This window comes from Ancylobacter tetraedralis (assembly GCF_014195655.1).
GTDB classification, from domain to species: Bacteria; Pseudomonadota; Alphaproteobacteria; order Rhizobiales; family Xanthobacteraceae; genus Ancylobacter; species Ancylobacter tetraedralis.
This window is the reverse complement of record NZ_JACICD010000001.1, coordinates 1-112,579: the sequence shown is the minus strand read 5'-3', so window position 1 is coordinate 112,579 and position 112,579 is coordinate 1. Positions and strand designations below refer to the sequence as shown.

The 112,579-nt window shown below is 68.1% G+C and carries 108 protein-coding genes, 2 tRNA genes, 1 pseudogene and 1 riboswitch (1 of these 112 cut by a window edge); of the genes and pseudogenes, 52 read left to right on the top strand and 59 right to left on the bottom strand.

The features are described from left to right. Positions 1-40, top strand: the 3' portion of a protein-coding gene (locus tag FHS55_RS00555) for a dipeptide ABC transporter ATP-binding protein (protein ID WP_183187739.1). It extends 1,685 nt beyond the left edge of the window; the window shows 40 of its 1,725 coding nt (coding positions 1,686-1,725); its start codon lies off the left edge, out of view; it ends in the stop codon at positions 38-40. 82 nt (positions 41-122) lie between these two features. Here FHS55_RS00555 and FHS55_RS00550 read toward each other — a convergent pair whose 3' ends face one another. From FHS55_RS00550 to FHS55_RS00475, 16 genes and pseudogenes are all read right to left on the bottom strand, one after another. Then, the gene (locus FHS55_RS00550; RefSeq protein ID WP_183187738.1) at positions 123-1,151 is read right to left on the bottom strand and encodes an aliphatic sulfonate ABC transporter substrate-binding protein; all 1,029 of its coding nucleotides are present in this window, start codon (positions 1,149-1,151) and stop codon (positions 123-125) included. A gap of 46 nt (positions 1,152-1,197) precedes the next feature. Continuing rightward, on the bottom strand, positions 1,198-2,058 hold the full coding sequence (locus FHS55_RS00545; protein WP_183187737.1) for an ABC transporter permease: 861 nt from the start codon (positions 2,056-2,058) through the stop codon (positions 1,198-1,200). Between the two features lie 10 nt (positions 2,059-2,068). Then, positions 2,069-2,950 (bottom strand): ABC transporter ATP-binding protein, encoded by an 882-nt coding sequence (locus tag FHS55_RS00540; RefSeq protein ID WP_183187736.1) that lies wholly within the window; start codon positions 2,948-2,950, stop codon positions 2,069-2,071. After that, positions 2,947-3,312: a 4Fe-4S dicluster domain-containing protein gene (locus tag FHS55_RS00535; RefSeq protein ID WP_183187735.1), complete on the bottom strand. Its 366-nt coding sequence runs from the start codon at positions 3,310-3,312 to the stop codon at positions 2,947-2,949. Before FHS55_RS00535 ends, FHS55_RS00540 begins: the two co-directional genes overlap by 4 nt. Then, complete coding sequence (locus tag FHS55_RS23775) at positions 3,309-4,886, bottom strand: FAD-binding protein (RefSeq protein WP_183187734.1); 1,578 nt, start codon at positions 4,884-4,886, stop codon at positions 3,309-3,311. Before FHS55_RS23775 ends, FHS55_RS00535 begins: the two co-directional genes overlap by 4 nt. A gap of 523 nt (positions 4,887-5,409) precedes the next feature. Then, positions 5,410-5,802: pseudogene (locus FHS55_RS00525) on the bottom strand (integrase core domain-containing protein); the annotation flags it as partial. A 279-nt stretch (positions 5,803-6,081) separates the two neighbouring features. Beyond that, positions 6,082-6,157 (bottom strand) — tRNA-Phe (locus tag FHS55_RS00520). A gap of 588 nt (positions 6,158-6,745) precedes the next feature. Next, positions 6,746-6,982 carry a DNA gyrase inhibitor YacG gene (yacG, locus tag FHS55_RS00515; protein WP_183187733.1) on the bottom strand — a complete coding sequence of 79 codons (237 nt, stop codon included), beginning with the start codon at positions 6,980-6,982 and terminating at the stop codon, positions 6,746-6,748. 15 nt (positions 6,983-6,997) lie between these two features. Then, positions 6,998-7,621 (bottom strand): Maf-like protein, encoded by a 624-nt coding sequence (locus FHS55_RS00510; protein WP_183187732.1) that lies wholly within the window; start codon positions 7,619-7,621, stop codon positions 6,998-7,000. A gap of 116 nt (positions 7,622-7,737) precedes the next feature. Beyond that, entirely contained in the window at positions 7,738-8,142 is a 405-nt protein-coding gene (locus FHS55_RS00505) for an arsenate-mycothiol transferase ArsC (protein ID WP_246339826.1), read from the bottom strand. An 87-nt stretch (positions 8,143-8,229) separates the two neighbouring features. Beyond that, positions 8,230-8,727: a UPF0262 family protein gene (locus tag FHS55_RS00500; protein WP_183187731.1), complete on the bottom strand. Its 498-nt coding sequence runs from the start codon at positions 8,725-8,727 to the stop codon at positions 8,230-8,232. Positions 8,728-8,737: 10 nt separating this feature from the next. Further along, a complete protein-coding gene (gene hisD, locus FHS55_RS00495) occupies positions 8,738-10,030 on the bottom strand; it encodes a histidinol dehydrogenase (RefSeq protein ID WP_183187730.1) in 1,293 nt (430 codons plus the stop codon). 164 nt (positions 10,031-10,194) lie between these two features. Beyond that, positions 10,195-10,680, bottom strand: a complete 486-nt coding sequence (locus FHS55_RS00490) for a DUF2948 family protein (protein WP_183187729.1) — start codon at positions 10,678-10,680, stop codon at positions 10,195-10,197. Positions 10,681-10,844: 164 nt separating this feature from the next. Beyond that, positions 10,845-11,261: a hypothetical protein gene (locus tag FHS55_RS00485; RefSeq protein ID WP_183187728.1), complete on the bottom strand. Its 417-nt coding sequence runs from the start codon at positions 11,259-11,261 to the stop codon at positions 10,845-10,847. Between the two features lie 43 nt (positions 11,262-11,304). Next, the gene (gene murA / locus FHS55_RS00480; RefSeq protein WP_183187727.1) at positions 11,305-12,594 is read right to left on the bottom strand and encodes a UDP-N-acetylglucosamine 1-carboxyvinyltransferase; all 1,290 of its coding nucleotides are present in this window, start codon (positions 12,592-12,594) and stop codon (positions 11,305-11,307) included. 199 nt (positions 12,595-12,793) lie between these two features. Further along, positions 12,794-12,973 (bottom strand): hypothetical protein, encoded by a 180-nt coding sequence (locus FHS55_RS00475; protein ID WP_183187726.1) that lies wholly within the window; start codon positions 12,971-12,973, stop codon positions 12,794-12,796. 414 nt (positions 12,974-13,387) lie between these two features. Between FHS55_RS00475 and FHS55_RS00470 the strand changes: the two genes are divergently transcribed. Then, positions 13,388-13,462, top strand: a tRNA-Thr gene (locus tag FHS55_RS00470). A gap of 89 nt (positions 13,463-13,551) precedes the next feature. On the opposite strand, the gene FHS55_RS00465 is transcribed toward FHS55_RS00470, so the two are convergent. Then, positions 13,552-14,937 carry a sensor domain-containing diguanylate cyclase gene (locus tag FHS55_RS00465; RefSeq protein ID WP_183187725.1) on the bottom strand — a complete coding sequence of 462 codons (1,386 nt, stop codon included), beginning with the start codon at positions 14,935-14,937 and terminating at the stop codon, positions 13,552-13,554. 217 nt (positions 14,938-15,154) lie between these two features. Between FHS55_RS00465 and minC the strand changes: the two genes are divergently transcribed. From minC to minE, 3 genes are read left to right on the top strand one after another with little or no spacing between them, the layout of a single operon-like run. Then, on the top strand, positions 15,155-15,865 hold the full coding sequence (minC, locus tag FHS55_RS00460) for a septum site-determining protein MinC (RefSeq protein WP_183187724.1): 711 nt from the start codon (positions 15,155-15,157) through the stop codon (positions 15,863-15,865). Between the two features lie 9 nt (positions 15,866-15,874). Next, a complete protein-coding gene (gene minD, locus FHS55_RS00455; protein ID WP_183187723.1) occupies positions 15,875-16,690 on the top strand; it encodes a septum site-determining protein MinD in 816 nt (271 codons plus the stop codon). Further along, complete coding sequence (gene minE, locus FHS55_RS00450; protein ID WP_183187722.1) at positions 16,687-16,962, top strand: cell division topological specificity factor MinE; 276 nt, start codon at positions 16,687-16,689, stop codon at positions 16,960-16,962. The genes minD and minE overlap by 4 nt, the downstream gene beginning before the upstream one ends. Positions 16,963-17,176: 214 nt before the next feature. On the opposite strand, the gene FHS55_RS00445 is transcribed toward minE, so the two are convergent. The 6 genes from FHS55_RS00445 to FHS55_RS00420 all read right to left on the bottom strand — a co-directional run bounded on the left by FHS55_RS00445 (position 17,177) and on the right by FHS55_RS00420 (position 23,712). Continuing rightward, complete coding sequence (locus FHS55_RS00445) at positions 17,177-18,799, bottom strand: ABC-F family ATP-binding cassette domain-containing protein (RefSeq protein ID WP_183187721.1); 1,623 nt, start codon at positions 18,797-18,799, stop codon at positions 17,177-17,179. A gap of 104 nt (positions 18,800-18,903) precedes the next feature. Beyond that, positions 18,904-19,263 carry a hypothetical protein gene (locus FHS55_RS00440; protein ID WP_183187720.1) on the bottom strand — a complete coding sequence of 120 codons (360 nt, stop codon included), beginning with the start codon at positions 19,261-19,263 and terminating at the stop codon, positions 18,904-18,906. Between the two features lie 63 nt (positions 19,264-19,326). Then, a complete protein-coding gene (locus tag FHS55_RS00435) occupies positions 19,327-20,157 on the bottom strand; it encodes an ABC transporter permease (RefSeq protein ID WP_183187719.1) in 831 nt (276 codons plus the stop codon). 10 nt (positions 20,158-20,167) lie between these two features. Then, positions 20,168-21,019: an ABC transporter permease gene (locus FHS55_RS00430; RefSeq protein WP_183187718.1), complete on the bottom strand. Its 852-nt coding sequence runs from the start codon at positions 21,017-21,019 to the stop codon at positions 20,168-20,170. 227 nt (positions 21,020-21,246) lie between these two features. Further along, positions 21,247-22,563 (bottom strand): ABC transporter substrate-binding protein, encoded by a 1,317-nt coding sequence (locus tag FHS55_RS00425; protein WP_183187717.1) that lies wholly within the window; start codon positions 22,561-22,563, stop codon positions 21,247-21,249. 54 nt (positions 22,564-22,617) lie between these two features. Further along, positions 22,618-23,712, bottom strand: a complete 1,095-nt coding sequence (locus tag FHS55_RS00420) for an ABC transporter ATP-binding protein (protein WP_183187716.1) — start codon at positions 23,710-23,712, stop codon at positions 22,618-22,620. Positions 23,713-24,131: 419 nt separating this feature from the next. On the opposite strand from FHS55_RS00420, the gene FHS55_RS00415 reads away from it, so the two are divergent. Next, entirely contained in the window at positions 24,132-25,094 is a 963-nt protein-coding gene (locus FHS55_RS00415; protein ID WP_183187715.1) for a Bug family tripartite tricarboxylate transporter substrate binding protein, read from the top strand. A gap of 166 nt (positions 25,095-25,260) precedes the next feature. On the opposite strand, the gene FHS55_RS00410 is transcribed toward FHS55_RS00415, so the two are convergent. Then, on the bottom strand, positions 25,261-26,520 hold the full coding sequence (locus tag FHS55_RS00410; RefSeq protein ID WP_246339737.1) for a URC4/urg3 family protein: 1,260 nt from the start codon (positions 26,518-26,520) through the stop codon (positions 25,261-25,263). Positions 26,521-26,717: 197 nt separating this feature from the next. Continuing rightward, positions 26,718-27,986: a GTP cyclohydrolase II gene (locus tag FHS55_RS00405; RefSeq protein WP_183187714.1), complete on the bottom strand. Its 1,269-nt coding sequence runs from the start codon at positions 27,984-27,986 to the stop codon at positions 26,718-26,720. 267 nt (positions 27,987-28,253) lie between these two features. Here FHS55_RS00405 and upp point away from each other — a divergent pair, with 267 nt between their 5' ends. From upp to hemA, 4 genes are all read left to right on the top strand, one after another. After that, the gene (gene upp, locus FHS55_RS00400) at positions 28,254-28,919 is read left to right on the top strand and encodes a uracil phosphoribosyltransferase (protein WP_183187713.1); all 666 of its coding nucleotides are present in this window, start codon (positions 28,254-28,256) and stop codon (positions 28,917-28,919) included. Positions 28,920-29,006: 87 nt separating this feature from the next. After that, a riboswitch (guanidine-I (ykkC/yxkD leader) is annotated at positions 29,007-29,116 on the top strand. 96 nt (positions 29,117-29,212) lie between these two features. Beyond that, positions 29,213-30,418 (top strand): agmatinase family protein, encoded by a 1,206-nt coding sequence (locus tag FHS55_RS00395; protein WP_183187712.1) that lies wholly within the window; start codon positions 29,213-29,215, stop codon positions 30,416-30,418. A gap of 203 nt (positions 30,419-30,621) precedes the next feature. After that, on the top strand, positions 30,622-31,131 hold the full coding sequence (locus tag FHS55_RS00390; RefSeq protein ID WP_183187711.1) for a hypothetical protein: 510 nt from the start codon (positions 30,622-30,624) through the stop codon (positions 31,129-31,131). Between the two features lie 131 nt (positions 31,132-31,262). Continuing rightward, a complete protein-coding gene (gene hemA / locus FHS55_RS00385) occupies positions 31,263-32,489 on the top strand; it encodes a 5-aminolevulinate synthase (RefSeq protein ID WP_183187710.1) in 1,227 nt (408 codons plus the stop codon). Between the two features lie 51 nt (positions 32,490-32,540). On the opposite strand, the gene FHS55_RS00380 is transcribed toward hemA, so the two are convergent. After that, positions 32,541-33,662, bottom strand: a complete 1,122-nt coding sequence (locus tag FHS55_RS00380; RefSeq protein ID WP_183187709.1) for an AbrB family transcriptional regulator — start codon at positions 33,660-33,662, stop codon at positions 32,541-32,543. Positions 33,663-33,768: 106 nt separating this feature from the next. On the opposite strand from FHS55_RS00380, the gene hemN reads away from it, so the two are divergent. After that, positions 33,769-35,088 carry an oxygen-independent coproporphyrinogen III oxidase gene (hemN, locus tag FHS55_RS00375; RefSeq protein WP_183187708.1) on the top strand — a complete coding sequence of 440 codons (1,320 nt, stop codon included), beginning with the start codon at positions 33,769-33,771 and terminating at the stop codon, positions 35,086-35,088. Positions 35,089-35,206: 118 nt separating this feature from the next. Here the strand turns inward: hemN and FHS55_RS00370 are convergent, their stop codons facing one another. The 8 genes from FHS55_RS00370 to FHS55_RS00335 form a co-directional block, all read right to left on the bottom strand. Continuing rightward, on the bottom strand, positions 35,207-35,848 hold the full coding sequence (locus FHS55_RS00370) for a Crp/Fnr family transcriptional regulator (RefSeq protein ID WP_183187707.1): 642 nt from the start codon (positions 35,846-35,848) through the stop codon (positions 35,207-35,209). 209 nt (positions 35,849-36,057) lie between these two features. Next, complete coding sequence (locus tag FHS55_RS00365) at positions 36,058-36,393, bottom strand: response regulator (protein WP_183188565.1); 336 nt, start codon at positions 36,391-36,393, stop codon at positions 36,058-36,060. 110 nt (positions 36,394-36,503) lie between these two features. Beyond that, positions 36,504-37,121, bottom strand: coding sequence for a response regulator transcription factor (locus FHS55_RS00360; protein ID WP_183187706.1), 618 nt, complete (start codon positions 37,119-37,121; stop codon positions 36,504-36,506). Positions 37,122-37,132: 11 nt separating this feature from the next. Then, the gene (locus FHS55_RS00355; protein ID WP_183187705.1) at positions 37,133-38,290 is read right to left on the bottom strand and encodes a two-component system sensor histidine kinase NtrB; all 1,158 of its coding nucleotides are present in this window, start codon (positions 38,288-38,290) and stop codon (positions 37,133-37,135) included. 67 nt (positions 38,291-38,357) lie between these two features. Further along, entirely contained in the window at positions 38,358-39,566 is a 1,209-nt protein-coding gene (locus FHS55_RS00350) for a pyridoxal phosphate-dependent aminotransferase (RefSeq protein ID WP_183187704.1), read from the bottom strand. A gap of 128 nt (positions 39,567-39,694) precedes the next feature. Further along, a complete protein-coding gene (locus tag FHS55_RS00345) occupies positions 39,695-40,570 on the bottom strand; it encodes a hypothetical protein (protein ID WP_183187703.1) in 876 nt (291 codons plus the stop codon). Continuing rightward, positions 40,567-40,938 (bottom strand): hypothetical protein, encoded by a 372-nt coding sequence (locus FHS55_RS00340; RefSeq protein WP_183187702.1) that lies wholly within the window; start codon positions 40,936-40,938, stop codon positions 40,567-40,569. Before FHS55_RS00340 ends, FHS55_RS00345 begins: the two co-directional genes overlap by 4 nt. Beyond that, positions 40,935-42,089 (bottom strand): glycosyltransferase, encoded by a 1,155-nt coding sequence (locus tag FHS55_RS00335; RefSeq protein ID WP_183187701.1) that lies wholly within the window; start codon positions 42,087-42,089, stop codon positions 40,935-40,937. The genes FHS55_RS00340 and FHS55_RS00335 overlap by 4 nt, the downstream gene beginning before the upstream one ends. A 266-nt stretch (positions 42,090-42,355) precedes the next feature. Here FHS55_RS00335 and ytfQ point away from each other — a divergent pair, with 266 nt between their 5' ends. From ytfQ to FHS55_RS00245, 18 genes are all read left to right on the top strand, one after another. Further along, positions 42,356-43,321, top strand: a complete 966-nt coding sequence (gene ytfQ, locus FHS55_RS00330; RefSeq protein WP_183187700.1) for a galactofuranose ABC transporter, galactofuranose-binding protein YtfQ — start codon at positions 42,356-42,358, stop codon at positions 43,319-43,321. A gap of 337 nt (positions 43,322-43,658) precedes the next feature. Further along, positions 43,659-45,194, top strand: coding sequence for a sugar ABC transporter ATP-binding protein (locus FHS55_RS00325; protein ID WP_183187699.1), 1,536 nt, complete (start codon positions 43,659-43,661; stop codon positions 45,192-45,194). Positions 45,195-45,205: 11 nt separating this feature from the next. Then, positions 45,206-46,201, top strand: a complete 996-nt coding sequence (locus FHS55_RS00320; protein WP_183187698.1) for an ABC transporter permease — start codon at positions 45,206-45,208, stop codon at positions 46,199-46,201. 10 nt (positions 46,202-46,211) lie between these two features. After that, complete coding sequence (yjfF, locus tag FHS55_RS00315; protein WP_183187697.1) at positions 46,212-47,243, top strand: galactofuranose ABC transporter, permease protein YjfF; 1,032 nt, start codon at positions 46,212-46,214, stop codon at positions 47,241-47,243. After that, entirely contained in the window at positions 47,240-47,962 is a 723-nt protein-coding gene (locus FHS55_RS00310) for an FCD domain-containing protein (protein WP_183187696.1), read from the top strand. Before yjfF ends, FHS55_RS00310 begins: the two co-directional genes overlap by 4 nt. Positions 47,963-47,974: 12 nt before the next feature. Beyond that, entirely contained in the window at positions 47,975-49,723 is a 1,749-nt protein-coding gene (locus FHS55_RS00305) for an IlvD/Edd family dehydratase (RefSeq protein ID WP_183187695.1), read from the top strand. A 99-nt stretch (positions 49,724-49,822) separates the two neighbouring features. Beyond that, positions 49,823-50,758: a dihydrodipicolinate synthase family protein gene (locus tag FHS55_RS00300; RefSeq protein WP_425485767.1), complete on the top strand. Its 936-nt coding sequence runs from the start codon at positions 49,823-49,825 to the stop codon at positions 50,756-50,758. Next, complete coding sequence (locus FHS55_RS00295; protein ID WP_210286801.1) at positions 50,758-52,374, top strand: aldehyde dehydrogenase family protein; 1,617 nt, start codon at positions 50,758-50,760, stop codon at positions 52,372-52,374. Before FHS55_RS00300 ends, FHS55_RS00295 begins: the two co-directional genes overlap by 1 nt. Further along, the gene (locus tag FHS55_RS00290; protein WP_183187694.1) at positions 52,371-53,297 is read left to right on the top strand and encodes a Gfo/Idh/MocA family protein; all 927 of its coding nucleotides are present in this window, start codon (positions 52,371-52,373) and stop codon (positions 53,295-53,297) included. The genes FHS55_RS00295 and FHS55_RS00290 overlap by 4 nt, the downstream gene beginning before the upstream one ends. 2 nt (positions 53,298-53,299) lie before the next feature. Next, entirely contained in the window at positions 53,300-54,382 is a 1,083-nt protein-coding gene (locus FHS55_RS00285; RefSeq protein WP_183188562.1) for an aldose epimerase family protein, read from the top strand. A gap of 28 nt (positions 54,383-54,410) precedes the next feature. Continuing rightward, entirely contained in the window at positions 54,411-56,216 is a 1,806-nt protein-coding gene (locus FHS55_RS00280; protein ID WP_183187693.1) for an IlvD/Edd family dehydratase, read from the top strand. 13 nt (positions 56,217-56,229) lie between these two features. Further along, positions 56,230-57,123 carry an SMP-30/gluconolactonase/LRE family protein gene (locus FHS55_RS00275; RefSeq protein ID WP_183187692.1) on the top strand — a complete coding sequence of 298 codons (894 nt, stop codon included), beginning with the start codon at positions 56,230-56,232 and terminating at the stop codon, positions 57,121-57,123. Further along, complete coding sequence (locus FHS55_RS00270) at positions 57,123-58,052, top strand: 2-dehydro-3-deoxygalactonokinase (RefSeq protein ID WP_183187691.1); 930 nt, start codon at positions 57,123-57,125, stop codon at positions 58,050-58,052. The genes FHS55_RS00275 and FHS55_RS00270 overlap by 1 nt, the downstream gene beginning before the upstream one ends. Beyond that, positions 58,049-58,744: a 2-dehydro-3-deoxy-6-phosphogalactonate aldolase gene (locus tag FHS55_RS00265; RefSeq protein ID WP_183187690.1), complete on the top strand. Its 696-nt coding sequence runs from the start codon at positions 58,049-58,051 to the stop codon at positions 58,742-58,744. Before FHS55_RS00270 ends, FHS55_RS00265 begins: the two co-directional genes overlap by 4 nt. Positions 58,745-58,838: 94 nt before the next feature. Continuing rightward, the gene (gene chvE, locus FHS55_RS00260) at positions 58,839-59,915 is read left to right on the top strand and encodes a multiple monosaccharide ABC transporter substrate-binding protein (RefSeq protein WP_183187689.1); all 1,077 of its coding nucleotides are present in this window, start codon (positions 58,839-58,841) and stop codon (positions 59,913-59,915) included. Further along, complete coding sequence (mmsA, locus tag FHS55_RS00255) at positions 59,861-61,552, top strand: multiple monosaccharide ABC transporter ATP-binding protein (RefSeq protein ID WP_425485775.1); 1,692 nt, start codon at positions 59,861-59,863, stop codon at positions 61,550-61,552. The genes chvE and mmsA overlap by 55 nt, the downstream gene beginning before the upstream one ends. Beyond that, on the top strand, positions 61,549-62,736 hold the full coding sequence (mmsB, locus tag FHS55_RS00250; RefSeq protein ID WP_183187687.1) for a multiple monosaccharide ABC transporter permease: 1,188 nt from the start codon (positions 61,549-61,551) through the stop codon (positions 62,734-62,736). Before mmsA ends, mmsB begins: the two co-directional genes overlap by 4 nt. A 179-nt stretch (positions 62,737-62,915) precedes the next feature. Beyond that, on the top strand, positions 62,916-64,010 hold the full coding sequence (locus FHS55_RS00245; protein ID WP_183187686.1) for a class I SAM-dependent methyltransferase: 1,095 nt from the start codon (positions 62,916-62,918) through the stop codon (positions 64,008-64,010). Between the two features lie 67 nt (positions 64,011-64,077). On the opposite strand, the gene FHS55_RS00240 is transcribed toward FHS55_RS00245, so the two are convergent. The 5 genes from FHS55_RS00240 to FHS55_RS00220 are packed head-to-tail and all read right to left on the bottom strand — an operon-like array spanning position 64,078 to position 69,881. Continuing rightward, positions 64,078-64,701: a DUF3726 domain-containing protein gene (locus FHS55_RS00240; RefSeq protein WP_183187685.1), complete on the bottom strand. Its 624-nt coding sequence runs from the start codon at positions 64,699-64,701 to the stop codon at positions 64,078-64,080. After that, on the bottom strand, positions 64,698-66,377 hold the full coding sequence (locus FHS55_RS00235; protein ID WP_183187684.1) for a hypothetical protein: 1,680 nt from the start codon (positions 66,375-66,377) through the stop codon (positions 64,698-64,700). The genes FHS55_RS00240 and FHS55_RS00235 overlap by 4 nt, the downstream gene beginning before the upstream one ends. Next, on the bottom strand, positions 66,374-67,411 hold the full coding sequence (locus FHS55_RS00230) for an Ldh family oxidoreductase (RefSeq protein ID WP_183187683.1): 1,038 nt from the start codon (positions 67,409-67,411) through the stop codon (positions 66,374-66,376). The genes FHS55_RS00235 and FHS55_RS00230 overlap by 4 nt, the downstream gene beginning before the upstream one ends. Next, complete coding sequence (locus FHS55_RS00225; protein ID WP_343055926.1) at positions 67,408-68,430, bottom strand: membrane dipeptidase; 1,023 nt, start codon at positions 68,428-68,430, stop codon at positions 67,408-67,410. Before FHS55_RS00225 ends, FHS55_RS00230 begins: the two co-directional genes overlap by 4 nt. Beyond that, positions 68,427-69,881: an aldehyde dehydrogenase family protein gene (locus FHS55_RS00220; protein ID WP_183187682.1), complete on the bottom strand. Its 1,455-nt coding sequence runs from the start codon at positions 69,879-69,881 to the stop codon at positions 68,427-68,429. Before FHS55_RS00220 ends, FHS55_RS00225 begins: the two co-directional genes overlap by 4 nt. A 102-nt stretch (positions 69,882-69,983) precedes the next feature. Here FHS55_RS00220 and FHS55_RS00215 point away from each other — a divergent pair, with 102 nt between their 5' ends. Beyond that, complete coding sequence (locus tag FHS55_RS00215) at positions 69,984-70,946, top strand: LysR family transcriptional regulator (RefSeq protein ID WP_183187681.1); 963 nt, start codon at positions 69,984-69,986, stop codon at positions 70,944-70,946. Positions 70,947-71,015: 69 nt separating this feature from the next. On the opposite strand, the gene FHS55_RS00210 is transcribed toward FHS55_RS00215, so the two are convergent. The 5 genes from FHS55_RS00210 to FHS55_RS00190 form a co-directional block, all read right to left on the bottom strand. After that, positions 71,016-72,533 (bottom strand): tripartite tricarboxylate transporter permease, encoded by a 1,518-nt coding sequence (locus tag FHS55_RS00210; RefSeq protein ID WP_183187680.1) that lies wholly within the window; start codon positions 72,531-72,533, stop codon positions 71,016-71,018. 4 nt (positions 72,534-72,537) lie between these two features. After that, positions 72,538-73,041: a tripartite tricarboxylate transporter TctB family protein gene (locus FHS55_RS00205; protein WP_183187679.1), complete on the bottom strand. Its 504-nt coding sequence runs from the start codon at positions 73,039-73,041 to the stop codon at positions 72,538-72,540. Positions 73,042-73,319: 278 nt separating this feature from the next. Continuing rightward, a complete protein-coding gene (locus tag FHS55_RS00200; RefSeq protein ID WP_183187678.1) occupies positions 73,320-74,321 on the bottom strand; it encodes a Bug family tripartite tricarboxylate transporter substrate binding protein in 1,002 nt (333 codons plus the stop codon). Between the two features lie 104 nt (positions 74,322-74,425). Then, positions 74,426-75,361, bottom strand: a complete 936-nt coding sequence (prpB, locus tag FHS55_RS00195) for a methylisocitrate lyase (RefSeq protein ID WP_183187677.1) — start codon at positions 75,359-75,361, stop codon at positions 74,426-74,428. Positions 75,362-75,373: 12 nt separating this feature from the next. Continuing rightward, entirely contained in the window at positions 75,374-76,825 is a 1,452-nt protein-coding gene (locus tag FHS55_RS00190) for a bifunctional 2-methylcitrate dehydratase/aconitate hydratase (protein WP_183187676.1), read from the bottom strand. A gap of 254 nt (positions 76,826-77,079) precedes the next feature. On the opposite strand from FHS55_RS00190, the gene FHS55_RS00185 reads away from it, so the two are divergent. Beyond that, on the top strand, positions 77,080-77,772 hold the full coding sequence (locus FHS55_RS00185) for a GntR family transcriptional regulator (RefSeq protein WP_183187675.1): 693 nt from the start codon (positions 77,080-77,082) through the stop codon (positions 77,770-77,772). 195 nt (positions 77,773-77,967) lie between these two features. Here the strand turns inward: FHS55_RS00185 and FHS55_RS00180 are convergent, their stop codons facing one another. The 4 genes from FHS55_RS00180 to FHS55_RS00165 all read right to left on the bottom strand — a co-directional run bounded on the left by FHS55_RS00180 (position 77,968) and on the right by FHS55_RS00165 (position 81,285). Then, entirely contained in the window at positions 77,968-78,564 is a 597-nt protein-coding gene (locus FHS55_RS00180) for an IMPACT family protein (protein ID WP_246339735.1), read from the bottom strand. Continuing rightward, a complete protein-coding gene (locus tag FHS55_RS00175; RefSeq protein ID WP_183187673.1) occupies positions 78,539-79,330 on the bottom strand; it encodes an SDR family oxidoreductase in 792 nt (263 codons plus the stop codon). Before FHS55_RS00175 ends, FHS55_RS00180 begins: the two co-directional genes overlap by 26 nt. A gap of 158 nt (positions 79,331-79,488) precedes the next feature. Then, positions 79,489-80,403 (bottom strand): AraC family transcriptional regulator, encoded by a 915-nt coding sequence (locus FHS55_RS00170; protein WP_183187672.1) that lies wholly within the window; start codon positions 80,401-80,403, stop codon positions 79,489-79,491. A 207-nt stretch (positions 80,404-80,610) separates the two neighbouring features. After that, complete coding sequence (locus tag FHS55_RS00165) at positions 80,611-81,285, bottom strand: Rossmann-fold NAD(P)-binding domain-containing protein (protein WP_183187671.1); 675 nt, start codon at positions 81,283-81,285, stop codon at positions 80,611-80,613. A 176-nt stretch (positions 81,286-81,461) separates the two neighbouring features. On the opposite strand from FHS55_RS00165, the gene phnF (FHS55_RS00160) reads away from it, so the two are divergent. From phnF (FHS55_RS00160) to FHS55_RS00145, 4 genes are all read left to right on the top strand, one after another. Continuing rightward, on the top strand, positions 81,462-82,175 hold the full coding sequence (phnF, locus tag FHS55_RS00160; RefSeq protein ID WP_183187670.1) for a phosphonate metabolism transcriptional regulator PhnF: 714 nt from the start codon (positions 81,462-81,464) through the stop codon (positions 82,173-82,175). A gap of 158 nt (positions 82,176-82,333) precedes the next feature. Continuing rightward, complete coding sequence (locus FHS55_RS00155; protein WP_183187669.1) at positions 82,334-83,593, top strand: ABC transporter substrate-binding protein; 1,260 nt, start codon at positions 82,334-82,336, stop codon at positions 83,591-83,593. A gap of 76 nt (positions 83,594-83,669) precedes the next feature. Next, entirely contained in the window at positions 83,670-84,842 is a 1,173-nt protein-coding gene (locus FHS55_RS00150; protein WP_183187668.1) for an LVIVD repeat-containing protein, read from the top strand. Between the two features lie 4 nt (positions 84,843-84,846). After that, positions 84,847-85,080: a hypothetical protein gene (locus FHS55_RS00145; protein WP_183187667.1), complete on the top strand. Its 234-nt coding sequence runs from the start codon at positions 84,847-84,849 to the stop codon at positions 85,078-85,080. A gap of 7 nt (positions 85,081-85,087) precedes the next feature. On the opposite strand, the gene phnL is transcribed toward FHS55_RS00145, so the two are convergent. From phnL to FHS55_RS00105, 8 genes are all read right to left on the bottom strand, one after another. Beyond that, complete coding sequence (gene phnL / locus FHS55_RS00140) at positions 85,088-85,786, bottom strand: phosphonate C-P lyase system protein PhnL (protein WP_246339733.1); 699 nt, start codon at positions 85,784-85,786, stop codon at positions 85,088-85,090. A gap of 3 nt (positions 85,787-85,789) precedes the next feature. Further along, a complete protein-coding gene (locus tag FHS55_RS00135) occupies positions 85,790-86,569 on the bottom strand; it encodes an ATP-binding cassette domain-containing protein (RefSeq protein WP_183187666.1) in 780 nt (259 codons plus the stop codon). Further along, the gene (locus FHS55_RS00130; RefSeq protein WP_210286800.1) at positions 86,566-87,456 is read right to left on the bottom strand and encodes an alpha-D-ribose 1-methylphosphonate 5-phosphate C-P-lyase PhnJ; all 891 of its coding nucleotides are present in this window, start codon (positions 87,454-87,456) and stop codon (positions 86,566-86,568) included. Before FHS55_RS00130 ends, FHS55_RS00135 begins: the two co-directional genes overlap by 4 nt. Next, complete coding sequence (locus tag FHS55_RS00125) at positions 87,443-88,540, bottom strand: carbon-phosphorus lyase complex subunit (protein ID WP_183187664.1); 1,098 nt, start codon at positions 88,538-88,540, stop codon at positions 87,443-87,445. The genes FHS55_RS00130 and FHS55_RS00125 overlap by 14 nt, the downstream gene beginning before the upstream one ends. 2 nt (positions 88,541-88,542) lie before the next feature. After that, positions 88,543-89,136 (bottom strand): phosphonate C-P lyase system protein PhnH, encoded by a 594-nt coding sequence (gene phnH / locus FHS55_RS00120; RefSeq protein WP_183187663.1) that lies wholly within the window; start codon positions 89,134-89,136, stop codon positions 88,543-88,545. Further along, on the bottom strand, positions 89,133-89,636 hold the full coding sequence (phnG, locus tag FHS55_RS00115) for a phosphonate C-P lyase system protein PhnG (protein ID WP_210286799.1): 504 nt from the start codon (positions 89,634-89,636) through the stop codon (positions 89,133-89,135). Before phnG ends, phnH begins: the two co-directional genes overlap by 4 nt. Positions 89,637-89,772: 136 nt before the next feature. Then, positions 89,773-90,978 carry a polysaccharide pyruvyl transferase family protein gene (locus tag FHS55_RS00110; protein WP_183187662.1) on the bottom strand — a complete coding sequence of 402 codons (1,206 nt, stop codon included), beginning with the start codon at positions 90,976-90,978 and terminating at the stop codon, positions 89,773-89,775. A gap of 9 nt (positions 90,979-90,987) precedes the next feature. After that, on the bottom strand, positions 90,988-92,259 hold the full coding sequence (locus FHS55_RS00105; protein WP_246339822.1) for an ABC transporter substrate-binding protein: 1,272 nt from the start codon (positions 92,257-92,259) through the stop codon (positions 90,988-90,990). A gap of 352 nt (positions 92,260-92,611) precedes the next feature. Here FHS55_RS00105 and FHS55_RS00100 point away from each other — a divergent pair, with 352 nt between their 5' ends. From FHS55_RS00100 to FHS55_RS00085, 4 genes are read left to right on the top strand one after another with little or no spacing between them, the layout of a single operon-like run. Further along, complete coding sequence (locus FHS55_RS00100) at positions 92,612-93,895, top strand: extracellular solute-binding protein (RefSeq protein ID WP_183187660.1); 1,284 nt, start codon at positions 92,612-92,614, stop codon at positions 93,893-93,895. Positions 93,896-93,931: 36 nt separating this feature from the next. Beyond that, positions 93,932-95,107 carry an alpha-D-ribose 1-methylphosphonate 5-triphosphate diphosphatase gene (locus tag FHS55_RS00095; protein WP_183187659.1) on the top strand — a complete coding sequence of 392 codons (1,176 nt, stop codon included), beginning with the start codon at positions 93,932-93,934 and terminating at the stop codon, positions 95,105-95,107. Positions 95,108-95,135: 28 nt separating this feature from the next. Next, positions 95,136-96,038, top strand: coding sequence for a metallophosphoesterase family protein (locus FHS55_RS00090; protein ID WP_183187658.1), 903 nt, complete (start codon positions 95,136-95,138; stop codon positions 96,036-96,038). 33 nt (positions 96,039-96,071) lie between these two features. Beyond that, entirely contained in the window at positions 96,072-96,962 is an 891-nt protein-coding gene (locus FHS55_RS00085) for an endonuclease/exonuclease/phosphatase family protein (RefSeq protein WP_183187657.1), read from the top strand. A gap of 253 nt (positions 96,963-97,215) precedes the next feature. Here FHS55_RS00085 and phnF (FHS55_RS00080) read toward each other — a convergent pair whose 3' ends face one another. After that, a complete protein-coding gene (phnF, locus tag FHS55_RS00080; protein WP_183187656.1) occupies positions 97,216-97,944 on the bottom strand; it encodes a phosphonate metabolism transcriptional regulator PhnF in 729 nt (242 codons plus the stop codon). Positions 97,945-98,275: 331 nt separating this feature from the next. Between phnF (FHS55_RS00080) and FHS55_RS00075 the strand changes: the two genes are divergently transcribed. From FHS55_RS00075 to FHS55_RS00065, 3 genes are read left to right on the top strand one after another with little or no spacing between them, the layout of a single operon-like run. Next, positions 98,276-99,445, top strand: a complete 1,170-nt coding sequence (locus FHS55_RS00075; RefSeq protein WP_183188558.1) for an ABC transporter ATP-binding protein — start codon at positions 98,276-98,278, stop codon at positions 99,443-99,445. Then, positions 99,445-100,368: a carbohydrate ABC transporter permease gene (locus tag FHS55_RS00070; protein WP_183187655.1), complete on the top strand. Its 924-nt coding sequence runs from the start codon at positions 99,445-99,447 to the stop codon at positions 100,366-100,368. Before FHS55_RS00075 ends, FHS55_RS00070 begins: the two co-directional genes overlap by 1 nt. After that, on the top strand, positions 100,365-101,198 hold the full coding sequence (locus FHS55_RS00065) for a carbohydrate ABC transporter permease (protein ID WP_183187654.1): 834 nt from the start codon (positions 100,365-100,367) through the stop codon (positions 101,196-101,198). Before FHS55_RS00070 ends, FHS55_RS00065 begins: the two co-directional genes overlap by 4 nt. A gap of 94 nt (positions 101,199-101,292) precedes the next feature. On the opposite strand, the gene FHS55_RS00060 is transcribed toward FHS55_RS00065, so the two are convergent. Then, positions 101,293-101,712, bottom strand: a complete 420-nt coding sequence (locus tag FHS55_RS00060; RefSeq protein ID WP_183187653.1) for a hypothetical protein — start codon at positions 101,710-101,712, stop codon at positions 101,293-101,295. Between the two features lie 238 nt (positions 101,713-101,950). On the opposite strand from FHS55_RS00060, the gene FHS55_RS00055 reads away from it, so the two are divergent. From FHS55_RS00055 to FHS55_RS00010, 10 genes are all read left to right on the top strand, one after another. After that, entirely contained in the window at positions 101,951-103,321 is a 1,371-nt protein-coding gene (locus FHS55_RS00055) for an integrase family protein (RefSeq protein WP_183187652.1), read from the top strand. A 263-nt stretch (positions 103,322-103,584) separates the two neighbouring features. Then, positions 103,585-104,778 carry a DUF932 domain-containing protein gene (locus tag FHS55_RS00050; protein WP_183187651.1) on the top strand — a complete coding sequence of 398 codons (1,194 nt, stop codon included), beginning with the start codon at positions 103,585-103,587 and terminating at the stop codon, positions 104,776-104,778. Positions 104,779-104,952: 174 nt separating this feature from the next. Beyond that, the gene (locus tag FHS55_RS00045) at positions 104,953-107,016 is read left to right on the top strand and encodes a ParB/RepB/Spo0J family partition protein (protein WP_183187650.1); all 2,064 of its coding nucleotides are present in this window, start codon (positions 104,953-104,955) and stop codon (positions 107,014-107,016) included. 69 nt (positions 107,017-107,085) lie between these two features. Further along, positions 107,086-108,120: a DUF7146 domain-containing protein gene (locus tag FHS55_RS00040; RefSeq protein ID WP_183187649.1), complete on the top strand. Its 1,035-nt coding sequence runs from the start codon at positions 107,086-107,088 to the stop codon at positions 108,118-108,120. Between the two features lie 352 nt (positions 108,121-108,472). After that, a complete protein-coding gene (locus tag FHS55_RS00035; RefSeq protein WP_183187648.1) occupies positions 108,473-109,399 on the top strand; it encodes a DUF2493 domain-containing protein in 927 nt (308 codons plus the stop codon). 85 nt (positions 109,400-109,484) lie between these two features. Beyond that, a complete protein-coding gene (locus FHS55_RS00030; protein WP_149574227.1) occupies positions 109,485-109,739 on the top strand; it encodes a FitA-like ribbon-helix-helix domain-containing protein in 255 nt (84 codons plus the stop codon). Beyond that, entirely contained in the window at positions 109,736-110,158 is a 423-nt protein-coding gene (locus tag FHS55_RS00025) for a type II toxin-antitoxin system VapC family toxin (RefSeq protein ID WP_183187647.1), read from the top strand. Before FHS55_RS00030 ends, FHS55_RS00025 begins: the two co-directional genes overlap by 4 nt. A 281-nt stretch (positions 110,159-110,439) precedes the next feature. Next, complete coding sequence (locus FHS55_RS00020) at positions 110,440-110,607, top strand: hypothetical protein (RefSeq protein ID WP_183187646.1); 168 nt, start codon at positions 110,440-110,442, stop codon at positions 110,605-110,607. Between the two features lie 128 nt (positions 110,608-110,735). After that, entirely contained in the window at positions 110,736-111,173 is a 438-nt protein-coding gene (locus FHS55_RS00015; RefSeq protein ID WP_183187645.1) for a hypothetical protein, read from the top strand. A gap of 628 nt (positions 111,174-111,801) precedes the next feature. Next, the gene (locus FHS55_RS00010; protein WP_183187644.1) at positions 111,802-112,128 is read left to right on the top strand and encodes a DUF736 domain-containing protein; all 327 of its coding nucleotides are present in this window, start codon (positions 111,802-111,804) and stop codon (positions 112,126-112,128) included. A gap of 54 nt (positions 112,129-112,182) precedes the next feature. Here FHS55_RS00010 and FHS55_RS00005 read toward each other — a convergent pair whose 3' ends face one another. Next, a complete protein-coding gene (locus FHS55_RS00005) occupies positions 112,183-112,401 on the bottom strand; it encodes a helix-turn-helix domain-containing protein (RefSeq protein WP_013167646.1) in 219 nt (72 codons plus the stop codon). Positions 112,402-112,579 lie beyond the last annotated feature (178 nt).

The following is a 112,579-nucleotide window of genomic DNA, read 5'->3' as shown; positions in this document are numbered from 1 at the left end:
CGAGCTACTGTCCTCGATCCCCCATCCCCCGATCTACTAGGGCGAGCCTCGTAGAGCCAAGCATCCGGGCCGATGCACGATGCGGTGCCGAGGCCGGCGATACGGACGGCCTCGGCAGCGGCTCAGTTGTTGGCGAGCTTCTTCCGCGCGGCGTCGTAGTAGGAGCGGTCGATCCAGGTGCCGTAGTCGACCTTGCCCTTCAAAAGGCCAGACTCGGCCATGAAGGCTTCCTCGGCCTGGAGCGCCCGAACCGCCTCTTCGGTAATCGCCGGGTCCTGCCAGAACTTGCCCTCATTATAGGTCGCGCGAACCGCCTTCTCGCTGCTGCCCGTCTCCTTGACGAAGATATCGATGGTCTCTTCCGGGTGCGCATCGGCCCAGCGCGCCGTCTCGATGTCGATGGCGAGCAGCCGCGCGACGATGTCGGGGTATTTGCGAGCGAAGGTGCCGTTCACGCTGAGGACGTGCGGAACCGCCCATTCCCGCTTGCCGGAGATGCCGGCGTCAAAAAGGACCCGCGCCCCGCCGAGATCCACCAGCTTCTGGGCCGGCCCGGTGCTCTCGGCGATGGCGTCGATATCGCCCCGGGCGAGTGCGGGCCCGGAACTCTCAATGCCGATATTGAGCAACTGGACGTCCTTGATCGAGACGCCCGTCTCCTTCAGCGCCTTGGCCAAGGTCGAATGACGCACGGTCCCGGTGAGCACAGCGACCTTCTTTCCCTTCAGCTCGGCGAGGCTTTTGATCGGCGAGTCCGGGCGCACGACCACCAGCGTCTCGTTGGAAGGCACCCAGCTCGACAGGCCGATCGCCTTCACATCCGCCCCGGCGGCGCCGAGACGCAGCGAGGGGTTGTTGCCGATATAGGTAAACTCGATGGCGCCGGAGCCGAGCGCGACCGAGGCCGGGCCGCCGCCGTCGAAGGTCGCCAGCTCGACACGGATGCCGTCCTTGGCGAATTCCTGCTCCAGCCGCTTCTTGTTCCGGTAGAGGATAAACTTGAGGTGTCCCGGCGCGGTCGAGCCGATGCGGATCACCTCCGGCTTGTCATCGGCGCGGGCGGGGAGAGTGCCGGCAAGCGGGGCGAGCGCGACAAAGCCGAGTGCCTGGACAACGCGGCGGCGCGAGAGAGAAACGAGACGAGGGGCCATGGTCGGTGCCTTTCGGGGATGTCATGAAAAGAGGGAGAGGCGGGCGTCAGACCGCGCCCTTGTCTTCGCTGGCGCGCCAGCGCGTCGCCCGGGCCTCGAAGGCCACGAGGCCGTAATTCAGCAGGAAGCCGATGAAGGTGAGCGTCAGGATGCCGGCATACATGCGGTCGGTTTCCAGCATCAGCGACGAGTTCTGGATGAGGTAGCCAATGCCCGACTGGGCCGCGAGCATCTCGGCGGCGATCACCGAGAACAGCGAACTCTTCACCCCGAGCCGCGCCCCCGCGACGATGGAGGGCACGGCCGAGGGCAGGATCACCTTGGCGAACAGGTCCCAGTCCGAGGTGCCCATGGAGCGCGCCGCCTTGATGTGCAGCGGATCGACCGACTTCACGCCGACAATGGTGTTGATCAGCAGGAAGAACACGGCGGCATAGAAGGTGATGGCGATTTTCGAGGCCTCGCCGATGCCCAGCACCAGGATGAAGACCGGCAGCAGCGCGAATTGCGAGGTGTTGCGCAGCGTCTGCACCAGAAAATCGCTGATCTTCTCGAACAGCGTGTAGCGCCCCATCAGCAGGCCGAGCGGGATCGCGACGATCACCGCCAGCCCGAAGCCGATGGCCGCACGCTGCAGGCTGATGCCGATATGCTGGGCCAGCAGGCCGCTGCCGATCATCTCGCCCAGCGCCGAGAAGACCTGGCTGAGCGGGGGAAAGAAGATCGCGTTGATCCAGCCCAGGCGCGGCGCCAGCTCCCACAGCAGCGCCAGCACCAGCAGGGCCGGCAGGCCGAGCCCGATGGCGCTGATGGCATGGCGGACCGAGGAGGGGGCGGGCAGGGAGGCCGGCCGGCTCCACCAGACACGCGGGGGAATATCGGTCGAATTGTCGGTGGCGAGCGTCATCGTCGGGTCCTCAGGCGTTGTAGGCGGAGGCGAGAGCCCAATCGCGCTGGGCCTTGCTCACCTCCTCGCGCAGCGCATCCCACACACGGGCGCGATAGGCGTTGAAGGCGGCGCTGTTGCGGATCTCAATGTCGCGCGGACGCGGCAGATCGACCGCGATGGTCTCCTTCACCTGCGCCGGGCGCGCGGTCATCACGACGATCCGGTCGGCAAGGAAGATGGCCTCGTCGATGGAATGGGTGACGAACACCACCGTCGTCCGGATCTGCTCCCAGATGCGCAGCAATTCGCTTTGCAGGATGTCGCGGGTCTGGGCGTCGAGCGCCGCGAACGGTTCGTCCATCAGCAATACCTGCGGATCGGTCGCTAGGGCGCGGGCGATCGCCACGCGCTGCTGCATGCCGCCGGAGAGCTGGGAGGGGTAGCGGTCCTCGAAGCCCTTCAGCCCGAACAGGTTGAGAAAATGCTGCGCCCGTTCCCGCCGGGCGGCGCGCCCGACCCCGCGCACCTCCAGCGGGTATTCGATGTTCTGCAGCGCCGTGCGCCAGGGAAACAATGCATATTGCTGGAACACATAGGCCGTTTCCCGGTGCGGGCGGCTCACCTTGTGGCCGTCGATGGCGGCAAATCCGTTGGTCGCCTGGGTGAGCCCGGCAATAATGTCGAGCAGCACCGACTTGCCGCTGCCCGAGGGTCCGACAATGGTGACGAATTCGCCTTGCCGGATGTCGAGATCGACGCCCGACAGAACCGGGATGCGGTCGCTCAGCCTGCCATCGAGCGTCACGCTCTGGCCCGGCTTGAGCTGGAAGGTCTTGCGTACGTCGCGCAGCGCGATGCGGTTGGTGTCGGGAGCGCCCACAGGCAGGGGGCTGACGGGTGCGAGGCTCATGGCGCAGTACTCCGGGGGCCGGTCGGCATCGCGGTCAGCGAGGCCTGGCGAAGTCGATGGGTGGGGTCGCTGTCGGCGCCGCCTTCGCGGCCCTTCTTCCAGCCGAGCGCGCGCGCATAGCTGCCGAACAGGCCGGCCTCGACCACCGCGCTCTCGGTGATTCCGGTGACATGCTCGGGGTCGACTGCGACGTAGAGCGCATCGACCGGGCAATAGATCTCGCACAGGAAGCAGGTCTGGCAGTCGCCCTGCCGCGCGATGACCGGAACCCCGCCGGGCACGGCCTCGAATACGTTGGCCGGGCAGGCCTTCACGCAGACATTGCAGGCGGTGCAGCGGGTCTCCGACAGAAGCTCGATCATGATGCGGCCGCCTCCAGCGGCAGGCTATCGAAGCTGAGCACCGGCTGGTCGATGCCGGCGATGGTGAGGCGGCGCGCCTGCGCGGGCTGGCTCTCGGGCGCATCGAGCCGACGGTGCATCCCGCGCGTTTCGGTGCGCGCCTGCGCGGCGCGGCAGGCCCAGCGGCTGGAAGCAAGGAGCGCGGCCGCCTCGCGCAGACGCAGGGCGGCGACGCCGTCGCCTTGGGCGTGGTCGCGGATCGCCTCCCACGCCGTGTCGAGGCGTGTGAGCGAGCCGGCGAGCCTGGGTGCGCTGCGGAAGAAATGGCGGTCGACCGGCAGCATCTCCTCGCGCACAAGCGCCACCGCCTCGGCCGGATCGATGGCGCGCGAGGAGGCGGCGGGACGCAGCCCCGCCTGCCCGGCCGGCCGCACCGATCGCTCCGCTGCCCGGCTCCCCAGACGCTGGGCGAAAGCGGCGGCGCCCTTGCCGGACCAGACCCCGGTGGCGACGGCCCAGGAGGCATTCGGCCCGCCGCCCCCGGTCGCCGCACCGGCGATGTCCTGCCGCTCCAGCGTGTCGCCGGCCGCAAACAGGCCGGGAATCCCGACGCCGCAGTCGTCGTCGCCGCGCTTCAGGCCACCGGTGCCGCGCACCGTGCCTTCCGACCGCAGGGCGATTGGGAACAGCTCCTCGAACGGGTCGATGCCGGCGCGCTCAAAAGGCAGGAAGCAGTTGGGCTGTCCCCGGCGCAGCGCCTCCGGCACCGCGCCGCTCGCCCGGTCCAGCCGGGCCGAGATCGGGCCCTCCAGCGATTCCCGCGCCAGCACCGGAAAGCGCTGGCCGGGCGGGATGTCGATCGCAGAGCCGTCCGCCCGGTAGAAGCTCGCCCAGAAATAGGGGAGCCCCTTGTTGACCGAGGAGTGCAGCGGGACGATGCCGTACTGGTTGGAGAACTCCATGCCGGAAAGGCTGGCGCCGAGCTCGGCGGCCATGAGCTGGCCGTCGCCGGTGAGCCCCGTGGCGCCGAGGATGCGCGAGCCGAAGGCGCAGCCGCCGGTGGCCAGCACCACCGCCCCCGCCCGCGCCTGCCAGTTCTGGCCGAGTTGACGGGCGACGCCGGCCGCCCCTGCCACCACCTCGCCGGCGACCAGCAGTTCCAGCGCGGGATGGTGGTCGCGGACGATCACGCCGGCCCGCACCAGCTGTTGGCGCAGGAAGCGCATATAGTCCGGGCCCCGCAGATTGGCGATATAGAGCTCGCCGTCATCGTCGCGCGGAAAGCGATAGCCGCGCTCGGCAAGCACGTGAAGATGCTGGGTCGCGGTGTCGATCACCCGCCCCATCTGCCGCAGATCGGCGAGGCCTTCGGCGGATTTTTCCCGCTCGGCGATCAGCCGCGCCCGCCGCTCCGGCGTGGTGGCGAACCAGGTGCCAGTGTTGGAGGGCGCGGTGGCGCCGCTGGTTCCCACATAGCCCTTATCCACCAGGACGACGCTGCACCCGGCCTCACGCGCGGCAAGGGACGCCCAGCAGGCCGCCGGCCCACCGCCGATGACGAGAACGTCCGATTGGAGCTGGATAATAGCAGCCACATCACCCTCCGAATGCCGGGGGCAATGATCAAATCGCCACCGTCACGTTCCGCACCTGCGCGATGAGAGCAGGGCCGAAACCTATAATTTCTATCAAATAGATATATTATCTTTTTTCGTGCGACACAACCCATGTGATCGAGGCGCGAAGCCTGCGGTGGACACCGCCGCGCGAGGGGAGCGGTCCGGCGCTCCCATCCCGCATCGGCTTCTGCGCCAGCGGCGGTGGCGCGATGACATTGCGCACCGGCAAGGGCAGCTCCGGCGGCCTGTATCGCCGGCTCGACGAACGCGCGCATGGGGCAAGACGGGGGGCAAGGGCAAGGCGGGGCGCAAGGCCTTGCCCTCTGCATGGACCGGCTCAGCCGGGCCGTCATCGATCATCCCGAGCGGCGCATTCTCCACCCCGAACGCCTCGCCGTCCTTCTGGAATATGACCCGAGCCCCTTTTCCCCTCGGGCCCAGGAGAGAGTCCGAGGGTTGCTTTGCGGCCTCAGGCGGCCTGTTTTTCCAGTGGGATTGGTGCGGCGAACTCGGCCGGAGATCGATTGCCGAGATCTGAATGAGGGCGGTTCAGGTTGTCGTCCTCCTTCCATGAGGCGATGGCGGCACGGGCCTGCCCCAGGCTCGAGAACAGGGTCTCGTTCATGCACTCGCCTCGGAAACGACCGTTGAAGCCCTCAACGAGCCCGTTCCGCATCGCCTTGCCGGGAGCGATGTAGGGCCATTCGACGCCGGTCTCCCGGGACCATTTGAGAACGGCCATCGGGGTCCGCTCCGTGCCGTTGTCGGAAACGATGGCCGCAGGCCCGCCCCGGATGGCGAGCCGCGCGTCGAGCTCGCGTGTCACCCGCAGGTCCGAGAGCGAGGTGTCGGCCGCCAGCGCCAGACACTCCCGGCTGAAGTCGTCGAGAATCGGGCTCTCAGGTCAGCGACTGCCGGTTGACGTGACGAGGAGGTGCAAGCCTCCCCCATCGGAGAGCTTGCGCGGCTTCGTACTCGGCTTGGCATTGCGGGCGGCGGCGTCTGACAGGGGAACGCTGTTGGTACCCGGTCTGTGACTTGGTACCGAAGGATGCCAACAGACGTTCCAAAACGCCAACCGGCCCGCCGATACGCGCCAATACGGCGATCGTCGAAAATTCTTTGATTATAGTAGTTTAGCGCACTTCCGGTTATCCCCGGCGGAGAGTGATGGTGCCCAGGGACGGAGTCGAACCGCCGACACTGCGATTTTCAGTCGCATGCTCTACCAGCTGAGCTACCTGGGCATGCCGACAACGGCTTGAAGCCGTGTGGAGCGGGCGGTTTATAGTGTTTCGGGCTCGCCCTGTCCATATGCCCGCCACGGGAAAATCCGCCTTTCCCCAGCCTGTCGTCACCGAAGCGTCACCCGCGGAGGTCGCGCGGCATCCCGCGCGTGCGTCCGGAAGGGGCGCCGGTGGTGCGTGCACCGGTCCGGCAACACGCATCCCAGAGGGCACTGCCCGAGCGCGCGTACCGGAGCGCGCATACCGGAGCGCACACGTCCCGCGCGCCCGTTGGAATGCCTCGCAGACCGCGAGCTTCCGGACGTGGGAGGGCCATTGTCGAGATGCGGACCAATGCGCGGGGGTGGGCGCGAGCGCCGGGGATTGCACGAATGCCGGCGCGCACGAATCGGGGCGCCGGGAAGCACAGGAGTGCCGCGCGCGGAAGCGGAGTGCCGGCAAGGAGCCGAGCGCGGGAGCGCGCAATCTGGGACGCCCATGACGCCAGGCGGGCCGAGCAAGAGCCTCGCCAGCGGAGCATCGCGATTGGACCTCAGGCGTCGGTGGCCCGCACACGATCCCGCCTGCCGCAGCCCGGCCGTGGCGGGCTCAGCGCCGTCGCGACGGGGGCGGCGGCGGGGCAGCGGGGGCAAGCGAGGGCTCTTCGCCGTCCTCGTCGTCTTCCTCGGTCACGGGAATGGCGTAGGCGCCGACCAGCCAGCGGTTGAGGTCGATGTCGGCACAGCGGCTGGAGCAGAATGGGCGGTATTTTTCCACCGCCGGCTTGTCGCAGATCGGGCAGCTACGGGGCGCCGCGCCACCTGTCTTGTCCTCACCCGATGCCATGGGCCGCTCCCCTGCTCACGCCGGATGACCCCAGCGCTGGTGAACGGGATAACGCTCGCCCGCCAGCAGCGTCACCGTCTCCGCCAGCGGCAGGCCGACCACATTGGTATAGGAGCCGACCAGCTTGACCACGAAGGTGCCGGCGAGCCCCTGAATGGCGTAGCCGCCCGCCTTGCCCTGCCATTCGCGCGCGGCGACATAGGCGTCCATCTCCTCGCGCGACAGGCGCTTGAAGCGCACCCGCGTCTCGACCAGACGGGTGCGTACCCCACCCTTGGGCGTCATCAGGGCGATGCCGGTATAGACGCGATGGGCGCGGCCCGAGAGCAGGCGCAGGCAATCGGCCGCCTCTTCGCCGATCTCCGGCTTCGGCAGGATGCGGCGGCCGACCGCCACCACCGTGTCGGCGGCCAGCAGATAGGCGCCCGCATACGCGCCGTCGGCGGTGCGGCGGGCATCCGCGGCGGCCAGCTTCTGCTGGGCGAGGCGCAGGGCGAGCCGGCGCGGAAGCTCGCCGCGCTCGGGCGTCTCGTCAATATCGGCGGGCAGCAGGGCGTCGGGCTCGATGCCGGCCTGGGCCAGCAGCGCCAGTCGGCGCGGCGAGCCCGAGGCCAGCACCAGAAGGGGGCGGGCGCTCACTCGTATACTCCTCTTCCGCCGGCCATTGGACATGCGGGGCCGTCGGTCATTCGGGGCGGCACGCTAGTGCAACTTCCTTAAAAACTGAACGGCTTTTACGCCGCCCGGCCGCGCCATCAAAACCGGAAGCGGGCGCGGATGCGCGTCTCCAGCTCGTCGCGCACGGCGCGATAGGCATCCAGGCGCTGCTCGCGATTGCCGCTGACCAGCGTGGGGTCGGGTGTCGGCCAGTATTCCACATCGATCGCATTGGTGCGGGTCAGCTCCAGCGCGCGGTGATGGGCATCGGGCGAGAGGGTGATGACGAGATCGAACCCGAGCCCCTCGTTCTCCTCCAGCTCCTCCAGAGTCTGCGGCCGGTGGCGATGCAGGTCGAGGCCGATCTCGTCGATGGCGGCGACGACGAAAGGGTCGCTCTCGCCCTTCATCACCCCGGCCGAACCGACATAGAGCGAGCGGCCGAACAGATGGCGGGCGAGCACCGCCGCCATGGGCGAACGCACGCTGTTCTGGCCGCACATGAACAGCACCGATTGCGGCCGCTCGCGCCGTTTGCCGGGTACCCAGCCGGGCGACAGCGCGTTGGAGCCGGACCGCCCGTCCACGCTTCAGCCTTTCCAGTGCAGCGCGCAGACCAGCGTGAACAGGCGCCGGGCCGTGCCGAAATCCAGGGAGATCTTGTCCTTCAGCCGCGCGCGCAGCACCTCCGAGCCCTCGTTGTGCAGGCCACGCCGGCCCATGTCGATGGCCTCGATCTGCGAGGGGCTCGCGGTGCGGATCGCCGAATAATAGCTCTCGCACACCATGAAATAATCTTTCACCACCCGCCGCAACGGGCTGAGCGAGAGATGATGCCGCACCACCGGGGCACCGTCCTCGCGGGTGATTTCCAGCAGCAGCCGACCGTCGGCCAGCGCGATGGACAGCCGATAGGGACCGGGCTCGGTGTCGCCGATCGGGGTGAAGCTGTTCTCCTCGATGAGGTCGTAGATCGCGACCGCGCGCTCGTGCTCGACATCGCGGGTGGAACGGCCGATCGACCGGGCGTCGAGCGTCACCGCCGAGAGGCGGCGCGTGTCGGCGTGGGGGTCCTCGCCATCCGCCATCGCGCCGCCGCTACAGGTTCAGGCGGATCGCCACCGACCGGGCATGGGCGCCGAGCCCTTCCGCCTCGCCGAGTGCGATCGCCGCCGGGCCGAGCGCGCGTAGCTGCTCGGGCCCGCATTTGAGGAGGGTGGTGCGCTTCATGAAATCGAGCACGTTGAGGCCGGACGAAAAGCGCGCCGAGCGCGCGGTCGGCAGAACGTGGTTGGAGCCGCCGACATAGTCGCCGATCGCCTCCGGCGTGTGGGCGCCGATAAAGATCGCCCCGGCATGGCGGATGCGCGCGACCAGCGCCTCGGCATCCGCCGTCATGATTTCCAGATGCTCGGGTGCGATGCGGTCGGACAGCGCGGGCGCCTCCTCGAGACTGGCGAGCGTGATGATCGCGCCGAACTCCGCCCAGCTGGCGCCGGCAATGTCGCGGCGCGGCAGGAGCGCCAGCTGGCGCTCCACCGCCTCGGCGACCGCATCGGCCAGCGCCGCGTCGTCGGTCATCAGGATCGACTGCGCGGCGGTGTCGTGCTCGGCCTGCGCCAGCAGGTCGGCGGCGATCCAGTCCGGGTTCTGCGCGCCATCGGCGATCACCAGCACCTCGGAGGGGCCGGCCACCATGTCGATGCCGACCGTGCCGAACACATGGCGCTTGGCGGCGGCGACATAGGCATTGCCGGGGCCGACGATCTTGGCCACCGGGGCGATGGTCTGCGTCCCATAGGCGAGCGCCGCCACCGCCTGCGCCCCGCCCACGCGATACACCTCATCGACGCCGGCAAGGCGCGCCGCCGCCAGCACCAAGGGGTTGAGCACGCCATCGGGCGCGGGCACCACCATGGCGAGCCGGCCGACGCCCGCGACCTTGGCCGGCACCGCGTTCATCAGCACGGAAGAGGGATAAGCCGCGGTACCGCCCGGCACATACAGGCCAACCGCATCGACCGGGGTCCAGCGATGGCCGAGCTCGACGCCGGCGGCGTCGACATAGCGCCCGCTCGCCGGCAGCTGGCGCTCGTGATGAGCGCGGATGCGGCCATGCGCGAAGGCGAGCGCCTGCACCGTGGCCGGATCGGCCGCCGCCACCGCCGCGTCGATCTCCGCTTCCGAAACCCGGATGCCCAGCGCGCCGAGGTCCACCCGGTCGAAGCGCCGGGAGAGGTCGATCAGCGCCGCGTCGCCGCGCGCGCGCACATCCGCAATGATGCCGGCCACCGCGTCGGCGACATCCTGCGACACCTCGCGCTTGGTGCCGAGAAAGGCCGTGAAGCGCGCGGCGAAATCGGGCGAGGACGTATCAAGGCGAAGCGGCATGGCGGATCCTGCGGGCACGTAACCCCTGTCCTATCGCAACCGCGCCGCCCGAAGACAAGCGGGAAGAAGACCGGCGGGAAGAAGACCGGTCGCAACGCGACAGGCGGCAAGACGACCGGCAGACCGTGGCACGGCAGCGATGGACGGTGCCCGTCCGCGCGCGCTCACCCCACGTCGTGGCAGGGCGTACCCTTGACGTCCCAGGCCGGGCCCAGATCCTCAAGCGCGACTTCGAGGCATTCGACGTCAAGCTGCACCTCGCCCCCGCCCGAGAACAGAAAGCTCACCGTTCCGGAGGGGGCCTCGCCCGCCTCGAACTTCATCGCCAGCAGGTTGAGCACGCCCTGCTTCTTCTTGAGATCGATGCCGCGCACCCGGGCGGCCAGCACGCGCTCGAAGCGCAACCCGGAATGCCGGCGCACGCAGGGACCCGCGGCGGCGGCCGCGGCGCCGGCCGGCGTGCCGACCTCCGCCATCGCCTCGGCCTGGATCGCCTTTTCCCAATCGAACCGGCTGGCCAGCAGGACGAAGCGTCGCTCCTTCGGCACGAAGGTCATGTCGCCCACCGCCAGCACCGCGTCCTGCAGATGCATCGACAGTACCGCCAGATCTTCCGCGTCGAGCGCGATCAGCTTGAGGCCCTTGCCCATGTCACTTCACTCCGTTGAGCGGCTCCCGTGCGGGCCAGCCCCATCCCGTGTCGCCCTCTCGCCACCGGGAGCTGACCGTCTGTCCGGCAGATGGCGCGCCATCGCACGCGCCGCAAGGGGGAGACACCTGCCGGCGTACGCGCGTCTGCGGAGTCTTGCGTGACCTACTCGGACAGACGGGAGGCGATCGGGCGGCGGGGCGTGTATGCCGCGGCATATCTGCCGCCGTCAGCCTTGGCGAACTGGCCGATCAGCAGCGGCTTGGCCAGCTTCTCGAAATCGGCAACCTCGAAAAAGGCGAGGCTGGCGCTATCCGTCGCGGTGGATGCCGGCCGAATGGCATCGCCATCATAGAAGCCCGAGGAGGACAGCAAATGCCGCACCAGCACACCACGGAACGGCACCTTGCGTATGTCCGCCGACGAGCCAGCATAACCGGCGGCGGAGGCGTAGAAATAAATGTGGCGCCCCAACCACTCAGGGGGAAAGGACGTCTGGCTGGTGCTGAACGCCACATGGCTCCCGTGACCAATCGCCTGCGCCGATTCCAGATGGACCAGCGGCACCGGCGCCAGAATCACCTCATGCGGCAGGATCGTCTCCTCCGCTACCCTCGCCCCTCGCTCAGCCGGCGATGCGCTCGATCTGCGCACCGCAGGCGGAGAGCTTCTCCTCCAGCCGCTCGAAGCCGCGATCGAGATGATAGACGCGGTGGATCATGCTCTCGCCCTCGGCGGCCAGCGCACCGATGACCAGCGACACCGAGGCTCGCAGATCCGTCGCCATGACCGGCGCGCCGGTGAGCTTCTCCACGCCCTCGATGGTCGCGGTCTCGCCATCGAGATGGATGCGCGCGCCGAGCCGGACGAGTTCCTGCACATGCATGAAGCGGTTCTCGAAAATGGTCTCGGTGATCGTCGAGGTGCCGCGCGCGCGCGTCATCAGCGCCATCAGCTGGGCCTGCAGGTCGGTCGGGAAGCCGGGGAACGGGGCGGTCGACACCTCGACCGGGGAAATGCCGGCGCCGTTGCGCTTCACCCGCAGCCCCTCGTTCGAGACCGTGACCTCGGCGCCGGCCTCGCGCAGCGTGTCCAGCGCGGAATCCAGCAGGTCGGCCCGCGCACCGGCCAGCATCACGTCGCCGCCGGTCATGGCCACCGCCATGGCATAGGTGCCGGTCTCGATGCGGTCGGGCAGCACCGCGTGGCGGGCGCCATTGAGGCGCGGCACGCCACGAATGCGGATGGTGGGAGTGCCCTGCCCCTCGATGCGCCCGCCCATGGCGTTGATGCAATCGGCGACGTCGACGATCTCCGGCTCGCAGGCCGCGTTCTCGAGGATCGTCTCGCCATCGGCCAGGCTCGCCGCCATCAGGGCGGTGTGGGTGGCGCCGACCGAGACCTTGGGGAACACGATATGTGCGCCCTTCAGCCCCTTGGGCGCGCGCGCCAGCACATAGCCGCCGTCGATCTCGAGCTCGGCGCCCAGCGCGCGCAGCGCGTCGAGATGGAAGTCGACCGGGCGCGTACCGATGGCGCAGCCGCCGGGTAGCGAGACCTTGGCCTCGCCCATGCGCGCCAGCAGCGGCCCGATGACCCAGAAGCTCGCCCGCATCTTGGAGACGAGCTCATAGGGCGCCGTGGTGTCGACGATCAGCCGCGCGTCGATTTCCAGCGTCTGCCCGGCATAAGCGCCATCGCCCCGCCGCTTGCCGTTGACGGTGATATCGATGCCGTGATTGCCCAGGATCCGCTGCAACAGCGCCACGTCGGCGAGGCGCGGCACGTTTTCCAGCACCAGCTTCTCGTCGGTGAGCAGGCCCGCGATCATCAGTGGCAAGGCGGCGTTCTTGGCGCCGGAGATCGGGATCGTCCCGTTGAGCGGATTGCCGCCGATGACGCGGATACGGTCCATGAGGTTCTGCTCTCCTTAACTCGAAAGCCGACGAGACGCACGGGCCACGCAGCACGACCGGCAGGGAAAACGCCGGGACGGGCACGCGGCACCTGTACCGTCAGGGAATGAGGGCGCGATGGGGCCGATTCGTGGCGAGGTCCATCCCTGTTCCCATGACGTCTAGCGCGTGTCGCGAGGGGAGACAACGCCCAGTAGGTCAGGACGCCTCGTCCGGCCCGGGCGGCGCCGGGCGGGCGATCGGCGCGCCCTCCCCCGCCGGCGGATCGGCCGGGGCATCGGCCTGCCGCCCGCGCGCCTGCTGCTTGCGCCGCTTGAGATTGGCGCGCAACGCCGCCGCCAGGCGCTCGGCGCGCGCCGCATCATCCGGGCCGCTCATCGCGTTCTGCCTTTCATGACGTCGTCCCTTTCATAGTGCCGCTCCCCGCCGGGCAGGGTGCCGCCGCCGTCGCGAAACGGCCGCGCCCGCCTGCACCGGCCTGCCATAAGGCCCGCCGGCGCGGAACGAAAGAGGCCAGACGCCGCCGATGCGCGAGCCGCCGCCCCGCGCTCCCATGGGGTTCGCCGAGCCTCCCGCCGACCGCGACGACATGCCGGGGCCGGCACTCCCCGCGCCGGGGGCTCGACGCCGCCTCCGCGTGCCCCCCGCCGCCCCGATCTGGCGGCCCTCGAGCGCTCCGGCAGAGGCGGCATGCACAGGCCTGGTGCGAATTCCGCGCCCGACGCTTGCACCAGCCCGCGCGCTGTGGCAAACGTCGCCCCGCTTCGGCGGCTCCGTCCGCCCCGGCAGCGCGCTGCGGTAGCTCAGTGGTAGAGCACTCCCTTGGTAAGGGAGAGGTCGAGAGTTCAATCCTCTCTCGCAGCACCATTTTCCCTGAACAGAACCGATCCTGACGAGCAGGGCCGCGCCGGTGGGGCGGGGCGTGGATGGCGCGTGCGTCGATGCGCGGTGGGCGCTCAGCCGCGCAATGGTGACGGCGTGGAAAGGCGGTAGCCGTTGCGGCCGGCGGATTTGGCTTCGTAAAGGGCGCGGTCGGCCGCGGAAGCGAGGCGGTCCGGATCGGCGCCATCATGCGGGGCCAGCGCGATGCCGATGCTGACACCGATCGAGAGCGTGGATTCACCGAACACGAAGGGCGGCTGCATCGCGGTGAGGATCCGTCCGGCCCTTGCCGCCACCGCCGCGATATCGCCGGCCACCGGCATGATCAGCGCGAATTCGTCACCCCCGGTGCGGGCGACGAGGTCTCCCGCCTCGGCGACGCTGCGGAAGCGGCGAGCGGCCTCGCGCAGCACCGAATCGCCGGCCTGATGGCCCAGCGTGTCGTTGACCTGCTTGAAATGGTCGATGTCGATGCAGAATACCGCGAATTGGGACGGCGCGTCGCCTTTGGACGCGCACAACGCGTCGAGCCGGGCATTGAACAGGGTGCGGTTGGGCAGTTCGGTGAGCGCGTCATGCGAAGCGAGATGTTCGAGGCGCTGCTCGGCCAGCTTGCGCCGGCCGATATCGCGCACCGATGACACATAGCCGTCGGGTTCGCGGGTCAACGGGTCGTAGGTGAGCCTGACCGAGGCTTCCATCCACACCCAGGAGCCGTCCTTGTGGCGCTGGCGGACTTCCACCACCCCGATCGACAGCTGGCCGGAACGGATCTGTCCCATCAGCGCCGCGAAGGTGGTCAGGTCGTCCGGGTGAACGATCTCCATCGCCCGGCGGCCGACAAGTTCCTCGGGCTCGTAGCCGATGAGCGTCCGCACCGAGGGGGACACGTAGAGCCGGACGCCGTCGAGGTTGCCGCGCACGATGGTGTCGGTCGAGGTTTCGGCGAGCAGCCGGAAATGATTCTCGCGCATCGCCGCCTGTTCGGCCTGGTCGATCAGGCGCAGGCCGGCGCTCGCCAATTCGACAAGATCGGCCAGGCGCCCGCGCTCCACGGCATCCAGGCCCCGCGGGCGAACGTCGAACACGGCAAGCCGCCCCGCTCCGCCCGGCAGCGGCAGGCTGGCGATGAAGCGCAGCGTCACGCCCGGAAGGCCGTGGGCCCACGGTGCGAAGACCGGGTTCGCGGCGACGTCCTCGACCACCATCACCCCGGCCCCGCTATCGGGACGGCCGTTCAACGAGGTGGCGAAGTGCCAGGCCCCGGCATCGAGGCCCTCGGCGACATCGAGCCAGTGGCCGCGATCACCGGTGAGACACAGCGATGCCGCCGGCACCTGCAGGAGCGAGCGGGCGAGCCGACAGAGCCCGTCGAAGGGCAGGCCGGCGGGACACTCCCCGGCCGGCGACACGATGAGCGGCGTAGGCGAGCCCGGTTCGCCTTCCGCGGCAAGACACATCGACCAATCTTTCTTCCGGCCCTTCGGGCCCGCAGCCATTTCCTTGCGCCCCGCGGCGGTGCAGCACGGCGCGCCCGAATGCAGGCATAGAATGACCTTCTGGTGGCGGCAAGCGGCGCCCACCGGGAACCGCTGCGTCTGCGGCCGCTCCGGCCTTCTTAACCAGTCGTTAACCAGGATTAAACAAACTCCTAACGATCAGAGGGAGATTCGTGCGGTGAGCGTAATCGGCAAATCGGGGCCATCCATCCGCTTCCGCGGGCGTTCCTTCCTCGCGATGACGCTGGTCGCCGACGTGCCGATGGAGCCGTGGTTCGCCGATTTCGACATCTGGCTGCAGCGCTCCCCCGGCTTCTTCACCGGTCGCACCGTGGTGCTGGACCTCTCGGGCACCGCCGCGAACAAGGCCGAAGTGGAGCGCTGGATCCGCGAGCTGGCCAGCCGCGGCGTGCGCCTCATCGGGCTCGAGGGCGTCAAGCCCAGCATGGTCGATGCCGCCATGCCACCGGTGCTGCGCGGGGGCCGGGACGCCACGCTGGCCATCCCCGACGAGATTTCCGCGCCTGTCGCGGAGCCGGCCAAGCCGGCCGCCCCGGTCGAGCCGGTCAACCTTCTGGTCGAGCAGCGCGTGCGCTCCGGCCAGTCCATCGTGTGCCTGGAAGGCGACGTGACCATTGTCGGCTCGGTCGGCGCGGGCGCCGAAATCATCGCCGGCGGATCCATCCATGTCTATGGCACGCTGGCCGGCCGGGCCATTGCCGGGGCCACCTTCGGCGCCAAGTCGCGCATCTTCTGCCGAAAGCTGGAAGCGGAACTGCTCGCCATCGACGGCGTGTACCGCACGGCCGAGAACATCGACGACGCCTTCCGGCGCCAGTCCGTCCAGGTCTGGATCGAAAACGACGCATTGCGGCTTGCCGCACTTTAGGAGCGAGGCATGGCGAAGATCATCACAGTCACATCGGGCAAGGGCGGCGTCGGCAAGACCACGACGACCGCCGCGATCGGCGCCGCGCTCGCTCGGACGGGCGACAGCGTGGTCGTGGTCGACTTCGACGTCGGCCTGCGCAATCTCGACCTCATCATGGGAGCCGAGCGGCGCGTCGTTTATGATTTCGTGAACGTCATCCAGGGCGATGCCCGGCTGCCGCAGGCGCTGATCCGCGACAAGCGGGTGGAAACGCTGTTCCTGCTGCCGGCCTCGCAGACCCGCGACAAGGATGCGCTCACCGAGGAAGGCGTCGATAAGGTCATCGGCGACCTCTCGCGCCATTTCGACTGGGTGATCTGCGACAGCCCGGCCGGCATCGAGCGCGGCGCCACGCTCGCCATGCGCCATGCCGACATCGCCATCGTCGTCACCAATCCGGAAGTCTCCTCGGTGCGCGACAGCGACCGCATCGTCGGCATTCTCGATGCCAAGACGCTGAAGGCCGAGCGCGGCGAGACGGTGGACAAGCGCCTGCTGCTCACCCGCTATGACCCGATCCGCGCCGCGCGCGGCGACATGCTGAAGACCGAGGACGTGCTGGAAATCCTCTCGCTGCCCCTGCTGGGCATCGTGCCCGAGAGCAACGACGTGCTGCGGGCCTCGAATTTCGGCGTGCCGGTCTCCATCCACGATCCCGAGAGCGCGCCGGCGCGGGCCTATGTCGACGCCGCCCGCCGGCTCAAGGGCGAGACCGTGGCGATGGAAATTCCCGGCAAGCCGCGTCTCGGTTTCTTCGGCAAGTTCCTCAGGAGGGCAGCATGACCCTGTGGAAGAAACTGTTCTCCAGCGCCAGCAGCGCACCGCAGGCGCGCGAGCGCCTGCAGATCCTGCTCTCGCATGAGCGGCAGGTTCTGGGCGGCGACGATCTTCTCGCCAGCCTGCGGGAGGATATTCTCGCCGCGGTCGCCAAGCGCGTGCCGTGCGAGCGCGACGCGGTGAAGGTACGGCTCGAGCGCGGCGCGCCGCTGTCGATCCTCGAGATCGAGGTCGAGATCCGCGGCAATGTCGAGCTGGTGCTGAACCAGGCGGCCTGACGCGCGCATGCCGGCGCCATGTGGCGCCAGACGAAGACACCAGCGGCCGGGAAAGGGCACGGCGCCCCTTCCCGGCCGCTTTTCGTCGTGTTCCTCGCGATAGCCGCGCGACCGGGCAGCGGAACCAGGCGGACGAACCGGGCGGAGGCTCACCCCATCGCGTGCCGGAACGCGGCGGCGGCACGCCAACGAGGCATCGCCGCGCGCGAACGCGCTAATGCCGCAGGCCGGGCGCTTCCTGGCCGGTGCGGGCAACATATTCGACATAGCCGCCACCATATTGGTGGATGCCCTCGGGCGTCAGCTCCAGCACCCGGTTCGACAGCGCGGCGAGGAAATGCCGGTCGTGGCTGACGAACAGCATGGTCCCCTCATAGCTCGCCAGCGCGGCGATCAGCATCTCCTTGGTGGCGATGTCGAGATGGTTGGTCGGCTCGTCGAGCACGAGGAAATTCGGCGGATCGTACAGCATCTTCGCCATGACGAGCCGCGCCTTCTCGCCGCCGGAGAGCACGCGGCAGCGCTTTTCCACGTCGTCGCCGGTGAAGCCGAAGCAGCCGGCGAGCGAGCGCAGGGAGCCCTGCGCCGCCTGTGGAAAAGCGTCTTCCAGCGTCTGGAACACGGTGCGATCGCCTTCCAGCACCTCCATCGCGTGTTGGGCGAAATAGGCCATCTTGACGCTGCCGCCGAGCGCGACCGTGCCGGCATCCGGGTCGGTGGAGCCGGTGACGAGCTTGAGCAGCGTGGACTTGCCGGCGCCGTTGACGCCCATCACCGCCCAGCGCTCGCGCCGGCGGACATGGAAATCCAGGCCATCATAGATACGCCGCGCGCCATAGGCCTTGGACACGTTCTTCAGCGCCACAACGTCCTCGCCCGAGCGCGGGGCGGGCTGGAACTCGAAGGCCACGGTCTGGCGGCGGCGCGGCGGCTCGACGCGCTCGATCTTGTCGAGCTTCTTCACCCGGCTCTGCACCTGCGCGGCATGGGAGGCGCGGGCCTTGAAGCGCTCGATGAAGGCGATCTCCTTGGCCAGCATGGCCTGCTGGCGCTCGAACTGCGCCTGCTGCTGCTTGTCGGCCAGCGCGCGCTGCTGGGCATAGAACTCGTAATCGCCGGAATAGGAGGTGAGCGTGCCGGCGTCGATCTCCACCACCTTGTTGACGATGCGGTTCATGAAGGCGCGATCATGCGAGGTCATCATCAGCGCGCCGTCGAAATTCTTCAGGAACGCCTCCAGCCAGATCAGGCTCTCGATATCGAGATGGTTCGAGGGCTCGTCGAGCAGCATCACGTCCGGGCGCATGAGCAGGATGCGGGCGAGCGCGACGCGCATCTTCCAACCGCCGGAGAGCTTGCCGACATCGCCGTCGATCATTTCCTGGCTGAAGCCGAGGCCCGCCACCACCTCGGCCGCCCGCCCCTCCAGCGAATAGCCGTCCAGTTCCTCGAAGCGGGCCTGCACCTCGCCATAGCGCTCGATGATGGCGTCCATCTCGTCGGCCCGGTCGGGGTCGACCATGGCGCCCTCCAGCGCGCGCAGCTCGGCGGCAATCGTGCTGACCGGGCCGGCGCCGTCCATGACCGCGGCCAGCACGGACTGGCCCGCCATCTCGCCCACATCCTGGCTGAAATAGCCGATGCTGATGCCGCGATCGACCGAGACCTGTCCCTCGTCCGGCGCTTCCTCACCCGTGATCAGGCGGAACAGCGTCGTCTTGCCCGCCCCGTTCGGCCCCACCAGCCCGACCTTCTCGCCCTTGAGAAGCGTGGCCGAGGCCTCGATGAAGACGATCTGCTTGCCGTTCTGTTTGCCGATGGAATCGAGCCGGATCATGCGCGCGGGAGCCCTGCAATGGTGTTGCAGCGCAACTAGAGCCTTTTGCCGTCAGGTGGAACACCTCACGGCCAAGAAAATGGCCGGCGCAGCCGCCAAAGGCCTCAGCGGATGAACTCGATCGTATCGAGCGCGATCAGCTGGCTGCCCTGATAATTGGTGTCGTGCAGCCGGCACAGCATGAAACGGTCCGCCACCTCGATCGGACCATAGGCGGTGATCAGGTCGCCGCTGCGCAGCTTGATGGTCAGCGCGTGCTTTCGATCGTCCTTCGCGACCTCCTGGAGAAGGTCGCAGATGGTCCGGTCGGTGGTGCAGATGTTCATGGCGCTCGCTCCCGTGCTGTCGCGCTCCGTCGGGTGCGGCGCGGGGCGCAGACGGTTGCGAACCCGGTCGACCGATGGACGCATTTTGAACGTCAACACGCCACGATCCATCCGGTTCCCTACGGAGGCGTGCGCCATGCGAGCGCGCTCCATCCGGGCCAAGTCGTTAACCCGCCAGATGATTTCCGTAACGGAATGTCGTCAGCCAGCGATGCGGCGGGCGCGCCGCTTGCGCAGCACGGCGATCGTGCCGAGCGCGAGGAGGATGATGCCCATCGAGAACAGGGTCGTCACGGTGCCGAGCGCATAGAGAACCGGCGTGGTGACGTTGGTGGTCATGCCGTAGATTTCCAGCGGCAGCGTGTTGAAGGTGCCGGACGTCATTAGCGTACGGGCGAACTCGTCATAGGAGAGAGTGAAGCCGAACAGGCCGACGCCGACCAGGCTCGGCAGGATGATGGGCAGCACCACATGGGCGAAGGTCTGCCACGGTGTGGCGCCGAGATCGCGCGCCGCTTCCTCATAGGCCGGGTTGAAGCGGTTGAAGACCGCGAACATGATCAGGAGGCCAAAGGGCAGCGTCCAGGTGAGATGCGCGCCGAAGGCCGAGGAATACCAGGCCGGCTCCAGCCCGAAGACCTGGAAGGCGAGGCCGATGCCCAGCGAGATCAGGATCGAGGGCACGATCAGGCTGGCAATGGTGAGATAGAACAGCGGACCCGCGCCCAGGAAGCGGCGGCGGAAGGCGAGCCCGGCCAGCAGCGACACCACCACCGTGGTCAGCATGGTCATGATGCCCAGCAGCAGCGAGCGCGTGAAGGCGCCGCCGAAATCACCCACCGCCTGCTGCTCGAACAAGAGGTTGCGGAACCAGCGCAGCGAGGTGCCGTTCATCGGGAAGGTGAGGCCGCCATTGGGCCCCTGGAAGGACAGGATGAAGATCGTCGTCAGCGGCCCGTACAGGAACAGCACGAACAGCGCGAAGAAGGCGGTGAGCACGTAGAAGCCGGGGCCGCGTCGTTCCGAGTTCATCGCCGGCTCCTCACAGTTCCTTGCGGATATTGACGATGCGCAGGATGCCGCCCACCAGCAGCAGTACGAGGATCAGGAGGATCACCGCGTTCGCCGCCGCCGCCGGGTATTGCAGCAGCGCGATCTGGTTCGCCATCATCAGGCCCACCGAAGCCGATTGCCCGCCCGACATGAAGCGCACGGTGATGAAATCGCCCATCACCAGCGTGACGACGAAGATCGAGCCAATGGCGATGCCGGGCTTGGCCAGCGGGATGATGACATTGGTGAGGATCTGCCAGCCGCTCGCCCCGGCGTCGCGCGCCGCCTCGATCAGCGCGCGGTCGATGCGCATCAGGGTGTTGAAGATCGGCGTCACCATGAACAGCGTGTAGAGGTGCACCATGGCGAGCACCACCGCGAAGTCCGAGAACAGCAGGAATTCCAGCGGCTGGTTGATGATGCCGAGCTGCATCAGCGTCTGGTTCAGCAGCCCGTTGCGCCCGAGGAACGGGATCCACGAGATCATGCGGATGATGTTCGAGGTGAGGAACGGGATGGTGCAGACGAGGAACAGCACCATCTGCGTCGTCGCCGAGCGGATGTGGAAGGCAAGGTAATAGGCCACCCAGAAGCCTACCAGCAGCGTCACCGCCCAGACGATGACGGTGAATTTCAGCGTGTTGATATAGGTGTTCCACGTCACCGGCGAGGTGATCGTCTCCTCGTAATTGGTGAAGACGAAGGCCGGGAAGATCTGGATGGAATCATAGTCCCAGAAGCTCACCATGGTGATGGTGGCGATGGGCAGCACCAGGAACGCCGCGAGGATCAGCGTCAGCGGCGTCGCCTGAAGGTAGGGAGCCAATCGGGTGAGCGTCATGCGCAGCTTCCGGTGAACGAGCGGCCGGGACGGACGCCCTCTCCCCGCGGGGGAGAGGGTTGGGTGAGGTAGCGAGCGGCCGGGCGTGAAGGAAAGCCCCTCATCTCATCCCTCGCCATCAACTTCGGATAGATCCGATGCTGATTTTGCCGAGGACCGAACCCGGCAACCGCCGGGTTCGGTGCGGGGAGAGGGATCAGACGTCGCTCGCTCCCCATCGTCTCACCTCACGCCGCGATGAACTCGTTCCAGCGGCGCACCATGTAGCGGTCCTCGTCCATCACCGAGTTCCAGCAGGCGACCGCGCCCATGCGCTCCTTGAAGGAGCCGCCGTCGCGCACCGCGCCGGCCGTGTACATCACCTTGCCCTCGGGCGAGAGAATGTCGGTCTTGGCCGGCTGGCCGAGCATCCAGAAGCCCCACTCTTCCGGGGTCATGTTCTTCTCGGCCGTGGAGAGCACGGCCGAGTAATAGCCCTGCCGGTTGAGATAGGCGCCGACCCAGCCGGACAGGTACCAGTTGATATACTCATAGGCCGCGTCCAGCTGCGCGCCCTTGAGGTGCTTGGCGATGCCGAGGCCGCCACCCCAGGCGCGATAGCCTTCTTCCAAGGGCTGGTAGACGCAGGGAATGCCCTTGGAGCGCACCGCCGCCACCGCCGGCGACCACATGGACTGGATGACCACCTCGCCCGAGGCCATCAGGTTCACGCTCTCGTCGAAGGTCTTCCAGAAGGCGCGGAACTGGCCGGCCTTCTTGGTCTTGATGAGGAAATCGATCGTGGTGTCGATCTCCGCCTTGGTCATGTTGCCCTTGTCGCCATACTTGATGACGCCTGCGCTCTCGCAGATCATCGCCGCGTCCATGATGCCGATGGACGGGATGTTCAGGATCGAGGTCTTGCCCTTGAAGGCGGGGTCGAGAATGTCCTTCCAGTTCTTGATCGGCCGGCCCACCAGGTCGGGGCGGATGCCGAGCGTGTCGGCATTGTAGATGGTGGGGATCAGCGTCATCCACTGGGTGGGCGCCTTGGCGAAGGTCTTGGATTCCGGGCCCTCGACGAAGCCGACGGTCGAGGGCGCGGTGCCCTGCGCGATCTTCGATTCAGGGGTGAGCTTGCCGGTGGTAAAGATCGGGACGATATCGTCGTAATACTTGATCTTCTTCACATCCATCGGCTGCAGCGTGCCGGCGGCGAACACCTTCTTGCAGATCCAGTACTCGATGTCGGCGATATCGAAGGAGTTGGCCTGCGTCACCACGCGCTGGGAGACGGCGTCCGAATCCAGCGCGGTCATCTGCAGCGTGATGCCCAGATCCGCCTTGCACTTCTCGGCGATGGCGTTGAGGTTCGAAACGCCGGTGCCGAACTGGCGCAGCGTGATCGGGTTCTGCGCCCAGATGGTGGGGAAGCCCGTTACCGCGCCCGAGCCGGCGAGGCCGCCGAGCGCGGCCGCGCCCTTGAGCACATGGCGGCGCGACAGGCCGGACTTCGCGTCCGTGGCGGCGCCCGCGGCGCTCGTATCCGTGGTCTTCTTGTTCATCGAAGTCTCCCGAGCGTTGGCCGGTCTATCAGCCGGCGTTGCATGTCGCGGATGTCAGGCGGAAGGCGAAGGCTGCAGGATGTGGACATCCTGCGAGGTCCAGGCGAGCGGCACGGCATCGCCGACGCTGAGCGGCGCCTCGAAAAAGGCGGTCTCCGGCACCTGCACGGAGAACTCGTCGACCCCCGGGGCCGCGAGGGCGATCTGCACCTTCTGGCCATGGTACTCGATATTCTGCACCAGCCCGGTGAGCCCGCAACCGGGAACGACGCTGTCGGCCAGCCGCACGCGATCGGTGCGCACCGCGATTTCCACCGGCGCGCCCGGCTCCAGCCCGGCCGCGCCGGGCGCGTGGAAGGAGGCCCCGCCCGGCACCTCGAACATCGCGGTGTCGCCCGCCACCTGGGATACCCGGCCGGCAATGACGTTGTGATCGCCCATGAAACGGGCGACGAAGGCGGTGGCGGGGCGATTGAACACCTCGCGCGGCGTCGCCGCCTGCTCGATGCGCCCGCCATTCATCACCACCACGAGGTCGGAGAGCGCCATCGCCTCCTCCTGGCTGTGGGTGACGTGGATGAAGGAAATGCCGAGCTGCAATTGCAGCTTCTTCAGTTCCTGCCGCACCTTGATCTTGAGGAACGGATCGAGCGCGGAGAGCGGCTCGTCGAGGAGGAGCGCCTGCGGATCGGTGATCAGCGCTCTGGCCAGCGCCACGCGCTGCTGCTGGCCGCCGGAGAGCTGCGCCGGGCGGCGCTCGGCGAGATGGTCAAGCTGCACCAGCTTCAGCATCTCCATCGCCTTGGCGCGGCGGGTGAGCTTGTCGACACCCTTCATCTTCAGCGAGAAGGCGACATTGTCGACGCTGTCGAGATGGGGAAACAGCGCGTAGCTCTGGAACATCATCGCCGTGCCGCGCTTGGCGGGCGGCAGGTCCGTCACCACGGTGGGCCCGAGACGGACATCGCCCTCGCTGATGCTCTCATGGCCGGCGATCATGCGCAGCGTGGTGGTCTTGCCGCAGCCGGAGGGGCCCAGCAGGCAGCAATAGGTGCCGGCCGGAATCTTCAGCGAAACCGCATCCACGGCGAGTGCCGCGCCATAGCGTTTCGTGACGTGGATCAGCTCAATGTCGGCGCCCTTGCTCATCTTGCCGCCGCAACTCCCCGCATGTCCGACCTCCATGGCCCTCGCAAGCGCTATGCCAACCGCGCCGCGCACAGGGAAACCGCTCGGGCCGGCAAGAGTGCGGGCGGGCGGCGGGTGACTGCGCGCCGTAGATGCAGGGACAACGCACAGCAATTGGGCATGGCATGCACCGACTGCTCATATTGGATACAATCATAGATCGTTTCGGTATCCAATGCTTTCGTGCCGCGCGGTGATGACGGCCGATCGCGCCAGAAAATCGCTCGAAATCGCCCCTCGGCCGCCCCTTGGCCCATTGTCCTATGCCGGGGACATTGAGCGATGGCGGCAAATCGCTCACGTTAGGACATCACGCGCGACGGCCTGCCCCCCAAGGGCGGCGGCTCGCGCCAATGGATCACAATCGGGAGAACGCCTTCATGTTACGTACGATGCTCGCCGCCGCGGCGGCCGCGCTGCTGACGCTGTCGCCGGCGCTCGCGCAGGATTTTCCCACCCGGCCGATCACGCTGGTCATCCCCTTCGCCGCCGGCGGCTCCACCGATCTCGTGGGCCGGCTCATCGCCGAGCGCATGACGGCCGAACTCGGCCAGACCGTGGTGGTGGAGAACAAGGGCGGTGCGGGCGGCAATCTCGGTGCCGCGCAGGTCGCCAAGGCCAATCCGGACGGCTACACCATCCTCATGGGCACGGTGGCGACCCACGCGCTCAACCCCGCGCTCTACAAGAAGATGCCCTATGACCCGGTGACCAGCTTCGCGCCCGTCTCGCTGCTGGTCATCGTGCCCAATGTGCTGGTGGTGAACCCGGAATTCCCGGCCAAGACCACGGAGGAGCTAATCGCCCTGCTCAAGGCCAACCCCGGCAAGTACAGCTATGCCTCCTCGGGCAACGGCACGCCGCTGCATCTGTCCGGCGAGGTGTTCAAGAGCATGGCCGGCGTCGACATGCAGCACATTCCCTATCAGGGCGCCGGGCCGGCGCTTATCGACGTGATATCGGGCCAGGTGCCGATCATGTTCGACAACCTCCCCTCCTCCTCCGGCCACATCAAGTCCGGCAAGCTGCGGGCTCTCGGCGTGACCACGGCCAAGCGCGCCCCGTCCTTCCCGGACGTGCCGGCCATCGCGGAGGTACTGCCGGGCTACGAGACCTATACGTGGAACGCGCTGTTCGCCCCGGCCGGCACGCCGCCGGAAGTGGTCGCCAAGCTCAACGCGGCGGCCAACAAGGCGCTCACCGACCCCAAGGTGCAGGCCCGCCTCGCCGATTTCAGCGCCACGCCGGTCGGCTCGACGCCCGAGGAACTCGGCGAGCACGTGAAGAAGGAACTCGCCAAATGGGCTCCGATCGTAAAGGCCTCCGGCGCGCAGCTGGACTGACGAAGGCGCCGCAAATTCGTTGACCTCCCTCACCCCGTCGGGAGAGGTGGCCCGCGAAGCGGGTCGGTGAGGAGTTGCCACAGCCCGGCCCCCTCACCCCAACCCTCTCCCCGTCGGGGAGAGGGAGATCGGCCGGTTCTGCACGCCTGGCCGCGCCAGGGCGCCCTCAGAACACCGTGCCGTCCGCGTCGATGGCGATGGGCGGCGGACCGGCGGGCGGGCGACGTTCGGCGGCGATGCGCCGGCCGGCCGTCCAGGTGCCGCCCTGCAGCAGCTTGGCGAGGGGAAATAGCGAGGCGTCGAGCCCCAGCCGCGCGCGCACCTCGTCGGCCAGCCGGTCCATCAGCGCCACGGTCAGCGCCCGCCACTCCACCACCAGTTCCGACGAGACGTCGTGCTTCTGCGCCGGATCGATCGGCGCGCGCGGCACGATCAGGCCGAGATCCACCAGCAGCCCGCCATTGCGGTATTCCGGCAGCGCGGTCAGCGCATCGAGATCGGTGATGGCGAGGCCGGCTGTCTCGAACGGCTCCAGAAGCGAATAGGTCAGCCACTGCGAGAGCTTGTGAAACGGCACGATGCCGTTCGAGCGGTCCGGCACCGCCACCGCCGGGTGACGGCCGACATCGCCCAGCGCCACGCCCTCGACGCTCACCCCGGACGGCCAGATCACCGACAGCCCGTCCAGCAGCGCCTCAAGGATACGCGCCGCCGGCAGCCGGCCGAGCCGCGCCTGTGGCGCCAGCGCGTCATAGAGATGACCCGGGCGGAACACGCCGTCGCCGAACAGGTCCGCTCGCGCCGCCAGCGCCGCGCCGAGCCGGTTGAGCAGCAACACGCGGCCCTCCAGCCCGACCAGCGGGTTGGCCTCGCTCACCTGGAAATGATCGGCGAGCGTGGCCGCATCCAGCCGGATCAACGCGCCGGCGTCGGCCCGCAACGGATTGGTCGGGTCGGAGGAGAAGGCACCGGCCGCGAACATGTTGAAGCTCGCCACCGCCAGCCCTTCCGAGCGGCCGATGGTGAGCCCGCTCGCCTCCTCGTGATAGCGCCAGGCATCGCCCGCCCCGGCGTCCAGCAGCACGCTCACCACCGCGAGGTCGATCCTGATGCGGGCGCGCTCCGTTGGGTCGGTGCTCGCCAGCCCCGCAGCCAGAGCGCCCCAGCGGTCCAGCCCGCCGGCATCGAAATGCCGCCAGCGGCTGTGATAGGGAATGTCCAGCGTGGGATAATCCTGCCGCGTCACCGCGGCGACATAGTCCGCCACGGTACCGAGCGCCGCCTCCTCGACGGTGAAGTGCGGTGAGCGGCCGGCCAGCACATGATCGAGCACGAGGTGGCAACGGGCACGGACGGCGGCCGGCGAGCGCAGCGCGGCAAGTTCAGGCGGGACAAGGTGGGGCGAGGTCATGTCGGGCGAGGTCATGCATCGGCTTTCGTCGTTCAGATGTCGTCGTGCGGATCGGATCGTCCGCGCCGGAAGGACCGGAGAGCCACAGGCTCCCTCTCCCGGCGGGAGAGCGGTGGGGTGAGGGGCGAACGGGCGTTTCATCGCCCGTCCCTCACCGACCCGCTGCGCGGGCTTCCTCTCCTCGACGGGAGGAGGAAAGACGGGCGCGTCGCCTATTCCTCCAGCCCGCGCCCCTGCGTGACGTCATACTGGCTCTGGAACCCGACATTGTAATAGCCGGCCGAGACCTTCGCCTCCATCTCGACACGGGCATCCTGCGGGATGAGATCCTCGGGAATCGGCACCCGCTCGATGATCCGTATCCCCGCCCGGTCGAGCGCGTTGAACTTCATGTCGCTCATCGAGGCGAAGCGGTCGATCTGGCGGATGCCCAGCCAGTGGAACACGTCAGGCATCAGTTCCTGGAAGCGCATGTCCTGCACCCCGGCCACGCATTCGGTGCGCTTGAAATAGGTTTCCGGCAGGTCGCCGCCCTCCTGCCGCTTGCGGGCGTTATAGACGAGGAACTTGGTCACCTCGCCCAGCGCCCGGCCTTCCTTGCGGTTATAGACCACGAGGCCGACGCCGCCCTTCTGCGCCATCTCCACGCACAGCTCGATGCCATGGGCGAGATAGGGCCGGCAGGTGCAGATATCGGAGGAGAACACGTCCGAGCCGTTACACTCGTCATGCACGCGGCAGGCAAGCGGAGTGACACCGTCGCCGATCCGCGAGGGCTCGCCGAACATGTAGAGCGTCATGCCGCCGATCGGGGGCAGGAACACCTTGAGGTCGCCGCGCGTCACCAGTTCGGGGAACATACCCCCCGTATGCTCGAACAGCGCGCGGCGCAGCGCGCCCTCGGTGACGCCGAAGCGCTCGGCGATGCCGGGCAGGTACCAGACCGGCTCGATCGCCGCCTTGGTGACGCGCACATCGCCCTTCGGCCCGATGATGTCGCCGTCGACGGAAAGCCGCCCGGCCCTCAGCGCATCGCGGATCTCCGGCATGTCGATGCGCGCGCGGGTAATGGCGATGGAGGGCCGCACGTCGAGACCGCCGGCGATGGCCTCGGGGAAGGCTTCGCCGATCATGTGGCCGTAAGGGTCGAGCGAGACGATCTTGCCCGCGTCGCCCCATTGCGGATGCGGGCCGATCGTGTCGGACGGGGCGGTATTGGTGAGGTCGGCCTTGAAATCGGCCGGCAGGGCGCCGGCGGCGATGGCGAGCGCGCGATAGATCGCATAGCTGCCGGCATGGGAACCGATGGCGTTGCGGCGCTTGGGGTCGGTGAGCGTGGCAACGACCGGTCCGCGCGCGGCGGCGCTGGGCGCGCCCCAGTTCAGCGTGGGGCCATCGGCGGCGACGCCGGTCGGCGCGCCGTGGGAGGTGAGCACGATGTGATTGCGGGAACGACCGCCTGCACTGGCATTGACGGACATGACTGGCTCGCTTCTCGTCCGGCCGGCGGGCCGGTTCATCGGAAGCACGCAATGTGAACGCCATTTTGCATGATCCGCAAGAGGGATCGCGCAGGGGCCGCGAAAATTCGGACGGAACGGTCCGATTCTTGTATTGCCCCTCCCGCCTTCCGCGCGGTTGTGGGAAGCTGGCGGCACACGAGCACCGGCACGCCCGGCCGCGACGCCCGCCTCTTCCCGCGCCGCGCGCCGTCTTCCGAGCCCCACGGTCAACAGAGTTCGCCCCTCATGAACGCGCCCCTCACCGATACGCCCGCCGAGCTGCCACCCACCACCGTCGTGGTGGGGCACCCGCTGATCCAGCACAAGCTCACGCTGATGCGCCGCTCGCGCACGCCCGCCAACGAGTTCCGGCTGCTGCTGCGGGAGATCAGCATGCTGCTCGCCTATGAGGTGACGCGCGACATGCCGACCGAGCTGATCGAAATCGAAACCCCGCTCACGACGATGCAGGCACCGGTGCTGGCGGGCAAGAAGCTGTGCCTGGTTTCCGTGCTGCGGGCGGGCGGCGGCATTCTGGAGGGCATGCTGGAGATCCTGCCGGCGGCGCGCGTCGGCCATGTCGGGCTGTATCGCGATCCGGTCTCGCTGCAGGCGGTGGAATATTATCTCAAGCTGCCGCGCGACATTTCCGAGCGCACCGCCATCGTGCTCGACCCGATGCTGGCGACCGGCAATTCGGCGGCCGCCGCGGTGTCGGAAGTGAAGGCGGCGGGCTGCCAGTCGATCAAGTTCGTCTGCCTGATCGCCGCGCCGGAGGGCCTCAAGACGCTGCATGATGCCCATCCCGACGTCACCGTCTACACGGCGGCCGTGGACAGCCATCTCAACGACCATGGCTATATCGTTCCCGGCATCGGCGATGCCGGCGACCGCATCTTCGGCACCAAGTAAGAGCGCCGGCGGCGCCGAAACTTTCGGCGCACGGGTGCCGATCTGCCGCGAATCCGGGCTTCCGCCCGGACCGGGCGGCGTCTATCCTGCCGCTGTCCCTAGGGTTCCGACGCCGTGTTCGGCGTGCCTGGACCGAGAGGGACAGCCCGGTGGCGAGACATTCGCCGGGTGCACGGCGGGATAAAAGCCCGGGAGGCTGGCGCGACGCGTTCGCGGAAGAGGCCCCGTTTTGTCGCGCAGGGTCCTCCCCCGAACGTCCGTCGCAGATTGTGACCAGCGAGGAGAGTGACCTGATGCGTCCGACCCCGATCCGCTCCACCCGTGTCGCCGGCCCCGCGCCGGATCGCCAGCGCCGGCGCCGCCACCACCCGAATTTCAACGTCAAGGACATGCAGGGCTGGAAAGCCCTGGAAGCCGAGGAAGGCCTTTCCGAACACGGCTGGCGCAAGGAGCAGCAATGGGCGCTCGACATGGGCCTGCCCGGCGCCGATTCGATCAACGACAAGTCGATCCCCACCTTCGCGCGCGGCGAGCTGCCGCATTTCGCCGGCATCAACACCTTCCTCAAGGCGCCCTATGTCGAGAACGTGCGCGATGTCGGCAAATATGACGCCGCCGTCATGGGCATCCCGTTCGACAGCGGCACCACCTATCGCCCCGGCACCCGCTTCGGGCCGCAGGGCATCCGGCGCATCTCCGCGCTCTACACGCCCTATAATTACGAGCTTGGCATCGACCTGCGCGAGCAGATGACGCTGTGCGACGCCGGCGACGTGTTCACCATTCCCGCAAACCTCGAGAAGAGCTTCGACCAGATCTCCAAGGGCGTCAGCCACGTCTTCTCCTCCGGCGCGCTCCCCGTGATGCTGGGCGGCGATCATTCGATCGGCTTTCCCTGCGTGCGCGGCATCGCCGAATGCACCTCCAAGCGCATCGGCATCATTCATTTCGACCGCCATATCGACATCCAGGAAAAGGATCTCGACGAGCGCATGCACACCACGCCCTGGTACTGGGCGACCAACCTGCCGAATGTCTCGCCGAAGAACCTCGTGCAGCTCGGCATCGGCGGCTGGCAGGTTCCGCGCTATGGCGTGCAGGAAGCGCGCAAGCGCGGCACCAATGTGCTGACCATCGACGATATCGAGAAGATCGGGCTGGAGAAGACCGCCGAGATCGCGCTGGAACTGGCGTGGAAGGATGCCGACGCGGTCTATATCTCGTTCGACGTCGATTCGATCGACTGCGGCTTCGTGCCGGGTACCGGCTGGCCCGAGCCGGGCGGCTTCCTGCCGCGCGAGGCGCTCAAGATCCTCGGTCTCGTCGCCGCCGAAGGGCTGTGCGGCCTGGAAGTGGTGGAAGTGTCCCCGCCCTATGACACGTCCGACATCACCGCCCTGTTCGGCACCCGCGTGGTGGTGGAGGCGCTTGGCTCCATGGTGGCGCATGGCAAGCTGGGCAGCCACAAGCACATGATCGACAAGCCGGTGAGTTTCTGAAGGCACGACGAAGCCCCCTCTCCCCGCCGAACCCGGCTGTTGCCGCGTTCGGCCCCCGGGCGTGGTCAACGTCGGAAACATCCGACTTGGACGGAGAGGGTCCGGGTGAGGCCTTCAACGCTCCGCAATCGCAGGGCCCCTCACCGACCCGCTTCGCGGGCCACCTCTCCCCAGTGGGGAGAGGAAAAGACAGGGAGTTATCGATGCACCGCGACCACGACCACCACGACCATGGGTCGGGCGGCCATTCCCATGCGCATGGCCATCATCACCATGACCACGCGCACGATCATCCGGGCCACAATCACGGCCATGGCCCGCGCAAGAGCGCGCAGTGGCAGACCCCGCATCGGCCCGAGCCGGCCGAGGCGCACGAGCATCCCGTGGGCGAGCCCGATCTCGACCTGGTCGAGGCCGCCTTTGTCGAGAGCTTCCATACCGCCAGCGATCCGACCAGCTTCCTGCGCCTCGCCCGCGTGCCGTTCGATGCCGTGACGACGGAGGGCGTGCGCGTCAGCCTCCTGCGGGTGGAGACAAGCGAGGCGACCGATGTCGGCTCGGTCATGCCCCATCTTGGCGGCGGCAGCTTCCGCTACGATCCGCTGCCGGGCGCCATGGCCTCGCGCCGGCGGCAGCTGCGCTTCGTCTATTTCGATGGCCGCGCCGCCGTGCTGATGACGCTGGCGCAGGTGCGCGCCCTCGCGGAGACGTGAGCGGGCGGCTTTTCCGATAGGCGCGCCCGATCGCCGCGTCCGTGCTTTCGCGGGTTGATCGGAACCCCTCCAAAGTTCATGGTGCCCGACAACGAGCCCGCTCCCCCTCCTGCGGGCCGGAGTGGATGCCGATGGATTATGTGAGCTTCTTCCAGCAGGCCGTCGATGCGCTGAAGCACGAGCAGCGCTACCGGACCTTTGCCGAAATCGAGCGGGACACCCGCCGTTTCCCGCACGCGGTCTGGCACTCGCCGCAGGGCGAGCGCGACATCGTCATCTGGTGCTCCAACGACTATCTCGGCATGGGCTGCCATGAGAGCGTGGTGGAAGCCATGTGTGCCACCGCGCGCGAGGCCGGTGCCGGCGCGGGCGGCACGCGCAACATTTCCGGCAACAGCCACGCCATCGTCGAGCTGGAAGCCGAACTGGCCGACCTGCACGGCAAGGACGCGGCGCTGGTCTTCACGTCAGGCTATGTGTCGAACCAGACCGGCATCGCCACGCTGGCCAAGCTGATCCCCGAGTGCCTGATCCTGTCGGACGCGCTCAACCACAATTCGATGATCGAGGGCGTGCGTCAGGCGGGACGCGACAAGCAGGTGTTCCGCCACAACGACCTCGCCCATCTGGAAGAACTGCTGCAGGCGGCCGGGGCACGGCCCAAGCTGATCGTGTTCGAGAGCGTCTATTCGATGGATGGCGACGTCGCGCCGATCGGTGCGATCTGCGATCTGGCCCGGAAATACGGCGCCATGACCTATCTGGACGAGGTCCACGCGGTCGGCATGTATGGCCCGCGCGGCGGCGGCGTCGCCGAGCGCGACGGCGTCATGCACCGGATCGATGTGATCGAGGGCACGCTCGGCAAGGCGTTCGGCGTGGTCGGCGGCTATATCGCCGCCAAGCGCGCGGTCATCGATGCCGTCCGCTCCTATGCGCCCGGCTTCATCTTCACCACCGCGCTGCCGCCGGCCGTGGCCGCCGCCGCCGCGACCTCGGTGCGCCACCTCAAGGAGTCGGGGCTGGAGCGCGCCCGCCAGCAGGCGCAGGTCGCCAAGGTCAAGCGCGCGCTGGATCTCGCCGGCCTGCCGCAGATCGTGACGCAGACGCATATCGTGCCGATCATGGTGGGCGATGCCGAAGCCTGCAAGGCGGCGAGCGACATGCTGCTGGCCGATCACGGCATCTATATCCAGCCGATCAACTACCCCACCGTGCCACGCGGCACGGAGCGGCTGCGCATCACCCCCGGCCCGTTCCACGACGACGCGCTGATCGCCCGGCTCGCCGACGCGCTCACCGATGTGTGGACCCGGCTCGGCCTGCCCTTCGTGGCCCAGGCGGAAGCGGCGGAATAGCCGGCGGGGGCCGCCGCGCCGCCCCCTCCGCTCTTTCCCTCCCCATCTGGCTCAGTCCTTCCTCTCGCTCGTGTCATTGTCCTTCTCCTGCGCCTGCAAGGGCGTGGCGACGGAGCCGAAGATGAGGCGCGCGATGACCGGGATGAGCAGCGACAGCAGGAGAAACCGCGCCAGATGGTGCGCGGCGACGAAGGCCGGATCGATGCCGAGCACGAAGGCCATGATGATCATGGCCTCCAGCGCGCCCGGCGAATAGGCGACGAGCAGCTTCGCCAGCGGCTCGCCCGACAGCCAGCAGGCGATCGAGGCGAACACCACCGTCACCGCCGTCGCCAGCGACAGGCCGACCAGCGAATCGACGAGGAAGCGCCTGAGCGTCTCCAGCCGCGTGCCGGCGAACCGGCTGCCGGTATTGGCGCCGAGAATGACGAAGCCGGCAATCAGCAGGGCATCGGGCAGCCGGCCCTCGATCAGGCCGGTGCCGTGCACGACGCCGCTGGCCAGCATGGCGCCGACCATGGTGCCGCCCGGCAGGCGCAGGCGCTCGGCCAGGAAGGCGCCGAGAATGCCGACCCCGAGCGAGATGAGGAAGCTCGCCACATCCGGCACGACCGGATTGACCGGCAGGGTGCCCGCCGGCTGATGACCGAGCCCGCCCAGCGCCAGCGGCAGCAGGGCGACGAGAACGAACAGCCGCAGCGACTGGCTGAAAACGACGCGGCGCAGATCCGCGCCCGAGCCTTCCGCCATGATGAGGATGGTCGACAGAGCGCCGGGCGCCGCGCCGAAGAAGGCGCTCCGCCGGTCCCAGCCGGCGACGCCGACGAGGTAGAGCATCACCACCCCCATCATGACGGGGATCGATGCCGCCAGCACCGCCATGGTGCCGGGCCAGCTGGTGATGCCGTTCAGCGTTTCCGGAGTGATGGCCGAACCCATCGAGGTGCCGAGCACGACATAGGTCGCGGTGCGCACATGGCTCTCGACCCCCACCGGCATGCCGCAGAGCGCGGCCACCGCCGTCACCACCAGCGCACCCGACAGCCAGCCCGCCGGCATGCCCGCCCACGCGAAGGCCGCGCCGCCGGCAAAGGCCAGTACCAGCGAGGCGAGCCACCAGCCGAGGCTCCGGACGGGCGGCAGGCGACGCGGGAGGGACGAGAGAGGCAACATGAGGCGGGACGCGGCCGGCGAAAGGGGAGCCACACGGAATGCGGTGCAACACGTATATTTGCGGCGGATCAATGCGACGATTGCCGCCCCGCGTCAAACTATCCGCATGCTCAGCTCAGCGCTTTTTCATGCGGAACGCGCCGTTCCGCGCTACACATCCTACCCCACCGCGCCGCATTTCACGCCGGAGGTCGGCGTCGAACGACATGGCGCCTGGCTCAACGCGCTGGACGAGCGGGCGACGCTGTCGCTCTATCTCCACGTCCCGTTCTGCCCGTCGCTGTGCTTCTATTGCGGCTGCACCACCAAGGCGACGCGACGGCCCGCGCCGGTCGCCGCCTATGTCGCGCGGCTGGAGCGCGAGATCGACATGGTCGCCGCGCGCGCCGGCCGGCGTCCCGTCACCCACATCGCCTGGGGCGGGGGCACGCCCAGCCTGATCGGCCCGGAGGCGCTCAAGCGCCTGTATGAACGGATGGCCGGCAGCTTCGATCTCTCCGCCCTCGCCGAACACGCCATCGAACTCGACCCGCGCGAGACCGACGAGGGCATCGCCGACGCGCTCGCGGTGATCGGCGTCGACCGGGTGAGCTTCGGCGTGCAGGATTTCAGCGCGCATGTGCAGAGCGCGATCGGCCGGGTGCAGCCCTTCGGCACGGTGGAGCGCGCGGTGCGACTGGTGCGCGAGGCCGGTGTCGCGGCCGTCAATCTCGACCTCATGTACGGCCTGCCGCACCAGAGCGAACGCGACGTGCGGCGCACCGCGCAGATGGCGACGCTGCTGAAGCCGGAGCGGCTCGCGCTGTTCGGCTATGCGCATGTGCCGTGGGTGCGGGGCAACCAGCGGCTGATCGACCAGAGCGCGCTGCCCGGCGCGGCCGAGCGGCTCGACCAGTCGGAAGCCGCGCGCGCCACGCTGCTGGCCAGCGGCTATGTGGCGATCGGCCTCGACCATTTCGCCCGGCCCGAGGACCCGATGGCGCAGGCCGCCGCCGCCGGCCGGCTGCGCCGCAATTTCCAGGGCTACACGGTCGACCAGGCCGATGCGCTCATCGGCCTCGGCGCCTCCGCCATCAGCCGCTTCCCGCAGGGCTTCACGCAGAACGCGCCGGATTCGGCGTCCTATATCCGGGCGATCGATGCCGGACGCTTCGCCACCGTGCGCGGCGTCGCCTTCACCAGCGAGGATGTGCAGCGCGGCGCGCTGATCGAGCGGCTGATGTGCGACCTCGCCGTCGATCTCGATCTCGCCACCCTGGCCGAGGCGGCGCCCCGCCTCGCCACGCTGGTGGCGGACGGGCTGATCGCCATCGAGGGCCGGCATGTGACCATGACGCCGGAAGGCCGCCCCTTCGTGCGCCTCGCCGCCGCCGCGCTGGACGCCCGGCTGCAGGCCGGGACGATGCGCCATTCGGTGGCGGTGTAGGACGGACCGAGCCGGCAGCGCCCGGCCCAGAGCGCCGCACGGAGAAGCGTCCGGCCGAGAGGTCGGAGCGCCGGAGGCCTGCGAAGGGACGTCCGTGATGTGCCGGGCGCGGTGCGCGTCAGGCGGCACCGGCCAGGCGGCGCATGCCGCCGTGATCGTGGATCTTCACCTCGTCCGCCCGCAGCAGCGCGACCAGGCCGCGACGCTTGAGCTCGGAGAAGGCGCGGCTCACGGTTTCCAGCGTCAGGCCAAGGAAATCGGCGATCTCCTGCCGGGTCATCGACAGATGCAGCGTGCTGCCGACCACGCTCTCCGGCGTCAGGCGCAGCAGGAAGAAGGCGACGCGTTCCAGCGCCGACATGCGGCCCAGCACCAGCGCATGGGAATGCATGGCGCAGAGCTGCGCCTCGAAGCGACGCAGCAGGCGGGCGGCGAGCGTCGGGTCGCGGTCCAACGCGCCGCGCTCGTGGGTGGTGATGATGGCGGCCGTCAGGGTCTCGGCCGAGCAGGCATAGACGTCGCAGGCGGCAAGGCCGAACACGTCGCCGGGCCCGAGCAGTTCCACCACCTGCCGGCGGCCGTCGGGCAGCAGCTTGGTGAGCATTACGGCGCCCTCGACCACTTCCATGATGCGCCGGGCAGGATCGCCCTCGTGCAGCACGGTGGCATGGGCGGTGAAGCGCATGTGAGCGATATGCGGCTCGCACAGGGTCGGATGGCGCGAATGGCTGCCCGTGCGTTCTTCGATCATCTGGCGCATCTCGCCCTCCGCGATTTGATGTAGCTCAAGCTTAGAGAGCAACGGGGGCCCCTACAGTTCGGTGGGCTGCGTAAGGGACTTTCCGGAAGGCACGGCTGCAATGGCCGCCGCACAGGCCTCGGATCATGGATCGACCGGCCGAAAACGCTCCGCGAAGGGGCGGGTGATCGCCCGTTTCGCCATGCGGACAGCAAGGAAATGCGCGGCGGTCAGCTCGCGGGAAGAGCGCGCGCCAGCGCCTCGACGGTGAGCGGTTTGCGCACCACGCCGGCGGGCGTCAGCCCGCGCAGCTGGTGATCGATGGCGCTCTGCGACTGGCCGGTGATGACCACGACACGCGGCACGGCGGCCATCTTCAGCAGCCAGCGCACCACCTGCGCGCCGGGAATGCCCGGCAGGGTGAGGTCGACAATCACCGTGTCCGAGCCATCGGGCGGGGGGGAGCGGAACAGGCTTTCCGCGTCGGGATAGGAAATCACGTCGTGACCGAGATTTGCAAGGATGAGGCTGAGCGAATCGCTCACCCCCGCATCATCCTCAACCACATGAACCCGCACCGGCGTTCTCCCGCTTGTTCAGTCGAAACTGGTCAAGCGAGGCACGGTGAGCAATTCGTAGGGATGCGTAGCCAGAAGGGGTTGCCGTTTGCCGCCGGTCAGGCGCGCATGTCCTTGAGCACGATTCGCACGAGGTCGGCGGCATTCTTGGCGCCCAGCTTTTCCATGATGCGGGCGCGGTGCACCTCGATGGTGCGCGGCGAAATGCCGAGCAGGCGCCCGGCCTCCTTGTTGGAGGCGCCGGAGGCGATCTGCACCAGCACCTCGCGCTCGCGCGGGGTCAGCAGGTCATGACCGGGGAAATGCGCGGTCAGGAGGTCGCCGGGCTCGGCGCTGGAGCGCCGCTGGTGCGCGGCAATCGCGTCGCGCACGCGCTCCACCACCGTCTCGGCGTTGAACGGCTTTTCGATGAAATCGAGCGCGCCGTGGCGGATGGCGTCCACCGCCATGGGGATGTCGCCCTGGCCGGAAATGATGAAGATCGGCGCGGGATAACGATCCGCCTCCAGTTCCTTCAGGATGTCGAGGCCGGAGCGGCCGGGCATGTGCACGTCGAGCACGATGCAGGCCGGCACATGATGGCGCGCCACCGCCAGGAAGGCCGCGCCGTCGGAAAAGCCGCGGACATGGTAGCCCTCAAGGCTCAGCACCAGCGACAGCGCATCGCGGACCGCGGCATCGTCGTCGACGATGAAGACTTCATCCAACTGCGCCATGCGGCTCCCCCTCACCCGACCTCGGACGGCACCGGCGGCGGCGCAACGGGCAGAACGAGCGAGAAGCACGCACCCTTTCCGTTACCGCCCGGATCGACCAGAAGATCGCCGCCGTGGTTCTGGGCGATCGTCCGCGAAATCGCAAGCCCGAGGCCCATGCCGCGACGTTTTGAACTCGCGAAGGCCTCGAACAGCTTCGGCAGCGCCGGCGCGGCGATGCCCGGCCCGTTATCGTGGACCTCGATCACCACATTGCCGTCCCGCAGGCGCGTGCGCACGCGGATCGCCGGGTCGCCGGTGGGCGCCGCAGCCTCGATCGCGTTGCGCACCAGATTGACCACGATCTGCTGGATCTGCACGGGATCGACGGCGACGGGCGGCAGGTCGCCGGCAAACTCCCGCTCGACACGGATGCGGTGGCGCTGGCCGAGCAGGGTCAATTCGATCGCCTCGTCCACCATCGGGTCGATGTCGCGCACCGAGCGCACCGGCTCGCGCTTCTCCACGAACTGGCGCATGCGCTGGATGATGTGGCCGGCCCGCTCCGCCTCGGCCGCCGCCTTGTCCAGGATGTCGCCGACCATGGCATTGATGTCCATGCCCCGGGAATGGGCGCGCCGGATGGCCTGCAGATAGAGCATGAGGGCGGTGAGTGGCTGGTTCAGCTCATGGGCGATGGCCGCGCCCATTTCGTCGATCGCCGACACGCGCGCCAGATGCACGAGTTCGCTCTGCAGGTCGGCGAGGCGCTGCTCGCTCTCCTTGCGAGGACGCAGGTCGCGCAGGATGCCGATGAACTGGCGGCCGTCCGGCGTCGCGGCTTCGCCGACCGAGAGTTCCAGCGGAAACACCGTGCCGTCGGCGTGGAGGCCACGCACCTCGCGGCCGATGCCGATGATCTTCTTGACGCCGGTGCGGATATAGCTGCCGACATACTTGTCGTGATCATGCGCATATTCGACCGGCATCACGATCTTGACGTTCTGGCCCACCGCCTCGACCGAGGCAATGCCGAACATCTGCTCGCAGGCCTTGTTGAAGATCAGGATGCGCGCACGTTCGTCAATGACGATGATACCGTCGGCGGCGGTATCCAGCACCGATAGGAGCTGCGCCTCGGATACGGTCGGAGGCTCCTGCAGGTCTGGCGATGAACTGAAATCACGCATGATTTCAGTGTGCTCCGCCAGCCCTCGTGCCGCAAGCTGTCCATACGGACAATTACGATGCAGGCGACTATTTCTGCAACCAGCGCACGAGCCGGTCGGTCGCCTCCAGCATCTGCGCCTCGCCGCGCGCGAAGCACAGGCGGATGTAGCGCTCCCCGCCCGGTCCGAAGGCGGTTCCGGGGGCGAGCCCGATATTGGCCTCGTCCACCAGCTTGAGCGCGAGCGCGCGCATGTCGGTTTCCCCCTCCACGCCGAAGAACATGTAGAAGGCGCCGGGCGGCGTGGCGAAGCGCACGCGGTTGGACGAGGCAAGGCCCCGGGCGACGATGTCGCGCCCGCGCCGTGCCCGCTCGATCTGGTGGGCGACGAAGCTCTCCCCGCGCTCCAGCGCGGCGACGCCGGCCCGCTGCATGAAGGCGGCGACACCCGAGGTCGAATACTGGATCAGGTTTTCCAGCACCGGCCCGAGCGAGGGATGCGCCTCGATCCAGCCAAGCCGCCAGCCGGTCATCGCCCAGTTCTTGGAGAAGGTCTGCACGAACAGGATGCGGTCCTCCGGCTCCATCACATCATGGAAGGACGGCGCCAGCCCGCCCTCGCCGGCCTCATAGAAGAAGCGCCCGTAGATCTCGTCGGCGACGATCCACAGCCCGTGCCGGCGGGCGATGTCGAGCACGCCGGCCAGCGCCTCGCGCGAGGCGACGAAGCCGGTGGGGTTCGCCGGCGAATTGATGAAGATCACCCGGCTGCGCGGCGTCACCGCGCTCTCCAGCCGGTCGAGGTCGAGCCAGAAGCCGCGCGCCTCGTCGAAGGAGAGCGGCACGAAGACCGGGCGGGCGCCGATGACCTCGGCGGCGGCGGCCGCATTCGGCCAGACCGGCGAGGGAATGAGAATCTCGTCACCGGCCGACAGGGTCAGCGCCAGCGCGATCTGGATCGCCTGCATGCCCGAGCCGGTCACGTAATAGCGCTCGGGATCTTCCGGCACGCCGTGGAGACGCGTCATGTAGCGGGCGATGGCGGCGCGCAGTTCGGGGATGCCGCGCTGCCAGGTGTAGAAGGTCTCGCCCGCCGCCAGCGAGCGGGTGGCCGCCTCGCTGATGAAGGAGGGCGTGGGCAGGTCGCCCTCCCCCGCCCAGAGCGGGATGATCCCCTCGCTCTTCCGGCCGTAATTCATCACCTCGACGATGCCGCTCTCCGGCAGCGCGAGCGCCTGCGGGCGGATGTGATCGAGCAGCGAGGGAGCGGAAAACAGCGGATCGGCGGAGGCGGACATGGACGGCCCTTCGATGGCGCGGGAAAGAGCGGAACATAGCCCATCCCGCCGGCCGCGCTCATCAAAAGACGTCATGAGGGGATTGGCAGAATCGATGGGTGCGGCCTCCGGGGGCGCCGCCCCGCACGCTACCAGCCCGGATCGAGCGGCACCGCGTCCACCGGCCGCTCGGCCAGCTGCACCTGCCAGGGCGGGAAGACACCGGCGAACACGTCGCCCAGACTCGCGCCCGACAAGGCGCCGGCCAGCCAGGTGGCGTCCACCGGCAGGCACCCCTGCTCGCGCAGCCGGATGCTGAACGACAATTCGTTGAGGATCGCCAGCGTCTTCGCCTCGAAGGTCGGCAGAGTCTGCGGCGTCAGCGCGAAGCGGCTGTGCCACTCCACGCCCTGCCCGGTTCCCGCCCCGGTCAGCCAGCCGATGATGTTGGCGCGCAGGTTCGCGTCCAGCGGCGCATCCGCGCGGAACGGGGCGGCGGGGTCGCCGGAGAAGAGGTCCGAGGCCCGCGTCACCGAGACCAGCGATCCCAGCAGGCGCAGCTCGGTCGGCGGCAGGAAGACGAAGGACGAGCGCAGCCAGCTCTGCGTGCTGCGGCCGAACAGGCGGGTCGGCTCGTTATAGCGGTCGATATGGCCGATGGCGACGCCCCGGCCGCGCACGGCGTGCAGCACCGCCGCTGACATGCGCTCGATATAGGCGGTGTAGAGCTCGCGGAAGGCGGAGGTGGTGAGATGAACATAGTCGTAGTTCATCAGCCCCGCGCCGAGGAAAGCGATGCCGGCGTCCAGCGAGGAGAATTCCCGCGCCGTGTCGGCCGCGCCGATCAGCACGGTGTCGGGGGCCAGCTCAGTGACATGGCCGGGCGGCAGCGTGTTGTCGCACACCACCAGCCGCTTTTCGACGCCGGGCATCTGCGTAGCGTAGTACTGGTTCAGATCGTCCAGCGCATTGGCATGGTCGACCGCGCCATGGCGGGCCATGAGGACGGCGATGCGAAGGCTCATGATGCGCGCGACCCGCCGCAGACCTCGATCACCGCCTCGCGACGGACCCATCCCTGGCCGTCACTGCCGGCGGCCATGTCGTGGATGAGATCGACCAGCCGATGCGCGCAGTCGCGCCAGCGCGGGGCGGCGGCGCCGGGCGGGATCGCGCCGCTCTTCATCAGCCGCACCCGCGGGGTCGGCGCGACCGAGCCGCCGAGCGCGACGATGTTGGCATAGGGGAAGGCGTCCGACAAAGTGGCCAGCGTCGGGTCCACCAGCTTGTGGTCGTAGCTATTGCCGAAGACGAGGATATAGGGCTCGTCCGTGCCGGGGACGGAATCGCTGGGCGGCGCCGTCTCCACCGGATCGAGGCTATGCAGCGTCACAGCGTGCGCGGTTCCCAGCAGCCCGAAGCGCGCGGCGAAGCGCTCGCGCGAGTAATTCGAGTTGAACGCCAGCCCGTCCACCATCCGGGGCAGCGCGTGCCACACGGCGTCGAGCTGTCCGGTGCGGGGGGCGAGGATGTCCCAGGCCATGGTGTCGAGCATGGTGACGGCGGTGAATACCGCGCGGCGGTGCAACTCCAGCAGCGTCGCCGCCTGCCGCGGTGAAGACGTGCCAGTCGGTGACGACATCGCACAGCGCGCAGCTCTGGCGCCACACCATCGACACCCGAGGGCCAGGTGACGAGCGGGCGCAGATGGGCCATCGCCTCCAGCGTCTTGATCTTGATGCCCGTGCCCGCCACCGCCGGGTTGATGACGAGGCGTGCGCCCGCATAGACCGGCGTCAGGTCGTCGATGAAGCCCAGCGCCCGCACTCCTTCCGTGCCGAACGGCACGGCGCGGCCCAGCGAACCGGCGACCTGCAGCTCCGCCTCCGGAATCGCGTCGCGGATGCGCGGCCAGGAAAAGCGCAGGAAATCGCGCAGGCCCTTCACGTTCATCGCGTTGCCCGAGCCGATGAGCAGCACCGTCGGGCGCTCCGGCGTGCGGGCCTCGCTCACCACATTCATGTCGATGCCGACATGCAGGACCGTGGGGCCGCTGACAATGCGGCGCAGCTCCGCGGCCTCCTCGGGCTGCACCGCGAGCACGAGATCCGCCGGCTCCAGCATCAAGGCCTCTTCCTGCGGCGCCATGGCGAGGCCGTGCGAGATGCCGAATTCGATCACCTTGCCGCCGAGCGAGGAGAAGACGTCATGCGTCTGGATCGCCTTCAGCACGCCGGGGCGCAGATGGCGCAGGCTGCGGCTGGTCCAGATATAGTTGGCGATCACCATGGCCGGCTCGACCGCGCGGTCGAGCGCCTGCGCCACCTTCACCAGCGCATCCGGGCAGAAGGTGCGCAGTGTCTCCGCCCAGCGGCCGGTGGGCTCGATCGCGCCGTCCACCCGCCCGGGCACGCCGTCCAGCTGCGCCAGAGCGAGGCAGTAGTCCATCAGTTCGCGCAGCCGCGCCTCGTCCGGCCCCTCGCCCGGCAGCGGGCAATAGACCAGCACGACATCGAAGCCGCGCCGCTCCAGCCACGCCATCATGCGCTGGGTGCCGTATTCATTGCCGGCACGCACCGGCCAGGGCGGCTGGGATTGCGCCGCTCGCGCGAGCCATATTGCAGGTAGTGCAGAACGGGGTCCGTTCCCGGCGGCAGATCCTTGTTGCTGTCCAGATAGAAGTGCGGATCGACGGGCGGCGAAAAAAGTCAAACAGTATGACTATTCAGCTATCGACTCCTGTGGCATAGATTTCCGGCCGACAAGCGCTCCGCAGAGGCGTGACGGCGACACCAACGGGAGAAACGCCAATGAATTTCAAGGCTTTACTGCTCGCGACCGCCGTCTCCGGCACGCTCTTCGCCGCCCATGCCCAGGCTGCCGAGCTTACGGTCGGCTTTTCGCAGATCGGCTCGGAATCGGGCTGGCGTGCGGCCGAGACCACCGTTTCCAAGGCCGAGGCCAAGAAGCGGAACATCAATTTCAAGATCGCCGACGCCCAGCAGAAGCAGGAGAACCAGATCAAGGCGATCCGCTCCTTCATCGCGCAGGGCGTGGACGCCATCTTCCTCGCGCCCGTCGTCTCCACCGGCTGGGATGCGGTGCTGAAGGAAGCGAAGGAAGCCAAGATCCCGGTCGTGCTGCTCGACCGCGACATCGACCCCGCCGGCAAGGAACTCTACCTCACCGCCGTCACCTCGGATTCGGTGCATGAAGGCAAGGTCGCCGGCGAATGGCTGGTGAAGACCGTCGGCACCAAGCCGTGCAACGTGGTGGAGCTTCAGGGCACGGTTGGCGCCTCGGTCGCTACCAACCGCAAGAAGGGCTTCGAGGACGGCATCGCCGGCGCCTCGAACGTCAAGATCGTGCGCAGCCAGACCGGCGACTTCACCCGTGCCAAGGGCAAGGAAGTGATGGAAAGCTTCATCAAGGCCGAAGGCGGCGGCAAGAACATCTGCGCGGTCTATGCCCATAATGACGACATGATGGTCGGCGCCATCCAGGCGATGAAGGAAGCCGGGCTGAAGCCGGGCACCGACGTGCTCACCGTCTCGATCGACGCCGTGCCGGACATCTTCAAGGCGATGGCGGCCGGCGAGGCCAATGCCACGGTCGAGCTGACCCCCAACATGGCCGGGCCCGCCTTCGATGCGGTCATCGCCTACAAGGACAAGGGCACGGTGCCGCCGAAGTGGATCCAGACCGAATCCAAGCTCTACACCCAGGCCGACAATCCGAAGGCGATCTACGACGCCAAGAAGGATCTTGGCTACTGAGCCGAGACCCGTGAGCCGAAGCCCGTGAGCCGAGCCCGGGCGGCGGCATGGGGGACGCCGTCGCATGCGACGGCCCCAGACTCCGGCGTCCACCAACCCACGTCATCCCGGACGGCCGCGGCCGATCCGGGATCGCGGGACAGGGTGAGCGATCCCGGATCGGCCCGCGTGTCGCGCGGACCGGGATAACGACATCGGGGGATGGGTCCTCCTCCCTGTGGATCGCCATTGGTTATCCACCGGCCTGTCCACAGCGGCAGAGACAGACGCTCCTGCACCCGCCGGCGCCGCTGTCCTGCCGGCAAGCCTCGCACAGAACTGTTCCGCCGAGACCGCCATGCCCCTCACCGACGATGCCCCGCTGCTGAGCCTCGCAGGCTTCTCCAAGTCCTTTGCCGGGTTCGTCGCGCTCGACCGGGTCGACTTCACCCTGCGGGCTGGCGAGATCCACGCGCTGCTGGGCGAGAACGGCGCCGGCAAGTCCACTCTGATCAAGACCATGACGGGGGTGGTGACGCGCGACGCCGGGACGATGCGGCTGAACGGCGCGGAGATCGCCCCGCGCTCGGCCGAGGAGGCCGTGAAGGCGGGCATCGCCACCGTCTACCAGGAGGTGAACCTCGCGCCCAATCTCTCCGTGGCGCAGAACCTGTTTCTCGGCCGCCAGCCGACCCGGTTCGGGCTGGTGCGCGAGCGCGAGATGCGCCGGCGCGCGGCGGCGCTGCTGACGGAATTCGGGCTGGCGATCGACGTGAGCTCGCCGCTGGAAAGCTATTCGGTGGCGATCCAGCATATTGTCGCCATTGCCCGCGCGGTCGACCAGTCGGCGCGCGTGCTCATTCTCGACGAGCCGACCGCCAGCCTCGACGCGCATGAGGTCGAGGTGCTGTTCGCCGTGCTGCGGCAATTGCAGGCGCGCGGCATCGGCATCGTGTTCGTCACCCATTTCCTCGATCAGGTCTATGCGATCTGCGACCGCATCACCGTGCTGCGCAACGGCCGGCTGGCCGGCACCGCGCCGATCGCCGATCTGCCGCGGCTCGATCTGGTGCGCCTGATGCTGGGGCGCGAGCTGAGCGAAGCCACCGCCAAGCGCCCGCCGCATGTGGAGAGTGCCGCGCGCACCCCGGTCGCCACCTTCGCGGCCTTCGGCAAGGAGGGCCAGGTCGCGCCCTTCGATCTCACGCTGCGCGCCGGCCATGTGGTCGGGCTGGCCGGCCTGCTCGGCTCGGGCCGCACCGAGACGGTGCGTCTCGTGTTCGGCGCGGAGAAGGCCGATTGCGGCACGGCCGAGGTCGATGGGCGCCGGGTCGCCATCGGCTCGCCGCGTGAGGCGATGCGGCTGCGCTTCGGCTATTGCCCGGAGGAGCGCAAGACCGAGGGCATCGTCGCCGACCTCACCGTGCGCGAGAACATCGTGCTGGCGCTGCAGGCCCAGCGCGGCGCGCTGGCCCCGCTGCCGCGCCGCGAGCAGGACGAGATCGCCGCCAAATTCATCCGCCTGCTGGACATCCGCCCGCCCGACCCCGAGCGGCCGATCGGCCTGCTCTCCGGCGGCAACCAGCAGAAGGCGCTCCTGGCCCGCTGGCTGGCCACCTCCCCGCGCCTCTTGATCCTCGACGAGCCCACGCGCGGCATCGATGTCGGCGCGCATGCCGAGATCATCGCCCTCATCCGCTCGCTCTGCGCGGAAGGCATGGCGCTGCTGGTGGTCTCCTCGGAACTGGAGGAGATCGTCACCTATGCCGACGAGGTGATCGTGCTGCGCGACCGCGCCCATGTCGCCCGGTTGAGCGGCGACGCGGTCGACGTTCCCGCCATCCTCGCCGCCATCGCCGACGCGCCCTCCGCGCCGGCTGCGCGGCACGCGTGAGGGAGGGGACCATGGCGCTTCGCCTGCCGCGTGTCGGCACCGCGCAGATCGGCGCGCTGGCGCTGATCCTCGCCGCCAACTGGGTGGTGTCGCCGCAATTCTTCGACATCCGCCTGCAGGACGGGCGGCTGTTCGGCAGTCTGATCGACGTGCTGAACCGCGGCGCGCCGGTGGCGCTGCTCTCGCTCGGCATGGTGCTGGTCATCGCCATGCGCGGCATCGACCTCTCGGTCGGCGCGGTCATGGCGATCTCAGGTGCCATCGCCGCCAGCCTTGCCGACAGCCATTCGCTGCCGGTGGTTCTGGCCGCCGCGCTGGGCGCGGGGCTGCTGTGCGGGCTGTGGAACGGCTTCCTGGTCGCGGTGCTGGGCATCCAGCCCATCGTCGCCACGCTGATCCTCATGGTGGCGGGGCGCGGCATCGCGCAGCTCATCACCGAGGGGCGCATCGTCACCTTCACCTCGCCCGATCTCGCCTTTCTCGGTGGCGGCTCGGTGCTGGGCGTGCCGACCCCGATCGTGCTCGCCCTCGCCATGCTGGCGCTGACGCTGGCCGTGGTGCGCGGCACGGCGCTCGGCCTGATGATCGAGGCGAGCGGCGGCAACCCGCGCGCCAGCGCGCTGGCCGGCATCGGCACAAGGCTGATCACGCTGGCGGTCTATGTATGGAGCGGGCTGTGCGCCGCGCTGGCCGGCATCGTCGCGGCGGCCGACATTCTCGGCGCGGACGCCAACAATGCCGGGCTGTGGCTGGAGCTGGACGCCATCCTCGCGGTGGTGATCGGCGGCACCTCGCTGTTCGGCGGGCGCTTCTCCATCATCCTCGCGGTGGTCGGCGCGCTGATCATACAGGCGATGAATACCGGCATCCTCCTGTCCGGCCTGCCGCCCGAGACCAATCTCGTGGTGAAGGCGGTGGTGGTGCTGGCCGTGCTGCTCGCCCAGTCGCCGCGGCTCGGCGCCCATCTGGCGGGCCTGCGCGTGCTGTTCGGCCCCCGGAAAGCGTGAGGAGGCTTTGATGATCCGCTCGCTCGCCCGCCTGATGCCGGTTCTCGCCACCACGGCGGTGTTCCTCGCCGGCTTCCTGCTATGCTCGCTGGTCTATCCGAACTTCGCCTCGATGCGGGTGGTGATGAACCTCATGACCGACAATGCCTTTCTCGGCATCGTCGCGGTGGGCATGACGTTCGTTATCATTTCCGGCGGCATCGATCTCTCGGTCGGCTCGGTGATCGGCTTCACCACGGTGTTCCTGGCGCTGGCCATCGAGCGCTGGGGCGTGCCCCCGCTCATGGCCTTCGCGCTGATCCTGATCATCTGCGCCGCGTTCGGCGCCTGTATGGGCGCGGTGATCCAGTATTTCGAGCTGCCGGCCTTCATCGTCACACTGGCGGGCATGTTCCTGGCGCGGGGCGTGAGCTTCCTCCTCTCCACCGAATCGATTCCGATCAACGCCGATCTCTATGCCCACCTGTCCGACCACGCGATCCGCTTCGGCACCGGGGCCCGGCTCACCGTTCCGGCGATGATCATGCTGGCGGTGGTGATCGGCGGCATGGTGCTGCTGCACCTCACGCGTTTCGGCGCCAATGTCTATGCGCTGGGCGGCTCGCGCGCGGCGACGGCGCTGATGGGCATCAACGTGCCGCGCACCACGGTGCTCATCTACACGCTCTCCAGCGTGCTGGCCGGGCTTTCCGGCATCGTGTTCTCGCTCTACACCTCCTCGGGCTATTCGCTGTCGGCGGTAGGGGTGGAGCTTGACGCCATCGCCGCGGTGGTGATCGGGGGCACCCTGCTCTCGGGTGGCTATGGCTTCGTGTTCGGCTCCTTTGTCGGCGTGCTGATCCAGGGTCTGATCCAGACCTACATCAGCTTCGACGGCTCGCTGTCGAGCTGGTGGGCGAAGATCGCCACCGGCCTGCTGCTGTTCGCCTTCATCGCCTTCCAGCAGATCACGCTCCACCTCGCCCGTCGTCCGGCGCGCCGCTCCGGGCGGCCGTCTCCGCCGCCTCCGGCGGCCATCGCTCAGGGAGTCGCCCGGCCGTGACGTCGCAGATCATCGTCATTCCCGCCCGCCGCGCCCATTCCAACCATGCGGAAATCGCCCGCAGCATCGGCATCGACATCATTGCCGGGCGCTATGGCGAGGGCGCCAAGCTGCCGGGCGATGCCGAGCTCATCCTGCTGTTCGGGGTTTCCCGCCCGGTATTGCGCGAGAGCGTGAAGACCCTGGTGGCCAAGGGCCTGCTCTCCACCAAGGCGCGGGTCGGCACGGTGGTGCGCGAGCGCGCGGCGTGGAACATGTTCGACCCCGACGTGCTCGCCTGGCACCTCGACGCCGGCATCGACAAGCGCTTCCTGCGCGATCTCTCGGAAATCCGCCTCGCGGTGGAACCGCGCGCGGCCGCGCTCGCCGCCGAGCGACGCTCCGGGGAAGACCTCGCGCTGATGCGCCAGGCGGTCGCGCGCATGCGGCAGGAGCCGGGCGCCTCCGACGGCTTCGCCGAGGCCGACCTGGCGCTGCATGTCGCCATTGCCACCGCCTCGGGCAATCCGTTCATGCGTTCCATCGGCGCGGTGATCGAAGCGGCGCTGCGCTCGTCCTTCCTGCTTTCCGCGCCGGGCGATGCGCGCGAGCACGAGATCGCGGTGGCCGCGCATGAGCGCATCGTCGAGGCCATCGCCGACGCGGACGCGGAAGCCGCCGCCGCCGCCATGACCAATGTGATCTTCAACGGCCTGCGCCGCCACGGCGCAGCAGGCTGAATGGGTGCCCCGATGAACGACGACGGTTCGAGCCACGACGACACGAAGAAGCTGCGCAGCCAGGCCTGGTTCGGCCGCCAGGACAAGATGGGCTTCTATTACCGCTCGTTCCTCAAGAACAGCGGCCAGCCGCAGGACCGTTTCGACGGTCGGCCGGTGATCGGCATCTGCAACACCTGGTCCGAGCTGACGCCCTGCAACATCCATTTCCGCGACCTCGCCGAGCATGTGCGGCGCGGCGTGCTGGATGCGGGCGGCTATCCCCTGGAATTCCCCGTCTCCTCGCTCGGCGAGGTGACGATGCGCCCCACCGCCATGCTGTTCCGCAACCTCGCCTCGATGGATGTGGAGGAGGCGATCCGCGCCCATCCGCTCGATGGCGTGGTGCTGCTCATGGGCTGCGACAAGACCACGCCCGCGCTGCTGATGGGCGCGGCCTCCGCCGACCTGCCGACGATCGGCGTCTCCGGCGGGCCGCAGCTGCGCGGCGTCTATCGCGGGCAGATCATCGGCTCGGGCACCAACATCATCTCGATGAGCGAGCAATTGCGCGCCGGCGAGGTGACGCTGGAAGAGTTCCATGAGGCGGAAGCCGGCATGAACCGCTCCTCGGGCAGCTGCATGACCATGGGCACCGCCTCCAGCATGGCCTCGATGGTGGAAGCGCTCGGCATCGGCCTGCCGGAAAACGCCGCGATTCCGGCGGTGGACGCGCGGCGCAACCTGCTGGCCCGCATGGCGGGGCGGCGCATCGTCGATCTGGTGAAGGAGGACGTGAAGCCCTCCGACATCCTCACCCGCGCCGCGTTCGAGAACGCCATCCGCACGCTGGCGGCGATCGGCGGCTCGACCAATGCGGTGGTGCACCTTCTGGCCATTGCCGGGCGGGTGGGCGTCGATCTCACGCTCGACGATTTCGACCGGCTGGGCCGCGACATCCACTGCCTGGTCGACCTGATGCCGTCCGGCCGCTTCCTCATGGAGGATTTCTACTATGCCGGCGGCCTGCCCGCCGTGCTGCGGGCGCTGGGCGAGCGCGGCCTGCTCCACAAGGAGGCGCTCACCGTCAATGGCCGCACAATGTGGGAGAATGTCGAGAAGGCGCCGAACTGGAATAGCGAGGTCATCACCTCGTTCGAGGCGCCGTTCAAGCCGGATGCCGGCATCGCCATCCTCAAGGGCAACCTCGCCCCCGACGGCGCGGTGATCAAGCCCTCCGCCGCCTCACCGCACCTGATGCAGCATACCGGCCGCGCCGTGGTGTTCGAAAGCGTCGAGGAGATGCACCACGCGGTGAATGACGAGGCGCTCGACATCGACGCCTCCTGCATCATGGTGCTGAAGAATTGCGGGCCGAAGGGCTATCCCGGCATGGCCGAGGTCGGCAACATGCCGCTGCCGGCCAAGCTGCTGCGCGAGGGTGTGCGCGACATGATCCGCATTTCCGATGCGCGCATGTCCGGCACCGCCTATGGCACGGTCGTGCTGCATGTCGCCCCGGAGGCGACCGCCGGCGGGCCCCTCGCGCTGGTGCGGAACGGCGACCTCATCACGCTCGACGTGCCCGCCCGCGCGCTCCACCTGCATGTCGGCGACGACGAACTGGCCGAGCGCCGCGCCCAATGGGTGCCGCCCGCCCCGCACGCGACGCGCGGCTACCAGCGTCTGTACATCGACCACGTGCTGCAGGCCGACCGCGGCGCCGATCTCGACTTCCTCGTGGGGCGCACCGGCTCGCCGGTCCCCCGCGACAATCACTAGCGCCCGCGCCGATCGGATTGCCACGCAATCGGATCGGGTCACGCGGTCTCCATCCCTGGTTCAGAACCAGCTCGTACGGCCCACTTCCACGAAGGGTGCATGATGACGACCACTTCCGCCGCCGGTCCCTACCAGGGGGTCTTCCCGGTCGCCCCGACCGTGTTCGACGCGACAGGCCGGCTCGATCTAGAGGGCCAGACGCGCGCCATCGACTTCATGATCGACGCCGGCTCGCACGGCCTGTGCATCCTCGCCAATTTCTCCGAGCAGTTCGTGCTCGGCGATGACGAGCGCGATCTCGTCATGCGGACCGTGCTGGAACATGTCGCCGGGCGCGTGCCGGTCATCGTCACCACCACCCATTTCGCCACGCATATCTGCGCCGAGCGTTCGAAGCGCGCGCAGGACATGGGCGCGGCCATGGTCATGGTCATGCCGCCCTATCACGGCGCCACCTTCCGCGTGCCGGAAGCCTCCATCCTCGATTTCTACCGCGCGGTCTCCGACGCGATTCGTATCCCCATCATGGTGCAGGACGCCCCCGTCGCCGGCACGCCGCTCTCCGTGCCGTTGCTCGCCAGGATGGCGCGCGAGATCGAGAACCTCGCCTATTTCAAGATCGAGGTGCCGCAGGCCGCGAACAAGCTGCGCGCGCTGATCGAGGCCGGCGGCGATGCCATCATCGGCCCGTGGGACGGCGAGGAAGCCATCACCCTGATGGCCGATCTCGACGCCGGGGCCACCGGCGCCATGACCGGCGGCGGCTATCCCGACGGAATCCGCGCGATCATCGACCCCTATTTTGCCGGCAATCGCGAGGCCGCCCTCGAGGCCTATGAGCGCTGGCTGCCGCTGATCAATTACGAGAACCGGCAGGCGGGCTTTGCCACCGCCAAGATCCTGATGAAGGAAGGCGGCATCATCGCGAACGACACGCTGCGCGCGCCGCTGCCGCCCGTCCACCCCGCCACGCGCGCCGGGTTGCTGGAACTCGCCCGCCGGCTCGATCCCCTCGTGCTGAAATGGGGGAAGTGATGAGCGAGATGGAGACAGGAGCCGTCAACATGCTGACCGGTGCCGCCCTCATCGGCTCCCGCGACGTGGCCGGCGAGGCCACCTTTCGCGCCATCGACCCCGCGCGCAACGAGGCGCTCGCGCCCGCCTTCACCGAGGCCGGGCCGGCGGAGGTCGAAGCGGCCGCCGCTCTCGCGGCAGCGGCCTTCCCGGTCTATCGCGCCACCACACCCGAGCAGCGCGCCGGCTTTCTCGAGCGGATCGCTTTGAAGATCGAAGCCATCGGCGATGCGCTGATCGCGCGCGCCGCGCAGGAAACGGGGCTGCCGGCGGCGCGCCTGCAGGGTGAGCGCGCCCGTACCACGGGCCAGCTGCGCCTGTTCGCCAGCTGGGTGCGGGCGGGCGGCGCGGACGAGCCACGGCTCGATTCCCCGATGCCGGAGCGCACGCCGCTGCCGCGCGCCGACCTGCGCCTGCGCCATATCGGCATCGGACCGGTGGCGGTGTTCGGCGCCTCGAACTTCCCGCTCGCCTTCTCGGTGGCGGGCGGCGACACCGCCTCGGCGCTGGCCGCCGGCTGCCCGGTGATCGTGAAGGGCCACCCCGCCCATCCCGGCACCTCGGAGCTGGTGGGCCGCGCCATCCGTGCCGCCGTGGCCGAGGCCGGCCTGCCGGAAGGCGTGTTCTCGCTGGTTTCCGGCACGTTGAACGCGCTGGGCGCCGCGCTGGTGGGCGATCCCCGCATCATGGCGGTGGGGTTCACCGGCTCGCGCGCCGGCGGGCTGGCGCTGGTCAACATCGCCAATAGCCGCCCGGTGCCGATCCCGGTCTATGCCGAGATGAGCAGCATCAACCCGGTGTTTCTGCTGCCCGCCGCGCTGGACGCGCGGGCCGAGGCGCTCGGCAGCGGCTTCGTTGGCTCGCTCACCCTGGGTGCCGGCCAGTTCTGCACCAATCCCGGCCTCGTCATCGCTCTGGCCGGCGGCGACCTCGACCGCTTCCTCGCGAGCGCCCGCGCGGCGCTGGAGGCGGCGCCTTCCGCCACCATGCTCACGCCCGGCATTGCCGGCGCCTACGCCAAAGGCGTCGCCACGCTGGCGCAGGCCGGCGCCACCGAGCTGGCCCGTGGTGGCCAGGAGGGCGGGCCCAATGCCTGCCGCCCGGCGCTGTTCGTCACCGACGCCCCCGCCTTCATCGGCGCGGCGGGGCTGGCGCATGAAGTGTTCGGCGCCTCCTCGCTTGTGGTGCGCTGCGCGGATGTGGACGAAATGCTCGCCGTGGCCCGTGCCGTCGAGGGGCAGCTGACCGCCACGCTGCATCTGGAGGCGGAGGATCACGCGCTCGCCGCCCGGCTCGTGCCGATCCTTGAGGAAAAAGCCGGGCGCATCCTCGCCAATGGCTGGCCGACCGGCGTCGAGGTGTGCCATGCCATGGTGCATGGCGGCCCCTTCCCCGCCACTTCCGATCCCTGCTCGACCTCGGTCGGCACGCTCGCCATCCGCCGCTTCCTGCGCCCGGTCTGCTACCAGGATCTGCCGGAGGCGCTGCTGCCCGCCGCCGTGCGGGACGGCAACCCGCTCAACCTCCCCCGCCTCATCGACGGCGTGCCGGAAACGCCACGGGAACCGCGTTCATGAGCCCCATTCGTCTCGCCATTGTCGGCCTCGGCAAGATCGCCCGCGACCAGCACATTCCCGCCATCGCGCGGACGGAGGGCATCGCGCTCGCCGCCATTGCCAGCCGCAACGCGGCGCTGGAGGGCGTCGCCCATTTCGCCACGCTGGACGAGCTGCTGGCGAGCGGCGAGGCGATCGACGCGGTGGCGCTCTGCACCCCGCCGCAGGTGCGCCGCGCCCAAGCGCAGGCCGCGCTGGAAGCGGGCAAGCATGTGCTGCTGGAAAAACCCCCCGGCGCCACGGTGAGCGAACTGGGGCCGCTCATTGCCGCCGCGCAGGCCGCCGGCCGTACGCTGTTCGCCACCTGGCACTCTCGCTTCGCCCCGGCGGTGGAGCCGGTCCGCGCGTTGCTGGCCGGGCGCACGCTGCGCTCGGTCACGATCGAGTGGAAGGAGGATGTGCGCGTGTGGCATCCCGGGCAGGAGTGGATCTTCGAGCCCGGCGGGCTCGGCGTGTTCGATCCCGCGATCAACGCGCTGTCGATCCTCACCCGCATCCTGCCGCGCCCGGTCTTCGTCACATCGGCGCGTCTCGCCTTTCCGGCCAATCGCGATGCCCCGATCGCCGCCGAGCTGGACCTTGCCGATGCGCAGGGCCTGCCGATCCGCGCCGAGCTGGACTTCCTGCAGACCGGCCCGCAGACATGGGATATCCGGGTGGACACGGATGAGGGCCTGCTCACCCTTTCCTCCGGCGGGGCGAAGCTGTTTCACGAAGGCGCCACGCTGGTCGACGAGAAGGAAGCCGAATATGCCGGCATCTACCGGCATTTCGTCGACCTGATCCGTCGTGGCGCGTCCGATGTCGACCTCGCCCCACTCGCCCTCGTCGCCGACGCCTTCCTGCTCGGCCGGCGCACGCAGGTCGAGTCTTTCGAGTATTGATGATGGACCGGCCCGTGCCCCCCCGCCTGCTGCGCGAACCCTTCGGCATCCTTGCCGACGGCACCGCGATTGAACGCCTGCGCCTGCTCGGTGACGGCGGGTTCGAGGTCGCGATCCTCACCTTCGGCGCAGTGGTGCAGGCGCTGCATGTGCCGGACCGTGACGGCGACAGCGTCGACATCGTGCTCGGGCATGACCGCCTCGCCCCCTATGCCAGCGACCGGCGCTATTTCGGCGCGGCGGTGGGGCGCTATGCCAACCGCATCCAGGGCGGCAGCTTCACTCTGGACGGCATCGCCTGCCACGTGCCGGCCAATGACGGGCCCAACGCCCTGCATGGCGGGCCGGACGGCTTCGACCGCCGGGTGTGGAGCGTGGAGGCGGTCACGGACGGCCCGGCGCCGTCGGTGACGCTCGGCCTCGTCTCACCGGACGGCGACCAGGGCTTTCCCGGCACGCTGAGCGTGCGCCTGACCTATGCGCTCACCGGCCCGCGCGAATTGTCCATCGCCTTCGAGGCGACGACCGACCGGCCGACGCTGGTGAACCTCACCCATCACGGCTTCTTCAACCTCGCCGGCGTGGCAGAGGGCGGCGACGTGCTCGACCATGTGCTGACGCTCAACGCCGACAGCTACCTGCCGGTCGACGCCCTCGCCATTCCGCACGGGGGGCCGGCCCCGGTGGCCGGCACGCCGTTCGATTTCCGCAGCCCCAAGGCGATCGGCGCGGATATCCGCGCCGCGCATGAGCAGGTGCGGCTCGGGCGCGGCTACGACCATAATTACTGCCTGAGCGGGGGCCGCACGCGCGTGCCGCGCCTCGCGGCGCGGGTCGAGCATCCCGGCTCCGGCCGGGTGATGGAACTCATGACCGACCAGCCGGGGCTGCAATTCTATTCCGGCAACTTCCTCGACGGGACGGCGGAAGGAAAGTTCGGCCGGCTTCACCGCCAGTCGGACGCCTTCTGCCTGGAACCGCAGGCATGGCCCGACACGCCAAACCGGGGGGACTTCCCCTCGGCCCGCCTCGATCCCGGCGAGACCTATCGCCACGTTTCGCTCTACCGCTTCTCGACCCTCTGAATTCCGGAGGCCCGCCAGGGGAACTACCATGCACGGCAAGGCACCGCAGACCGACCGCCCGCTCCGCTCGAAGGCCTGGTTCGACAACCCAGCCAATATCGACATGACGGCGCTGTATATCGAGCGCTATCTCAATTTCGGCCTGAGCCAGGAGGAACTGCAGTCCGGCCGGCCGATCATCGGCATCGCGCAGACCGGCTCCGATCTCTCGCCCTGCAACCGCCATCACATCGAGCTCGCCAAGCGCACCCGCGAGGGCATCCGCGAGGCGGGCGGCATCGCCATCGAATTCCCGGTGCATCCGATCCAGGAAACCGGCAAGCGCCCCACCGCCGGCCTCGACCGCAACCTCGCCTATCTCGGCCTTGTCGAAACGCTGTACGGCTACCCGCTCGACGGCGTCGTCCTCACCATTGGCTGCGACAAGACCACCCCGGCGCTGCTGATGGCGGCGGCCACCGTCAATATTCCCGCCATCGCGCTCTCGGTCGGGCCGATGCTGAACGGCTGGTACAAGGGCGAGCGCACCGGCTCGGGCACCATTGTGTGGAAGGCGCGCGAGCTGCTGGCCAAGGGCGAGATCGACTATCCGGGCTTCGTGAAGCTGGTGGCCTCCTCGGCCCCCTCCACCGGCTATTGCAACACCATGGGCACGGCGACGACGATGAACTCGCTGGCCGAGGCGCTGGGCATGCAGCTGCCCGGCTCGGCCGCCATTCCCGCGCCCTATCGCGACCGGCAGGAAATCGCCTACCGCACCGGGCTGCGCATCGTCGACATGGTGCGCGAGGACCTGAAACCCTCGGACATCCTCACCCGCGACGCCTTCCTCAACGCGATCCGCGTGAATTCCGCCATTGGCGGCTCGACCAATGCGCCGGTCCACCTCAACGCGCTGGCCCGCCATGTCGGCGTGGAGCTCTCCATCGACGACTGGCAGACCTATGGCGAGGAGGTGCCGCTGCTGGTCAATCTCCAGCCGGCCGGCGAGTATCTCGGCGAGGATTACTACCATGCCGGCGGCGTGCCGGCCGTGGTCAGCCAGCTGATCGAGCAGGGCCTCATCGCCGAGGGCGCGATGACCGCGAACGGACGTACGCTGGGCGAGAACTGCCGCGACACGCCGATCGCCGACGAGGCGGTGATCCGGCCCTATGCCACGCCGCTGAAGGAGAAGGCCGGCTTCCGCGTGCTGCGCGGCAACCTGTTTTCCTCCGCCATCATGAAGACCAGCGTCATCTCGCCCGAATTCCGCGACCGCTATCTGTCCAACCCGGCCGATCCCGAGGCTTTCGAGGGCCGCGCCGTGGTGTTCGACGGGCCGGAGGACTACCACGCCCGCATCGACGACCCGGCGCTCGCCATCGACGAGACCACCATCCTGTTCATGCGCGGGGCCGGCCCGGTCGGCTATCCCGGCGCGGCGGAAGTGGTGAACATGCGCGCGCCGGACTATCTCATCAAGGCGGGCGTGAGCGCGCTGCCCTGCATCGGCGATGGCCGGCAGTCCGGCACCTCGGGCTCGCCCTCCATCCTCAACGCCTCGCCGGAAGCCGCGGTCGGCGGCGGGCTCGCGCTGCTGCGTACCGGCGACCGCGTGCGAATCGACCTGAAGCGCAACAGCGCCGACATGCTGGTGCCCGAGGAAGAACTGGCGGCCCGGCGCGCGGCGCTGGCGGCGGCGGGCGGCTATGCCTATCCCGAAAGCCAGACGCCCTGGCAGGAGATCCAGCGCGCGCTGGTCGGCCAGCTGGAGACCGGCGCCGTTCTGGAACCGGCCGTGCGCTACCAGCGCATCGCCCAGACCCGGGGGATGCCGCGTGACAATCACTAGCACGGAGCGTCCCTTGCGCGCACCGGAGACGGCCCCCGCCACCCTGCTGAGCGATGAGCGCTGCCACCTCGGCGAGGGCCCCAGCTATGACGCGGCGACCGACACCGCCTGGTGGTTCGACATTCTCGAACAGCGGCTGTTCGAGGCGCGTCTTCGCACCGGGCAAATCACCGTCCACGGGCTGCCTCTCATGGCGAGCGCGCTGGCCAGCGTCGATGCGCAGCGCCAGCTGCTCGTGACCGCGGACGGGCTGGTGCTGCGCGACATTGCCAGCGGGCGGTTCGACATGCTCGCTCCGGTCGAGGCGGATAATGGCGCCACGCGCTCCAACGACGCTCGCGTGCATCCCAGCGGCACCTTCTGGTTCAGCACCATGGGCCGGCATGCCGAGCCGGGGGCCGGCACGATCTACGCCTTCCGGCAGGGCACGGTGACGCCGCTGTTTCCCGGCCTCACCATTCCCAACGCGATCTGCTTCTCGCCGGACGGGCTCACCGGCTATTTCGCCGACACGGCGGCGCACCGGCTCTGCCGGGTGCGGCTGGATCCGGCCACTGGCCTGCCGCTCGAGGCGCCGGCCGTGCTGTATCTGCACGCCGGCGAGGGCGGGCTGGACGGCGCCGTCACCGATGCCGAAGGCCTCATCTGGTGCGCCCTCTGGGGTGGCGCGCGGCTCAACGCCTATTCCCCGGACGGCCGTCTGGTGCGCGCCATCGCCACGCCCGCGCGGCAGACGAGCTGCCCGGTCTTCGTCGGCGCCGGCTTCGACCGGGTGCTGGTGACCTCCGCCTGGGAGGGCATGGACGAGGCCGCGCGCGCCGCCGATCCGCAGCACGGGCGCACCTTTCTCCTCGATATCGGCATCCGCGGGCGGGCCGAGCCGCGCGTGCGGCTGGGGGCGCTGTGATGGGGGCTCTCTCGCATGTCGTGGTCGACTGGGGCACGTCGAGCTTCCGGCTCTGGGCGCTCGACCGCGCGGGCCATGTGCTCGGCGAGCGGCGCAGCGCGCAGGGGCTCGCCGCCTCAGGCGTGGAAGGCTTCGAGACGGTGCTGGAATCGCACCTCGGGGCTCTCGGCGTCGGCGATGGCGTGCCGGTGATGATGTGCGGCATGGTCGGCTCGCGCAGCGGCTGGGTCGAGGCCGCCTATCTCGACGCGCCCGTGCGGCTCGACGAACTGGCGGCCCGCGGCACGCATGTGCCTTCCGCGCATCGGCTGATCCGCATCCTGCCCGGCATCGCCCAGCGCGATCCCGCGCATCCCGACGTGATCCGTGGCGAGGAAACGCAAGTGCTTGCGCTCGCCCGGCGCGGCCATAGCGGCCTCGCCTGCCTGCCCGGCACCCATTCCAAATGGGTGGAGCTCAGGGATGGCGCGGTGGAACAGTTCGTCACCTTCATGACCGGCGAGCTGTTCCAGCTGCTGCGCGAACGCTCGGTGCTGGCGCCGGCGCTGCAGGGCGCCACGCCGGTCGATCCGGCCGCGCCCGATTTCGCCGCGGGCGTCGCGGAGGCGCTCGCCGCGCCGGCGTCGATCGGCAACGCGCTGTTCGCGCTGCGGGCGGGATGGCTGCTGGCCGACCGGCCGGCGGATGCCGCGCTGGCGCGCCTGTCCGGCCTGCTGATCGGGCTGGAGATCGCCGGCGCCCGCGCGCGGCTCGGCGCGATGGCGGCGGTGACGCTGATCGCCTCCGGGCCCAGTGCCGCGCTCTATCGGCAAGCGCTGGCGATTGCCGGCCTCGCCGTGCCGGACGAACTCGACGCCGAGGACTGCGTGCGCCGTGGACTGCATGAGGCCGCGCGGATCGCCTTCCGTCTCGAAAGGGTTACCCCATGACCGCCCTCTCCGCTCCCGCACCCGCCGGCGTGACCTGGCCCGGCCTTCGCCGTTCGCTTGTCGCCATCCTGCGCGGCATCGCTCCGCTTGAGGCCGAGGCGATCGTCGGCGCGCTGATCGAGGAAGGGTTGGAGGCGATCGAGATTCCGCTCAACTCGCCCGACCCGTTCCGCTCCATCGAGACGGCCGCCCGGCTCGCCCCGTCCGGCGTGCTGATCGGCGCGGGAACGGTGCTGACGAGCGCGGATGTCGACCGGCTCGCCGCCGCCGGCGGCCGGCTGATGGTGAGCCCGAATGTCGACCCCGAGGTAATCGCCCGCGCCAGCGGCCACGGCATGGTGACGATGCCCGGCGTGCTGACCCCGACCGAGGCGCTGGCCGCGGTGAAGGCGGGCGCCTCGGCGCTCAAGTTCTTTCCCGCCAACCTGCTCGGGCCCTCGATCATCCAGGCGATCACCGTGATCCTGCCGGCCGGCACCGTGGTGGGCGCCGTGGGCGGGGTCGGCGAGAACGAGTTCGCCGCCTATGCGCGGGCCGGCATCCGCACGTTCGGCCTCGGCTCCAGCCTCTACCGGCCGGGCGCGGACGCCGACGAGGTGCGTGCCAGGGCCCGCGCGATCATCGCCGCCTATGACGCGGCCTGTCCCGCGCCGACGGAGCCGCCAACGGAGATTCGGCACGCCCCGAGCTGAGGCGCGTGCCAGGACCCGCGGCGCCCGCCCCGGCGAGGCCCGCCAAGAAACCGGCACGCAAGCGCGGCCACCGATCCACCCACGGGAGACTTCCATGAAACGCCTGACGACGACCTTTGCCGCCACCCTCGCTACCCTCGCGCTCGGCGCGCTGGCCTTCGCCGCGCCCGCCGCCGCGCAGGGCAAGGGCACGGTCGGCATCGCCATGCCCACCAAATCCTCCGCCCGCTGGATCGCCGACGGCGACAACATGGTGAAGGTGCTGAAGGAGCGCGGCTACACCACCGACCTGCAATATGCCGAAGACGACATTCCCAACCAGCTCTCGCAGATCGAGAACATGGTGACCAAGGGCGCCAAGGTGCTGGTCATCGCCTCGATCGACGGCACCACCCTGTCCGACGTGCTCAAGCAGGCGCATGACAAGGGCATCAAGGTGATCGCCTATGACCGGCTGATCCGCGAGACGCCGAATGTCGACTATTACGCGACCTTCGACAATTTCCAGGTCGGCGTGCTGCAGGCGCAGTCGCTGCTGAAGGGCCTCGGCTATCCCGAGAAGAAGGGCCCGTTCAACATCGAGCTGTTCGGCGGCTCGCCGGACGACAACAACGCCTATTTCTTCTATGATGGCGCGCTCTCGGTGCTGAAGCCGCTGATCGACAACGGCACGCTGAAGATCGCCTCCGGCCAGACCGGCATGGACAAGGTCTCGACCCTGCGCTGGGACGGCGCCACCGCCCAGGCGCGCATGGATAACCTTTTGAGCGCCTATTACACCGACAAGAAGCTCGACGGCGTGCTCTCGCCCTATGACGGCCTGTCCATCGGCATACTGTCCTCGCTCAAGGGCGTCGGCTACGGCTCCGGCAGCATGAAGATGCCGGTCGTGACCGGGCAGGACGCGGAAGTGCCCTCGATGAAGTCGATCCTCGCCGGCGAGCAGTATTCCACCATCTTCAAGGATACCCGCGAACTGGCCAAGGTGACGGCCGACATGGTCGACGCCTCGCTCTCGGGCAAGGAGCCGACGGTCAACGACACCAAGACCTATAATAACGGCAAGAAGATCGTGCCGTCCTACCTCCTGAAGCCGGTTGTGGTCGACAAGAGCAACTGGGAAGCCGTGCTGATCGGCTCGGGCTATTACAAGCCCGGCCAGATCAACTGATCCTCAACCCGATATCGCGACCCGCGCCGGACCATGGGTCGGCGCGGGTCCCTTCGCAACGGAGCGCAGCGATGAACGCTCTTCTCGAAATGCAGGGCATCAGCAAGAACTTCACCGGGGTGAAGGCGCTGAGCGATGTGCGTTTCACCGTCAGGCCGGGCGAGATCCACGCCCTTGTCGGCGAGAACGGCGCGGGCAAGTCCACGCTGATGAAGGTGCTGAGCGGGGTCTACCCGCACGGCTCCTATGACGGGGCGATCGTGTTCGACGGCGAGGAGCGGCGTTTCCGCGACATCACCGATTCCGAAGCGGTGGGCATCATCATCATTCATCAGGAACTTGCCCTGATCCCTTTGATGTCGATCGCCGAGAACATCTTCATCGCCAACCCGCCGGGCCGCTTCGGCATCATCGACCGCGGCACGGTGCAGCGTCGCACGCGCGAGCTGCTGGCCAAGGTGGGGCTCGACGAATCCCCGGACACGCTGGTCACCAATATCGGGGTGGGCAAGCAGCAACTGGTGGAGATCGCCAAGGCGCTCTCCAAGAAGGTCCGCCTGCTTATCCTCGACGAGCCGACCGCCAGCCTCTCGGAAAAGGACAGCGCCGCCCTGCTCGACCTCCTGCTGGAGTTCAAGGCGCAGGGCATCGCCTCCATCCTCATCTCGCACAAGCTGAACGAGGTGTCGAAGGTCGCCGACCGCATCACCGTGCTGCGCGACGGGCGCACGGTCGACACCATGGATTGCCATGACGGCGCCGTGGAGGAAGACCGCATCATCGCCAAGATGGTCGACCGCGACCTCGAGCACCGCTACCCGAAGCGGGAGCCCAAATCTCCCGGCACCGGCAGCGGCGAGCCGATCTTCAAGGTGTCGAACTGGTCGGCCTACCATCCCCAGCATGCCGACCGGCAGGTCATCAAGAATCTCGACTTCGAGGTGCGGCGCGGCGAAATCGTCGGCATTGCCGGGCTGATGGGCGCCGGGCGGACCGAGTTCGCCATGAGCATTTTCGGCCGTGCCTGGGGGCAGAAGATCAGCGGCCGCGCCGAGATCGAAGGCCGCGAGGCGGATCTCTCGACGGTGCGGCGCGCCATCGACGCGGGCCTCGCCTATGTCACCGAGGACCGCAAGCATCTCGGCCTGCTGCTGGCCGAGGATATCCGCAAGAACGTGACGCTGGCCAACCTGCCGGCGATCGCCCCGGCGCGGGTGATCGACGACGTCGAGGAACTGCGCGTCGCCGCCGATTATCGCGCGCGCATGCGCATTCGCTGCCACAGCGTCTTTCAGGAAACCGGCAAGCTCTCCGGCGGCAACCAGCAGAAGGTGGTGCTGTCGAAATGGCTGTTCACCGATCCCAAGGTGCTGATCCTCGACGAGCCGACGCGCGGCATCGATGTCGGGGCCAAATATGAAATCTACTGCATCATCAACGAGCTGGCGGATGCCGGCAAAGGCGTCGTGGTGATCTCCTCGGAGATGCCTGAACTCATCGGCATCTGCGACCGCATCTGCGTGATGAACGAGGGCAGCTTCGTCGGCGAGTTCGCCGGCGGCGAGGCCACCCAGGAGAAGATCATGCGCGCCATCATGCGCAAGGGCGAGACACGTCCCAAGGAGTTACTTGCATGAGCGAAGCCGCGCTGAAGGAGAAGCCGCAGCACGCGGGCTTCCTGAAGAACAACCTGCGCGAATACGGGATGATGATCTCCCTCTTCGCCATCATGATTTTCTTCGAGGTGGTGACCGACGGCACGCTGCTGCGGCCGCTCAACCTCACCAACCTGGTGCTGCAGAACAGCTACATCGTCATCATGGCGCTGGGCATGCTGCTGGTCATCGTCACCGGGCATATCGACCTCTCGGTTGGCTCGGTCGCCGGCTTCGTCGGCGCCGTCGCGGCGGTGCTGATGGTGAAGTTCAACGTCCATTACATCCCGGCCACGCTGATCTGCCTGGTGCTCGGGGGGGCCATCGGCGCGGCGCAGGGATACTGGGTCGCCTATTTCAAGATCCCCTCCTTCATCGTCACGCTGGCGGGCATGCTGGTGTTCAAGGGGCTGGCGCTGGCCATCCTCGCCGGGCAGTCCGTGGGGCCCTTCCCGCCTACCTTCCAGAAGCTCTCCTCCGGCTTCATCCCCGAAATGGTGCCCGATGCCGGCGCGCTCTACCCGACCTCGCTGGCCATCGGCGCCGTGCTGGCGCTGGCCATGGTGTGGCTGAACTTCCGCGGCCGCGCGCGGCAGGAAGCGCACCATATCGAGACGGAGCCCTACGGCTTTTTCCTCGGCAAGAACCTGCTTCTGTTCAGCGTCATCCTCTATTTCGCCTATCTCATCGCCTCGCATCGCGGCCTGCCGAACGTGCTGGTGATCATGGTGGCGCTGATCGCGCTTTATGCCTTCCTCACGACCCGCACCACGATCGGCCGGCAGATCTATGCGGTGGGCGGCAACGAGAAGGCGGCGAAGCTCTCGGGCATCAAGACCGAGCGCCTCACCTTCCTCACCTTCGTCAACATGGGCGTGCTGGCGGCACTGGCCGGCCTCGTCTTCGCCGCGCGGCTCAACACCGCGACGCCCAAGGCCGGCCTCGGCTTCGAACTCGACGTCATCGCCGCCTGCTTCATCGGCGGCGCCTCGGCCTATGGCGGCGTGGGCAAGGTCGGCGGCGCGGTGATCGGCGCGCTCATCATGGGCGTGATGAATAACGGCATGTCGATCCTGGGCATCGGTATCGACTACCAGCAGGTCATCAAGGGCCTCGTCCTGCTCGGCGCCGTCTGCCTCGACGTCTACAACCAGCGGCGCGCCTGAGCCCGGGACGCCTTCAACGCCATGGCGTGACGAGAGACCGGCGCGACGGGGGAGCGACCTCCCGGCGCGCCGGGTTTGAAGAAACCGAAAGGCGGTTGCGCCGTTTCGTTCTGGTCACGCAAGCGGCACTGATTAATCTGACGGCAGCGTTTCATGTCAACGTGGCCGGGATGGACATCATGAGTGCTGGCGCGGCGAAGTCCCCTCTCATCGCGATGCGGGGCGCGGGCTATTACAGCAGCAACACGGCGGGGGCGAAGAGCGTCATCGATTCCGCCGCCGATCTGGCGCTGGAGGCTATTGCCGGCCTGGATCTGCCGGCCGGGCCGGGGCCGTTCTCCATCGCCGATTTCGGCGCGGCCGATGGCGGCACCTCGCTGGACCTGATGCGCCGCGTGGTGGGCGCGCTGCGCGAGCGCGCGGCCGACCTGCCGATCACCCTTACCTATACCGACCTGCCGGGCAACGACTTCTCCGCCCTGTTCGGCATGCTGCAGGCCGAGGGCGGGCTGGGTCGCGCGCCGGGCGTGTTCGCCTTCGCCAGCGGCACCACCTTCTATCGGCAGATCGTGCCGGACGGCACGCTGCATTTCGGCTTCTCGGCCACCGCCATGCACTGGCTGAGCCGTTCGCCGGGCCTCATCGCCGATCACACCCACGCCGTCGGCGCGAGCCCGGCGGAGACGGAAGCCTACCGCACGCAGTCGCTGGCCGACTGGGAGACCATCCTTTTGGCCCGCGCCCGCGAACTGGCCTCCGGCGGCGTGCTGGTGATGGCCAATTTCAGCGTCGACGACGACGGCCATTATCTCGGCTGGACCGGCGGGGTGAACATGCATGACAGCTTCGCCGCCCACTGGCGGGCGCTGGCGGCGGACGGCACGCTCCGTGCCGAGGAATACCGCGCGGCCGCGTTCCAACAATATTACAAGACCCGCGACGAATTCGCCGCGCCCTTCGCCGACCCGCAATCGCCAGTGCGCCGCGCCGGGCTGACGCTGGAGAGGATCTTCTCGCGCGTCACCCCCTGCCCCTACCGGGCGGATTTCGAGCGGCACGGCGATGCCCAAGCCTTCGCCCGCGCCTATGTGCCGACGCTGCGCTCGTGGTCGGAGAGCACGTTCTTCAGCGCGCTCGACACAGGCCGGCCGATCGAGGAGCGGCGGGCGATCATCGACCGCTTCTATGGCGCCTGTGAAGACGCCGTCGCCGCCGATCCGGCCGGCCATGCGATGGACTATGTCCACTGCTTCATGGTGATCCGCAAGGCGTGAGCCGAAGGGCGTGAGCCGAAGGGCGTGAGCCGAAGGGCGTGAGCCGAAGGGCGCGAACCCACCCGCATCAATCGTCGTCCGTACCGCCGCCCCCGGCGCCACGGATGCGCGAGCCCTCCGATTCCGGCACGCAGGTCTTGAGTGCGTAAGCCTGCAGCACGCGTAGATCCGCCTCCTCCAGCGCGGCGCGCCGGTGCGCGGGCCGTGCGGGCGAGGGAACATCGTCGGTGCAGGCCACGCGCGACTGGCCCTCCGACCGCACCCCGCCAGGCTCATCACCAGCCAGTTCGCCCAAAGCCGTCAGCGTCCACGCCCCCTCGCGGGAGGTGAAGCGCACCGGCCGGCCCGCGAGACGCGCGGCACGGGCGGCGAAGGGCAGCAGCAGAAGCGGAAACGCCACGTCCGGCAGATCGACCATGGTCCACGCGCCCGCCTCGTCCACCAGCCAGCAGCCAGTGGCGAGCGGGCAGGCCGGAGCGGTCGCCGTCAGTTGCCCGTCCACCACGCGCGGGCGGGCGAGCGAGTCATGCACCCCGAGGAAGGCGACCAGCATCGGCGCAAAGGCAAGGCCGCTGCGAGCGAGCCAGCGCGCCGCGCGGCCCATCTCGTCCGCCTCGCCCCAGCTGCAGCCGGCCCCGCGCGCTGCCTTGGCCGCCAGCGTCTCTACCTCGTTCAGCGAAAGATCCATCATGCCGCCTCCCCCGCCGACAATTCCTCGGGAAAAGGCGCGCCACGGAACATCGAGATACGCAGCCAGCGGTCGGAACGCGGGTCGAACTGATCGGCACCGAAAAAGGCCAGCTTGCAGCGCAGCAGGTCGATCGGCCGCAGCGCCGCCGAGAGCAGGTTATCGCGCACCTCGCCATAGAGATGGTCGCGCGACAGCAGCAGTACCCGCTGGATGACATGGCGCCAGTCCGGCCGCTCCAGCACGATCTCGGCCACGGTGCGCTCGGGCGGCAGCGTGCCGAGATAGGCCTTGAGGCGGGTGACGTCGCGGGCGATGGCAAGCGGCTGTTCGCGATCGGCGCCCGGCTCCTCGCGGCGCTCGCCGAGGCGCGGCTCCAGCTTGTCGGCCGAGACATACCAGAAACGCGCATCGCTCATCGGATCGGCGAAGTCAATCCGGCCCGTCCAGCCATAGGCGTCGTCGATGCGCGCCAGCAGGTCACGTGCCGGCAGGGTGCCGCCCATGTGCCAGAGCGCGTCCTCGTCCACCGCCATCGTCTCGGTGAGATCGTCCACCAGCGCGCCGAACGGCTCGATCAGCAGCGCCGCCGCATATTCGCGGGCCTCCATCCCGAGCGCCTCACACGCGAAGCGGTAGAGCCGGTCGCAGGGATGATCGAGGCCCGGATCGAGCCGGGCGGCCGCCTCGTGCAGGCGATCGAGATCCGCCCGCAACCCGGCGATGCGCGCGGTCTGCACGGCATCGATGGTGGCCCAGCTGCCGGCCACCTCCCGCGCGCGGTCGATCGCGGCGAGGAGCAGCCGGTGATCCTCGGGGGTGATGGCGGGCAAGGCGCGCACGCGCGCCAGCGCCGTCTCGCGCGCGTGGATCCAGGCATGCAGCAGCGTGGGATGGCGCACGAGAAACGGCGCCATGCCGAGGCCGGTCGAATTGCCCACGCCGATGCGCCGCCGCAGACGTGGCTCCAGCGCCACCGCCCGGTCGCCACCCAGCGCGCGGGCGCAATGCTCGGCCAGATCGAGGGTGAAGGAGCGGATCAGCCAGACCGTGAGCATCTCGGCCTGGAAGGGCCCGCCCAGTTCGGGCCGGTCGCGCAGCACGTCGCGATCGGCGATGCCGAACTTGCCGTTGCCATAGACGGCGGTGGTGCGCATGAGATAGCCGACCGCCTCGATCGCCGCCTCATCGGGCATCGCGCCGCGCGCCAGCCTCGCCACAAGACTGTCGAACAGCCGCACGCTCTTGTTGGCGCGCGAGAGCGTGAGTTCGCGCGCGGTGAACCGCCCCGCCTCCTGGCGCGGCACATTGGCCTCCAGCCGCTCGATCTCGGCCGTGTCGGGCACGCCGTCATAGAGCGCGTAGGAGGTGTCCCACGCCTCGGCGATCACCCGGTCGGTGCGGCGCTCGTCCTGCAGGTAATGCGCGAAGGCGACCAGACAGTAGCTTCGCGCGCCGGTATCGACGCGGTAGACCGCCCGGCCATAGCCCTCGGCATCGATCTCCCAGAGCGGGCGGGTGAAGCGCCAGCCCTCCCGCGCGGCCCGCCGCATCAGCGTGCGCAGGAAGCTCAGCCGCGTGGGGTGCGAGGCGCCCAGGCACTCGAGCCGCATCACCTCGTCGGGCGCGCGAAGCGCACGGGTGGGCGCGGGAACGGGCGCGGGAACGGGGCGGTTCATGACGCGGCCTCTCCCCCGTCCCGCGGCGCCAGCAGCGCGGTGCAGCGCTCAAGCGTCGCAGCATTCACGGCAATGCCGGCCTCCGCGCTCAGCCGCCGCGCGGCTTGCTTGCGGGCGCCGGGGCGGCGGGCGCCCTGCTCGTCCATTGCCGCGAGCACGGTGGCGAGGCGCGCGGCGAAGGCATCGTCCGAGGTCGCCACGGGGTCGATGGCGAGGAAGAACTGGCCGGTGCGGGGCGGCCCGCCGGCCGGACTGGAGAAGGGGCTGGCCGCGATGCCGGGCGTCGCGCCCGTCAGGCAGGCCGCCATCACCTCCACCAGCAGCGCCGCGCCGAAGCCCTTGTAGCCGCCGCTCGGCGCCATGCTGCCCTTGAGCGCGGCCGCGGCATCCGTGGTCGGCCGCCCTTGCGCATCCAGCGCCCAGCCCACGGGGATGGGCTCGCCCGCTCGGGCGCGCTTCATAACCTCGCTCTTGGCCACCACGCTGGCGCTCTGGTCGATGACGAAGGCCGCCCCGCCCGCGCCGTCCGGCACCGCGAGCGACCAGGGATTGGTGCCGAGCACCGGCCGCGTCCCGCCCACCGGCGCGATGGAGGCCGGGGCATTGGTGAAGCCGAGGCCCACCAGCCCGGCGCGGGCGATCTGCTCGGTGTGATAGCCCAGCACGCCGCAATTATAGGATTGATGCACCGCCAGGGCGGCCAGCCCGCGCCGGCGCGCCAGCGCCACCAGCGCCGGCAGGCCGAGCGCGATGGCGGGGTGAGCGAAGCCGCAATCGGCGTCGATGGAGATGACGGCATCGGCCGCCTCCTCCAGCTTTGGAACCGCGTCGGCCCGCACCTTGCCGCAGGCGAGATGCTCGCAATAGACCGGCAGGTACATCAGCCCGTGCGAGGCCACCCCGTCGCACTCTGCGGCGGCGATGGCGGCGGCCAGCGGCGCCGCCTGCGCGGTGCTGGCGCCATGGTTGAGGAGAGCGCCGAGCGCGAGGTCGACGATCTCCTGCCGGGTCATCCGGACGCTCGCATCGGTCATCGCGCGGCAAGGCTCCTGGCGGGGATGGCGGGCTGCGCGGCGGCACCGAAGCTCGCCCGCATGAAGGCGAGCCAGTTCAGGCCCAGCAGCTGATCGACCTCGGCCGCACTGAAACCGCCGGCGAGGAGACCGGCGCGCAAGGTGGGGAAATCCCGGTTGTCGCGAAAAAAGGCCGGCTGCGCGGGAAAGGCCGCTTTCCCCAGGCCCATCGCATCGGGATCGCCGAAGGTCCAGCGGCCGACCCGCATCCAGCGCACCACCTCGTCCGGCTGGTCCTGGCAGAGATCGGAGCCGATGCCGATATGGGCGACGCCGATCCGGTCGGCGAGGCGCCGGGCCATGTCGACGAAGCTCGCGCGCGTGCAGTCCGAGCCGTCCTTGAGATGGGCGGGATAAAGCGACAGGCCGACCATGCCGCCGCTCTCGGCCAAAGCGTCGAGCACACGCTCGGACTTGTTGCGCGCGGTGTCGCGCCACCAGCGCGGATTGGCATGGGTGATGGCGATGGGCCGCTGCGAGGCGGCGATCGCCTCCAGCGTCGAGCGCTCGCTGGAATGCGACATGTCCACCACCATGCCGAGCCGGTTCATCTCGCGCACCACCTCGCGCCCCATCAGGGTCAGGCCGGTATCCTCGGCCTCGCGCCAGCCGGTGCACAGCAACGACTGGTTGTTGTAGCTCAGCTGCAGGAAGCGCAGGCCGAGCGCATAGAGCGCCTCGACCAGCCGCAGATCACCCTCGATCACCGACGGGTTCTGCGAGCCGAAGAACACGGCCGTGCGCCCCTCGGCACTCGCGCGTTCTATGTCGGCGGCATCGCGGCCGGGCAGGATCAGGTCGGCATGCTCCGCGAAGCGGCGGTTCCAGGCGAGGATATGCTCGACGCAGTCGCGGAAGTTCTCGTGATAGGCGACGGTCGCGTGGATGGCGCTGACGCCGCCCTCGCGCATCTGCTGGAATATTCCGGGTGACCAGCGGCCATATTGCAGGCCGTCGACGAGGATGGGTCGCGCGCTCACGGGTCCAGCTCCCCGCCGGCGAACACATAGGACGTCTTGGTCTGGGTGTAGAATTCCACCGCGTGCCGGCCCTGCTCGCGGGGCCCGTAGCTCGACGCCTTCATGCCACCGAACGGCACGTGATAATCGGTGCCGGCGGTGGGCAGGTTCACCATGACGCAGCCGCTTTTCGAGTGGCGGCGGAAATGGTTCGCCCGCGCCAGCGAGCGGGTGACGATGCCGGCGGTGAGGCCGAATTCGCTGTCATTGGCGAGCGCCAGCGCCTCCTCATAGCTGCCCGCCGCGATGACGCAGGTGATCGGCGCGAACATTTCCTCGCGGTTGATCGCCATGTCGTTGCGCGTGCCGACGAAGACGGTGGGCGCCATATAGAACCCCTCGGTGGGGCGCTCCAGACGCACGCCGCCAGCCACCCGTTCCGCGCCCTCCCGCGTGCCGAGCGCGACATAGTCGAGATTGGCGGCGAGCTGGCCGGCGCTGACCACCGGCCCCATGGCGATGCCCGGCTCCAGCGCATGGCCGACGCGCCATTCCGGCAGGCGGGCCAGCAGCTTCTCGACGAAGGCGTCGTGCACCCCGCGGTGCACGATGAGCCGCGAGGCGGCGGTGCATTTCTGCCCGCTGCCGCCAAAGGCGGAATTCAGCGCCAGCGTCACGGCGAGGTCGAGATCGGCATCGTCCATCACGAGAAGCGGGTTCTTCGAGCCCATTTCCAGCTGGACGCGCGCGAGATGGCCGGCGGCGCGCACGGCGACCGAACGGCCGACCTCCAGCGAGCCGGTGAAGCTGATGGCCCGCACGCCGGCATGCGCCGCCAGGTAATCGCCGATGCGCCCGCCCGGCCCCATGACGAGGTTGCAGGTGCCGGCCGGCAGCTTCTGGCGGGAGATGATCTCCGCGAGCGCAAACGCGCTGGCGGGGGTGAGGTTGGCCGGCTTCCACACCACGGCATTGCCGAAGGCGAGCGCCGGGGCGATCTTCCACGCCGCCGTCGCCATCGGGAAGTTCCACGGCGAGAGGATCGCCACCACGCCCACCGGCTCGCGGCGCACGTCGATCTCGATGCCCGGGCGCACGGAATCGGCGGTCTCGCCCAGCTGGCGCAGCACCTCGGCGGCGAAGTAGGTGAAGAACTGGCCGGAGCGGCGCACCTCGCCGATGCCCTCGGCCAGCGGCTTGCCTTCCTCGCGCGACAGCAGGCGGCCAAGTTCCTCGGCGCGGGCGATCAGCTCCTGCCCGATGGCGTCGAGCATGCCGAGCCGGGCCTCCAGCGGCGTCGCCGCCCAGCGCGGTCCCGCCTGCCCGGCCGCCTCCACCGCGGCATCGACATCGGCGAGCGAGGCCTGCGCATAGAGGCCGACCAGATCCGACATATCGGACGGGCTGCGGTTCTCGATGGCCTCGCCCGACCCGTGCCAGGCGCCACCGATATAGTTGGCCTTGATATCCATGAAAACCTTCCCTGATGCCGCCATTTCGAGCGGGGAAAGGGGTTCGGTCAATCAGAAATCGTCGTATGTTTGTTAGACTAAACCGAACATGGAGCGGCGCCTATGTATTCCTTCCTCGCGCTGAAGGTGTTTGTCGCGGTGGTCGAGGCCCGCGGCATAAAAGGCGCGGCGGACCGGCTGGGCCGCACCGTTTCCACCATCTCGACGACGCTGAAGCAGTTCGAGGAGGCGGTGGGCGCGCCGCTGTTCGAGGGTGACCGCAAGAACCGGCTGACGCCACTGGGACGGCTGGTGCACGAGGAGGCGCGCGACCTCCTGGAGCATTACGAGCGCAGCTGCGCGGCGATCCGCGCCTACAGCGCCAATGAGGTCGGCCATGTTCATGTGGCCTGCGTGCCCTCGGTGGCGGTAGCGCTGCTGCCCGAGGTGATCCGCCACCTGCGCCGCGCGCCGCGCCCGATCGAGATCGAGGTGCGCGACATGGACAGCGTGTCGGTGACGGAGGCGGTGGTGGCGGGCGTGGTCGACGTGGGCGTCGCCAACGGCACCAGCCAGATGGCCGGCGGGCAGTTCACGCCGCTGTTCAGCGATCCGCTCGACCTCGTCTGCCGCACGGAAGATCCGCTTGCCGCCCTCGGCCGGCCGATTTCCTGGGACGACCTCGCCGGCCGGGTATTTCTCGCCCATCGCGGCTATGGGGCAATCCGCGATCCGCGCTTCCGCGCCATTGCCGGGCAGGCGCAGGTGACCGTGCGCAACGTGCTGTCACTGCTGGCGCTGGTGAAAGCGGATGTCGGCGTCACCCTGCTGCCACGCCTGTGTGGCCAGCCCAATGACCGCGCGCTGCGCTTCCTGCCGGTGGACGATCTGCAGGCGCGGCGCGTGGTCGGGCTGGTGGAACGCGGCGCCCGCATGCCCTCCCCGGCAGCGACGCTGTTCGCTCACGCCCTGCGCAGCGTCCTGATCGAGAAAGGCGCCGCGCTCGGCCTCGATATCCTGTGCGGTCCGGCCGGGAGCCGGGCAATCGCCACGGCACACGCCATCCCCCGGCCGGCCTCGCCCTGACGCCGGCCTGCGGAGGCCGCCGCCGACATGCAGGCAACGCGGACACGTTGCCCGACACGCGGGAGGCGGCTATTTGGCGGCCGCCTCCTCTTCGATCCGCCGCTCCACCCGCCGCATGCGCCGGAGCAGCAGCGGCAGCACCAGCACCAGCGCGGCAATGGCGAGCAGCGTGGCGGAGATCGGGGTCGAGACGAGCACGCTCCAGTCGTTCTGGCTCACCGCCAGCGCGCGGCGGAGCTGGATTTCCGCCTGCGGCCCCAGAATGAGGCCGATCAGCGCCGGGGCGATCGGGAAGTCGTAGACCCGCGCCATGTAGCCGATGAGACCCAGCCCGCACATCAGCGCAAGGTCCATCCACGAGGTCGACAGCCCCCACACACCGACCAGCGCGAACACCACGATGCCGGCATAGATATAGGGACGCGGGATCAGCAGCAGGCGGACCCAGATGCCGACCAGCGGCAGGTTGAGGACCAAGAGGATGACATTGCCGATATAAAGCGAGGCGATGAGGCCCCAGAGCAGGCCGGGATTGGTGGCGAATAGCAGCGGTCCCGGCTGCAGGCCGTAATTCTGGAACGCGGCCAGCAGCACCGCGGCCGTCGCGGTCGAGGGCAGGCCGAGCGTGAGCAGCGGCACCAGGATGCCGGCGGCGGCGGCATTGTTCGCCGCTTCCGGCCCAGCGACCCCTTCGATCGCGCCTTCGCCGAACTGTTCGGGATGCGGGCTCAGCCGGCGCTCCAGCGTGTAGGAGAGGAAGGTGGGGATTTCCGTGCCGCCGGCCGGCAGCGAGCCGATGGGGAAGCCGATCAGCGTGCCGCGCAGCCACGGCTTCCACGAGCGTGCCCAATCCTCCTTCGTCATCCAGACGCCGCCCGAGAGCGGATTCATCACCGCCTGCACCTGTGCGTTGCGGCTGGCGACATACAGCGTCTCGCCCACGGCGAAGAGGGCCACGAGGACCACGGTGAAGGAGATGCCGTCGAGCAGTTCCAGCGTGCCGAACACCATGCGGCTCTGCCCGGTCTGCGTATCGATGCCGATGGTGCCGAGCGCGAGGCCGAAGAACAGCGCGGTGAAGCCGCGCACGCGCGAGGTTCCCATCACCACGGCCACCGAGGTGAAGGAGAGGATCATCAGCGCGAAATAGTCCTCCGGGCCGAAGATGAAGGCGAGTTCGGCGATGGCGGGCGCGAGGAAGGTCAGCGCCAGCGTGCCGAAGGTGCCGGCGACGAAGGAGCCGATCGCCGCCGTCGCCAGCGCCGCCGCGCCGCGCCCGGTGCGCGCCATGCGGTTGCCCTCCAGCGCGGTCATCACCGAGCCGCTCTCGCCCGGCGTGTTCAGCAGGATCGACGTGGTCGAGCCGCCATAGAGCGCGCCATAGAGAATGCCGGCGAACATGATGAAGGCCGATTCCGGCGCCACCTGCGCGGTGACGGGCATGAGCAGCGCGATGGTCAGCGCCGGCCCGATGCCGGGAAGCACGCCCACGGCCGTGCCGAGCGCGCAGCCGACCAGCGCCCAGAACAGGTTGATCGGCTGCAGCGCGATGGCGAAGCCGGCGATGAGTTGGGTCAGCGTGTCCATGATGTCACCGGATCAGCGGCAGGAACGGGCCGAGGTCGATGCCGAGCTTGGAGAACATGAACCAGGCTCCTCCGCCGAGGGCGGCACCCACCGCGAGATCGAACAGCGTGCGATGCGAGCCGAAGGCGTGCGTCACCAGCGTGAAACCGACCGCCGCCGTGAGCGGAAAGCCCAGCCAGCGGATGGTCGCCAGCGGCAGCGCGACGCCGGCGAGGGAGAGCAGGAACGCGCGCCGCGAGGGCGGTGCGTCGGCATCGGCGTTTTCCTCCTCCTGCGGGCGGAACGTGACGCCCTGCCGGATCTGCACAAGGAGAAGGACACCGAGCACGACAAGGCCGACGCCGACGGCCGCCACCATGACCTCCGGCCCCATGCCGACAAAGGCCGTGGTCGACTGGATGCTGGTGGCGCCATAGATCCACACGAGGCCCATGGCCAGCACGGCAAGGCCGATCCACCACGGCCGGGGGGGAGCCGCGCCGCCGCGAGGCTCATCAATGGGGGGCATGCGCTGGCTCCATGGCCTGACGTGGCTGGCTGGTAATTGCCTCTCCCCGCCCGAAATCGGTTGCCGAGTTCGGTTCTGGCGAGGCCGAAGCCGGATCGATCCGGCTTCCGCGGAGAGGTGGCCCGCGAAGCGGGTCGGCGAGGGGCTACACGGGTGCGAAACGTCGAAGACCCCTCACCCCACCCTTCTCCCCCCACCCTTCTCCCCAATGGCGAGAGGGCGTATCGCCCGGTCGTCGGAACCCGCGCGCCGGCACGAACCGACGCGCGGGCATCGCGTCACTGGACGATGCCGACTTCCCGCAGCGCCTGCGCCCAGTTGGTCTCTTCGCTCTTGAGGAAGGCGATGAATTCGGGACCGGAGAGATAGGCGTCCTCCCAGCCCTGGTTCTTCAGGGTGGCTTTCCAGACGTCGCTGGTGTGCAGTTTGGCGAAGCGGTCCAGCCAGGCCTTCCTGCCGGCCTCGCTCATGCCCGGTGCGCCGACAAAGCCGCGCCAGTTGCCGATTTCGACCGGGATGCCGGCCTCCTTCAGCGTGGGCACATCCAGCCCTTCGAGCCGGGTGGGGCCCGAGACGGCGATGATGCGGATGCGGCCGGACTGGGCGAACTGGCGGAACTCCGAGGCGCCGGAGATCGCCGCCTTGATCTTGCCGCCGCCGAGCGCGGCGAGAATTTCGCCGCCGGAAAAGGCGACGAAGTTGATCTTGTTCACCGGGGCGCCGGCATGCTTGGCGAGCATGGCCAGCATCACATGGTCCGCGCCGCCCGCCGAGCCGCCGCCGACCGACAGCGCGCCGGGATCCGCCTTCAGCGCCGCGATGAAGTCCTGCGGCGTCTTGATCGGCGAATCGGCCGGCACGGCGATGGCGTTGTACTCATTGGTCAGCCGCACCAGCGGCGTGGTGTCGTTGAGCGACACCGGCGTCTTGTTGGTGATGACGCCGGCCACCATGATCACGCCCGTGACCAGCAGCGCGTTGTCGTCGCCCTTGGCGGTGCGCACGAACTCGGCAAGGCCGATCGTGCCGGCCGCGCCGCCCTTGTTGGTGAAGTTCACCCCGTCGGTGAAGATCTTCGCCTGGTTCATCGCCGCCATGGTCTGGCGGCCGGCGCCGTCCCAGCCGCCGCCGGGATTGGCCGGGATCAGCACCTTGGCCGGATCGGCGAGAGCGAGACCGGCGGACAGGGCGAGCGCGAGGCCGCCCGCCAGTCCAAGGGTCGCGCGGCGCAGGTGCCGTCTCAGCCGCGGGGTCGCGTCAGTCGTTTTGGCGTTGAGCATGTCGTTTCCTCATTCGGTTTCGCCGTGTCTTGCCCGGAGGATCCGGGATGCCGGCTTTGAGATTCCGCCGTGGCGGTGGAGCGGTGGCGCGGGCAGATGTCGCTTCAGGCCGCCCCTCCGCGCTGGGGCTGGCCGGTGGGGATGACGGTCTGCACGATCGAGGCGTCGAGCGCCTCATACTCGTGCAGCCCGATCAGATCGTAGAGTTCGGCGCGGGTCTGCATCGCCTCGATCATCCGATGCGTGCCACCGTCGTGGCGGATCGCCCGGTAGAGCGAAGCCTGCGCCTTGTTGGCGACGCGCAGCGCCGAGACCGGCCAGATCACCATGCGGTAGCCCATCGCCTCGAATTCCGAGGTGGTGAAGAAGGGCGTGCGGCCGAACTCCGTCATGTTGGCGAGCAGCGGCACGCCGGCCGGCATGCGCTCGGCGAAGGTGCGAAACATCTCCGCATTGGTCAGCGCCTCCGGGAAGATGGCGTCGGCGCCGGCCTCGAGATAGAGCCGGGCGCGGGCCAATGCCCCGTCCAGCCCCTCGCTGGCGGCGGCATCGGTGCGGGCGATGATGTAGAGGTCGCGCCGGGCGCGCGCGGCGGCGGCGACCTTGGCGGCCATGTCGTGCGCATCGGCCAGCTTCTTGTCGTTGAGGTGGCCGCACTTCTTCGGCAGGAGCTGGTCCTCGATATGCACCGCCCCGGCGCCGGCATCCTCGAAGGTGCGCACCATGTGCATCACATTGAGCGCCTCGCCATAGCCGGTGTCGCCGTCGACCAGCAGCGGCAGGCCGCTGGCCCGCGCGATCTGCCGAATGAAGAAGGCCACCTCGTCGACGGTGATGATGCCCAGATCGGGCAGGCCCATCGAGGCGGTCATCGCGGCGCCGGAGAGGTAGAGCGCCTTGAAGCCGGCCTCCCTGGCCTGCAAGGAGGCCATGCCATTATGCGCGCCGGGAAGTTCGACGATGCCACCCGCCTCCACCAGCGCGCGGAAGCGGCGGCCCGCCGGCTCCGTGGGAAGATCGCTGTTCACCAGATAGGGCATGGGACACGGCCTTCAGTTGGCGTAGAGATCGACATAGTCGTTGACCGCCATCGCTTCGAGCCGCTCCTGGTCGAGCGAGACGTCGAGAATGGCGCGCTGGCGCTTCTCGACAAAGCGGCGGGCGAGATTGGTGCGGAACTTGGCCTCGAGCAGCGGGATGCCGTCCGCACGCCGGCGCTTGTGGCCGATCGGATATTCCACCAGCACTTCCGGCAGCACGGTGCCGTCGGTGAGCACGAGGGTCATCGCATTGGCGATCGAGCGTTTTTCCGGGTCGTGATAATCGCGGGTGAAGGCCGGGTCCTCGACGCAGGTGATCTTCGCCCGCAGCGCGTCGATGCGCGGATCGGCGGCGACCGCATCCTCGTAGTCGGAGGCGGTGAGCCGGCCGAACAGCAGCGGCACGGCGACCATGTACTGGATGGTGTGGTCGCGGTCGGCCGGATTGTGCAGCGGCCCGCTCTTGTCGATGATGCGGATGCACGCCTCATGCGTGCGGATGCGGATCGAGGCGATGTCGGCGGCGCTGCGGCCCATGTCGGCCAGCGCGCCGTGCAGCGTCATCGCCGCCTCCACCGCCGTCTGCGCGTGGAATTCCGCCGGGTAGGAAATCTTGAAGAGCACGTTCTCCATGACATAGGAGCCATAGGGCCGCTGGAAGGCGAACGGCTTGCCGCGGAACGAGGCGTCGTAGAAGCCCCAGGTCGGCGCGGTGAGCACGGAGGGGTAGCCCATCTCGCCGGTCTGCGCGATCAGGGCGAGGCGCACGGCGCGGCTGGTGGCGTCGCCCGCCGCCCAGCTCTTGCGCGAGCCCGCGTTCGGCGCGTGACGATAGGTGCGCAGCGCCTGCCCGTCGACGAAGGCCAGCGACAGCGCGTTGATGATCTCCTCGCGCGTCAGCCCGAGCAGGCCGGCGACCACGGCGGTCGACGCCACCTTGACCAGGATCACGTGGTCGATGCCGACCTTGTTGAACGCGTTTTCCAGCGCGATGCAGCCCTGAATCTCGTGCGCCTTGATCATCGCGGTGAGCACGTCGCGCATGGTCGGCGGCGTGCGGCCGGTGGCGACCGCGTTGCGGGCCAGCCAGTCGGCGACGGCGAGGATGCCGCCGAGATTGTCCGAGGGGTGCCCCCATTCGGCGGCGAGCCAGCAATCGTTGAAGTCCAGCCAGCGGATCATCGTGCCGATGTTGAACGCCGCCTGCACGGGGTCGAGCTGATAGGGCGTGCCGGGAACCTTCGCCCCGTTCGGCACCACGGTGCCCGGCACGATCGGCCCGAGCAGCTTGGTGCAGGCCGGATATTCCAGAGCCTCCAGCCCACAGCCGAGCGTATCGATCAGGCAGTTGCGGGCGGTCTCATAGGCGAGAGAACTGTCGACACGATAGTTGAGAACGTAGTCGGCGATATCGACCAGAACACCATCAGGGGCCGGGCGTTCATTGTTGCTGTGGCTGGACATGGCGTTCTCTACGTCTCCCTTGGGCGCATTTTCGAGGCGACTGCCATCGCCGTCTTCCTTATAGTGTCGACAATTCTAGCCAAAAATCGACAAAAAACAAACGAAACTTGCATTACCTCGCACTCTGTGTCGACACTTTTGGCGATGAAGCGCTCCGAGCGCATGGCGGCCGGGGAAGGCGCATCGCGCGAGAAATCCGCTATAACGAAGGCAACCGCGCGCCGGCACGCGAGCGACGAGGAAAAGGTGTCGACATGTTGAACGCGGACGAGACCGAAGCAGCAGGGGATTCGCTGGGCGGCAGCGGCCTCGCCGCGCGCCTGTACGAGGATCTGACGCGAGCCATTCTCGCCGGCACGCTGGCTCCCGGGGAAAAGCTCTCGGAGCCCGCCATCGCCCGCTCCTTCGGCGCCAGCCGCGCGCCCGTTCGCGAGGCGATCCGCCGGCTGCAGGAGCGAGGGCTCGTCACCTATGCGGTCAACCAGGGCGCCCGCGTCGCCCAGCCGAGCGCCGCCGAGTTCCTCGCCCTGCTGGATGTGCGCGAGGCGATGGAGGGCATGGCCGCGCGGCTGGCGGCAACGCACATGGAGGCGAGCGAGGTCGCCACGCTGGAGGCGCTCGTCGCCGACCATCGCGGCGAGATCGAGCGCAATCCGCTCGGCGCCTATCTGCAGGATGATCCGGAGACCGATTTCCACCGGCGCATCGCCCGCGGCAGCGGCAACCCCATCCTCGCCGATCTGCTGTGCGAACAGTTCTACCCGCGCCTGCGCCTCTGCCGCCGGCTGCATCGCACCGTGCAGGGTCGCGGCCGCGAGGCCTGGAGGGAGCACCTGCGCATCACCGAGGCGATCGGCCAGCACGACGGGGAACTGGCGGAAATCCTGATGCGACGGCACATAAGAGCCGCCCGCGCCGCCCTGCAGACCGCCCTCGCAGCGCCGTGACGCGGACTGCCGGCGCAGCGATAGCGCGGGTGCGGACGATGGGCCGGCCGGCTTCCCCGCCGGATCAACGGTCGCGGACGCACCGACGGCGACCGGCCGTAAGGGCAATCCGCCCGCCCGGAATCGGCTCAGCTCGAACCGGACAGCTTCCGCCGCATCCTCCGTCCAGCCTGGCGCAAGGGAGCTTTGCCAGGGTTATTGGCTCCACCGCATCGTCGAGCGTCCGCTGGTCAGGTCCATCAGCAGGCGCTCCACGCCGCCGGCGTCCGATTTCGGTGCTGTCACCGTCAGGATCGCGCCGTTATCGGTGAAAGCCTGAATCCCCACCTGCACGCCCGGAAGCGCGCCCAACCTGGCCTGAACCAGCGCCAGCTCACTGAACCCACAGGTAACCGTCCCCGAGACGGTCGCGATGAGTGCCACCTTCTCGGCTTCGCGCAGGCAGAGGGCCGCCGTTCCGCCATAGGCCCGGATCAGGCCGCCGCTGCCCAGAAGGATCCCACCGAACCAGCGCGTCACGACAACGGCGACACGATCGAGGCCTTGCCCGTCGATGGCGGCAAGGATCGGCTTGCCGGCGGTTCCGCCGGGTTCCCCGTCATCGCTGAAGCGGTAGTTCTGCCCCACGCGCCAAGCCCAGCAATTGTGATTGGCGCCCGGATCTGACTGTGCCGCGATGAAGTCTTTCGCCGCCGCCTCGTCGGCGACGGGACCGGCGACCGCCATGAAACGGCTCTTCTTGATCTCTTGCTGGCGCAGAGCGAGTTCAACGAGGGTAAAGCGTACGTCCATACGCTCGTCTATCATGACCACTGTCATGGCGGGTTTGAAAGAGAGCGACCGCATCGGCTCCGGCCGGAAACTGGAGCCGGTCCGACGTGTCATGGACGGCCGTCCAGACGGCTTCGGCGACATCCGTTTCCTTCGTCGTCAACGACGGCTTGCCGAACGCCTCGAAGATGGGCCTCGCGAAATCAGCATAGGCAGACGGGATGAGATCCTCGATTCGCAGATCCGTATTTTGCGCGAACCGGGTTGTGGGGGCATAGCCCGGCTCCACCAGTCGGGTGCGGACATCGAAAGAGGCGAGTTCGTGGGCCAGCGAGCCGGTGAAGCCCTCGATCGCCTGTTTGCTGGCAGTATAGGCGGCCGCGAGCGGCATTGCGGCGAGCGTGACGCTCGATGTCACGTTGACGATCACGCCGGACCGGCGTTCGCGCATCTGCGGAATGACCGCCTGGCACATCGCCATGACGCCGAATGTGTTGGTGTCGAACACTTTGCGGACATGCGCCATCGGCGTCGCCTCGAACGCGCCGACCACACCGATGCCGGCATTGTTGACGAGCACGTCGATCGGTCCGGCAGCCGCGACGGCGGCGATGCTCTCTTGGCTCGTCACGTCGAGCGGCAGGATGCGCAGGTTGGGCGAAGCCGGTAGGCACGTGGCGTCAGGCCGACGCATGGCCGCAATGACGTTCCACCCCTTGTCGAGGAAATGACGGGCCGTCTCCAGGCCGTAGCCCGAGGATGTGCCGGTGATCAGGATCGTTTGCATGCGAACCTCCATTTGCGTTCGGAGGGTCGATGATAGGCGGGCGCAACAAGACGCTCTATAATCCGCAGTCCAGCATTAATTTTCCATCGTCCAATCCGGCAGGTCAGCAGACCGGCAGGTCGGCAGCGGAAGTGCACCCCTGTCGTATCCGATCGATCCTATGCGAGGCCATCGACGCCGCTGGTCCGGGCAAACTTCCCGGGCGGACAGCCGAGCCGCTTGCGGAAAGCCGTGCTGAACGCGCTCGCGGATTCGTAGCCGATCTCGTCGGCAATCCTGTCGAGGGACTTTGCGCCGCGCAGCAGGGCGTCTTTTGCCAACGCCATCCGCCATCGGCCGAGATATTCGATCGGGCCGCACCCGAGAATCGCGCCGAAGCGCGCGGCGAAGGCGGAACGAGACTGCCCGGCGATCCGAGCGAGGCTGGCGACCGTCCAGTCGGCGCGCACATCGGCGTGCATGGCGCGGAGCACGCGCACCAGGGCCGGATCGCGCATGCCGTTGAGAAGGCCGGCGCGGTTATCATCGGGCGTGACGCCGTGCCAGCGCAGAGCCTCGACAAGCAGCACCTCCAGCATGCGCTGGAGGATCATGTCCTTGCCCGGCTCGTCGCCGCTGCATTCGTCCATGATGAGGTCGATCATCCGGCCGAGCCGCGCCGATCGCCCGGCCGAGTGCGGGATATGGATCATGCGCGGCAGCAGGGCGAGCAGGAGCGGCGCATTGACGGCGTCCATGCGGAATGTGCCGCCGAGTGCTTCGAACTCCGCTTCGCCGTCCGGCTCGCCATGGCGGACCGGCACATCCATCGGATCGCGCGGCTCGCAGCCCATGCCCGGATGACTGCTCAAGGTGAAAGCCGGGGTGGATGGCAGGAGCAGAAAAGCGCCCTTTTCCAGCTTCCAGGGCTCCTCTCCTTCAAACGCGATCCAGCACGCGCCTTTCAGAATGATCGTGAAACCGGGGGCATCCTGCGCCGCGTAGCCAACGCCCCAATGGCCCCGCCCGGTGATGGGCTTGGAGATGGCCGTGTTCGGCCGCAGCAGGGCTATGATATCGCTGAGAGGGTCCAAATCGGACGATCCGTAATCATTAAGCGGTAAATATGTCTACATCGCCTGACTTCATTTGCCCATCGCCTCCAATTCGGGGGTAGAGGGCTACGGCGTAAGTGTCGTGCTCATCTTCGTCGGACATGGCCCGCCAATCCCGCCGATTCTGCGCCATGCCGCGATATTCGGCGCGACGGCTACGCAAGCGCCGCCGAATGCCGCACGGCATCAGCGGAAGCGGGAGAGGATCTCGGCCGTCCTTTCCCATAATTGCCGCCGTACTTCCTCGCTATCGGCGGGGGCGACAGGCGTCAGCGGTCGCGCGTTCTTCGCCGAGACATACGCTCCGGTCTGCTTGCCGAAAGCCGAATCCGTGGCCCGCCGCACGATCCCGCCTGCGCCTCGCTCGGGATTGCCAATGCCCAGCCAGTTCAGCACCGCGGCAAGCGGACGAGCAAAGCTCAGCTCACGGCCGAGCCAGGTGACGTTGAAGCCGGGACACAGGCAATTGACGGCGACGCCCGTCCCGCCCAGTTGCCGGGCCAGTTCGAGAGAAAACATGATGTCCAGGAGGTTGGTGCGGCCATAGATCCTCGACGATCCCCGTGCGGTGAAGGGGGCGATGTCGAGCAAGTCCGTCTCGATATCGAGACCGCCGCTCTGGCGCGAGGCTTCCGAGCCAACGGTGACGACGCGCGATGGCGCGCACTGCACGAGGGTTTTTCGCAAGGTATCCGCCAGCAGCCAGGGGGCGAAATAGTTGACGGCGATCATTTCCGCGTAACCGTCCCGGGTAACGTCGGCACCCGACAGGGCGCAACGACGTGCGTTCAATGACCATGCGGCGCGTAGCAGCCTGTCTCCGACAGCAAAGCCGCGCATTGCCACGATTCCGATGGTCACAATCGATCTGTCACCTGGCTCAACTAGAGTCTCGTCCGATCCGGCGAATCAGGTGATCTGAAGAGACTCTGGATTGCGCAATCGAGCATAATTCGACGGATCGGTTCGATCCCGCCGGATCATGCTCCAGCACCGATGATATCGACCGGCCACAGCTGTCAGCACGAGGGGGCACAATGGCTAGTCCGCCACTCTGGCAGCGTGTCCAGTTCGAACTGGAGAAGCGGATTCGCAGCGGCAGCCTCGCAGAGGGTGCACCGCTGCCCAGCGAGGAGCAGCTCGCCGCCTCCTTCGGCGTCCATCGCAATACAGTCCGGCGTGCGCTGGCGCGGCTGCACGAGAAAGAGCTGATCCGCATCGTGCATGGCCGGGGCGCCTCTGTCGCCGTGCCGCGCGTGACCTACCGGCTGGCGCGGACGGCACGGATGACCAGCGTGCTGCAATGGAGCGGGCACAGCCCGAAGCGGCGGATCCTCTCCGCAACGGAGACAAGGGCGGAGCGTCCCGTGGCGGCCGGGCTCATGCTGCCCTCCGGCCATCCCGTGGTGCGGGTGCGCACGCTGTGCACCATGGACGGGCGACCGGTGTCGCTCACGGTCAGCTCTTATCCGCTGCCCCGCCTCAACGGCATCGTCGGCATGATCGAGGATGCCGGGTCGATCGCCGAGGCCATGCAGCGCCTCGGCATCGCCAAGGTGTCGCGCCACGAGATGCATCTGCGTGCCTGCCTTCCCTCCGAGCCAGAGGCGCGCGAGCTCGGCATCAGCCGCGGGCGACCGATCATGGAGCTGGTGACGGTGGACAGCGATCCGAGCGGCATCCCGGTGCAGCATGTGGTGACCAAGATCCTCTCCGACTATTTCGACTTCGTCATTTCGCCGAGCGAGTGATCGAAGCCTCGCGGTCGTAGTCCCGCGGAATTCAGGAATCTCCCGGCGAGATGTGCCGACAATCCTCAGCTTCCTGACACGGCACCGTCATTGCCGGCGCGGAGTTTCGCGCCGCGGTCGGTGGCGCCGCCCAATGTCGCGAACCGGGAGAATTCACGATGAGCCTCGCTCGGCGATTGCTTTTCATCGGCATGGCGCTCGCGGCGCCCTTGACGGTCGGCGCCAAGGCCGGCGACGTGACGCTGACCGTGGCGACGGCCGTCCCACATCATCGTCAGATGTATGACGAGACCACGCAGCTTCTGCGCAAGACGCTGCCGAACATCGAGGTGACCTATCTGCCGGCCGCCGCGAACTATGACGACCTGGCGCAGTACGCGCTACGCAGCGCGCTCACCGGCACCCAGCCCGACGTGATGTACCAAGCCTATGGCCGCGTCCGCATCATGGCCGAGCGCGAACTCGCCGTGCCGCTCGACGCGCTGCTCGCCGCGGAACCGGATTTCGCCGCGCTCGGCTACGACCGCAACAGCCTCGATGCCTGCCGCTACAAGAGCCAGCTCTACGGCATACCGTTCTCCACCTCGACGCCGATCGTCTATTTCAATGCCGATCTGGTGCGCAGGGCCGGCGGCGATCCTGACCACCTTCCGGCGGACTGGGCCGGCATCGTCGCGCTCGGGCGCAAGATCAGCGCCCTCGACAGCAAGTTACAGGGCCTCGCGCTCGACTATAAGGGCGACGGCAATTGGGGCTTCCTCGCCGTGCTGAACAGCCTCGGCGGCACGCCGATGAACACCGACGAGACCAAGCTGCTGTTCGACGGCCCGGAGACGCTGCGCGCGCTGCAGATCATTCACGATTTCGGCGCGGCCGGACAGGTCGACATGACGCGCGGCCAGTGGCGGCAGTCCTTCGCCTCGGGCACGCTCGGCATCCTCATCACCACCAGCAGCGTGCTGACCGAGCAGCAGAAGCAGATCGCCGGCCGCTTCGAAACCCGCACCGCGCCGATCCCGCTGGAGGGCGCGAAGGGCCGGGTGCCGGTCGGTGGTGCCTGCGCGATGATCTTCACCACCGACCCGGCGCGCCAGCGCGCGGCCTGGGACTATGTGAAGTTCATGACCGGACCCGAGGCGCAGACCATCGTCGTCCGGTTCACCGGCTACATGCCGAACAATGTGAAGGCGATCGAGGATCCGGCGCTGCTCGGCAACTACTACCGCGACAACCCGCTGCAGATGACGGCGGTGAAGCAGCTGCCCGTCACCACCGGCTGGTACGCCTTCCCCGGCGACAACGGCCCGCGCATCTCCAAGGAGATCGAGGACATACTGGTCGAGGTCAGCACGCTCAAGCGCGATCCGCAGGAGGCCCAGAAGGCGATGATGGAGCGCGTGACACCGCTGCTGCCCTGATTGCCGAGAGGATCCCGAGAGCTGCCGCCCGGCCGGGCAGCAGCGCGCCTGCACTCTCCTGAAAGCCCATCGCCGCATGTTCCCGCAAGAAGCCTGGAATTTCCGTGTCCTCGGCCATGACCCCTCCGCCGCCTGGGGCCGTGGCAGCCTGGTCGAGATCGTGGCTGGCCATGCCTATGTCGGCGGCGTCGGTGGCCGCGATCCCGGCGTGTTCGAGGGCTTCACCGTGCACGACGTGCGCGATCCCCGGCACCCGCACAAGGTGTTCGAGTTCAAGGCGCCGCCCGGCATCCACATGCACAAGCTGCGGCATGCCGGGGAGAACATCCTCTATGTGAATGCCGATCGCCTGCCGGGTGAGGCCGGACGGGTGGCGCGACCCGGCTTCTTCATCTTCGACATCAGCCATCCCGCGCAGCCGCGCCAGATCGGCTTCTTCGACATGCCCGGCAGCGGCCCGCACCGCTTCGGCGTCGATCTCGACCGCAAGCTCGCTCTGCTGCCCAATGACGCCGAGGGGTGGAACCGCCGGGTGATCTGGACCCTCGACATCCGCGACCCGATCCGGCCGGAGGTGGTCGGCATCTGGGGGCTACCCTGGCAGAAGATGGAGGGCGGCGCCCCCGGCAACGATCCCGTTCCGGCCGATACCGTCTGCACTCTGCACGGCCCGCCGATCATCCGGGGCAACCGCATGTTCGCCGCCTTCTGGGGCGGCGGTGTCGCGGTGATCGATTGCAGCGACCTCGCGCGGATGCAGCTCGTTGGCCATGTCAGCTGGTCGCCACCCTTCGTCGGGGCGACCCATACGGCATGCCCGATCGGCGACCGCCCCTATCTCGTGGTGACGGACGAGGCCCGCGCTCGGCAAGTCTATCGCGACAGTCAGTTCATGTGGGTGCTCGACATCCGGGACGAGACTCGCCCGGTGCCGGTCTCCACCTGGTTTCCCGAGCGCGACAAATATGCCGGCCGTGGCGGGCGCTTCGGCGCCCACAACATCATCGAGCGCATCACGGCGAGCGGCCCGTGGGCCAATATCGTCTTCCTCACCTATTTCAATGCCGGGCTGCGCGCGATTGACGTGAGCGATCCCCTGCGCCCGGTCGAGGTCGGCCATTTCGTCCCGGCCTCGACCAGCGCGCAGAGCATCGTACAGTCCAACGATGTGGGCACCGATGCCGAGGGGCGCATCTACCTCATCGACCGCAATGGCGGCGGCATGCACATTCTCGAATATACCGGCTGACGCCATGTGCGAGACCTGCGACGGGCTCGAGGCGACACCGCGAGGCTTCTCGCCCGAGCGGATCGCGGCAGCCCGCGCCGCGGAGATGCGACGCCCCGGCGAAGCCATACCCGAGGAGGCTTGGCTCATCTTCGCCGGCAAGCGCGGCGGCAGCCTCGCCTTCGCCCATTATCGGCGCATCCTCGAGAGCCTCGTCCTCGCCGCCGGACAGCCGGCGTCGACGTTCCGCTGCGACTGAATGGCCTTCACGATGACCGAGTAAGAGTGAGCTGGCGCGTCGCCACGCGGGCCTTGACCTGCGCGTCGTGGAAAATACCGATCATCGCCGTACCGCGGGCGCGCGCTTCCTCGATGAGCGCGATGACGCTGTCGGCATTGGCCGCATCGAGCGAGGCGGTCGGCTCGTCGAGCAGCAGGATCGGACACGGAACGGCGAAGCCGCGCGCGATGTTGACCCGCTGCTGCTCGCCGCCGGAAAAAGTGGCCGGCGGCAGGCTCCACAGCGCCGGAGCGACGTTGAGCTTTTCCAGAAGCTCGGCCGCACGCTCCCGCGCCGCCTCGCGCGACGTGCCGATGGCGATGAGCGGCTCGGCGACGATGTCGAGCGTCGGCACGCGCGGCAGCACACGCAGGAACTGGCTGATATAGCCCAGTGTCGTTCGGCGGACCTCCAGAATGATGTGAGGATCGGCGCCGGCGATGTTGATCAGTTCGCCGCCATGCCGCACCCGCACCGTGCCGGCGCCCGCGAGGTAGTTGCCATAGAGGGTGCGCATCAGCGTGCTCTTGCCCGCCCCCGAAGGCCCGTCCAGCGCGACGCATTCACCGCGCCGCACCTCGAGGTCGACGCCGCGCAGCGCCTCCACGCTCAGCCCGCGGCTGTGGAAGGTGAAGCTTTTTCCGACCCCGCGCAGGCAGACCATGGCGTCCGTTAAGGGTTCCATCGGTCAGATCCTCAGCATCGAAGCGACGAGCTTCTGCGTGTAGGGCGCCTGCGGGTCGTCGAGCACCTGGTCGGCGAGGCCCGCCTCGATCACCCGTCCGCGCAGCATCACCAGCAGGCGGTCGGCCAGCAGGCGGGCAACGCCGAGATCATGGGTGACGATCAATGCCGCGACACCGAGTTCGCGCACCAGCGAGCGCAACAGGTCGAGCAGGCGCGCCTGCACCGAGACGTCGAGCCCGCCGGTCGGCTCGTCAAGCAGGAGAATGCGTGGGCCCGGCGCGAGGCTGCGAGCGATCTGCAGCCGTTGCTGCATGCCGCCGGAAAAGGTGGAGGGCAGGTCGTCGATGCGGCGGCGCGGAACCTCGACGCGCTCCAGCCAGTCGAGCGCGACCTCGCGCAGCCGGCCGTAATGGCGGATGCCCGACACCATGAGCGGCTCGGCGACATTGCCGCCGGCGCTGATGCCGAGCTTCAGCCCGTCACGCGGGTTCTGGTGCACGAGACCGAGCGCGGAGCGCAGCGCCTGCGCGCGGGCGACCTCGTCAAGCTGCCACAGGTCGACCCGCTCGCCGCCATCGATGGCGATCTCGACCGTGCCGGCATCCGGTGCGGCAAGGCCGGCGAGACAACGCAACAGGGTGGACTTGCCCGAGCCGCTTTCGCCGACGATGCCGACCACCTCGCCCGCCGCGAGCTCGAAATCAATGTCGGCGCAGGCGACGACCCGCCCGCCGAAAACCTTGCGAAGGCCGCTGGCCCTCAGCACCACCGCCCGGCTCATGGCCTTCCTCCCCCGGCCGCGCGGCGCGCCGGCGCGCTCGCCTCGCGGCGCTCTTCGCAATAGTCGGTGTCGGAGCAGACGAACATGCGCGCGCCCGGCCCGCCGCTGCCGATCTCGTCGAGATAGCTCGCGCGCGAGCCGCACAGCGCGCAGCCGACGCTCCAGCGCTGCACCTCGAAGGGATGGTCCCCGAAATCGAGGCTCGCGACCCGCGTATAGGGCGGGATGGCATAGAGCCGCCGCTCGCGCCCGGCACCGAATAGCGACAGCGCCCGGCTGTTGTCCAGCTTCGGGTTATCGAAGCGCGGGATCGGCGAGGGCGAGGCGAGATAGCGCCCATTGACCAGCACCGGATAGTCATAGGCCAGCGTCACCCGGCCGAAGCGGGCGATGTCCTCATAGAGCTTCACATACATCACGCCGTAATCGGCGAAGGCGTGCAGGCGCCGCGCCGCTGCCCCGCGCGGCACCAGCTGGCGCAGCGGCTCGGGCTGGGGAACCTGCAACACGAGGATCTGCTCCTCGGTCAGCGGCGTCTCGGGGATGCGGTGGCGGGTCTGAATGAGGCTCGCCTCGCGGGTGCGCTCGGTGGTGGCGAGGCCGGCCACGCGCCGGAAGAAGGCGCGGATGCTCACCGCATTGGTCGCCGCATCCGTGCCCTGGTCGATGACCTTCAGCACGTCGTCCGGCCCGATCACGCTCGCCGTCACCTGCAGCCCGCCGGTACCCCATCCCGCCGGCAAGGGCATCTCGCGGCTGCCGAACGGCACCTGGTGGCCGGGAATGCACACCGCCTTGAGGATCGCCCGGCGGACCATGCGCTTGGTCTGCTCGTCGAGATAGGCGAAGTTATAGCCGCCGGCCACCTCGTCATCATTCGGAATCATCGGGGAACTCCTGCGGCCGTGGCGGCCAGCTGGCGCGCAGCTTCTCCAGAAGCTGCTGGACCGCCTGGAAATCGACATAGTGCGGAAGCTTGAGGTGCTGGATGAGGCCCGAGGCCTCCACCCCGTCGGAATGCGCCAGCACAAACTCCTCGTCCTGGGCGGGGAACTCGGCCTCCTCGTTGAATTCGTTGGCGCGCATCGCCCGATCGAGCAGCGCCATGGCGATGGCGCGCCGCTCGCACTGCCCGAAGCTGAGGCCATAGCCGCGCGTCAGCTGCGGCGGGCGCGCCGCGTCGCCGGGGTAGCGATGCACGGTCTGGCATTCGGTGAGGGTGATCTCGCCGACGCAGACCGGGAAGCCGAGTTCGGGCACCTGCAGTTCCACCTCGACCTCGCCATGGCGCAGATCGGCGATGAAGGGATGGTTGCGGCCGAAGCCGCGCATGGTCGAATAGGCGAGGCCCTGCAGGAAGCCTTCCTCGCCGCGGGCGAGGTTCTGCAGCCGCACGTCGCGGCGGCTCGGGAAGGTAATGGTGTCGCGGGTGATATCGCCGGGCTCGGCATCGTCCGCTGCAGCCAGCGCCGCCTCCAAGAGAGCATTGCCTTCCAGCGCCCCAAGCGTCGCGGGAACCACCTCGGCCACCGCGACGGCCGGATCGGGCGGCAGGTCCTCATTCTCGGCCATCAGCGCGAAGTCGAGCAGGCGGTGGGTGTAGTCATAGGTCGGGCCGAGCAACTGGCCGCCGGGCACGCTCTTATGCGTGGTGGCGATACGTCGGCGGATCCGCATGGACGGCGTGTCCACCGCCTCGGTCTCGCCAAAACGCTCCAGCGTGGTGCGAAAGGCGCGCAGCAGGCAGATCGCCTCGCCGAGATCGCCCTGCGCCTGCTTGATGGCCAGCGCCGCCAGCGTTGGATCATGGAGCGAGCCTTCGCTCATCACCCGGTCGACGGCCAGCGAGAGCTGCTCGCGCACCTGGTCGACGCCGAGCTCGGCGACGCGGGAGTCGCCGCGCCGTTTGCGGGCGAGCAGTTCATGGGCGGCGGCAATGGCGGCCTCGCCGCCGGTGACGGTGGAGAACATGGCTATTCCCGCCCCACGCTGCGCGGCAGGCCGACCAGCCCGACGCCGTCGGTCATGATGATGTCGATGCCGAGCGGATAGCGCGCATGGTTGCGCGCCCACTGGTCCCAGAAGCCGTAGGGCACGCGTGGCGCAACCGTGGCCGTCGCCTCGATCCCGGGGCCGCGCAGGGCCACGGCGGGCCCGCCGGCCAACGCCGGAACGCGCAACAGCACGGTGGTGGAGCGCTCGGGACAGGCCGGCTCGCCGGGATGGAACGCATCGAGCGGCGGCAGGCCGGCGGGATCGTCGACCACGGCGAGGACCGCCTCGCGCGGCGTTGCCACAAACTGCACGGCGGCGCGGTAGGTAAGGAAGGAGCGGATCGGTGGGCAATCGAGCGCCGGCGTCAGCCACAGGCCGGCCTCGAGGTCGAGAAGCCCGAGCAGCAGGCCGGCCAGCGCCGGGCAGAGCGGCGCCGGCGCCGACGGCAGGGCGGGGAGCAGGACGACGCGGCCTGGATAGGAGAGCGCGCGCAGCAGGACGCGGAATACGCGCTGGTCGCGCTGCGCCGCCTCCGAGGGAGGTGCCGCCGGACTGGAGAACGCTGTGGTCATCGGCCGGCTTCCTGCACCAGCATGGCGAAGTCGACCTTGCTGGCCGCCACCTCATTGGCGACACGGCGGCGGCGTTTGGCAATTTCCCGCGCCAGACGTTCGACGCCACGGCGGATCGGCCCGTCCATTTCATCTTCCCTTTGCAGCAGCGCATCGAACACCGCCGCCAGCGCCGCATGCCGGCAGCTGCGTCCCGCCACATAGGCGACGCCGGCCTCGCCGGTGGAAAGCTGGACGACGCAGCGCGTGATGGTCATCTCGCCGAGATTGAATTTTTGCCCCGTCCCGCCGGCCCGCGCCCGCACCATGGCGGCGCCGCGCTGCGGCGCCTTCAGCCACAGGAAGGACGGCTTGTCGGCGAGCCCGTCCCAGAGCGCATCGAGATCGGTGAGCGGCGCCAGCGCCAGCGTCGAGATCCAGCTGCGGCGATCGAGCCGGTCGGGATTGAAGGCGGACTCGCGCGGCTCTATCGCGCGGGGCGGAGGCGTGGTGTCGGACACGGTGGTGGCTTTCCCTGGGGTGTGCAGCCCCGCCGGACGGCGACGGGCGTCACGGCGCAAGACGTCGCCTTCGGTGCGGAGTTTTAGGCGTGGGCGCGGGCCTGGTCAGCAGACGAGATGGAGGCTGGTATGAGCTTTATGCGGGCTTCACTCGTGTACCGGCACGATTGAGCCCGACGCGCGCCATAGCCTGCCAGAACGCCGCGTCGCGCCGGGCGTGAGTGGCGCGGAAGGCGGCGAGCGATTGCTCGCCCAGCGCCTGTGCGAGCAACGGCGCAAGATCATCCGCGCCCGCCCCGCCGAGCTCGGGCTGCGGGATGCCGTAAAAGCGGGACAACTCGTCGGCGCGCACATCGCGGGCGAACATCACCGTCGGAAGGCCGACCTGCAAAGCCACCGTGCCGCCATGGAAGCGGTCGCCGACGAACAGGTCGTGGCCGGCCATGGCCTGCCGCCAGGCATCGAGCCCATCGAAATACAGATACCGCCCGAAGCTCGGCACGAAGCCGCCCCAGGCCGTGATCGCCCGCTCCATCGCCTCCTTGCGCAATTCGCCGCGCGCATCGTCGATGACGATGTCGTCGGCCGCGAACGTGACCGAATGAAAGATCTCGTCCTGCACGAAATAGCTGGCGTCACACCCTTCCAGCAACGCGCTGAGCCCGGCCGCGCGGGCGAGATCGCGCAGCACATAGCCGCCGGTGGCGAGGCGCAGCCGATCCATCGCTACCATCGGCGGCCGCAGCCGTGCGATCGCCTCGGGGTGAAGATGCATGCTGGGACAGCCCAGCGCGACAGCCCTGGGAAAACCATTGGCATGCAGCCAGGTCGCCGTGCGGTCGGCCCGCACTCCGAACAGGGCGGCATGGTCATTGAGCCAGCTAAGCAGTTGATGCAAGCTCGGATGGAGATCCTCCATTCTGAGCCCGCCATCCTTCATGCCGAGCCCCAAGGTAACCACCGGGACGTCGAGGCGCTCCAGCAACGCGACCAGCGACGAGAAATCCCGGTCGGGCGCGATCTCATAGGCGGTCGGCAACACGATCAGGTCGAAGGCGCGGTTGAGCGCCTCTGCCGAGGCCCGGACGTCACGCTCGCACGCGAGCGCCGGCAGGTCGACGAAGGCGCTGGCGTGCCGGTCGCATGCGAACAGCCGCGCCGTCGCCTCGCCGATGACGATGTAGCCTTTGTTGCCGGTGCGGGCGAAGTTGCGCGCCAGCGCGCCATAGGTCGGGTCGGCGGGGCGCGGCAGGCCTCCGCTCGCGATCCCGGCGATCTCCGGCCGCGGCAGGGTGTCCCCCGGCCGCCAGCCGAAGCAGATGCGTTTGGTCTCAAGCGACACGAGCTGGCCTCACTGCGGCAGCAGCGGCGAGACCCGCTCGATCAGTTGCTTCTGCGCTTCCGCCGGGGTGACGCTGAGGGTTCCCAGCTTGGTCAGAACCTCCTCGATCTCCTTGGAGATGCGCACGCCATTGTCGCCGGGGAAGGAGTACCAGCCGGTGGCGACGGACAACTGCTTCACCGCCGTCATCTGCAGCGGGTTGTCGCGGTAGTAGTTGCCGAGCAGCGCCGGATCCTCGATCGCCTTCACATTGTTCGGCATGTAGCCGGTGAACCGGACGACGATGGTCTGCGCCTCGGGGCCGGTCATGAACTTCAGGTAGTTCCACGCCGCCTTCTGGCGCTCCGGGTCCTTGGCCGACATGGTCACGCAGGCCCCGCCGACCGGCACGCGGCCGTCCTTGCTCTCCAGCGGGAACGGCATGGTGCGGATCTCGAAGCGATCGCCGATCTGCTTCTGATATTCGGTCAGGATGCTGCTGGTATTGACGAAGATGCCCATCGTGCCGGAGGCATAGGCTTGGCGCCACTGGTTGCGCGTCATGTCGACCTGGCCGGCCGCTCCGAAGTCGTGGAGGATCTCGAGCGCCCGCAGCGTCTGCGGCGTGTCGAGCGTCAGCTTGCTCTCGTCGGCATTCATCGGCGCCGTGCCGAGGCTGGAGAGCAGCGACAGGAACGACCAGTTGCCATTGCCCTTATAGTCGAACACTGCGCCTTGGATCGGCCCGTCCCGCCCGTCCAGCGCGTCGATCTTGCGGCCGAGTTCGAGGATGCCGGCCCAGTCCGCCGGCAGGTGGTCAGGATCGCCGCCCGCCTTGCGCACCAGATCGGCGTTGAAATAGACGATCGGCGTCGAGGTGGTGAAGGGGATGCCGTAGAGCTTGCCCTTGTAGCGGCAGGCATCGAGGCTGGCCGGCGCATAGCCGAGCGCCGCAGGCCCGCCGTCAGCGGCGAGGAAGCCGTCGAGCGGCACGACGAGGCCGCGCTCGGCCATCAGCTTCACGCGGGCATACCCGTGGAACATCACGTCCGGCAGCGTGCCGATCATACCCTGCCGCAGCGCATCCTGCGCCAGCGCGTCGTAGTCGGCAGCCGGGTTGAGATAGCGTAGCTTGATGCTGGGATAGGCCGCCTCGAACAGCGCCGTCGACTGGTCATACATCTGGCGATGGTGGGGAACCGCATAGGCTATGTCGAGCGTGACGTCCGCGCCCTGGCTGGGAGCGGCCCACAGCGATCCGAGCACCGCGCCGGCCGCCAGAGCCCTGCCGACAGCTTTCATGTTCAACGATGTCATCCTCAGCTCTCCGATGCGCGCCATATCCGTGCCGGTGACAGACGCCGACCGCATGGAGGTTTTATCGTCGCGATGACAGTAGCTTGACGTTTTCGCTGTGGAGCAGGGATGACTGTGCGTATCATCCGCAAAGTCTTCGCCGGTGAAGACATGCGCCCCGCACGGCAAAGAGCTTGGGCGTCGACTAGGGACGCCTGCCGCGGGGCACAAAACACCGATCACCCGCGCAGTGATACGCATGGGCCTGCCCGCGTCTTCACCCAATTGTCACGTCCGGAGCGCACCCCACTGCCGCCGACATTCACCGGCGAGCTCAGGATGGGCGGGGAGAAAGCGCATGCGCATTCCGGGTATCCGTACGGCATTGACCGCCATCGCCGCCGGCCTGATCGGGACGGCATCGGCCATGGCAGCGCCGGCGCAAACCACGCTTCAGGTGTTCTACGCCTATCCCAACAACTACAAGCCGGTACTGGAACGCATCGCCGGCGAGTTCGAGGCGGCCCATCCCGATATCAGGATCTCGTTCTGGACCCCGGCCAGCAGCTACGACACCGCGACCCCGCAGGTGCTGCGCGGCGCGCTCACCGGGCAGGTTCCGGACGTCTTCTTCACCGGCCTCAATTATCTGCGCGTGCTGAAGGACCAGGACCTCCTCGTGCCGCTCGACGGCTTCGTGAAGACACAAGCCGAATGGGAGGCGATGGGCTATCGCGACGCGATGCTCGCCATGGGCAGCCTCGGCAGCGAGGTCTATGCGCTGCCCTTCGCCATTTCCATGCCGGTACTCTATGTGAACGAGGATCTGGTGCGCCGCGCCGGCCTCGCGGTCGACACCCTGCCGAAGGACTGGCGCGGCCTCGCCGAGGTCGGCGCCAAGATCGCCGCGCTCGACCCGACCTATGTCGGCTTCTTCTTCGCCTATGACGCGTCCGGCAATTGGGGCCTGCAGCAGCTCGTCAACAGCGCCGGCGGCGAGATGGGCACGCCCGATGGCTGCGGGCTGCGCTTCGACGAGAAACCCGGCCAATGGACCTTCGAGACGCTGGAGATGTTTCACAAGCTCGGCATGCCCGCCTACAGCCAGGATCAGGTGCGCGCCGCCTTCGCCGCCGGCACGGTCGGCATCTATGCCGCCTCGACCTCGCAGATCGCCCGGATGGAGAAGGCGGCGGCCGGCAAGTTCGGCTTCCGCATCCTGCCCTATCCACTGCCGAGCGAGGCCAGCCGGCTGCCGGCGGGTGGCTCGGTCGCGGCCATAACCACCCGCGACCCTGCCCTGCGCAAGGCCGCCTTCGAGTTCCTGACCTTCGCCACCGGCCCGGTCAGCGCGACGCATGTGGCGACCTATACCGGCTACATGCCGGGCAACCAGAAAGCGCTCGACGATCCGGAGCTGCTCGGCCCGATCTATGTCAAGGCGCGCAACAACCAGCCCGGCCTCACCAGCCTCGCCATCGGTACCGGCTGGTACAATTGGGGCGGCGCCAATGGCGTCAAGATCGTCGACGTCATCCAGGAAGCGACCAATTCGGTCGCCGCTGGCCGCGAGAGCGCGTCACAAGCCCTGCCCGCCCTCGCCAACGAGGTCCGGCGGCTGCTCGCCGGCTGCGCCCGCTAACTCTTCCCAACATCCTCTCGCTCCGGTTGCCGCATCATGCTCGACACTTGCATCGAAGACCGTGCCTCGTCCTTCGCCACCGCGCCGCGCTGGACCCTCCGCAACGCCCGCCTGGTGACGCCGGAGGCGGTGGTCGATGGCGCGCTCACGGTGGAGGAAGGACGGATCGCGGCGATCGACACGGAGGATCGGGCGGAGACCGAAACCGGTCTCGATCTCGATCTCGGCGGCGACTATCTGCTGCCCGGCTTCGTCGACGTCCATACCGACAATCTGGAAAAGCACATCGTGGCTCGTCCCGGCGTGTTCTGGAACCCGGTGGCAGCGGTGCTGGCGCATGACGCGCTGACCGTCGCCGCTGGCATCACCACGGTGTTCGACTCGCTCGTCGTAGGCGCGATGGGCAAGCCGGATCGGCTCAAGGCGCTACCGATGATGATCGAGGGGCTCGACAAGGCGCGCCGGCGCGGGCTCCTACGCGCCGACCATCGGCTGCACCTGCGCTGCGAGGTGCCGCGCACCGATATCGTCGAGGTACTCACCCCCTTCCTCGACGATCCCCATCTGGTCTTCGGCACCTTCATGGAGGATAGCGCGCCGCGCGACCGCGACCGCTTCCGCTTCGTGATGGGTACGCGCGGTGTCGAGGACGAGACGCGACTCGTCGAACTGGAGGCCGAGAGCCATGCCGACGGCGCGGAGAACCTCGCCGCCCGCCGGCGGGCACTGGTGGAAGCTTTCGCCTCGCGCGGCATCGCCTGCGCCAGTCATGACGACACCCGCGCCTGGCACATCGACGAGGCGCAGGGTCTCGGCATGACCATAGCCGAGTTCCCGGTGACGCCGGAAGCGATGGACGCGGCCAGCTCAGCCGGGATGACGGTGATCGCCGGGGCGCCGAATGTGGTGTTCGGCCGCTCGCACAAGGGGTTCCTGTCGATGCGCGAACGCACCGTCGCCGGCGCGGTACAGATCCTGTGCTCCGACTACATCCCCTCCAGCCTGCTACGCGCGGTCTTCCTGCTGGTCGAGGGCGGCATGGCCCTTCCCGAGGCGACGGCGCTGGTCAGCGCCCGGCCGGCGGAGACCTTCGGGCTCACGGATCGCGGCGCCCTCGTCCCCGGCCGGCGGGCGGACCTCATCCATGTCGCCGTCGTCGATGGCGAGCCGGTTGTGCGCGGCGCCTGGACGAAGGGCCGCCGGGTGTTCTGAGCCCGCCCCTCCAATCAGGAACACGCTCATGGCCTCGACCATCGTCCTCGTCTCCGACACCCATCTGTCGCGGGCGCGCCCGTTCTTCCAGTTCAACTGGGAGATCTTCCTGCAGGCGGTACAGGCGAACCCGCCCGACCTCGTGCTGGCCGGCGGCGACATGGCGCTCAACGCGCCGAGTCATCCCGACGACCTCGCCTATGCCCGCGAGCAACTCGATCGCCTGCCGTGCCCTTGGGCGATGGTGCCGGGCAATCATGACGTCGGCAACAATCCACCGCCGCCGGAAACGGTCGACACGCGTGGTGAGACCACGGTCTCGCAGGCGCTCATCGACCATTACCGCGCCACCATCGGCCCGGATTTCTGGGCCCGCGACATCGATGCCTGGCGCATCATCGGCCTCGACAGCCTGCTTTGCGGTTCCGGCCTGCCGGCGGAGGCGGAGCAGGCCTCCTTCCTTGAGAGCGCCATGGCGGAGGTCGGGAAACGGCCGGTGGCGTTGTGCTTCCACAAGCCGGTGTTCCGCGACGCCCTCGGCGAGGCCGACATCTTCCAGGGCGTCTGGTATCCGCAGGCCCGCCGCCTGATCCGCCCGCACCTCGACAGCGGCCGCGTCCGCCTTGTCCTGTCCGGCCACACCCATGAGGGGCGCGACGAGACGCACGGTCCGACGCGCCATGTCTGGATGCCCTCGCTTGCCTTCGTCACCGACATGCTCGGCGAGTGGCGGCCGAACCTGCGCGGCCGGCGCCGCGTCGGCTGGCTGCGGCTGAAGCTGGGCGACGAGATCGAGATCGTCCGGGAGGAGCCGGACGAGCTCCTCACCACCGACATATCGGGGTGGATGCGCTCCGGCAGCATCCGCCTCTACGAGGCTTTCACTGGCCACCGGCGCTTTCCCGGCCTGCCGAACGATCCCGGCCACTGAGCTTTTCCGAACCGCAGCACAAGGAACCGCGCCATGAAGCTGGCGAGCTACAACATCCATTTCGGCGTCGGACGCGACGGCGTCTGCGACCTGGCCCGCGCGCTCGACGCGGTGCGCGACGCCGATATCATCGGCCTGCAGGAGGTCGACAGTTATTGGGAGCGCTCCGGCAATGTCGAGCAGGTCGAGCTGATCCGCGAGCTGATGCCCGAGCACGACCTCGCCTATGGTCCCGGCGTCGAGGTGATCAAGCACGATGCGGCGACCGGCGAGCCCGTGCGCGGCCGGCGGCGCCGCTCGGGCAACATCATCCTGTCGCGCTATCCGATCCAGACGGTGCGCAACTATCCGCTGCCGAAATACGGTGCCTCGGGTCCCAAGCTCGACATCCAGAAGGCGCTGATCGAGGTGAGCGTCGACACGCCGTTCGGGCCGCTGCGGGTCTACAACACGCATTTGTGCCACCTCTCCGAGCAGCAGCGGAAGCAGCAGCTGGAGTTCATGCTCGACATCCACCACCGCGCCCGCTTTGAAGGCACGCCGCTGAGCGGCACGCATCCCAAGGACGGCAGCTTCGCCTCCGAGTCGACACTGGCACCGGTGCCGGACAACGCGGTGCTGCTCGGCGACCTCAATCTTCTGCCGAGCGGCGAGGCCTACAGCACGATCGCCGGCGCCACCGGCAATCGCTGGTCCCGCGTGCCGCGGCTCGGCGGCTTCGTCGACGCCTGGGTCGCTGCCGGCCATGACGAGCAGATCGGCATCGCCCAGGGCGAAGTGCATGGGGCGACCAGCGGCGACCACACCCGCCGCATCGACTATTGCTTCGTAAGCGAAGCCCTGGCCGATCGCGTCGTCGCGGTGGAAGTGCGCTATGACGCCGTGGGCTCCGACCACTACCCGGTGATCGTCACCATGGGATGAGCGGCGCAGGGGCGATCCATCAGGCTTGGCGGCGTTCCCGCCTTTGCGACCGGATCTTTTGCGGTCCTTGTGCACGCTGGGCGGGCCTGCGCTGGATCTCGTCCATGCGCTCCAGCTTCGCCTCCTCTTGTCCCGGAAACACGAGGGTCGCGCCCCGGACCCGCTGCGCGTGAGCGCGGCGCCGATCCGGGGCCCGCGCAAAACGCCGCCAGAGGCGGCCTGATCCAGAGGGCGGTGCCGTAGCGCGCCGCCCTCAATCGTTCAACGACACCACCACGTCGAGGGCTTCCGAGACGATCTTGCCATGCACATGTTGCACCGGCACGCCGCTGGCGTCGAGATTGACGCTGAGCAGTTCGACCAGAGGCTTGCTGCGCCCGATCCTCAGCGTCTTCGCCTCCTGCATCGATGGCAGCGAGGCGCGGAAGTGCATGTCGTTACGTATCATCTTGGTGACCCCGTAGCGGCTCAGGGCCTCCGACACCGAGCCGGTCTCGGCGATGGATCGGCTGATGCCGGCGAAGCGCGGCAGCGGATAGAAATAGGTGGTCAGCGAGACCGGCTGATCGTCGATCATGCGAAGCGTACGCACGCGGCAGATCGGGTGTCCCACCGGCAGCGACAGCAGCGCCGCCAGCCGCTTATCGGCCGGGATTTCGGTGCTCGACAGCACGCGCCGCTGCGCGGTGCGCCCGGTGCGCAGAATGGCCGTCGTCATGCGGGTCGCGCGGCCGACGCGGTAGCAGATCTGGTGATCGGCTACATAGGCGCCCTTGCCGTGCACGACGGTGACGAGTTCCTTCTCCTTCAGCCGCGCAATGGCGCGCCGCACCGTGTGTCGGTGCACGTCGAAGGAAGTCGCGAGCTGGCTCTCGCTGGGCAGCCGTGTGCCCGGCGGCAGGCTGCCGTCGCGGATCTGCTGTTCGATGTCCTGCTGGACGCGCCGCCAGAGCGCCAGCTTCGGCGGCCCTTCGCTGCTCATCTCGCCGTCTCCGCCAATCGAGTGCAATCGGGGCCGTCAGTCCGCCACGGCCGGTGAGCCTAGCCGCACTTCGTGACGAAACGACTATGGCTCCCACCCCTATGGATGGGCCGCCAATGATTGGGAAGCCGGGCGCGCGCGATGCGGCATGGAAACACAGACAACCGCGGCGGTTGTCGGTCGGTAATCGCGAAACTGTCACATGACCAGCGGCAATCTCGGCCTAGCTCTCGGGCAGACCAATACGGATCGGCCGAAAGGTTCGGTCAAGCAAGGATCGAGATATGCGCAGAACTACTCGCTCGCGCGCCGGCGCGATGGATCCGCTGGCATGACCGCCGGGCTGACTTTCAACGGCATCAACAAGAGCTTCGGCGGCGCGCATGTGCTGCGCCAGGTGTCGCTCGACGTCGCGAGCGGCGAGTTCCTGAGTCTGCTCGGCCCGTCCGGGTGCGGCAAGTCCACGCTGCTGCGCATCATCGCCGGCCTCGAACGGCAGGACGCCGGCACCGTCGCCATCGGCGGGCGCCGCGTCGATGACCTGCGTCCCAAGCAGCGCGACATCGCCATGGTGTTCCAGTCCTACGCGCTCTACCCGCATATGAGCGTCGCAGACAATATCGCCCTGCCGCTCCGGATGCGGCGCCTCTCGGGCATGCAGCGCCTGCCGCTGGTCGGTGGCCTGCTGCCGGGCTCGCGCACGACCCAGGCCGGCATCGCGAAGGAGGTGACCCGCACCGCCCGCGCGCTCGGCATCGAGTCGCTGCTTGCCCGCAAGCCCGGCCAATTGTCGGGCGGCCAGCGCCAGCGTGTCGCGGTCGGCCGGGCGATGGTGCGCAACCCGGCGATCTTCCTGATGGACGAGCCGCTGTCCAATCTCGACGCCAAGCTGCGGGTGCAGATGCGCGCCGAAATCAAGGAACTTCATCGCCGACTCGGCGTCACCTTCATCTATGTGACGCATGACCAGACCGAAGCGATGACCATGTCGGACCGGGTCGCGGTGATGGCCGAGGGCGAGATCTTGCAGGTCGATGCGCCGCAAGTGATCTATGCCGATCCGGCGAACCGCAAGGTCGCCGAATTCGTCGGCTCGCCGAAGATCAACATGCTGCCGGCGCGGTTCGGTGCCGACCTGACCCATGCCGCCGGGACCACGTTCGACGTCCGAGCGCGGGAGCTGGCGGGAACCGCCGGCACGCTCGGCATCCGCCCGGAAGCGCTGCATCTGGCGGAAGCGCCCGGGACCGGCATTTTCACCGGCCGTGTCCGGCTGCTGGAACATATGGGCTCGGACCTGTTCGTCCATCTCGATCTGCCGCACGACGGCGAAGGCGGAACGCTGATCGCCCGGCTGCTCGCCGAGCGGGCGCCGCAGATCGCCTTCGGACAGACGCTGCATCTGGGCGTGCGGACGGGCCGGATACTGGTCTTCGCCGCCGACGGCCGGCGCGTGCAGCCCGATCCGGCGCCAGCCGCCGTGCTCCGGAGCTATGCCTGATGCGCGCCGTTGTGGACATACCCGAGGCCACGCGCCCCGTGCGGCAGCGGCCCGACACCGAGCCGATCGCCGCGTGCCTGCTCGCCGCCCCGGCATTCGCGCTGATCCTCCTGCTGTTCATCCTGCCGACGCTGGCGGTATTTGTCATCGCCACCACCGACTGGCAGTTCGGTGCCCGCTCGCTGTCCTTCGTCGGCCTGCGCAATTTTGCCGAGCTTCTGGCCGATTCGACCTTCCGCATCTCCTTCGCCAATACCTGCCTCTACGTGCTGGTGGTGGTGCCGGCGACGACGGCGATCGGCCTCGCCGTGGCGCTGCTCATCGAATCCGGGCAAAGCCTGCGGGCATTCTATCGGGCCGTGCATTTCCTGCCCTTCATGGCAACGCTGGCGGCGATGGCGGTGGCCTGGGAGGCGCTGCTGCATCCCACTATCGGTCTTGCCAACCAGACGCTTACCGCCCTCGGCCTGCCGACCGCCAATTGGCTGCGCGACGAGCGCACCGTGCTGCCGGTGCTGGGGCTGATCGGCATCTGGCAGAATCTCGGCTTTGCGATGGTGCTTTTTCTCGCCGGGCTGAAGAGCATTCCTTCAGAGCTCTACGATGCCAGCGAAATCGACGGCGCCGACGGCACTTTCGACCGTCTGCGCATCGTCACGCTGCCGATGCTGGGACCGGTGACGATGTTCGTCGTCATCGTCGTCGCGCTGCGCGCCTTCCAGACCTTCGACACGGTGAAGATCCTCACCCAGGGCGGCCCGGCCAAGGCCTCGGAAATGCTGCTCTATACGCTTTATGTCGAGAGCTTTGAATTCCTGCGCACCGGCTATGGCGCGGCCGTCACCGTGGTCTTCCTCGCCATCGTGGTCGGGCTGACGCTGCTGCAGGCGCGCGTCATGGACAAGCGGGTACACTACCAATGAGCCTTCGACGTCTCGGCCCCGTCGCCGCCCTCGCCCGTCACGCCGTCCTGCTGGCCAGCGGTGCGCTCATGCTGATTCCGTTCGTGTGGATGGTGAGCCTGTCGCTCAAGCCGCCGGGCGAGATTTTCCGCGCTGGCTTCTCGTTGCTGCCCGAACAATGGTACGCGGTGGAGAATTACAGCCGGGCGCTGACCGCTTCGCCACTGCCGCGCTACATGCTCAACGGCGTTCTGGTATGCGGCGCGATCCTGTCCTTGCAGATCGCCATCTGCGCCCCAGCGGCCTATGCGCTAGCCAAACTGCGCTTTTTCGGCCGCGAGGGGCTTTTCACGCTGGTGCTGATCGGGCTGCTGATCCCGCATGAGGTATTGGCGCTGCCGCTGTTCATCCTCGCCTACAAGCTCGGCCTGCTCGATACCTATGCGGCGCTGATCATGCCCTTCGCGGTATCGCCCTTTGGCATCTTCCTGTTCCGCCAGTTCTTCAAGTCGATCCCAGACGACATCGTCCACGCGGCACGGCTCGACGGCCTCTCCGAATTGGCCATCGTCTGGCGCGTCATGCTGCCCATGGCGATGCCGGCGGTGATCGCGTTCTCGATCTTCTCCATTGTCAGTCACTGGAACGACCTGTTCTGGCCGCTCATCGCCGTGCGGTCTGAGCAGTTGATGCCGCCGCCGCTGGGCATCATGGCGTTCAAGAACGAGGAGGCCGGCTCGGATTACGGCCCGCTGATGGCCTGCGCCACGCTTGTCGTCGCGCCGTTGGTCGTCGCCTTCCTCGCCGCCCAGCGCTGGTTTGTCGAGGGGCTCGGTGGTGGGGTGAAATAGCTGTCGGTCGCTCTTGGGGAGGGCTCCGATCTGACGTGCTCCTGAGTTTTTTCGCCGCTCACAACGGGAATTTTGGGCTTCAGCTCCGAACCGCTCATTCGTTCTGCAAACATCGAAAGCCGCAGCCGGCAAGGGCCGTTCCGGCGGCATGTATCGCGACTACGCCTGCTCGACGACGGCACGCATGGGCAAAACCGGGTGCAAGGGTCTTGCCGTCCGTATGGACCGGCTTGATCGCACCGTCATCGATCATCTGGAGCGGCGCATCCTCGATCCCGAACGCCTGTCCGTCCCTCTGGAACAGCTTCCCGATCGGCGCGAAGAATGGGTCGAGCGGCGGCGCAGCGACATCGCCGAGCTCATAAGCGGGCGACGAAGGCCACCTGCGAGCGCTTGCGCAACGCGTCGAGGTGGTGAGCAAATCGGAGATACGGCTGATGGGTAACAAATCGCCCCTGCCGCGCCCGCTGGATCCCGCATCCAGCGTAGGAGCGGCGGCGAGCGGCGTTCGCATTTCTGTACTGAAATGGCGCGCCCGAAGAGATTCGAACTCCTGACCCCCAGATTCGTAGTTCAGGAACGGCGACTTTCTGTCGTAGCCGGCAGCCCTACAAACTTTTTTAGTTTGCCATCAACATATTGATTATAATATAATAATCGCACCCCATCGTGCAATGGCGAAAAGAGCACTCTAAACACTTCCGTTTGCCAAAACCGTTTCAAAAACCGTTTCAAAAGATGGCATCTACGCTATGGCAGACATGCGTTTCCAGCTGAGCGACAAGGTCATTGAACGCCTCATTTCACCCGAAAGGGGGCGCTACATCGTCCGCGATACCGAATTGAAGGGCTTCTTTCTTGTGGTGGGCCCGCGCAAGAAGACCTTCACCGTTCAGGGAGACCTTAGAGAGGAGGGCAAACGGGCATCCACAGTCCGCGTCGCAATTGGCGATACGTCGGAGATGTCGACGCGGGCCGCGCGATCGGTGGCAAAGGAATATCTGGCACAGATCAGCCGGGGCCAGCATCCCAAAGCCGGGGAGAAGACGACGAAAGCAACGTCGGCTGCCCATATTCCCGCATCAGAAGCCCCGAGATCTGTCGGCATTACACTTCGGCAGTCTTGGGAGCGCTATAAAATTGCGATCACGCGCAAAGGGCGCAGCGATCGGACGATCGAAAGCTATCGAGATCATATCGAACGCATCTTCGCCGAATGGCTCGATGTGCCGCTGATCGACCTCGGCAACAACCCGGCAAAGGTGGCTGCAAAGCACGATGCGATCACCACGGCAAATGGCCCCTACATCGCCAATGGCTGCATGCGGACGCTGCGCGCGGTCTATAATCACGCACGCAAGACCAACCGGGAGCTTCCTGCCGACAATCCCGTCGGCAGTATCGATTGGAATGGCGAGAAGCGCCGCAACACGGGGATGGGTCTGGCTGACCTTAAGGCTTGGTTCATCGAACTGGCTGCCATCGACAATCCGATCCGGCGCGAATTTCACCTCTTCACGTTGCTGTCCGCGTGCCGGCCCGCGGCATTGAAGGAAGCCAAGCCGTCCCACATCGATTGGCGTCGGCGCGTACTGCATGTGCCAAAGCCCAAGGGAGGCGCTGATCGCGCCTTCGATATTCCGTTGTCTCGACAGATGATCAACTGCTTGATACGCGCGCTGCGCTTTGGCCAGTTGATGCACCCACGGCAAGCTACCAAGTGGATTTTCCCTGCGGACAGCGCAGACGGGCATATGGTCGAACAAAAAGAGGACCGAGGGACGCTCTCTAAATGGGGCAATGAACTACGCCAGACCTTTCGTAACGTGGCAACATCTGCCGGTGTTTCCGAGCTGGATGCCCGAATGCTCATGAATCACTCCATACCCGGAGTAAATGCTGGATACATCACTCGCCACAAACTACTTGAAGATCACCTTCGCCAACAGCAACAAGCGATCAGCTCCACAATTTTCGGCGTTCTCGGGGATACCATTGTCCAAGAAGCTATGGTAGCCGCCTGGCTCAGTGCCGGCGCGACTCGGCGTATTGTCGCTCTGGCAAAGGACGAGTTTTTGAGGCGAGAAGTTACTACCGATTGCCCCTTGCACCGAACGGGATGACACAAGGGCACTGTCCTCCGGACCCAGCGAATGGCCAGCTTGGCAGGCATGCCTCGGCGCCGATCAGTCGAGCTCAACAGGCGAGTTGTTCAGAAAGCTGCAGGGGGAGCTTAAGCGTGAAATCGGCTTCGTGACCTGACGGTCAACTAGGCCACACTGGCAAACAACCTAAACTCGGCAGAGTGAGAGTACAGACCGGATTTCCGTGACGGGTTGAGGGCCGGGAGAGAGGCTTCCGGCGCCCGTCATGGAGCTTGATCGCCATGAACATGCAGGTTCTGGATGCCGGTCGCGACGCCGGTGGCGGCTACAAGGTGGATGTCACGCGCGGCGAGCGGGTCGGCCGCGTGTCTTCGGAGTGGTTCTCCCGGCCGGATGATGAGCGGTTCCTGTCGCTCGGCGAACTGGCCGCGATGGTGCGGGGGCGTGCCGATCACAGTCGGTCGCGCCTGGTGGAGACGTCGCGCATCCATGTGGAGGCGAGCCGCTCCAATGCCGAGCGGTTGGCGCTGGTCATTCCCGGGGCGGATGCCCCCGTCGAACCGAACCATTGGTCCTTCGGCCAGCTCGCGGTCCAGATCGGGGCCCCGGCCGCCTATCTGCGCCAGCTTCCAGCCGCGCTGGCCGGCATCAATCTCCAATATGGCCTGACCGCGCACCGCGCCGAGCAGATCAAGACCTATGAGACCGCCAATGGCCGCGTCGAGCTGCGCGCGGTGACCGGCCCGGACTATGGCCGGATCTATGATCACGAACTGGTGGAAGCGGTGCAGCGCATCGCCGGCAACGGCACCGGCGACACGCGCTGGAAGGTGCCGGGCGTGCTCGACTGGTCCACAGGCATCTACAATCCGCGTGTCGACATCACCAAGGATACGACGACGCTCTACGCCTCCGACCGCGACGTGTTCCTGTTCCTGGTCGACGATCTGAACCCGATCGAGGCAGGGCGTCTGCCCGACGGCTCGCCGGACCTCTATTTCCGGGGCTTCTATTGCTGGAACTCGGAGGTGGGGGCCAAGACGCTCGGCATTGCGAGTTTCTATCTGCGTGCCGTGTGCCAGAACCGCAATCTCTGGGGCGTCGAGGACTTCCAGGAGATCACCATCCGCCACTCCAAGTACGCGGCCTCCCGTTTCGCCCACGAAGCAGCGCCGGCCCTGACCCGCTTTGCCAATTCCTCTCCCATGCCCTTCGTCAACGGCATCAAGGCGGCGCGGGAGAAGATCGTCGCGCGCACCGACGAGGACCGCAGCGACTTCCTGCGCAACCGGGGCTTCTCGAAGGTCGAGACCGCCAGGATCATCGATACGGTGCTGGCCGAGGAAGGGCGCAAGCCCGAGAGCATCTTCGACTTCGTGCAGGGCATCACGGCGGTCGCACGCGACAAGCCCCACCAGGATGCAAGGCTCGACCTCGAGGGCCGGGCCAAGAAGCTGCTCGATCGGGCTGCCTGATTTCCCCAAAGCCGGAGATGCGGAGATCCGTGTCTCCGGCTTTGCGGTTTTCCGTTTGTGCGGATCTGCGGTTCTGCGGCGCTGCCCTTCAGAGTGAGAGGGCGGCGCTGCGCTGCGTGACGGGTAGGAGGTCGAGAGAGAGGCTCCCGGCCGCCCGTCGCGGAGGTGCCTTCCATGGCGACCAATGTTCAGAAGATCACGCTCTCGCCCTCGCGTGACATCCCCTTCAACAAACTCCTGCTCAGCCAGTCGAACGTCCGGCGCATCAAGGCTGGGGTCTCGGTCGAGGAATTGGCCGAGGACATCGCCCGCCGTGGCCTGCTGCAGGGCCTCAGCGTTCGGCCCGTCGTCGATGGCGCCGGCGTCGAGACCGGCATGTTCGAGATCCCGGCCGGCGGGCGACGCTATCGGGCGCTGGAGCTGCTTGTGAAGCAGAAGCGCCTCGCCAGGACCGCGCCCGTGCCCTGTGTCATCCGGGAGGGCGGCATCGCCGAGGAGGATTCGCTCGCCGAGAATGTGCAGCGCGCGCCCTTACACCCGCTCGACCAGTTCCGCGCCTTTCTGGCGCTCCGCGAGAAGGGCCAGTCGGAGGAAGAGATCGCCGCCGCCTTCTTCGTCTCCGTCGGCGTGGTCAAGCAGCGCCTCAAGCTCGCCTCGGTCTCGCCGGTGCTGCTGGAGGTCTATGCCGAGGACGGCATGACGCTCGACCAGCTCATGGCCTTCACCGTCTCCGGCGACCATGCGCGCCAGGAGCAGGTCTTCGAGCGGCTGAAGACTTCCTATGACAAGCAGCCCTATGCCATCCGCCGCATGCTGACCGAGGGTGCTGTCCGCGCGTGCGACAAGCGCGCCCAGTTCATCGGCCTCGAGGCCTATGTCGAGGCCGGCGGCACCATCCTGCGCGACCTGTTCCAGGGTGACGACGGCGGCTGGCTGCAGGATGTCGCGCTGGTCGACCGGCTGGTGGCCGAGAAGCTCAAGGCCGAGGCGGACGCTGTCACCACTGAGGGGTGGAAGTGGGTCGAGATGGCCCCCGACTTCGCCTATGGCCACACCTACGGCCTGCGCCAGTTGCGCGGCGAGACCATCCCGCTCACCACTGAGGAGGAAGCCAGCCGCGATGCCATCCAGGCGGAATATGATCGCCTGTCGGAGACCTATGCCGAGGCGGACGAGTTGCCGGACGAGGTCGACGCGCGGCTCGGCGAGATCGAGGCGGCGATCGAGGCCTTCGAGGCGCGTCCGATCACCTTCGATCCGCTGGATGTGGCGCACGCCGGCGCCTTCGTCAGCATCGCCCATGATGGCGCATTGCGCATTGAGCGCGGCTATGTCCGAACTGAGGACGAACGGCCGGTGGAGCCCGAAGTCGCCACCGAAAACGCCGAGCCGCACCTTGTCGCAGCTGCGGCTATGCGTACCGGCGAGGCCGTCATGGCGGATGCGCCGACGCCCGAGCCCGAAGAGGACGAAGGGCTGTCGGCGCTCTCGGACCGGCTGATGACAGAGCTGACCTCGCACCGCACGCTCGGCCTGCGCCAGGCGCTGGGGGAACGGTCGGACGTCGCTTTCCTCGCCGCCCTGCATGCTCTGACGCTGAAGAGTTTCTACCGCTACGGCTCGGATAGCTGCCTCGAACTCGACCTGAAGAGCGTGGCGTTCAGCGCGCAGGCGCCGGGGCTGAACGACAGCGCCTCGGCCGCCGCGATCCACGCCCGGCATGAGGGCTGGGCGAAGGTCCTGCCGAAGGACTCGGCCGATCTGTGGGATGCGCTGCAGGATTGGGACAGCGATAGCCGCTCCGGCCTTTTCGCCCATGTGGTGAGCCTGTCGGTGAACGCCGTTCATGAGGCCTGGAACCGGCGCCCCCGCGCGTTCAACCATGCCGACCAGCTCGCCCGCGCCGTTTACCTCGACATGGCGGGTGCCGGTTGGAAGCCGACCGTGGACAATTTTCTCGGCCGGGTGACTAAGGCCCGCATTCTGCAGGCGGTGAGCGAGGCAAAGGGCGCGCGTGCGGCTGAGCGCATCGCGCACCTGAAGAAGGGTGACATGGCCCGCGAAGCCGAAGCGCTGCTCACTGAGACCGGCTGGCTCCCGGAACCGCTACGCGGAGCCGAAACGGCGGCCGGCGAAGAAACGGCGGCGCAGGACGGCACAACGGCCATGGGCGAAGACGAGGCTCTTGAGGATACTGAGGACACCACGGACATCCCCCCTGCCGTGGCGGCTGAGTAACCTTCAACACGATCCTGAACCTCGGCCCGCCGGCACTGTCGGCGGGCCTTTGTTTTTGAAAAGCTCGCCATGTCCGGGATTGCTCACGATCTGTCGCGCCGGCTCGCCGATCGGGCGGAGGCGGTCTGCCGCTACTATCTCTTCAATGGGCACCGGGAGGGCCGCTACTGGCTCGTCGGCGATATCCGCAACACGCCCGGCCGCTCGCTCTTTGTCCGGCTCCAGGCATCCGCGAAGGGGCCGGCTGGTAAATGGACCGATGCCGCCACCGGCGAACATGGCGATCTTCTCGACGTTATCCGCGGATCGCTGGGCCTCCTCGACTTCGCAGACGCGGCAGCGGAAGCGCGGACCTTCCTAAACCTGCCGCATCCCGAACTGGAGCCTGCACAACCACGTCGCCGTGTCATGCTAGCTCCATCAGGGTCGATTGAAGCGGCACGCCGACTGTTCGCCATGTCGGGGCCCATCGCCGGGACCATCGCGGAGACGTATTTGCGCCGACGCGGCATTACGCTTCTGCACGGAACCGGAGATCTGCGCTTCCATCCGCACTGCTACTACAAGCCTGACGACGGCCCGACCGAAACCTGGCCCGCGATGATTGCCGCCGTCACCGATCTCACCGGCAGGATCACCGGCGTGCACCGCACCTGGCTTGCGCCCGACGGCTCGGATAAGGCTCCCGTCACTACACCGCGCAAGGCGATGGGTGATCTGCTTGGGTCTGCCGTCCGCACCGGTGTGCCCGACAGCGTGATGGCGGCGGGCGAAGGTATCGAGACCATGCTTTCTCTCCGGCAGGTCCTGCCCAACATGGCGATGGCGCCGGCGCTCTCGGCATCGCACCTGGCCGCCATCCTGCTCCCTCCGACTTTGCGGCGGCTCTACATCGTCCGCGACAAGGATCCGGCAGGAGACGGCGCACGGGATATGCTGCTGGAGCGGGCGAACGTCGAGGGGATCGATGCCATTCCATTGTCGCCAGCGCTCGGGGACTTCAACGAGGATCTCCAGCGGCTCGGTATAGATGCCCTCCGGACGGGTGTTCGGGGGCAATTCGCCCCGGAGGACGTGGCGCGCTTCCTGAGGCTGAACCCATAGCCGGAACGGGCTGAGCCGCGAAACGTGGCCGCCATACCCGCAAGGATGCGTCAATAACGGCAAGAGGACCGCGCCTTGCGCCTTCGAGAGGGCGATCGGCCATCAGCCGGGCCGGATCGGCAATGGCTGCCGCCGACGATTTTCCGGCGGCGCAAGTCCACCCCACGCGGCAGGCCGCGCGGGGACCCCGAACCAACGCCTTTCCATCGCGAAGCAAAATCGCCGGCTTGTCGCCATCCTCCGCTGGCGCTTCGGCCCTCTCGCTTCGCTCCGGGTGCAGGTCCGTCCCGTCCGACGGCTTCGTCGCCATGAAGGCCGCCACGGCAAGCGGTCCAAACCGACGGAGCATCCCATGAGCGCGCATGACGATCACGAGCCGCACCACGTCTCATCCCCGACCGAGCACCTGATCCAGGAATTGCAGCTCCACGGCCATCGTCCGTCCGAGGACGAGCGTGATCAGCGCCCGCCACCGGAGGACCGCCGCATCGAAGGCGCCATCGCCGATATCTTCGATGCCCTCGTCGCCACGATCACCGACACCAGCCTCGATGCCGACCTCCCTGATCTCCTCTGGTCGACCGTCAACATGTTCCACCGCGCCGTTGACCGGATCGAGCAGAAGCTTGACGATAATGAGCAGGCCCAGAAGCAGCTTCAGCGCGAGCAGGATGGGTCCGAGGTGAAGTCCCTCGAGCTCGAGCGCCTGATCGACATCGGCATGAACCTGATCGGCCGGCGCAACGGCATGGAATCCTTCCGCGAGGTCGCCGCCGACCGGTATCGTATCGCCACCGGCTCTCCCTGGACGCCACGGGCCGGATCACGGGTCAACCATCGCCACCTCACCGCGACGCTGATCGACAGCCGGGATTTCCTCGCCGCCCGGCGGCGTGCCGATACCGAGGTGCTTGTGCCCGCCGGCCCGAAGATCGCCTTCTCGGGCGGCGACACCGCCGATCACAGGCAGATCTGGGCCAAGCTCGATCAGATCCACGCCAAGCACCCGGACATGGTGCTCCTGCATGGCGGCTCGCCCAAGGGCGCCGAAAAGATCGCGTCCCTCTGGGCCGACAGCCGCAAGGTGCCGCAGGTGGCCTTCAAACCTGACTGGACGAGGCACGCCAAGGCTGCGCCCTTCAAGCGCAACGATGAGATGTTGAACGTGGTGCCGATCGGCGTCGTGATCTTCCCCGGCACCGGCATTCAGGACAATCTCGCCGACAAGGCCCGCAAGATGGGCATTCCGGTCTATCGGTTCGGAACTGGCGGCGCATAAGCGCCGCCAAACCCACCATCTTGAAAATGATGGCGACTTCTCTATTTTGCTATCAACGCTATCAGATGTGCTGGGAGGCGCCATCATGCCCGCAGTGACGATCCGCAACCTCTCCGAGGCGACGCACCGTGCCCTCAAGGTGCGCGCGGCACAGCATGGCCGCAGCACCGAAGCGGAGATGCGCGACATCCTGGAGACCGCCGTTCGCCCTGACACGCGCCTGCGGCTCGGCACGGCGCTCGCGGAACGCAGCCGCCGCCTCGGCCTGACCAATGAGGACATCGACGCCCTCAGCCCGGCGCGCGACAGGATGCCCGCCGAGCCGATGAGCTTCGAATGATCCTTCTCGACACCAACGTCATCTCGGAGGCGATGAAGCCCGCCCCCGACGACACCGTTCGGGCGTGGCTCGACGAGCAGGCGGCCGAGACGCTCTATCTCTCCAGCGTCACCATCGCCGAACTGTTGTACGGCATAGGCGCGCTGCCCACTGGCAAGCGCAAAGACCGGCTGACCGAGGCCCTGGACGGGGTGATGGAGATGTTCGCCGACCGTGTCTTGCCTTTCGATATCGCTGCCGCACGACGCTATGCCGACCTCGCCGTGAAAGCGCGGGCGGCCGGGAAGGGCTTTCCGACGCCCGACGGCTATATCGCTGCAATCGCAGCCGCCCGGGGCTTCACTGTGGCCACGCGCGATACCAGCGCCTTCCATGCCGCCGGTGTGGCGGTCATCAATCCGTGGAACACGCCACGCTGACGGCTTACCACAGGCAGCACGTGTTGCACCTCGCAACCCGGCGGAAGCGACCTGCGCAGTAACCCGCCATCACGGTCTCCTGACCGGACGACCATCCCCGCTTCACGACGCTGATCCTTGGGTCCAGCCGATGGCCTGACGCCATCAACCCATGAAGGGTCGGACGACGCTGCGCGTGCCGCCGCTCCGGCTGCGCCTCACGCGGTGATTGCGGCCACCGGCCGGCCCTTTCGGGCGCCTGTCAGCGGGGGATGACCTCCGCTCGCGCAGGAGCCAAGTCGATGTCCGCCCAGATCGCTCACGCCTTCGCCTTCAGCCTCGCCACCACCCTGATGGCCACCGTCGTCATCTTCCGCGCCGGCGACGGCACGCTCTCCGTCGCCCCGGCTGCCGAATATGACGGCGACGAAGCCGCCATCGTCCGCGAAATCGACCCCTTCCCATCATGAGCAGGCGAACAGGCGGCTGTGAATGGTGGCCGGTCGCCTCCACACCGAGACTGCTGCCAACTCTGCCATCGTGCCGGTGTGACTGAGGTGGTGGAGGCGCATCGATCTGATTTTATGGAGCCGCCCCCATGATCTTCATCGGCATTCTTCTCAGCATGGCGACGATCGCATTCCTCTGCTGGCTGCTCTTCACGCTGGCTGTTTTCGCGTTGCCGCTGTTTGCGGGCATCACGGCGGGCACATGGGCCTATGACACCGGTGCCGGATGGCTCGGCGTTGTTGTCGGCCTTGCCGCCGCTGGCCTGACTTACGCCCTCGGCCAGTTCCTGTTCGCGATCGTTCGCCCGATCTGGGCGCGTCTGCTCATCGCTGCCGTGTTCGTCGTCCCGGCCGTGGCCGCAGGCTTCCACGCCACCCATGGCATCGTGAAGCACACCATGCCCTCCCAGCCGTGGCTGATGGTGTTTTCGATCCTCGGAGCCGGCGTGGTCGGCATCGTCGCCTTCGTGCGCATCACCGAAAGGAAGGCGTTCGGCCCTTCTGACGGGCACAGATCCCCTCCCTGACACCGCGATAGCCGCTCGGCGCACCAGACAAGCGAATGGCTTAGGGTCCGCGTCAACCGGTCGGGCCGGGAGGGAGCGGAGATCCGGCGCGCCGGCTTCGCCCTCCCATGCGGCAGGATTGGTGCGCGTGGAGGACGGCGGCCGCGTCGCAGTCGAAAGGCCCCCCAGGGCAGAGCATTCGCGACACTGGCGGGACGGCGAATGCGCAGCTTGGCCCTGCTCAGGGCATCGTCCGCCGGTGTGGACCGTTCAGGTCTCTATGACAGCGCGAGGGCCACTACCTCTCCGTTATCCGCCCGTGCCCGCTCCAAACGGCCTCTTCAATGGCCTGATCTGGCCGAAGGACGGCTTCACCTCGAGCGCCTATGCCACAACGGCTTGTCACGACTTTCTTCCCCTGCCGACGCCCACCCCGCGCGCTGCGCGGGGACCCCTGATCGCCGTCATTCCTCGCGCAGCAACAAAGTCGCGCCTGCGCCGTCCTCCGCTGCGCTGCGGTCGTACTCCTCACCCCATCGCGCCAGCGCGACGAGGACCCCGAGGCGATGTTGCGTCGCTCGCCTTCGGCCTTTCGATCGCCATCGAGGCCGCAATGGTGCGGGCTCAGAAGACAGGACGGAGACGGAACATGGCCACCATCGGCACTTTCAAGAAGACCGGCACCAACGAGTTCACCGGCGACATCGTCACCCTCGGCGTGCAGGCCCGGGGCGTGCGCATCGTCCCCGACACCCGCGCCACCGGCGAAAACGCCCCCAGCCACCGGGTCCTGGTCGGCCGCGCCGAGATCGGGGCCGCCTGGTCCAAGCGCTCCACCGAGGGCCGCGACTATCTCGGCCTCAAGCTCGACGATCCGAGCTTCAACGCCGCCATCTACGCCAACCTCTTCGATGACGAGGACGACGAGAACTTCTCCCTCATCTGGTCCCGCCCCAACGGACGCCGGAGCGACTAAGACCTCGCCCGGATTAGGGCCCCGGCCTCACCGGCCGGGGTAAGCCGGCGGACGTCACTTCTCGTCAGGCGGAAGGACGAGCTCGACATGGCTCACATCGAGAGCACGCGCCAGCTCGTAGAGCGTGATGATCGTCGGATTGCGCCGGCCCCGCTCGAGACCGCTCAGATATTGCTGGCTCAGACCTGAGCGTTCGGCAACCTGTTCCTGCGTCAGGTCCTTGGCCTGACGCAGGCGGGCGAAATTTCGTCCGACCAGCTTGCGCATATCCATGCGCAAACCGTTCGCAATTCTGTCGTGCCGAGTTTATCAACTATAATATGTAACGACATCTGGCCCGCATGAAACCCGACCCATGAACCGCGCCGGGTTTGTCGGAGGCTCCAACTCCTGAGAAGGTGGAGCCATGACGAGCAAGACGACGAACAAGTTTTCGCCTGAGGTGCGGGTC

Coding starts and splice junctions, on each gene's coding strand:
- FHS55_RS00550 (WP_183187738.1), bottom strand. CDS start 1,151: ATGGCCCCTCGTCTCGTTTCTCTCTCGCGCCGCCGCGTTGTCCAGGCA.
- FHS55_RS00545 (WP_183187737.1), bottom strand. CDS start 2,058: ATGACGCTCGCCACCGACAATTCGACCGATATTCCCCCGCGTGTCTGG.
- FHS55_RS00540 (WP_183187736.1), bottom strand. CDS start 2,950: ATGAGCCTCGCACCCGTCAGCCCCCTGCCTGTGGGCGCTCCCGACACC.
- FHS55_RS00535 (WP_183187735.1), bottom strand. CDS start 3,312: ATGATCGAGCTTCTGTCGGAGACCCGCTGCACCGCCTGCAATGTCTGC.
- yacG (WP_183187733.1), bottom strand. CDS start 6,982: ATGGCATCGGGTGAGGACAAGACAGGTGGCGCGGCGCCCCGTAGCTGC.
- FHS55_RS00505 (WP_246339826.1), bottom strand. CDS start 8,142: ATGTGCGGCCAGAACAGCGTGCGTTCGCCCATGGCGGCGGTGCTCGCC.
- FHS55_RS00500 (WP_183187731.1), bottom strand. CDS start 8,727: ATGGCGGATGGCGAGGACCCCCACGCCGACACGCGCCGCCTCTCGGCG.
- hisD (WP_183187730.1), bottom strand. CDS start 10,030: ATGCCGCTTCGCCTTGATACGTCCTCGCCCGATTTCGCCGCGCGCTTC.
- FHS55_RS00490 (WP_183187729.1), bottom strand. CDS start 10,680: ATGGGCAAGGGCCTCAAGCTGATCGCGCTCGACGCGGAAGATCTGGCG.
- murA (WP_183187727.1), bottom strand. CDS start 12,594: ATGGACCGTATCCGCGTCATCGGCGGCAATCCGCTCAACGGGACGATC.
- FHS55_RS00475 (WP_183187726.1), bottom strand. CDS start 12,973: ATGAGCGGCCCGGATGATGCGGCGCGCGCCGAGCGCCTGGCGGCGGCG.
- FHS55_RS00465 (WP_183187725.1), bottom strand. CDS start 14,937: ATGTGTCTTGCCGCGGAAGGCGAACCGGGCTCGCCTACGCCGCTCATC.
- minD (WP_183187723.1), top strand. CDS start 15,875: ATGGCGAAGATCATCACAGTCACATCGGGCAAGGGCGGCGTCGGCAAG.
- minE (WP_183187722.1), top strand. CDS start 16,687: ATGACCCTGTGGAAGAAACTGTTCTCCAGCGCCAGCAGCGCACCGCAG.
- FHS55_RS00445 (WP_183187721.1), bottom strand. CDS start 18,799: ATGATCCGGCTCGATTCCATCGGCAAACAGAACGGCAAGCAGATCGTC.
- FHS55_RS00440 (WP_183187720.1), bottom strand. CDS start 19,263: ATGGCGCACGCCTCCGTAGGGAACCGGATGGATCGTGGCGTGTTGACG.
- FHS55_RS00435 (WP_183187719.1), bottom strand. CDS start 20,157: ATGAACTCGGAACGACGCGGCCCCGGCTTCTACGTGCTCACCGCCTTC.
- FHS55_RS00430 (WP_183187718.1), bottom strand. CDS start 21,019: ATGACGCTCACCCGATTGGCTCCCTACCTTCAGGCGACGCCGCTGACG.
- FHS55_RS00425 (WP_183187717.1), bottom strand. CDS start 22,563: ATGAACAAGAAGACCACGGATACGAGCGCCGCGGGCGCCGCCACGGAC.
- FHS55_RS00420 (WP_183187716.1), bottom strand. CDS start 23,712: ATGAGCAAGGGCGCCGACATTGAGCTGATCCACGTCACGAAACGCTAT.
- FHS55_RS00415 (WP_183187715.1), top strand. CDS start 24,132: ATGTTACGTACGATGCTCGCCGCCGCGGCGGCCGCGCTGCTGACGCTG.
- FHS55_RS00410 (WP_246339737.1), bottom strand. CDS start 26,520: ATGACCTCGCCCGACATGACCTCGCCCCACCTTGTCCCGCCTGAACTT.
- FHS55_RS00405 (WP_183187714.1), bottom strand. CDS start 27,986: ATGTCCGTCAATGCCAGTGCAGGCGGTCGTTCCCGCAATCACATCGTG.
- upp (WP_183187713.1), top strand. CDS start 28,254: ATGAACGCGCCCCTCACCGATACGCCCGCCGAGCTGCCACCCACCACC.
- FHS55_RS00395 (WP_183187712.1), top strand. CDS start 29,213: ATGCGTCCGACCCCGATCCGCTCCACCCGTGTCGCCGGCCCCGCGCCG.
- FHS55_RS00390 (WP_183187711.1), top strand. CDS start 30,622: ATGCACCGCGACCACGACCACCACGACCATGGGTCGGGCGGCCATTCC.
- hemA (WP_183187710.1), top strand. CDS start 31,263: ATGGATTATGTGAGCTTCTTCCAGCAGGCCGTCGATGCGCTGAAGCAC.
- FHS55_RS00380 (WP_183187709.1), bottom strand. CDS start 33,662: ATGTTGCCTCTCTCGTCCCTCCCGCGTCGCCTGCCGCCCGTCCGGAGC.
- hemN (WP_183187708.1), top strand. CDS start 33,769: ATGCTCAGCTCAGCGCTTTTTCATGCGGAACGCGCCGTTCCGCGCTAC.
- FHS55_RS00370 (WP_183187707.1), bottom strand. CDS start 35,848: ATGCGCCAGATGATCGAAGAACGCACGGGCAGCCATTCGCGCCATCCG.
- FHS55_RS00360 (WP_183187706.1), bottom strand. CDS start 37,121: ATGGCGCAGTTGGATGAAGTCTTCATCGTCGACGACGATGCCGCGGTC.
- FHS55_RS00355 (WP_183187705.1), bottom strand. CDS start 38,290: ATGCGTGATTTCAGTTCATCGCCAGACCTGCAGGAGCCTCCGACCGTA.
- FHS55_RS00350 (WP_183187704.1), bottom strand. CDS start 39,566: ATGTCCGCCTCCGCCGATCCGCTGTTTTCCGCTCCCTCGCTGCTCGAT.
- FHS55_RS00345 (WP_183187703.1), bottom strand. CDS start 40,570: ATGAGCCTTCGCATCGCCGTCCTCATGGCCCGCCATGGCGCGGTCGAC.
- FHS55_RS00335 (WP_183187701.1), bottom strand. CDS start 42,089: ATGATGGCGTGGCTGGAGCGGCGCGGCTTCGATGTCGTGCTGGTCTAT.
- ytfQ (WP_183187700.1), top strand. CDS start 42,356: ATGAATTTCAAGGCTTTACTGCTCGCGACCGCCGTCTCCGGCACGCTC.
- FHS55_RS00325 (WP_183187699.1), top strand. CDS start 43,659: ATGCCCCTCACCGACGATGCCCCGCTGCTGAGCCTCGCAGGCTTCTCC.
- FHS55_RS00320 (WP_183187698.1), top strand. CDS start 45,206: ATGGCGCTTCGCCTGCCGCGTGTCGGCACCGCGCAGATCGGCGCGCTG.
- yjfF (WP_183187697.1), top strand. CDS start 46,212: ATGATCCGCTCGCTCGCCCGCCTGATGCCGGTTCTCGCCACCACGGCG.
- FHS55_RS00305 (WP_183187695.1), top strand. CDS start 47,975: ATGAACGACGACGGTTCGAGCCACGACGACACGAAGAAGCTGCGCAGC.
- FHS55_RS00300 (WP_425485767.1), top strand. CDS start 49,823: ATGATGACGACCACTTCCGCCGCCGGTCCCTACCAGGGGGTCTTCCCG.
- FHS55_RS00295 (WP_210286801.1), top strand. CDS start 50,758: ATGAGCGAGATGGAGACAGGAGCCGTCAACATGCTGACCGGTGCCGCC.
- FHS55_RS00290 (WP_183187694.1), top strand. CDS start 52,371: ATGAGCCCCATTCGTCTCGCCATTGTCGGCCTCGGCAAGATCGCCCGC.
- FHS55_RS00285 (WP_183188562.1), top strand. CDS start 53,300: ATGGACCGGCCCGTGCCCCCCCGCCTGCTGCGCGAACCCTTCGGCATC.
- FHS55_RS00280 (WP_183187693.1), top strand. CDS start 54,411: ATGCACGGCAAGGCACCGCAGACCGACCGCCCGCTCCGCTCGAAGGCC.
- FHS55_RS00270 (WP_183187691.1), top strand. CDS start 57,123: ATGGGGGCTCTCTCGCATGTCGTGGTCGACTGGGGCACGTCGAGCTTC.
- FHS55_RS00265 (WP_183187690.1), top strand. CDS start 58,049: ATGACCGCCCTCTCCGCTCCCGCACCCGCCGGCGTGACCTGGCCCGGC.
- chvE (WP_183187689.1), top strand. CDS start 58,839: ATGAAACGCCTGACGACGACCTTTGCCGCCACCCTCGCTACCCTCGCG.
- mmsB (WP_183187687.1), top strand. CDS start 61,549: ATGAGCGAAGCCGCGCTGAAGGAGAAGCCGCAGCACGCGGGCTTCCTG.
- FHS55_RS00245 (WP_183187686.1), top strand. CDS start 62,916: ATGAGTGCTGGCGCGGCGAAGTCCCCTCTCATCGCGATGCGGGGCGCG.
- FHS55_RS00240 (WP_183187685.1), bottom strand. CDS start 64,701: ATGATGGATCTTTCGCTGAACGAGGTAGAGACGCTGGCGGCCAAGGCA.
- FHS55_RS00235 (WP_183187684.1), bottom strand. CDS start 66,377: ATGAACCGCCCCGTTCCCGCGCCCGTTCCCGCGCCCACCCGTGCGCTT.
- FHS55_RS00230 (WP_183187683.1), bottom strand. CDS start 67,411: ATGACCGATGCGAGCGTCCGGATGACCCGGCAGGAGATCGTCGACCTC.
- FHS55_RS00220 (WP_183187682.1), bottom strand. CDS start 69,881: ATGGATATCAAGGCCAACTATATCGGTGGCGCCTGGCACGGGTCGGGC.
- FHS55_RS00215 (WP_183187681.1), top strand. CDS start 69,984: ATGTATTCCTTCCTCGCGCTGAAGGTGTTTGTCGCGGTGGTCGAGGCC.
- FHS55_RS00210 (WP_183187680.1), bottom strand. CDS start 72,533: ATGGACACGCTGACCCAACTCATCGCCGGCTTCGCCATCGCGCTGCAG.
- FHS55_RS00205 (WP_183187679.1), bottom strand. CDS start 73,041: ATGCCCCCCATTGATGAGCCTCGCGGCGGCGCGGCTCCCCCCCGGCCG.
- FHS55_RS00200 (WP_183187678.1), bottom strand. CDS start 74,321: ATGCTCAACGCCAAAACGACTGACGCGACCCCGCGGCTGAGACGGCAC.
- prpB (WP_183187677.1), bottom strand. CDS start 75,361: ATGCCCTATCTGGTGAACAGCGATCTTCCCACGGAGCCGGCGGGCCGC.
- FHS55_RS00190 (WP_183187676.1), bottom strand. CDS start 76,825: ATGTCCAGCCACAGCAACAATGAACGCCCGGCCCCTGATGGTGTTCTG.
- FHS55_RS00185 (WP_183187675.1), top strand. CDS start 77,080: ATGTTGAACGCGGACGAGACCGAAGCAGCAGGGGATTCGCTGGGCGGC.
- FHS55_RS00180 (WP_246339735.1), bottom strand. CDS start 78,564: ATGGACGTACGCTTTACCCTCGTTGAACTCGCTCTGCGCCAGCAAGAG.
- FHS55_RS00175 (WP_183187673.1), bottom strand. CDS start 79,330: ATGCAAACGATCCTGATCACCGGCACATCCTCGGGCTACGGCCTGGAG.
- phnF (WP_183187670.1), top strand. CDS start 81,462: ATGGCTAGTCCGCCACTCTGGCAGCGTGTCCAGTTCGAACTGGAGAAG.
- FHS55_RS00155 (WP_183187669.1), top strand. CDS start 82,334: ATGAGCCTCGCTCGGCGATTGCTTTTCATCGGCATGGCGCTCGCGGCG.
- FHS55_RS00150 (WP_183187668.1), top strand. CDS start 83,670: ATGTTCCCGCAAGAAGCCTGGAATTTCCGTGTCCTCGGCCATGACCCC.
- FHS55_RS00145 (WP_183187667.1), top strand. CDS start 84,847: ATGTGCGAGACCTGCGACGGGCTCGAGGCGACACCGCGAGGCTTCTCG.
- phnL (WP_246339733.1), bottom strand. CDS start 85,786: ATGGAACCCTTAACGGACGCCATGGTCTGCCTGCGCGGGGTCGGAAAA.
- FHS55_RS00135 (WP_183187666.1), bottom strand. CDS start 86,569: ATGAGCCGGGCGGTGGTGCTGAGGGCCAGCGGCCTTCGCAAGGTTTTC.
- FHS55_RS00130 (WP_210286800.1), bottom strand. CDS start 87,456: ATGATTCCGAATGATGACGAGGTGGCCGGCGGCTATAACTTCGCCTAT.
- FHS55_RS00125 (WP_183187664.1), bottom strand. CDS start 88,540: ATGTTCTCCACCGTCACCGGCGGCGAGGCCGCCATTGCCGCCGCCCAT.
- phnH (WP_183187663.1), bottom strand. CDS start 89,136: ATGACCACAGCGTTCTCCAGTCCGGCGGCACCTCCCTCGGAGGCGGCG.
- FHS55_RS00105 (WP_246339822.1), bottom strand. CDS start 92,259: ATGAAAGCTGTCGGCAGGGCTCTGGCGGCCGGCGCGGTGCTCGGATCG.
- FHS55_RS00100 (WP_183187660.1), top strand. CDS start 92,612: ATGCGCATTCCGGGTATCCGTACGGCATTGACCGCCATCGCCGCCGGC.
- FHS55_RS00095 (WP_183187659.1), top strand. CDS start 93,932: ATGCTCGACACTTGCATCGAAGACCGTGCCTCGTCCTTCGCCACCGCG.
- FHS55_RS00090 (WP_183187658.1), top strand. CDS start 95,136: ATGGCCTCGACCATCGTCCTCGTCTCCGACACCCATCTGTCGCGGGCG.
- FHS55_RS00085 (WP_183187657.1), top strand. CDS start 96,072: ATGAAGCTGGCGAGCTACAACATCCATTTCGGCGTCGGACGCGACGGC.
- phnF (WP_183187656.1), bottom strand. CDS start 97,944: ATGAGCAGCGAAGGGCCGCCGAAGCTGGCGCTCTGGCGGCGCGTCCAG.
- FHS55_RS00075 (WP_183188558.1), top strand. CDS start 98,276: ATGACCGCCGGGCTGACTTTCAACGGCATCAACAAGAGCTTCGGCGGC.
- FHS55_RS00070 (WP_183187655.1), top strand. CDS start 99,445: ATGCGCGCCGTTGTGGACATACCCGAGGCCACGCGCCCCGTGCGGCAG.
- FHS55_RS00065 (WP_183187654.1), top strand. CDS start 100,365: ATGAGCCTTCGACGTCTCGGCCCCGTCGCCGCCCTCGCCCGTCACGCC.
- FHS55_RS00060 (WP_183187653.1), bottom strand. CDS start 101,712: ATGCGAACGCCGCTCGCCGCCGCTCCTACGCTGGATGCGGGATCCAGC.
- FHS55_RS00055 (WP_183187652.1), top strand. CDS start 101,951: ATGGCAGACATGCGTTTCCAGCTGAGCGACAAGGTCATTGAACGCCTC.
- FHS55_RS00050 (WP_183187651.1), top strand. CDS start 103,585: ATGAACATGCAGGTTCTGGATGCCGGTCGCGACGCCGGTGGCGGCTAC.
- FHS55_RS00045 (WP_183187650.1), top strand. CDS start 104,953: ATGGCGACCAATGTTCAGAAGATCACGCTCTCGCCCTCGCGTGACATC.
- FHS55_RS00040 (WP_183187649.1), top strand. CDS start 107,086: ATGTCCGGGATTGCTCACGATCTGTCGCGCCGGCTCGCCGATCGGGCG.
- FHS55_RS00035 (WP_183187648.1), top strand. CDS start 108,473: ATGAGCGCGCATGACGATCACGAGCCGCACCACGTCTCATCCCCGACC.
- FHS55_RS00030 (WP_149574227.1), top strand. CDS start 109,485: ATGCCCGCAGTGACGATCCGCAACCTCTCCGAGGCGACGCACCGTGCC.
- FHS55_RS00025 (WP_183187647.1), top strand. CDS start 109,736: ATGATCCTTCTCGACACCAACGTCATCTCGGAGGCGATGAAGCCCGCC.
- FHS55_RS00020 (WP_183187646.1), top strand. CDS start 110,440: ATGTCCGCCCAGATCGCTCACGCCTTCGCCTTCAGCCTCGCCACCACC.
- FHS55_RS00015 (WP_183187645.1), top strand. CDS start 110,736: ATGATCTTCATCGGCATTCTTCTCAGCATGGCGACGATCGCATTCCTC.
- FHS55_RS00010 (WP_183187644.1), top strand. CDS start 111,802: ATGGCCACCATCGGCACTTTCAAGAAGACCGGCACCAACGAGTTCACC.
- FHS55_RS00005 (WP_013167646.1), bottom strand. CDS start 112,401: ATGGATATGCGCAAGCTGGTCGGACGAAATTTCGCCCGCCTGCGTCAG.